Genomic DNA, 112,149 nt, shown 5'->3' with positions numbered 1-112,149 from the left:
CGACATCTTGGAGCCCGGCAGCGCCTGGAAGAGACCGTAGGCGCCGGAGGAGGCGTTGACGGCCCGGTAGTTCCAGCTGGACTCGTGGTCCACGATGTTGCTGAAGCACTGGAACTGGTCGCTGGCGACCATCTGCCGCGCCATCGCCTGGATCTCGGCGACGGTGTAGGAGCTCTGGACGTCGAAGCTGGAGGCGTCGCGGGAGGCGCTGCGGCTGGCCACTTCCTCGGCCTCCTTGCGCTCCTTGGCCTCCTGCTCGGCCTTCTCCGCGGCCTTCTGCTTGGCGACCGCGTCCTCGGCGGCCTGCTTGCGCGCCGATTCCTCAGCGGACTTCTTCGCAGCGTCGTCGGCAGCGATGGCCTGTGCGTCGGCCTGCTGCGTCAGTGACGCGGTCTGCACCTGGGCCTGCTGGCCCGCCGGTATGTCCGCGAGGAGGGTCGCGTCGCCTGCCGTTGCCTCGAAGTCGTTCGAGGGCTGCTGGGTGCTGCCCGAGGCAACGCCCACGACGGCGCCGACAGTGGTGACCGCAGTGGCGGATGCCACCGCGAATCCCCGGACCGAGATCCGGCTCACACGGTTTCCTTCCAGCATCGCCCGCTTGCGGGTGACCCTCGCGGACGCAATCGTGCCCCTGGCACTGGCCTCCCAACGACGGGTCACGGGAGGCACGGGCCCGGTGGGCAACTCCCTGGAGGGGAGCGCCGCGTGGTGCTCGGGCGGCATACGACAGCCTCTATGTAGTTCTGCGGTTCTGTGGCGCCGATGGTGCTGGCGGGACACAAGTGTCGTATGCGGGGCCTGACAGGACCCACACACTGCCGTAGCAAGACGCCGCAAGGCAATTCTCAGTTGCGTGTTAAACGTCACACATCGTTTGACCCAGGAGTTTTACGGAAAAGCGAACACGCCAAGACGCCGCCCGGCTAGGCTCTACGCCTTTGCCGGACGGCGCCAACTCCTGTGCAACCGCCACTCATTGGACGAGTAGGGACGGTCCAGGACGGACGGGTCAGATCTGCCCTTCCTCCAGCATTTCGGTCACAAGTGCGGCAATCTGCGAGCGCTCCGATCGGGTGAGGGTGACGTGCGCGAAGAGCGGATGCCCCTTCAGTTTCTCGACGACGGCGACGACTCCGTCGTACCGGCCGACCCGCAGGTTGTCGCGCTGGGCCACGTCATGGGTCAGTACGACACGGGAGTTCGCCCCGATTCGGGACAGAACGGTCAGCAGGACGTTCCGTTCCAGCGACTGCGCCTCGTCGACGATCACGAAGGCGTCGTGCAGGGACCGCCCGCGGATGTGCGTGAGCGGCAGCACCTCCAGCATCCCGCGCGCCGTCACCTCCTCGATGACCTCGCGGCTCGTCACCGCGGACAGCGTGTCGAAGACCGCCTGCGCCCACGGGCTCATCTTCTCGGCCTCGGTGCCGGGCAGATAGCCGAGCTCCTGCCCGCCCACCGCGTACAGCGGCCGGAAGACCATCACCTTCTGGTGCTGCCTGCGCTCCAGCACGGCCTCGAGCCCCGCGCACAGCGCCAGCGCCGACTTGCCGGTGCCGGCCCGGCCGCCCATCGACACGATCCCGACGTCCGGGTCGAGCAGCAGATCCAGCGCGATCCGCTGCTCGGCGCTACGCCCCTTGATGCCGAAGGCCTCCCGATCGCCGCGCACGACGCGGACATTGCCCTCGGGCGTGACGCGTCCCAGCGCCTTGCCGCGCTCGGAGTGGATCACCAGACCCGTGTGCACCGGCAGCTCGGCCGCCTCCGGGACGTACACGCTCTCCTCTTCGAAGAGGAGGTCCACCTGCTCTGCCGAAAGGGTGAGTTCGGACATTCCGGTCCAGCCGGCATCCGTGATGGCGAGCTCCGCGCGGTACTCCTCGGCGAGCAGGCCCACCGACGACGCCTTGATGCGCAGCGGCAGGTCCTTCGACACGACCGTGACGTCGTACCCCTCGGCCTGGAGGTTGCGGGCCACCGCGAGGATCCGGGAGTCGTTGTCCCCGAGGCGGTAGCCGGCCGGGAGCACGGTCGGGTCGGAGTGGTTCAGCTCGACGCGGACAGTGCCGCCCAGGTCCCCGATCGGTATCGGGGCGTCGAGGCGCCCGAACTTCACCCGGTAGTCGTCGAGCAGGCGCAGGGCCTGCCGGGCGAAGTAACCGAGCTCCGGATGGTGCCTCTTGGCCTCGAGTTCCGTGACCACCACGACGGGGAGCACGACCTCGTGCTCGTCGAAGCGGGACAGGGCGTTCGGGTCGGCCAGCAGGACGCTGGTGTCGAGAACGTAGGTGCGCCGGTCTGGCTTGGGGCGCTTTGTGCTGGTCACCACGGAAGGACGTACCCCCTCGGATGAGGTCGGGGAGCGACGAAAGGGATCGGGACCGGTCTCCGGCCGCGATGCGCGGGCCGAGCGCCGGCCCTCCAGCTGCCCGACGGAGGAGTTGCTCCTCGCGCGGTCGTCCTGGTGCAAAGGGCCTCCCGGGCGGACGGCCCCGTGCCGTCCGCTGAGATACGACGCCCACGAGCACGGGCGTCGACCTGGAAGGCTTATTCCCTCGAACACGCGCAGCCATGCCATGGCATATGACGGCGCGTTGGTGAACTCTGCGTTACCCGTTCCCCAGGGGTCGGACGGGCTATCGCGGGCTATCCGCCGTAACGCCGGTGCCGGGCCGCGTAGTCACGCAGGGCGCGGAGGAAGTCGACCTTGCGGAAGGCCGGCCAGAAGACCTCACAGAAGTAGTACTCGGAGTGGGCCGACTGCCACAGCATGAAGCCCGACAGGCGCTGCTCGCCGCTGGTGCGGATGACGAGGTCCGGGTCGGGCTGGCCGCGCGTGTAGAGGTGCTCGGAGATGACGTCGATGTCGACGAGCTCCGCGAGCTCCTCGAAGGTGGTGTCCTTCTGGGCGTGGTCCAGCAGGAGGGAGCGGACGGCGTCGGCGATCTCCTGGCGGCCGCCGTAGCCGACGGCGACGTTGACCAGTATCCCCGTGTTGCCCTGGGTGGCCTGCTCGGCCTCCTTCAGTACGGACTGGGTGCCGGCCGGGAGCAGATCGAGCGTGCCGACGTGGTGCACGCGCCAGCGGCCGTCGGCGGCGAGGTCGCGCACCGCGTCCTCGATGATGCCGACCAGCGGGATGAGCTCTTCCTCGGGCCGGTCGAGGTTGTCGGTGGACAGCATCCACAGGGTGACGACCTCGACGTCCGTCTCGGCACACCAGCCGAGGAACTCGGCGATCTTGTCGGCCCCGGCGCGGTGCCCCTGCGCGGTCGTGCCACCGGACGCCTTCGCCCAGCGGCGGTTGCCGTCGAGGATGACCCCGATGTGCTTCGGCACCTGGTCGTGGTCCAGACGGCCTTCCACCCGGCGTGCGTAGAGTCCGTACACCAGGTCGCGCAAGTTCACGTGTGGTCAGTCCCTCCGTGTGGCCGTGCTGCGGACGACAGTTCCCGAGGGCGACACCCTACCGCCGGAGTATGTGGACTCGGGCACAGGGCTGGTCCCCGCTGCGCGGCTTCAGCCGGCCGAAGAGAAACGGGCCGGTCCGTGGGGGGGAGACGGACCGGCCCGAGGGGGGGTTTCCACCATAACCCTTCGTGAGTGATGCTGCGTGCATCGGCGCGTCACTACTACTCTCCGCATTCATGCAGCGACGGTTTGCGGCCACTCGTCGGGCACTCAGGCCGGCTTGCGGGCCTCGATCAGGAAGCGGGCGCTGTGGGCTGTGAACGGCCCCTCCGCCTCGATCTGCTCGTGCAGTGCGCGCAGCCGCGGCCGGTACTGCTCGACGGTGAACCCGGGCACCATCCAGACGACCTTCCGCAGGAAGTGGACGACGGCCCCGATGTCGTGGAACTCCATCCGCAACCGCTCCGAGCGCAGGTCGACGACCTCCAGTCCGGCCGCCTCGGCCGCGGCCCGCGCGGCGTCGGGATGCCGACCGCTGCGTACCTCCTCCGGCTGCGGCCCGAGGAAGTACTCCACGACCTCGAACACGCTCGCGGGACCGACTTCCTGCGAGAAATACGTGCCGCCCGGCTGCAGCACCCGCGCGATCTCATCCCAGCGGGCACACACCGGGTGGCGGCTCACCACCAGGTCGAACGTGTCGTCCGCGAACGGCAGCGGCGCGTCCTCCGGCGATGCCACGACGACCCCGCCGCGCGGGCGCAGCAGTGCGGTGGCCTTGGCGAGGTTGGGCGGCCAGCCCTCGGTGGCGGCGGTCAGCGGCGGGAGCTTCGGGGCGGAGGCGAGGACCTCTCCTCCCCCGGTCTGGATGTCCAGCGCGGCCGAGGCCCGCGCCATGCGCTCGCCCATCGCGCGCGCGTACCCCCACGAGGGCCGCTCCTCCGTGGCCCGGCCCTCGAACCAGGAGAAGTCCCAGCCGTCGACCGAGGCGGCCTCGGCCTCCGCGACGAGCTCGTCGAATCTGTCCTTGGGCTGATCCCTGTCCATGGGGTGATCGTTCCAGCGGGCGGCGCACGCCCGCGACTGAATTACGCGGCCCGGTCACGCAGCGGCTGAAGGCCGTCAGCCCGCCGCGAGCCCTCCCAGCAGCAGGCCCACGAACGCCCCTCCGATCATGAACGGGCCGAGCGGGATCGCGGACTTGCGGCCCGCCCTGCGCAACGCCACCAGCGCCACGCCGTAGAGGGCACCGAAGAGCAGCCCGGCGAAGGCGCCCATGAACAGCACCGTCCAGCCGTACCAGCCGAGGGCCGCGCCGAGTCCGACCGCCAGTTTGACGTCGCCGAACCCCATGCCGGCGGGGTTGATCAGGAAGAGCACGAAGTACGCACCGCCGAGCACGAGGGCGCCCAGCAGCGCCGTGGTCCAGGACCCGGCGCTGCCCGGCAGCAGGGCGGCGAGCCCCAGAAGGACGGCGGCCGCGGCGGCGAGCGGCAGGGTGAGCACGTCGGGCAGCCGGTGCACGGCGTAGTCGGTGAGGGCGAGCAGTACGGCGAAGGGTGCGGCGAGCAGCCAGACCGCGAGTTCGGGGCGGGGGCCTGTGGCCGCGGCGAGCAGCGCGCACACCAGCGCGGTGACGGCGGCGACGACGGCGGTACGAGGCCCGTACGCCGTGCCGTCGGCGCACCGCGCCCGTCCCAGCCAGCCGCCGAGCGGCCCGGTGATGGGGTGCCCGGCGGGGCAGTCGCCGCGCCACGGCTCCTCGGGTTCGACGGCGAGCCGGTAGGCGGCGCGGGGCAGCAGGGCCCCGGTTGCGGCGCCCCACGCGGCGGCCACGGCGATCAGCAGCTGGTACACGCCGGGGACCCTATGCGCCTGCGACCCGGGCGGCATGGGCCCACGGGCCCATGACAGGACCCACTGTGGTGCGGATACGGTCGGGGCGGCGTCGGAAGACAGACAGCCGAAGGGCAACGGACGGACAGGGGGCGGGCGATGGGGCGCTGGCGCAACGGCCGGGCGACGCTGGTCGTACACGAGGACGGGTACGGGGGCGGTCACGGCGAAGGTGCCGAAGGCGGCGCCGTCACGGTCCCGTTGGAGTTGGCGACCTCGTTCCGGGCCCGCACCCGGGGCCTCCTCGGGCGCGACGGAATCGACGGCGCGATCCTGCTGTCCCCCGCGAGCAGCATCCACACCTTCCGCATGCGGTTCGCGATCGACGTGGCCTGCCTGGACCGCCACCTGAACGTGCTGACCGTCCAGACCGTGAAGCCGGGCCGCCTCACCCTTCCCCGCCTCAGGGCCCGGCACGTACTGGAGTCGGGTGCCGGGACGATGGCGGGGTGGGGGCTGCGGCCCGGGGCACGGGTGACGGTGGAGGAGATCGCCCAGGTGTCCTAGGAGGCCGATGAAGATCTTGCTCCGACCACCCGGCTCGCCCCGGATTGCCAGTAAATGTCAATCGTCATGAACCGATGCAAGCCGGGCGCGATTCCAAGATCTTCAGGACACTCCTAGGCCCTGTCGTCGAACGACAGGACCTGGCGCCGAAGCGCAGCTCAGACGTGGCGTGCTACCGCCGCCCGCACCCGCGCGAGCTCCGCGTACATCACCTCGCCGGGGCACTCCGTCGCCATCCAGTCGCGGTGACCGCTGATGGACTGGACCTCCTTCTGGGTGCCGGTGATGGGGTTCGTGTAGGTGAGCCGCGCCTGCGGGTCGAGGCCGTGGAAGCGGCACAGGACCCGCACCAGGCGGGTGAGGGAGGTGCGGGCCGCGTCCGTCGGGCCCTGTTCCATCAGGTTGCCGAGGAGGGCGATGCCGAGGTTGCCGGAGTTGAAGCCGCCGACGTGGAAGGCGGTGACGAGCTTGCCGTCGGCGTCGTGGGCGGGGATGCCGTCGTCCCCGGAGTAGCGGCCCTCGTAGATGCGGCCTTCCTCGTCGATGAGGAAGTGGTAGCCGATGTCGCCCCAGTCGTTGGTGATCGCGTGCAGCTCGTAGATGGCGCGGACGGTGGCGGCGGGGTCGGGGTCGTCGTTGGGGGTCGCGGTGTGGTGGACCGTGATGGTCTGGAAGGGGTAGTACGCGGTCGGCGTGTTCTCCGTGCCGTCCGGCTTGAACCGCTTGGACTCGTCGGCACCCCAGGCCGCCCGCGTCAGATACACGACGCCGCGTACGCGGGTCGGGTCCGTGGGGACGTCCACCTCGCGCTCCGGGCCGCGGCTCGTGTCGAGGGCGACCGACCGCAGTCCGGTGGCGCCGTCGGGGGCCTTCACCTCGTATCCGGACGCGCTGCCGGCGGGGACGAGCAGCGCACCGCCGTTCGCGTCCGAACAGCCGCTGCGGCTCAGGGACTTCCAGTCGCCGTCGGCGCCGTCGGCGGTGCGCAGCCGGATGGAGCCGCCGTCCGCCGAACTGGTTCCCTCCCAGCGGACGCCCACGTATCCGATGGGGAAGGCGGCCTCGACGGGGGTCTCGCCGGTGGCCGCCTTGGAGCGGGTCTCGGGGAACTTCTCGGCGGTGGTGCCGCCCTGCGCGGCGCCGCTCGCGCCGGTGGGCTCGCCTGAGTCGGTGGAGTCGGTGGTGGCGGCCATGACGGCGGGAGTGATCACGGCTCCGGCGGCGACCGCGCCGGTGGCGCCGATCAACCCGCGGCGGGTGAGGCGGGACTTGGCGCGGTGGGAGGGGGGAACAGCCATGTGGGGGGTTCCTTACGCGTTCCTTGAGTACGGGTGACTCGTGAGTACGTACGTAACTGCTCCGCCTCAATAACCACAACAGCACCATCAGTCACAGCGGAGACACAACCGAATCCTAGTCATCTTTCCGGACATGGAAGGGAGTTGTTGCCGACACGGGTGGGGCGCCCATGGCCGCGGACGCGCGCATCGTGGGCGGAGATCCGCACATCGTGGGCATAGGTCAGGGCGCAGTGGCTCAGGGAGCGAATATCAGGGACCTCGGATGGCGACTCATCCCGCTCGGCCCGATCCTGAAGGAGCCGAGAGGCTGAGAAACCGAGAGGCTGAGTGCCTGAGCTTCAGAAGGGGCGCGCGATGGACTCGACGGACTTCCACTGGGCCGACCAACTCGTCGACCAACTGGAGTTCTACTGGAACTTCCACTTCCTGCCGCGGCTGGCGGACCTCTCCGACGAGGAGTACTTCTGGGAGCCGGTCGACGGATGCTGGACGCTGCGCCGGAACGAGGAAGGCCGCTACGTCCTCGACGACGGCGAACCGCCGGAGCCGCCGCCGGTGACCACGATCGCCTGGCGGCTGGTCCACATCGGCGGGTACTGCCTGGCGAACCGGGCCAGCGCGTTCTTCGGCGCGGGCGGCGGCCCGGACGACGCCGACATGTTCGATCCCCGTCACGTACCGGCGGATCTACCGGGCAGCGCGGCCGAGGCCCTGAAGTTCCTCGAAGAGAGCTTCCGGCGCTGGCGCGACGGGGTCGCCTGTCTCGACGAGGAGGCCCTGCGCACTCCGCTCGGCCCCAAGGGCGGGCCGTACGCCGAGTCGCCCATGGCCGGACTGATCCTGCACATCAACCGCGAGATCATGCACCACGGCGGCGAGGTCTGCCTGCTGCGGGACCTCTACCGGGCGACGGGGGCGACGGGCCGGGGCGCACGGCTGGCTGCGCTGACGCGGTGAGATCCGTCTTTCAGCAGGCGGTTCGAGACGCCCTGGTCGAAACGCCAGGCGCGTCCACTCCTCGGACATGTCGCAGGTCAGAAGGGTGCCGCGACGCCGAGGCCGGGTCGGCGGCCTCGCTCAGCTCTCTTCGGCCTGCGCCCTGACCTCAGGCGGCAGGGAGTCGTCGCCTGCGATACGGGCGAGGGCCTCGCGGCTCTGCGGGACGGTGTCCCACCAGCGCAGCATCGAGACGGCCTGCCCGGCGGCCACGCCGTTCCGTGCGTACCGCTCGGCGAGCTCCATCGCCCACGGGGTGATGGGAGCCTCGTCGTCGACGTACATGCCGAGCCAGGTGAAGACCTCGCCCGCGATCCAGCCGGCGATCCACGTAGTCCACTGCTGGATGAAGCGTTCCGCTTCCTCGCTGCCGGGGTCCTGCGGGACGCCGGGGATGCCGAGCAGTGCGCACTCCCGCATCGCCTCGGTCAGGCGCTCCCGGGTGACGTGTCGCGCGTACGGCATGATGTGCCGCATGACCGAACGGACCTCGAGCCAGGCGGGCCGCTCCTCGTCGTTGTCCCCTTCCCATGCCGGGGCGGGGACGGGTTCTGGGACCGGCCCGGCCGGCGCGCATGCCTCGAGAATCGCCCGTGCCCGAGCGAAGTTCTCTTCGGTCTCGGGCAGTTCAGGGGGCCACTGGAAGCCGGCGCCCCACTCATAGGGAAGCGCCTGTACGGCGGGGGGCAGCAAGGGTTCCTCGCCCTGGGCCGGTTCCTGCCCGCGGGCGTCGTAGCCGGGCCGACGCAGCTCGATGAGCTTCTCCCGCGCCCACGCGCGATGGGCTTCGCTCACCCCGTCGTCCCGCACCACACGCAGGAGCGCCCTCTCGCCGTGCGGCGCCCCGAGGGCGTCCAGCAGGTTCACCGCGTAGTGAGCCGCGAGTCCGTTCTCGATGCAGCGCTCTGCCACCGCGGCAATGCGCTCGGCGTCCCCTGGCTCCTGCTGCAGCCACCACAGCACGTCATGGGCCCAGCCGTAGAGCGCCGAGCCGGCCCATTCCGAGGCGACCTGGTCCGACTGCTCCTCGAGCCACCAGTCCGGCACCGGCGGGTCCGCTTTCTCCGCCCACCCGCGAAGTACGTCGGTGACGCCCTCGCGGGTGAGGCGGTCGGCCGTCGGCATGGCCTGGGCGATCCGGTGGCCGGCTTCCTCGCGGAACCGGTCGAAGAGCTCCCAGGACTCGTCGCTCCAGACGCCCTGCACGACCCGCACGCCCTGCACGCCCTGCACGGCTGACGGCCCACCCTGCACGACCGGCGGTGCGGTCAGCGCGGCCGCCAGCGCGTCGAGCGCCGCGCGCTCGTTCGCCTCCGTGTGCGGCAGCTCCTCCAGCTTCCGCCGCCGCTCCCGCGTCAGGTCGTTCCACGGCGGATTCAGCTCGCGCATGGCCGAGGGCAACAGGTGGTGCGCGTCAGGAAACACCCAGGTACTCCATGGCGGTCTTGGGGTCCTTCATCTTGCCCGAGTCCCGCGCCGCCTGCTTCTCGGCGGGGGTCTTCTTGTTCCAGGCGTCGCTCATCGCCTTGAGCTGCTGCGACGAGATGTCCGTACCGGCGACGCGAAGGTCGAGGCCGTTGTCGGCGAAGGTCTGGGCCGCAGTACCGCTCGGTGTCTCTCCCCTCTTGTTGCTCTGGTAGCCGTCGAAGATCTTGTCCCAGCCCTCCTCCGTCTCGATCTCATAGCGTGCCTTGCGGCCGGGGTTGGCCTTCTGCCAGTCGGCCAGCTTCTTGGCCTGGGCCGGCACGGAGGCTTGGGTGGCTGCCTGGCCGGTGTTCTTCACCTCGGCGACGTGGATGTTGCCGTCCTTGCCCTTGTAGACGACATCGGCGTCGTCGATGGCGCTGACGTCGGCGATGGTTCCGTCGCCCAGGTCCACCTTGCTGCGGCCCTTCTTCGCGCCGATTCCGGCGTAGACCTTGGTGCCCTCGGCGGCTTCGTTGTCCGCTGCCCGCTTCGCCGCCTTGACCTCGGCCATGGCCTCCGCCAGCTGGTGACGGTCGTTGGCCTTGAGCACCGAACCACCCAGCGAGCCGCGGCTCTGGCTCTCGATGTTCTTGGTCTTCAGCATGTCCGAGAGGTCCTGGAGGGACTTGGCCAGTTCGTCCTTCCCGAACTCGCCCTTGCGCTTGTCCGGGTTGTCCTTCGCCTTGGCCACGAGCTGGTCGATCTTCTTCTCCTCGAGGTTGAACCTCTCGCTCTTGGGCGTCTTCTGCTTGTCCTTGGCGTCCGCGATGGTCTTCTTCGCGTCCGCCGCCGCCTGGTCCAGCTCCACGCCGTCGGCGACCTTGTCGGCCTCGTCCGCCTTCTCGCGAGAGTCCTGGGCCTCCTTCTTGGCCGCCTCGTCGCAGCCGTCCTCGGCGAGGATGACGTACGGCGAGCTGGACGCCCCCGCGGCGATGACCGTCGTACCGGTACCGGAAGAGCCGGTGAGGCCGGGCCCGCCGCCGCCGTACGGGACGGTGAGACCGGGCGCGGAGAGGGTGCAGCCGGATTCCCGGGCCTTCTTCTCGGCCTCGTCGGCGGCCTTGTCCGCTTCGTTCGCCGCCTTGCGCGCGGCGCCGGCGTCGCCGATCTTCGCGGCCTTACGGGCCTTCTCCGCCGCCTCGGCCGCCTTCTCGGTGAACTTCGCCAGCTTGGTGAGCTTGTTCAACTTGTTCAGCTTGTTGAGCCACTTCACCTCGCCGACACCGGGGATGAACATCGAGCCGATGTTCCAGGCGGTGTTGCCGATGCCGTCGCCCCAGTTGCCCTTCTTGAAGGAGTCGATGTCCACGAAGGAGTTCACGAGGAAATCGGCGGAGAACTCCCCGGGAGTGCCGGCCCATTCCAGCGGAACGGTGAGGTAGTTCCAGCCGCCCTCGTCCCACCGCTTGCCGAGCTCGTCGGCCTTCCCGGACCACCAGTCACCGGTGTACGTGGACAGGCCGTCCCACATCTGTTTCACCGAGTCGATGGGGTGCACGACCATGTGAACGGTGTCCTTGACGTCGCCCCACGCCGCCTTGAAGGGCGAGGTGAAGATGTCACCGATCTGGCGGAGGGTGCTCTTCTTGTCGCCGCCGCCGTCGTCCTGCGACTGCGCGGCGGTGCCGTCGGCGGGGATGGGTTCGTCGGCGGGCCCGCCGGAGTCGTCGTCATCGCTGGTCGCGCTGCCGTCCGTATCACCGGAGCCGGAGCCGGAGCCGCCCGACGCGGAACCCCCCGACCCGGACCCGCCCGACGCGGAACCCCCCGACCCGGACCCGCCCGACGCGGAACCCCCCGAGCCGGAACCCCCCGCCGCCCCGGAGTCGGATCCGCCGCTCTGCGTCCCAGCCGCGTTGTCCCCGTCGTCGCGCCCCGCCTGGACCTCCGTGCCCCCGTTCCCCTTCGGCGCAGGGCAGGCCGTGCCCGTCACCTGGCACACCGCCGACTGGAAGCCGCCGGATATCTGCCCGGCCACCCCCGTCACCAGCAGCGCCACGACGATCCCGGCCACCAGCGTCACAAGGCCGACGTACTCGAGGACCGACTGGCCCTCGTCGCTGTGCCGCCACTTCAGCATCCGCTCCAGGCTGAACCCGGGGTTCTCCGCCCGGTCCAGCTCCGGCAGCAGGAACCACTCCCGCGCGGACCGCTGCGACAGCAGCACGATCACGGCGATCGGCATGGCCGACTGCACGAGGCCCCGAAGGTCCCCGCGCCCCAGCGACCCCAAGGCCTGCAGAAGCAGCAGGCCTTGGACACCGATCAGCGACCACCGCACATAACGGCCCCCGGTCCACGCCTTCAGCGCCAGGACCAGACCCGCGACGCCCGGCGCGGCCGCGTACACCAGCAGCCCGAGCATTTCGCCGGTCAGCGACGGAATCGCCACCAGCGCGCCCAGAACTCCGATCGCGGTGAAGCCGAACAGTACGAAGACGAGGACGCGCGCCGCCACCACGGTGCGCGGCATGCGCACCCGACCTGCGCTGTATGCGGGGTAAGGCCCGAAGGGTGCCCCGGGGCCGTAGAAAGCCGACATAGCCGGTGATCGTACGAACGGACACCGACATTCGGCGTGGGCCCCAGGGCCCAACTCCGGGCCCACTAAAGGCTTGTTGCGTGCCGAGCTCCGGCACTTGCGCCTGCGCGTGATTATGCGTCGCCTTCGGCCCTCTTCGACGTCCGGAGCGTGGACGCCGTCAGGCCCCCTCCCCACGGCTCCGCCCGCGGCCAGCTGTCGCCGGATCCCGCCGTTCAGGCGGCGTGGCCCTCGAATCGGAACTCCGGGGTGGCGCGAGGATCGATTCGGGCACCCGACTCAAGGGCGGCAGCAAGCCGCTCGATCAGTTCCAGAGTGGGATCGACACCGCTCTCTTCGATCGACTCGATGTCCTCTTCGGACATGTCGGCTCGACGAGCCAGCTCAGCCATGCTCCAGCCAAGCGCCGAGCGCCGCTCGTAGACAGCCTGAGCAAAGTCCATCCGCCGGCCCGTGGCACGGTACGCCGGATCCTCCCGGTGCTCAGCCGGGACCTTCCAGCTGGTGTGGTATCCGCCGCTCATCAGGCTTCCTCATCCTGGCCCCGCGTCCGCGTAGGCGCGGGCGCCCTCCCTCGGCAGCACCGCCCACATCCGCGTACCGCCTGTCGGTTCCCGGGCATCGCCGAAGCCCCAGTCGCCGCCGCACGCCCGGACCACGCAGGCCAGCAACCGCAGGTCCGCCCTGCGCCGCGCCTCGCACGCCGCCGCGAGGCGCGGGTGCGTATGGCGAGGGTGCCCGTCGTAGACGATCACCCTCAACGCGCCCTCCCTGTAGCGCAGCGACACGTACACCTCGGCGGTGGGCGTGAACCGGCAGGCACACGCCGCCAGTTCGCCCACCACCTGCACCGCCGCGTCCGTCACGTCCTGCAGGCCGTGGGCCCGCAGGATCGTACGGGCCGCGGCCCTCGCGACCGCCGGGCTCGCCGGGGCGGCGGGGAGCGTGAGGCTGTACGCCAGCGTTTCGGGGGTGGGGGGTGGCGTCGGCTGTACGGGGGCCGGGCTCGGGCAGGACGAGATGGATACGGACACAGCGACTCCCTCTGGGGTGCGGTGATCGTTGAGCGGTTGGCGCCGAGTGCGCGCGCCCGGTGGCCTGTCTCCCTGGCGCGGGCCAACCCCTCCCAGGGCAGGAGGCTGCGGGCAGGCTCGCGCGATGCACTTCCGGTTACGGAGTTGCGTAAGCGTCGCGTCACTCACTGTAGGGCACGACGGAGTACGTGTACTACCTCTTCGTCGACTCGGCTTCGTCCGCGGTGGACCGACCGCGCGATACGGAGGCAGACTGACCCCGTCGCCGGGTCGGACAGGAGGACTGATGGCGCCGAGAAGTACCCCAACTGAGCGTCAACGGCGCCTCGGTACGGAGTTGCGCAAGATGCGCGTGGCCGCCGGGATGACCACGGAGTACGCGGCCGGGCTGCTGGGAGTGCCACGCACGAACGTGCCCAACATGGAGTCCGGCCGCTCCGGCATCAGCCCCGATCGCGTACGCACACTCGCGAGCAACTACGGCTGCGTGGACCAGGCACACGTCGACGCGCTGGCCGCCATGGCCGCCGAGCGGAACAAGGGCTGGTGGGAGACGTATCGGGGACGACTTCCCATCAGCTTCCTGGACATCGCCGAGATGGAGTGGCACGCCAGGCGCCTGCGGATCGCCGTGAGCGTGCACCTGCCCGGCCTGCTCCAGACCGAGGATCACGCTCGCGCCGTGTTCGAGGCCGTGATCCCGCCCCTGCCGGAGGTCGACGTCGACGTACGGGTTGCGCATCGGATGGACCGGCAGCAAGTACTGGACCGGCCCCGGCCGCCGGAACTCGACGTCATCGTGCACGAGGCCGCGCTCCGGATGGAGTTCGGCGGTTCGGCAGTGGCGCGGCGGCAGTTGGAGCACCTGCTGCGCATGTCCGAGCTGGAGGCTGTGACCGTACGGGTCATCCCCTTCAAGGCAGGCGGCTTTCCGGGGGCGGGCCAGTCGGTCGTGTACGTCGAAGCGGACGTACCCCAGCTGGACACCGTCGAGCTCGACAGCACGCACGGCCCTGAGTTCATCGACTCGGAGATGCAGCTGCGCAAGTACCGGGCCCAGCTCGACGCGGCGGAGTCCGTGGCGCTGTCCCCGGAAGCCTCACGCGAATTCATCCGCGCTCTCGCGGACGACCTCTAGGAGAACCCCGTGCCGGACATCAACTGGGAAGCGCCCTTCTGCGGGGAAGGCGCCAACTGCTTCCGCATAGGTACCGACTCCGACGGCAACGCCTATATCGCCGTCGCCGGACAAGAGGACCACTACCTCACCGACACCCGCGAAGCGCTCCGTACTCTCATCCGGGACATCAAGGCGGGCAAGGCCGACCACCTGCTGTAAGCCCGCCTGCCTCCCTCCGACCTGGCAGGACCTGTCGGCATAGGCCAGTTGAGGCGTCAGATCACGTCGCGTGGGGTGTTCCCCGCGCTGTCATGACTGCTTCACTGAGTAGCGAGAAGCATTCGGAGGGTACGCATGTCTGGTCTGGAAGATGCTGCCGCTGCTCACGCGCGCCGACTGAGGAGGGAGGCCGAGGCCGCCGCCGCGCGGCGCGCTGAGGCGCAGCGTGCCGCGGAGAAAGAGCTTGTGCACTTGCGTGAGCGTGCCCGGGAGTTCTTTGCTTTCGCCCGTGACCATGGCGCTCCTGTGTTCCGCCGTTACGACCCTTCAGAACCCATGGCCAATACCAAGCTGACTCGTACCGACGAGGTCTGCGTGGTTGTTGAGTCAGCCAGGGAACGGGTCGGGGGTCCGAAGGCTGTTACCAGCAATGGCTTGGTCTATCCCTGGGCGCAAATCCATCAGAAACGGAGATTCCTCCACCCCTGGTTCCAGGGCATTCGCGACGACGTCTTCGTCACCGCAGACATTCACACACGCGACTATGGCGCCACCGAACGCCTCGTTGACTGGGTGGCCGCTGCGGCGGCACTGCTCGATCCCGTCGCAGGGACCGGAGTGCAAAAGGACGGATCGATCAAGTACCTGTAGGGCACCGCGCGCGAGCAGGCCCGGCTGCTCAACCAAGGACACGGGCGCCAGCGGGCGGGCCTCAACTCTTGACGGCCTCTGCGATCTGCAGGGCGGCCTGGGCGGGCGTGAGGTGCGTGGTGTCGACGACCTCGGCCTCGCCGTGCAGCCACGTGCGGGCCGCCTCGGCGTAAGGCTCGAGGTATTTGAGGCGGAACGGGGAGGGGACGGGATGCTCCCCCTCGATGCGCCCGCGGAGGGTGTCCTGGTCGGCGTGGAGGACGAAGTGCCTTACCGGGATGGCATGGTGGGCGAGACCCGCGCTGATCTCGCGCCAGTACTGCTCGACCAGGACGGTCATGGGAATCACCAGAGTGCCGCCGGTGTAGTCGAGTACGCGGCGGGCGGTCTCGACGACGAGCTGCCGCCACGGCGGCCAGTGCTGGAAGTTGTCCGTCTCGGGCAGCCCCGGCCTGATGTCCATGAGTGTCTCGCCGACCTTCTCGGCGTCGAACACCCGTGAATCCGGGATCAGCTGCTGCACGAGTGCACTGGTCGTTGTCTTGCCTGCGCCGTGGGTGCCATTGATCCATACGATCACGGGAGCCGATGCTAGCGCCGTGCGGGCCGCGGGAACGGGCACGGCAGAAATCCGGTACGGCTTCGGCGTCCGCGGTGCACCTGGGCGACTGCACGAGGACCAGCTGGCACTCGACGTGCCGACGCTCGACCCCCTGGGGCCGCCTTGGGCGCCCCCTGGTTCTGGGCGCCCAAGGCCACGCAGCACGAGGCCGGTCCCGCGTCTCTGCGCGGGACCATGTAGGGTCTCGCGCTCCGTCTCATAACACGCGCCTCTGACCTGCCAGTTCTCCAGTTGTCTCACGGCGAGCGATAAAGATCAGTCTCAGGTTCGTTTCATATCCTCAAAAGGCGCGGGTCGTCGCACGTCGCCTTGGAACGACACCTACTGGCGGTGGGTTTCGGGTCCGATGAGATAGGTCAGCCGCGCCCGGTCGCGTTCGGTCGTCAAGTCGAGCGCGGTCACAGGGTGGCTGGTCCACACCGGTGAGCCGTCGATCCACGGCACGAGCCAGGTGACGGGACGGAGCGAGCCGTGGACTTCCGCAACACCCGCGGGCGGAAGGCGCCGCGCCTGCCGCTTCTTGGCGAGCCGCAGCAGCATCGGCGGAGCCTCATCCGGGTCACCGTCCGCCCGGTACAACACCAAGTAGGCCTCACCGCCGTACGGTTCGCGCAGTAGTAGCCAGCGCATCGGGCGTACGTGCTCGCTCACAGCCACGCGGGCGACAGCGCGGACGTCCCGTATTTGGAACACGATCAACGCCACGCCGACGGCCGCGAGTACGAGGGAGAACCACCCGAAGCCGGTGCTGCTGAAGAAATGCGACACGACGTCGCTCAGCCCCAAGGCTGCGACGAAGACGATCGAGGCGGCGCCGCCGGGCAGGTCGAAGGCGGCGAGCAGGTCGCGGCTGCGCCACCAGACCAGCTGCCTGCGACTGTCGCTCACTGGCGGTGCCGGTCGCAGCCCTACTCCACCGGACAAGCGCTCAGCGGCCCTGAGGAGGGCCTCATAGGTGAGGTCCGGGGCCGGCAGGGGCGCCTGCCGGGTACGTCGGACGGCCATCCGGCGGCGACGCTCCCTCCGCGACTCGGGATCCAGCCGACGCAGCAGGCCGACCCATGCCGTGATGCCCATCAGCAGACCGCCGAAGAAGACCATGACCCAGGCGAAGGCCCCGGCTTCCGTCTCTTCCTGGAATCCCTCGAAGTACCCCACCGCCACGCCCGGCGCCGCAAAGAAAAGGCCCACGACTCCGATGCGCAGCAGCCACTTCTCGAGCGCGGCGCCCGGGCCCACGGGTGGTACGTCCCTGCGAGCAGCCATACGTCTCTCGCTCTCGTGTGTCCTGCAGCTGACGGCCAACGGGTTCAGACAGCATCCTGTCGATGGGAGCTCGCGTTCCGTGCGGTCGGCTGGCCGTCCGTGCTCCGTCCCGCAAGGCGTAGCGCGGGCTGGATGAGGTGCATGGCCGCGTAGAGGGCCAACCAGCCGCCGGCAAGCATTCCCCAGAAGGCCAGGTTTCCGAGGTTCTTCGTCTCAGGATCGCCGTAGTAGCGGGTGCCCAACAGGTAACCGCAGACGCCGATTGCGGCGCCCAGGAGAGCAAGGAGCCACCACATAGGTCGGCGGCTTTTCTGCTGGCGCGGCTTGCGTACCACTCTCATCAGCCCCCTTTTGTTCGACCATCCAGCTATAGACACCCCAGGCAGCGTGAGGGTTGCGCGCGCCGGCGCTGTTCCAGCGCCACGTAACGGACGACCCTGGGAACGGAGTTGCTGATCAGCCCTGCACCATCACGAGATCAGCACTGTGTATGGCCGGTGGGGAGTGTCGGAACGGATGCTAGCGGCGGCGGGGGCGATCTTGATTCCGGTTCGATGACGGGCCCGTTTTGCCTGTTCAGCGGCCCGTACGTTCTTCGGCATGCTTGTTGAGTATTTGTCTGCTGATGCCAGAGCTCCGTTATGGACGGTTCGCTACGGAGCCGTCTCCTGGCGAGCTGAAGCAGTGTTTCGCCTGGCCACGGAGGCGCTGGGGTTGGGGCGGGTGAAGCGCCGTCCGGCGAAGAAGCTGGGGTGGTGGTGCAGTGCCCGAAGATGCGACGGGCGACGCCAGCCTGGAACGCCAGCGATGTGGAAGAGGGCCGTTCAGGGGCCCCGGCCTCCGGGGGAAACTGTCCGAGGTGAGCTGCATGGCCCCTACAATCACGTCCGGCGATCACCTGGGGAGGGGCCTGTGGGCGGGGACGGGAACGTGAACGTGAACGGGGAGGGAAACAGACACGGGCACGCGATCGAGCCCGAATACCGCAAGCGCAGGAAGAATCCCAAAAGCTGGCTCATCTGGATCGGCATCATGGGGGCGAACTTCGTCATCCAGATATCCAGAATTGAGCCCACGGGGCCCTGGATGGCCTTCGTGCTGTCTTGCGTGCTGTTGGTTGTGGCGGCCTACGCCCGGTTGGTGCTGTTCATCCGGCGCGGATGCACGCTCGTGGGGCCTGATGGGATCACTGCGCGGGGAGCCGTCTTCGAGCGCAAACAGTTCTGGCACGACATCTACGACATCCGGGTCGAGCCAGCCGCTCGAGGCGGCGGTCCCTGGGCGCCTCAGTGGATCACGTACCTGTACGGCATGGATGGCCGCCGGTTCCACCTCCCATACATCGACGATAGGCAGTTGGAGACCACCTTCCACAGTGAGGTCGAGGCCATCCGTACCGCCGGTGCCGATTGCCGCGGCATGCCCTGGGACCGCCGTCCCGAGGTGGAGGCGCGCATCCGCCGCCGCGCGGGCCATCGAAAGGCGTGGGAACGCGCGTGGATCGGCGCCCTCGTCGTCTTCTCGTGCATGTTTGTGCTCTTCCTAGCGCTGTTGTTCACCACGCAAGTGCGGCCGGAGCCCCAACTGTTGCTGTGGATACCGCTGGCCTCGTTCGTCGTGCTCGCGGCGCTGCTCAACTGGCGGTGGGAGTCGCAGGTTCCGCGGTCGCTCAGGGAGGATCCGTAGACGCGGCCGCCGGGATACATCGGGCGGTCCGATTGCCTTGGCACTGGCGGCCACTGGCGCGACCCGCGCTGGGGTCGTGGGGGCGTCTACGTGTACGACGCCATGCCGATCGACGCCCCTGGCGCGCCGGGCCGCAGCTCACTTCGCTTCGCTGGACGCTCCACAACCGCACAGTCGGGCGACCTGTGGATCTGGTGGGTAGAGCTCGGGTTGGGGTCGTCGGGAAAGTCGTTCAGCAGCCGGTGTCTGGGCGGCCGATGGCCGTTGCCCGGGCCGCTGGTTCGGAGAGGGAAGCAGTGCCGCTGACTTTGGCTGCAACCCCGCCCCCCGGTCCGCACGGCGTCAACTCGCGCGGCGCAGGGCTCATCCGACAACACAGGCCGGGCGTACGCCGGTTATCGTGTCGCGATCACGTGGGGGGCCACGGGATGTGGACGTGGGCCGGGTGGCGGCCCGGCGATGGGACGGAGCGGGGAAGAGAGAAGTCTCACGGCCGATGTCGTATCCGGCATGGATACGACATCGGCCGTGAGATTACGACGTGCAGCGTGAGACCCTACAAGTGTAGAATCTCGCGGCTCGTGGCATAGGGCGTCATGCTGGCCAGCAGGTTCTCGGGCGGTCTCACATCGCGGCCAGGTACTCCTGTCTCAGGAGGGGCGGCATTTCCTCGTGGCCTGCTTCAGGAGTCAGACAGCCGAGCCGTGATCTGGCGACGGGCCGTATCCCAGACCACCTCGAAGTGGTCGGAGGTCAACTCCTCGGGGTCGTAGCCCTCCCACTCCGAGACGGGCCGTTCTGCTGTGATCCCGAACCTGTTGTCGTACTCATCGAGGCGGCCTGCGTCGTAGGCGTGCTGCCACTCGGCAAGGGAGGCAGCTGCGATCGGGGTCAGCTCAGGCCCTTCGAGTTCAACCTGCCGGATCACCCAGCCTTCAGCGTCGACTTCGAAGTAGAACCAGACATCTTTCTCACCCCAGTAACAGCGCATCCACATCGTCACCAGACCATGATGACCGTGCCCCGGTCCGGCTGGCCGCGGAGGTGTCCACATTCCGTTGGATGGGCGTCCTGCAGGCTGGGATGATCCTGCGGTGACCAGCATCAGCAGAGTCGAGACCGAATCAGGGTGGGACGGCCCGTACTACCGCGTCCGCGCCGAAGCGTTCGATGCGCTATTCCTCCCCGGCCCTGACGAAGCACTCGACGAAATCTGCAATGTTGATGTCGAGGTGCATCTCCCTGATGGCTCGCGCTGGAGCGCGTCGGTCTTCACTCTTGCCGAGGTCGATCGGCTGATGAAGCGGTGGGAAGAGACCGGAGAAGCAGCTGGCGGCCAGTGCTTCTGGTGCTCTGACGGCTTGGTCGTGCGGGCTCCGGGCATCCCAGGGATGGTGACAGTGATCGCCAATCTGCTCAGATCCGGAGAGCTCGACGGCGCATTTCACCGCCTGGACTCCTCGGCCTGAACGCGCCGGACAGGGCCTGCCGATCAGTGTCCGGTATCACGGAGGTAGAGGGCAGCGAGCCGTGGGAGTCGACGTCTCATCTCATCGGGGTCATCGAAGTCGAAGTCTTCGCCCATGTCTTCGGAGTCTTCTTCGGAACTGTCCAGTGAGGCTCTGTACTCGTCCCATGCCTCGTAGAAGTCCTCCCCATCGCCGGTGACGCGCTCGAACGCCTCGCTCGCGGCGTAGTTGACCTCCTCGTAGAAGAGCTCCTCGTCACGGTGCGCCTCTGCGGCGGCGATCACTGCCGGGTGCTCAGCAAGACTGTCCGGTTGCGCCGCTGCCTTCTCGTACCAGTCGCGGCCCAGCGCGATCAGACCGGCGCGGAAGTCCATGAAGCTGTCGTCCGAGCAGCCGCCGCCGATGAGGTAGGCGGCCGCCCATACGTCCCATCGGTAGACGGCTTCATGTACCTCGTCGAAGCGTTCCTGGTAGCGGAGGATGTCGTCCTTGGCACGGGTGGCCAACTCGTCAACCAGGGCTTCGTCGAAGGGCTTGTCAGCTGTGCCGGCCGAGCGAGCGGCCTCGATGATGGTCCAGAACTCAGAGGTGTCCATGGCCGGGAACTCTGCCAGCCGGGTATGACAACGGCTCCTGCTGGGTCGGAGGCTGCCGCTGTGATCACGGTGACGACCGCGACGACCTTCACTCCGAATGGTGTCAGCGTTATGCCTCGGACAGCCAACTCGTTGCTGCTCTGACGACCCGCTTGCCAAGTGGCGTGAGTTTCATGGGCCGGCCCCGTTCGGCTCGTTCGAGTAGCGGGGCGCCCAGTTCGCGGGCCAGACGGTTGATCTGAGTGACGAGGGTGGGCCCGTTGACGCCCATGTCCCGGGCTGCCGCGCCGAGGGTGGGATAGGCGGAAGCTTTCACGAACCGCCGGAGGCGTTCTTCAGCGGCGAGGCCATTGAGTGCGGGTCGCAGCAAGCGGGGAGCCTGTCTGGCTCTCTCCCGAATGCGGAGGCTCTCGTCATGGCTTGCGCCGCCGCGAGGACGCAAGGGGATCTCGTGCGTCCTGACCCACTTGGCGACGTTCGACATGGTCATACCGGTCTCCTCGGCGATGTCGGCGAGGGTGCGACGGCGTGTGACGTACTGCTCGTGAAGCCATTCGCGGGTGATTTCCCGACGGTGTCGATACTCCTTCGGAGTACGGATCGGGATCTTGTACTCGGCGGCGATACCTCTGATCACGTCGGCCTGGACGCCGTAGAGCTCTCCGATGGCACGCAGGGACATCCGCTGATCGATGTAGAGCCGCGCGAAGGTGGCTGAGTCAAGGACTTCGCGGACGGGGTCGGAGACAGGGGCGGGCCACGAGCGTCGTTCGCTTGTATCGGGTGCCGGGTGCCGGTCGAGGAGGCAGCGCACGACGTCAATCGTCGTCTGCAGGTGGGCGGCGGCTTGGGTGGCCGTCATTTCGTCCTGGCGGATCAGACTGTGCAGCTCGTAGATATCGATCTCAGAGGGGCGATGTCCGGGCAGGCCGAGGTCTTGGAGGAGATTGTCCGGCGGGTACCAGGTCACGGGTTCGTCGGTGATGCGGTTGCGCTGCAGGAAATCCTCGGCCGCGTGGTCGAGATGCGCGAGAAGCTCGGGGGTCAACCGGAGGTAGCGCATGGCATGTTGGCTGCGAGCGGAGTTGTTCTCGGGGGTGCAGGTGGACGGTGCCATTCGGGCGGGCAGGCCGCTGATACGCAGGAACACATAGCTTCTGAAGAGTCGGGCGAGGGTGCCTGTGCTGCGGACGATGTCGCATTGCCGGGCGATATCGAACCATTGGCCGTCGGGGAGCAGGAGGGTGTAGTCGAGGCGTCGGCGCCGCTCGTAGTCGATCGGGGCGGGGCAGGTGTCGAGGTAGTCCGCGATATGGACCAGTGCGGCCTGGATGTCTGGCCACTGCTGGTGTTCCCGCAGGTGGCCGAGCATTCGGGAGGACATGAATCCGGTGGTGGCCTGGCCCAGGCGTTCGGCGATGACGTCGATGGACTGACGGTTGCCGACGAGCCCGATGAGACAGGACAGGGCAGGTCTCATGATCCGGTGGTCGTGGAGTTCGGGCGGTGCGAGGGGCAGGGCGAGTTCGGCCCAGAGTGCGGCGGGGAGTGAGCGGAGACGCTGGACGGGGATGTGGTCTGGCCGGGTGCCTGGATGGAAGGTCTGAACGCGGTAGCGGAGCTGGTAGACAGCCTGGAGCTGAGGACCGATGGCCGCGAGCTGGACCGCGCGGAGGACTTCGGTGGTGCCGGTGCCCCAGGGGGCGAGCAGGCTTCGGCCCGGTGATGGGCGTGACTCGCGTTCGGCTTGGATGATCCAGCGTGCGGAGGTTCCGGCTTGCTGGATGTCCGGTCGGCTGAGGATGTCCACGGCGAGAACGACACCGGCCGCAGTCATGGCAACGCTCTTCGGGGTGTGCATCCCCAGGGACTGAATGCCGACGTCGGCCGGGGTGAGAAGGGCGTTCAACTCATCGGTATTCATGGGGAGGCCCGCGGGAAGGCGTTCGGCCAGGTATTGGCGGGGAGCGTGGTGGAGGATCTCCCCGACGAGCGCTCGCAGGTCAGCGAGGGCTCCGAGTGCGGATTGCGGATGGTCGGCGTAGGGGCCGAACGCTGCGGTGCCGGAGTCGGTCATCGCGTAAACGAGCCGTTGTGCGTCCAGCACGGGATGATCGGCGTCGAGGAGCGGGGTGGCCGCTTGGGCAAGATCGGCGTCGCAGCGCCGCCGGCCGGGACCGGTGCCGTCCGCTGACGAGGTGTTCGGGCAATGCCCAGGATGCGGGATCTCGCGGGTGGCCAGAGCTCGCGTTCGCTGTCGGCTTCGGCACTGCGGGCAGTGGTCGGCCAGCAGCCGATTGTGCCTGACGCATGCGAACGACCAGCCCAGTCGCCAGGCCAGCTGCCAGCGGCCACCCGACTCGGCGAGACAGTCCGTGCAGAAACGTGCGCCGGTGCTCTTCCCCCAGCGCGTCGCACTTTGGGGCAGGCCGGAGCGGGGGTCGAGGTCCAGGATCCGCTGGTCGTAGTGGGCCAGGGTCATCGCGTGCAGGGCCGCGACGGGCGTGCCCGTCACCTGGGCGATGGACGCGGCCATTACAGGGCTGAGGCGCCTGGTCAGCATCTCGGTCGAGCTACTGCCGACCGCGAGTCCATCTTCGAGCGCGAGCAGTCCAAGATCGTTGAGAACGTCGCCGAGGGGCGTGTGCAGGCGGTGCGCAAATGCCTCAAGCCAGGAATCGAGAGCCTCACCCGGTACCGCCTTCAGCCTGATGGGAAACGTCCCCGGAGTAGTCCTCATGCGGACTGGCGTGATCGGGGGCGGCTGGTCAGCCGGCGGGCTTCCAGGGCGGCTTCGAGTTCGCGGCGGGCGTTCTCGGACGCCTCGTCGTTCTTCACGCGGTCGAGCAGGTCCTTGTCCAGGCGCTCGCTGCCGCTGCGGACAGCCCGCTGGCAGCCACGGTTGATCAGTGTCATGAGGGAGCCGATGTGGCCGGTGCTGCGGGAGAAGAGGTAGTCCGACAGATCGTGCGCGAGCATCCCGGGGTACTTGTCCGCCAGGACGATGCGCTGTTCCAGTGCCAGGAGCATCTGGTTCCACTCCCGTCGCCCGGCCTCGTTCGTGATCGTGAAGGGCCGCATGTCCAACCGGGTCGTACGGCGTCCGGTCTGGGCCAGCGCGGTGTCCCCCGCTGCCGATCCCTCGCTGAACAGGCCCTTGTCGGCCAGTCCGACGCCGACCATCAGCAGGGTCACGGGAAACTCGTTGGCGATCCACTTCAGATGGTTGCTGACCTCGATGCCGCTCGTTCTGCCCCACTTCAGGAAGTGCAGGTCATCGAGGGCAAGGACGCGGACCTCGCACGACAGCATGCAGTCCAGGGCCCGCCGGCCGAGTTGGACAGTGGTGCCCCGGGACCGTCCGGGATGCTCGAAGAACTCCAGCATGGCCCGGTTGAGGTCCTTCATGCCGGTGTTGCCGGTCAGTCCCACCCGGCAGACCGGCCACCGCTCGTGGCCCTGGTCGGTGAACTCGCCCTTCTCGGCAATCTCTCTGCGGTGGAACTCGCGCAGGAAGGCCAGGACCGACGTGGTCTTGCCCAGCCCGGGAAAGGCGTCGACGGCCACCGCCCCCTTGGCCTTGTCGCCGTCTTGCAAGTTGCTGTCGGTGATGTCCCACAGATCCTCGTGCAGCTCGACCAGCTGCGGGGTCTTGATCGGCCCGAGGTTGGCATGCCATTCCCGTCGCGACCGGTCGTACTCAGCCCGCGCCTGCACGCCGAGCACCTTGAGCTGCTTCCGGGTCAGCACCTCGGGCTGCTGTCGCCGGGGCGCGTCGGCGAACGCTTTGAAGTCCTCCTTCTTCGACAGAGCCAAGTTGCCCAGGTTCGACAGTCCGGCAACAGGGCTCACACATCCTCCAGGGCATCGGCGTAGAAGTCGTCCTCGTCGGTGAGCTCTTCCAGATCAGCGTCGTCGTCATCACCGGCTTCGGCCACGGCCTCCGGTTCCGGCTCCGCTGCGACCGGCTCCGACAGCCCCTCCTCCTGCCCCAGTGCCTTGCGTACGGAGGGCAGTGAGACGACCGGATCCTTCTCGCCCTCGGTCTCAGGCAGCTCGATGCCGGCCTGTTCCCGCGACAGTCGCAGCGCCATTCGCCGCTCGGCGATCGAGGTTCCCAGGCCGAGGTTCCAGCGCTCCAGCAGGTCGGCGACAGCGAGCCGGTCGTCCGGGTAGCGGTACTTCGCCGCCGCCAGTTTCCGGGCGAACGCCAGCGCATCCTCGCTCAGCGGCATATTGGCCGACGGCGCGTGCTCCCAGAGCAACGGGTGCCAGCGGTGATCGACTGGATCACGGAAGTAGATCCGGGTGATGTCATCGGGGTCGACCTGGAAGGGCCAACTACCCTCGGCCGGGCCCCGGTGCGGGCTCTTGGCATTGCGGTACGGATTGAGCGCGGGCCCGTTGTAGCGGCGGCGGCCGATCTCGACGCCGTAGTGCTGGATGGTGCGCCACTCGGTCCGCAGGAACTCAAAGGCCAGGTCACGGTCTCGGGGCACCTCGATGTACCCGGCCCGGGCCATACCGTGCTCGAACATCGCGGCAGGGGACAGCCTCAGTCCCGGCACCCCGGGATCGACCAGTCCCGCGTGCGGCCGACAGTGATACACCGTGGCGGTCCACTCCCGGACGATCTCCTCCAGCTCGTCGAGGAAGAAGAACGCGTCGTCCTCCGGGCTCTCGCCCCGCGAGTGGATGTCCGGTCCCTTGTAGCCCGGCAGGGCCTGCAGAAGCCCCTCCCGCAAGGTCCGGAAGTACCGCTCCACGGGCCCCTTGTCCCGACCCGTCCGAAGCCTCGCAGGCTGCACCGACACTCCCAACCGGCGGCAGACGCTGGTGAGATGCTCCGAGACGTAGACCTTGCCGTGGTCGACCACCAGTGTTTCCGGCACCAGCGGCGGCGAGGCAAACCCCGGCCCCTCGACCGCCTCGGCGTCCACCAGGACCGTCCGGGGAATGCCGTGCTCGGGCCAGACCGCGTGCTGCGGCCAGTCACGCCCCGCCGGACGGGGGCGGAACGACTGATAGAGCACCGCGCTGATGTCGACCGCCTTCGTGGAGACGGGCGTGATCCGAATCCCGGTGATGCAGCGGGTGTACCAGTCCATCCCGACCGAAAGCTCAGCCTGCAGCCACCGCAACGTGACCGGATCGAAGGCGAACACATCGAGCCGCGTGGAGTCCATCACCAGGTACTCCCCCGGTCGCGTCGGCCGCAACTTCCCGTACACCCCATCCGGGCGATCCGCGATGTCCCGATTTCTCTTCGTGCTCAGCCGGAACAGCGGATGCTGCCGCTCCAGATCCTCCAGCAGTCGAAACGCCGTCGCCCGGCTCGGCAGCTTCACCACATCCGCCCCGAATCGCGCGATCACCCGGGCCCGCGTCCGCTCGATCACCATCGTCCGCGACGGCTTCGACTCCCCGGTGTGCTCGACCATCACCTCCAAGGCGGTCTCCACCCACCGGTCGTCCGCCTTCACCTGCGACCTGCGGGCCAGACCCTTCTTCGGAGCCAGGCCGGCCTCGCCATGACTGCGGAAGTCGGCGACCCACTGCTTCACCGTACGAAGAGACACCCCCAGCTCGGCCGCCTTCGCCGCGTACCGGGCCTCCCGGGACAGTTTCGGGTCGTACTCCTGGCGGGGCTCGCCGTCCCTCGCCAGCTCAGAACTCCCTGACCGGAAACCTGTGATGACCTCACGCACGTGCTCAGACCGCTCCAGGAGCTTCGCCCGCTCCGCCGCCCCCAGCTGCCCCAGCACCACGGACGCGATCTCCACGTCGTCGTCGGCCGACGGCCCCGACCTATCAGGAATGATGGCCGCCCGGTCAGAGAACAGCAGCTCCGTGAGTGACAGTCGCAGCAGTCGCCCCCTGCCGTCCTTCAGGACCACTTCGTTGCCTGCCGTGGTCGCAGCCATCTGCACCACCTCGACAGTCTCCCCGTCGTAGCGGAACCGCGTACCCACCCCGACCCTTGCTCCGGCGCCGCTCATGCCGACCTCCGGCACACCCGCGACGGGTCGAGCGGGCGATCGAGATCCACGAGGAGGTCATGAGTCCAGAGCAAATGGTGAACAGCAGAGCGCACTTGGGGCTCGGCGTGTCCCGGAAACCGACTCGCGATCTGCCCCAACGGAACACCGTCGAGATCGGCGTCACGAAGCTCGTCCAGGAGATCGGTGCTGAACAGCCAGGACCGGCGATAGCCGGCCAGGAAACGGATGTTCTCCAGCTCCGCCGGCGGCGGCTCGCTCCAGACCTCGTACTGCCAGCCGCGCGACTCCACCGCCCTGCGGGTCCAGTCGAAGGTGAAGGCCACCTCAGGCTGGGACACTCGGCGCAGTGGCTTGACGTCCACCACTACGGGCCCCTGCCCGGTGATCAGTAAGTAGTCCGGGATGTGCTTACGAACCTTCCCCTCCAGCGCCGCCTTCAGCAGGAACGGCTGGGCCACGATGTGGCGTACGGAAGGATCGAAATCGGCGAAGAGGAGACGTGCCAACTCCAGCCGCGACTCGTAGATCACGTGGTCGTTCGTCGTCGCCGACCAGTAGATACCCGAGTAGTACTTCTGCCCCTTGAACCAGCGAAATGTTCGCCAAGGCACCGCCGACGCCAAGAGCTCGACGGACACCTCGCTCCAGGCCCGGTCCTCCACCGCCGCACGCCCCTCGGGACGGACACTCACAGACGCAGCGGATTCCCCCACCGCACACCCCCAGCCACACATCAACTTCCTGTGCAACCAAGGTGTCAGCGCAGCGAACGCAGGCGGGATGGATCACTGTTCTCGCCACCCGAATGGGTGACGCTCCGACCTGCGGGTCTCACGGCGGCGGCATAAGTGCCGCCGCCGTGCAGTTCTCGCTGAGATTATGCAGCGAGTTTTGAGACCCTACAGGACCGGCCTCTGGTGTGGGGGACGGTCAGCTTTCGGAGCGAGGGAAGGCCACCTCGACCCGGCGGTTCTTCTTGCGGCCCGCCTCCGTCGAGTTGTCCGCGATCGGGTACTGCTCGCCGTATCCGCGGACCTCGAACGTGATGTCCGTGCCGTCGAGCTCCTTGGCCAGCACGTCCTGTACCGCCTGGGCGCGCTGCTTCGACAGGACGAGGCCGTGCTCGGAAGAGCCCAGGTCGTCGGTGAAGCCGAAGACCCGGACCGTCGTGGCCTTCTGCTTCTTGACCTCTTCGGCGATGGCCGCGATCCGCGACGTCGCCTGGCTGCTGAGCTTCGCGCTGTCCTTGCCGAAGAGCACCTCGGACTGAAGGGCGAACTTCACGTCCGAGTTGGTGTCCTCGCGGCGCTCGTCACCGTCCAGGTCCTCGACGACCGACTTGATGTCGAGCACCTTGGGAGCGGCCAGAGTCGCGCCGTCGGGCAGCTTCAGGTCGGGGTCGGTGCCGTCGACCTGGACGGGTGCCGACGCCGACGCGGACGGATACGGGTTGTCGTCGGCGAGGGCGTTCGGCGCGGCGAAGACGCCGAACGCCAGAACCCCAGCGACGACCGCGGCCGCCGTCATCCTGGCGCCGGCCCACTGCGTGCGGGTGGTGGCGGCGCTCATCAGGAGATCTCAATCGTCGCGTTGGGGAAGCCCGGGAACTGCAGGTCGACCGAGGCGGTCGAGTCCGGCGGGGCCGGGAACTGGGCGAAGAAGGTCAGGCTCTTGCCCGCTGCGATGCTCGGATCGAAGCCCGCGGTGGTCAACGGACGGTTGTCGGTATCGCGAAGCACGTAGTAGCGCTTCTTTTCCTTCGAGTCCACCAGCGTCATAGCGGCGATCGAGCGCCCCGTGCCCGCAACCGCGTTCTCCTGCCCACTCCACTGAATGGGGATGGTGTACATCTCTTGGCTGGTGTTCTTGAACTCACCACTCACGGTGACAAATCCGCCGCTGTCGCGCTTCGCCTCATGCACGACCATCTCGATGCCGTTGTCGCCCTTGAGCGTCGCGATGGTCTTGCTGGTGTCGGGCTCCGTGTTTCCGCTGCCACTGTTGCCGCTCTTGCCCGTGTCCTGGCTGGCGCTCGACGACGACGCCTTCGTGTCCCCGCCGTCGTTCCCGCCGCACGCCGTCGCCGTGAAGGCGAGGGCCGCGGCGACAAGGGTGGACGCTGCGGCCCGACGGAGGCGCCTCGCGTGCCGAATACTCATGAGTGGTGTTCCTTTGCGCTCGTTCGCGGTCAGTGATCGGCCAGTCGGACGGTGAAAAGGTCCGCCATGTCCGGTAGGAGGTCCAGATTCTTCGGGTCGATGGGCCAGTCCTTGCCGTCGCAGACGATCTTCCCCGGCGAAGGCTTCTTGTCGTCGCCATTGCCGGGCGGGTCGTTGCCTTCATCGGGCGACGGCGTGGCCTGGTCGTCCTCGTTCGGCTCGAACTGGCACCGCGGCTCGACCACAGCCGTGGCCGTCGCCTTCGCGTGCTTCTTCTCCGTGCCGGGGAGGATGGTGTCGCCCATCGACTTCTTGGAGACGACATTGACGGTGAATCCCCAGCGCCCCTCGTTGAGTTGGGCGCAGGTCACCCTGTCCGGGTCCAGTTCCGCGTCATTCAGTTCAGCGAAACGGGCTGCGGCCTGGCAGCCGTTGTACGTGCCGATCTGGTTGCCGTCGAGGATGTCCCTGAGATAGTCGCCGTCGAGGATGTTCTCCAGGAAACCGTTCCGCAGCTGGTCCCTGGACTCCTGTGCCGCCGCCAGGGCGGCGGCATCGGCTGCTGACTGCGTGCTGTTGCGCGCCGCGTCCGCTTTGCCGAACGCGAAGAACAGGAGCGCGAGAAAGAGCAGGCCGACCACCGCTGTGATGTACAGCGGTGCGGCCTGCCCTTTGTCCGTGTGAGCCGCTCGGCTCACTTGTTGAGGACCTCGTTGACCTTGGTCGTGAACTTGTTCGCGATCGTTGCGCCCATGTTCGTGTTGAGCAGCGCCACCACGATGGCCACGACGAGGATGGTGATGCCCACGTACTCCAGCGCGCCCTGACCCTTGTCGCTGCGACGCTTGATGGCCTCGACAGCCGTGTTCTTCCAGTTGTTCAGGTAAACCTGGGAAGCAGTGGCGGCCTTCAGCGTGACGTCCTTCATGGTGTTCCCCTCCATGCTCGGCCGGCCGCTCACCGGCCGACGCATTCGCGTAAGTCTTCGTGTCGTCCGCGCTTCCGGCTTCCTCCTGGCCGGACTCGCTGGCGACACCAAGAACGTACGGCCGGGGGCACCCCTGGAGCATGGGCCCGCGGACCCAACCCCGGGCCCAAAACCCGCGTTGGGCTTCCGGGCCCACGTACCCGCGGGGACCCACGAAGCCGCTGAGGTGACGGGCCCGCATGCGCTCAGACATGCCGCGTCCCCCCACCCCGAGCCGTGCCCAGCCAGATCGCGATCGCCTCGCTGCGGCTGCCCGCGTGCAGCTTCGTGAAGATGCGGTTGATGTGGTTCTTGACGGTCTTCTCGCTGATGAAGCAGGTGGCGGCGATCTGCTGATTCGACATGCCCGACGCGATCAGGTCCATCACTTCCACCTCCCGCTGACTCAGTCCCGACGGCACGCCGCGGGCCTCCCGGCCCCCCGCCGCCGACGCGGGTGCCACTGCGCCCGACTGTGGAGACTGTCCCACATTCGCTTGCGAAAGCGAAGGATTTTGAGGGAAGTTTTGCGACCCCGTGAGCGGCCCAACGCTTTGCTGTTGCTGGCTCATTGGCCAGGGCTCGGGTATTTGCGCTGCCGTATCGTGTGCGGGTGCAGATGGTTGAGCGTAAGCCTGTGGGTAGGACTGTGCAGGTGGTTGGGCGTAGGGCTGCGCGGGTGGTTGGGCATACGGCTGCGGCTGAGGGGCGGGCTGGTAGCCGGGCCCGCCCGTGAAGGCCGTTCCGAGGCCTTCCGGCAGCGGCGGCGGGACCTCCCCCGGGGCCCCCGGACCCCCCGGAGAACCCGGAGCCCCAGGACCTCCCGGCCCGCCGCGTACCGCAGCCAGCAGCGCGCTTGACGCCGTGTACGTGAAGGGGGCGCGGCCCGCCTTGATGTCCCGTACGGCTGCGACGAGCTGATCGGCTGTGAACTCGCCGTGGACCAGATAGCCGCCGGCGCCCAGGCGCACCGCCTCGTGGACGATTTCGGCCTCGCGGCTGTACGTCATCATCAGCACCGGCGCCAGCCGCACCAGGTGCGGGAGGGCCGAGATGCCGTCGACGCCCGGCATGCGGACGTCGAGGAGGATGACGTCGGGACGGTGGCGTTGGGCCTCCTCGTAGGCCTCGCGGCCGTCGGCGGCCTCGGCGATCACCTGGATGTCGTCGCGGCCGGAGAGCAGGACGGTCAGTCCGGCCCGTACGACGGGGTTGTCGTCGGCCACGACGACGCGCAGCGGTTCGGCTCGGGGCGGGCCGGGAAAGGCGGGGAATCCTTCAGACGCCGCGGCCGACGGGGGTATGGGGACGTGCGTCGGAGTGTGCTCGGAACGGGGGACCGAGTTCCCTGAGGTGTGCTGGGACACGTGGTGCGACAGGTGGTGGTGCCCGGTGTGTGTTTCGTCCGGCATCGTGCGGCCTCCTCTCCGGAGGTGGGGGGACGGTTGGGGAGCGGATCAGCTGGTGCGGTGCGGTGGATCAGGGTGTTGCGGCTGGATCGGGTTGGGCCGGTACGGCGATGGGGGGCGGGGCCGGGATCACTGCGGCGAGCGGCAGTTCCACTCGGACCTCGGTGCCGGTGGTGGCCTGGCCTCTGCCGATGCGGATGCGGGCACCGACGGAGGCGGCGCGCTCGACCATGCCGACGAGGCCGAAGTGGCCCGCGCGTCTGAGTTCGTCGAGGGTCGTGCCGGGCGGCAGGCCCCGGCCGTCGTCGTAGACGCTGAGGCGGACCTGGCCGCCGACGATGCCCGCCGACACCTCGACGCGGGTGGGGTGGGCGTGGCGGTGGGCGTTCTCCATCGCCTCGGAGGCGATCGTGAGTAACTGCCGTCCCACGGCGTTCGGCATGGAGGGCAGGGGCATGCCTCCCAGGCGGTGGTAGGTGGCGGGCAGGCCGGTGCGGCGGCCGAAGTCGGCTGTTCGTGCGGACAGTTCGGTGGCGACGTCGATGCCTCCGTCGTACCCGGCCTCACGGCGCAGGTCCGACAGGAGTTCGCGGGACTCGGACGCGGCGCGGCGGGCCGAGCGTGCGACGAGTTCGGCCTGGTGCTTGACGGTGAGCGGGTCCATGCGGCCGGCGGATGCGGCGAGGCCGTCGGCGGCGAGCGCGAGCCCGTGCAGGGTCTTCGCGACCGAGTCGTGCATCTCGCGGGCGAGGCGTGCGCGTTCGCCCTCGACCGCCTCACTGACGGCGAGCCGGGCGCGGGTCTCCGTCAGGGCCTGCGACGCGGTGCCGAAGCGGAGCAGCAGGCTCCGCAGCGTGCTGCCGACCGCGCCCGCGATGAAGCAGAGTCCGGCCAGCAGCAGGGCGGAGGCGCCCGCGTCGACCTGCTCGTTCACGCCGTACGCGGCGCCGAGGAGCAGTACCTGGAGTGCGGCGAAGAAGCCGGCGCCGCGCCAGCTGTAGACGAGGCCGGCGAGGAGCGGGGTGCAGATCGAGACGAACGCGAGGGTCGAGTTCGGCGAGGCGCTGAACAGCAGCAGCGCGCCGAAGAGCATGTCGAGGGCGAGCAGCGAGGGGTGGCGCAGCAGGACGGGGCCGAACCGCTCCCAGTCCCGCAGCAGCACATAGCTGACCATCACGGTGACCAGCACGGCCGAGCCGACCAGCCAGCCGGACAGGCCCGAGTGGGTCGCGGAGAGCGCGAACGGGGCGGCGAGCGCCGTCATCGCCAGCCGGAAGGCGAAGAGCTGACGGCACAGCGCCTGGAGCGCGTTGACCTGGATCGGCAGCGCGGGCACATGGCCGGGTGCCGCCTCGGGGCCGCTCGGGGCCGAGCCCCCGGTCAGCGCCGGGGCCGGGGTGAACTGCTGGAACACTGCACTCGCCTCCTTCCCTGCTCAGCCGCCTCAGCCGCCGAGGATGTCGTTGAAGTCGACGCCCGACGCGTAGTAGAAGCCGACGCCGATCAGGATCATCGTGGCGGGGAGCATGACGCTCGTGACGATGAGCGTGGCCTTCGGCACGGCCTTGGACGCCTTGCGGCGGGCGTTCTGCGCGTCGGTGCGGCGCATGTCGTTGGCGATCTGGATGAGCGTGTCGACGATGGGGGCGCCCAGTTCCTCGCCCTGCTGGAGCGCCGACACGAACATCGAGACCTGCTCCGAGTCGTTGCGTTTGCGCAGCTGGTCGAAGGCCTCGCGGCGGCTGACGCCCATGTCCATCTGGCGCAGCGTGATGCGCAGTTCGTCGGCCCAGGGCCCCTGGTACTTCTCCGAGACCCGCTCCAGGGCCTGGCGGAAGCCGAGGCCCGCGGAGACGACGACGGCGAGGACGTCGAGGAAGTCGGGCAGGGTCCGCTCGATGTCGTCCTTCCTGCGGCCGATCGCGGAGCGGATCAGGACCTCGGTCCAGAAGAAGCCGTAGAGGGCGAAGAGGACGGCCAGGAACACCTGGCCGTTCATCAGCATCACCAGGGCGGTGATGGAGCCGAGGCCGGTGTAGACGGCGCGGCGGGCGGCGTACCGGTCGACGGTCATACCGCCGGGGTTGCCCGCCATGTCGAGCTTGCGGCGCACCTGGTCGACGCGCTTGGGGCCCATCATGCGCAGCACCCGGGGCGCGTACCGCATGCCGATCCGGTCGATGGCGGAGCCCGTGGCGGTGGTCCGCGACGATCCGACCTCGAGGGCCACGGCGAGGTCGTCGGGGAGTCTGGCGTCGGCGCGGTAGAGGCGTATGCCTTTGAACGCGCCGAAGACGGAGAGCCCGATGACGAGGGCGAGCAGCAGATCCATCGCGTGTCCTCCTTTCCTGGGTTTGCTGGGCTTGCTGGGCTTCCTGGGCTTTGCTGAGCTTGCTGAGCTTGCTGAGCTTTCCTGGGCGCTCGTCAGATGCGGATGCGGGTCATGCGGTTGATGAGGAAGAAGCCGAGCCCGTAGAGGCCGGCCGAGACGATCACGGCGACCTTGCCGACGAAGGAGCCCGTCATGTCGTCGAGGGCGCCCGCCCGCATGCTGTTGATGATCAGCAGGAAGCCGAGGCCCAGGACGGGGACCGCGACGGCGGTGACCTTCACCTGGGACAGCAGCGTGGTGACCTCGCGCCGGGTCTCCTTGCGCTCCTCCAGCGTCTCGGTGAGGTTGCGCAGGCTGGAGACGATGGTGCCGCCCGCCCGGTTGGACAGGATCAGCGTCGTGACCAGGACGGTGAGCTCGCGCGACGGGAGCCGTTCGGCCAGCTCGTTCATGGCGTCGTCGAGGGAGTGCCCGACGGCCAGCTGGTCCGCGACCCGCCGTAGCTCCTCGCCCGCCGGATCGTCCAGCTCCTCGGCGGCCATCGCGATCGCCGTACGCAGCGCGAGGCCCGCCTGGGTGGCGTTGGCGAGGATGCGGGTCAGCTCGGGGAGCTGGGCGATGAACGCCTCGGTGCGCTTGTTGCGCTGCCAGTTGAGGAAGGCGTTGGCGCCCCAGAGCCCGATGACCGCGGCGATGACGCCGAAGAACGGTGCGAAGAGGGAGTCGGCGACGATGTAGACGCCGAGCAGCGCGGCAACGACGTAGACGAAGTACTCGCCCGGCGTGATGTCGAGGCCGGTCGTCGCGATCTTGCGCTCGATACGCCGGCCGAGTCCGGTGCCGCGCAGCCGGCGGTCGACGGTGCGGAAGCGGCGTCGGCGGCCGGTGACGATGGGGATCTGGCCGGTGGCGCTGAGCCGGTCGACGAGTGCCTGCCGCTGGGCCTTGCCCGCCGAGTAGCTGTGCAACCCGATGACGGCGAGCACGCAGGTCAGCAGCGTGGCTCCGATCGTCAGAAGTGAGAGATCCATGGGGACGGGCTTTCTCCGGGGCGGGGGTTCGGGGACGGGGAGCGGGGAGGCGGGGTGGGGCGTCGGGCGGCGGACCGGCGTGCGGTCACAGCGGCGGCGAGCGCCTGAGGGGCTGGGTCTGCGCGTCCGCGACGCCGAAGACGGGCGAGATGGCTTCGTTCCTCATGTACAGCCGGTCGGCGATCCGGCGCGACAGCGGGAAGTACTCGAACTTGCCGTGGATGCGTCCGTCCCCGGCCATGGGCTGGGCGTTGAAGCGGCACGCCGTCGACATGCGGTACTCCTCGCGGCCGTGGGAGTCGACGAAGGCGATCTCGGTGATCCGGCGGGCGCCGTCGGCGAACCGGGTCAGCTGCACGATCACCTCGACGGCGCTGTTGATCTGGTCCTTGATCGCCACGAACGGGATCTCGACCTCCGACATCGACGCCAGGGTCTGCAGACGCATCAGGGCGTCCTCGGCGCTGTTGGCGTGGACGGTCGCGAGCGAGCCGTCGTGACCGGTCGACATGGCCTGGAGCATGTCGAGCGTCTCGCCGCCGCGGACCTCACCGACGATGATGCGGTCGGGGCGCATACGCAGCGAGTTGCGGACGAGGTCTCGGATGGTGATGCGGCCCTTGCCCTCGACGTTCGGGGGCCGGGACTCCAGGGTGATGACGTGGCTCTGCTGGAGCTGGAGCTCCGCGGAGTCCTCGATGGTGATGATGCGCTCGCCGTCGGGGATCAGGCCCGACAGGGCGTTGAGGAGCGTCGTCTTTCCCGTGCCGGTGGCGCCCGAGACGATGATGTTGAACTTGGCCCGCACCAGGCTCGTGAGCAGCATCATCATGTGCTCGTCGAGCGAGCCGAGGTTGATCATCTCCTGGAGCGTGAAGGCGCGGGGGAAGCGCCGGATGGTGAGGACCGGGCCCGAGAGCGACAGCGGCGGGATGATGACGTTGACGCGCTCTCCGGACGGCAGGCGGGCGTCGACCATCGGGTTCGCCTCGTCCACGCGGCGGTTGACGGTGGAGACGATGCGTTCGATGGTCTGCATCAACTGCTCCTGCGAGCTGAAGCGCATCGGGAGCTGCTCCAGGCGGCCGCCGCGCTCGACGAAGACCTGGTCCGGGCCGTTCACCATGATCTCGCTGATGGACGCGTCCTCGAGCAGCGGCTCCAGGATGCCGAGGCCCAGCGCCTCGTCGACGACGCGCCGGATCAGCGCGGACCGCTCGTGCGTGGAGAGGACGGGGCCCTCGCGCGAGATGATGTGGCCGAGCACCCGTTCGAGGCGGATGCGGCGGTCGGCCAGCGCGAGCGACGACATCTCCGCGAGGTCGATCTCTTCCAGGAGCTTGGCACGGTAGACGCCGACGAGGTGGTTCTCCTCGTTGTGGCCGCTCTGCGGCTCGGGGTTGCTGATGCGGGCCCGCAGGCTCATGTGCGTGACTCCTCGTGGGGGTGACGGGGATGCCGTTCGTGCCGCTGGTCGCGGTAGCCGCGCTAGTCGCGCGGCATGGTGACCGAACGCCTCGCCTCGCCGAATCCGACTCCCGGGATGACGGAGGGGACGCCGACCTCGGCGGTGACCTTCACCTCGTCGAAGGCGCCCACCGGGTCGAGCTGGACCTGGACGTCCAGCCAGTCGCTGACGGCGTCCCGGCCCGCCGTGCGGTAGTCGACGTCCGTGTTGTCGTGGGATGCGACGCGGGCTGCGGCCCGGGCAGCGGTGCCGGCCTGCTGGGCGGCGTAGACGGCGAGTCCCAGCTGGACGGCGAGCAGGCCCACGAGCAGCAGGACGGGCAGCAGACCGACGTACTCGATGGCCACCTGGCCGCGTTCGCGGCGGCGTACCGGGCTGAGGCGTTCACCGGTGCTCCCCCATTGCCTCAAGGGCATGGGAGGTACCCCCACGGTGCCTTCCGTTCGGTTCGCCATGGCTCAGCTCTCCTTCGCTGCGGCGGACGTGCCGGGAACGGTGAGGGGCATGTTGACGAAGCCGGGGAAGAGAAGCGGCACCTTCAGGTCGGCGTGGGCCTTGACGAGGTCGCCGTCGACGCGGCAGCCGATGTCGGCGCCGTCGCGCCACGCGGGCGGGAGGTCCTGCTCGCCCGCCTTCCGGCAGGCCTGGTCGCGGCCCTTCCAGGGGTCGGCCTGGGCTCCCGCGTGCACGGCCCTGTCGGCCGCGTTGCCCGCGAGCACGAAGGTGTAGCCGACCAGCACCGCCTGCCAGAGCACGATGACGGTGGCCAGGATGACCGGCGTCATGGCGGTGAACTCCAGCGCCAGCTGGCCTCGGTCGTCGAGCGCCCGGCGCAGGCGGTTGTCGCCTGTCGTGAGCGTGCGACGGCCGACCCGAATCGTGCGTAAGCGCCGGTGTATGCCTGGGACCCTCATGGCTCCTCTCGCCCCCCTCAGCTGTCTCTCGTCGTCTGCGGATCGGTGCCGCCGCCCCAGCCGCGGCGGCGAAGACCGAACGACCCCCGGTCGTTGCCCCGGAACCGGCCGCCCTTGCCCGCCGCGCCCGCGGGCGCCTTGACCAGGCCGAGCTCGCCCGCCAGGGCCCACAGCGCCTGCTTCACCGTGGACTTGGCGTCCAAGTCCTGCATACGGCCCGCGTCCACGACGGGCTGGAGCTCCTTGAAGTTCGCGGGCACGGCGACCGGGGCCACGTTCGTACCGGTGATCTTCTGGACGAGGGCCGGCTGGATCTCGGTGTTGCGTATGTAGCGGTTGATGAGGGTGACCGTCTCCTCGGCCTTGCGGATCTGCAACCGCCCCCACATCCGCACGATGCGCTTGGCCGCGCGCACCGCCACCACGTCGGGCGTGGTGACGAGCAGGGCCGTCTCCGCCATCTCGATGGCCGCCGCGTTGGCCCCGTTCATCTGGGTGCCGCAGTCGATGACCACGACCTCGTACCGCGAGCGCAGGGCGCTCACGATCTGGCGTACGGAGCGGTCGGCGACCTCCTCGCCCCGCTCGCCCTCGCCGGGCGCGAGCAGCAGCGCCATGCCGGTGGTGTGGTTGAACACGGCGTCCTGCAGCACGCGTGGCGAGATGTCCGTGACCGATGCAAGGTCGACGAGAGACCGGCGGAACTGCACGTCCAGATACGAGGCGATGTCGCCGGCCTGCAGGTCCATGTCGACGAGGGCGACGGTGCTGCCCGAGGCCCGCGCCGCCAGGGCGAGCTGGACGGCGACGACGGTCGTGCCGACACCGCCCTTGGCACCGGAGACGGTGACCACGGTGCCGCCGGGCCCTGTGGGGATGTCGGAGCCGCTGCCGAGATGGCGCCGGACACCCACCGACCACTGGGCCGCGGTCTGCACCCGGCCGGCGAGCTCCTCGTAGCTCAGCGGCAGCGCGACGACGCCGCGCGCGCCGGAGTCCATGGCCGCGGTGAAGATACCCGGGCTCGCGTCGGCGGTGATGAGGATGACCCCGACCGCCGGGAAGCGCAGGGCGATCTCCCGGATCAGCTCGAGCGCCGGCACCGGTCCGATCCGTTCGTGGACCAGGACGACCTCGGGCACCTCCTCCAGCGACTCCGACGCGAGCCGGGCGAGCGTGTCGAGCAGCGACGTGGAGTCGCCGACGGGCGCCGCCGGTTCGGCGTCGGGCAGCTGGCTGAGCAGTGTGGTGATCGACCGGGCCGCGTCGAAGTCACCCACCGCCGGGAGGATCCTCGTGCTCATCCGAACCTCACTCGTCCTCTGCTCATCCGAACCTCACTTGTCCTCGTCGAGGGAGTACGAGCGGTCTCCCGGGGGGATGGTGGTGTCGCTGCCGGGCGCGACGAGGGCGAGCCGCACGTGCTCGGCGAAGGACTCGGCGTAGGCGACGCGCTGGGCGTCCTTGGTGTCGAGGGCGAAGGTGATCGGGACGGCCTCCGTCGGCGCGTTCTGGTTGTCGCTCTTCGGCTCGAGCGCGGTGAGCCTTCCGACGTCCAGGACGCGCGCGTTCGGCACGATGATCCGCGACATGGGCTTCTCGCGGTCGGTCTGGCCACCGAAGGTCGCGTAGATGTTCACGGTGGAGCCGGGGGTGATCTTGCCCGCGACGCCGGTCTCGGCGTCGATCATGATGGCGATCTCCTGCTCACCGGCCTTGAGCGCGGGCTGCTTGACGATCATGTCGCTCTGCAGCAGCGAACCCTTGCGCAGCGTCGTGACGGCGATCTTCCCGCTGATCTGGGAGAGGTCGGTGACGGCCGTGTCGGGCAGCCAGCGCTTCGGCATCTTCACCTTCTGGAAGGCGCTGCTGTTCAGTTCGGTGTACGGCGCGATGTCCGACTTCACTTCGTACGCCGCGACTTCGGGGCCCACCTTCGAATCCACATCGCTGATCACGGACAGGACGCCGACGAAGGCGGCGAAGGCGCACAGGACCGAGATGAGCAGGAGTATGACGCCGCGACGCTGACGGGAATTCATGAGCGGATGAACCTCGTTCGGGATCTGGACCGTTGACGGTCGTGCATCTCACACGGCTCGTATGGGGGGACGGAGGCAGAGACGAAAGACGGGGGACGGGGACGGGACGGTGCGAGGGGCTCGTGCACGGTTATGACGTGCGGGGTGCCTGCGCCCCGTGGGTAGGGACACCAGAGGCGCCGGTTTGGTTCTCGGGCGGAGTGAGCGGCGCGGTGCAGAAGCAGCAGCGGTCGCCGATGAGTTCCATGTCGCACCAGCCGCAGCGCTCGCGCCGCACCGACGCGACGAGCTGGTAGAGCGTGTAGAGATCGGGCAGGTGCGTGGCGAACTCGATCAGCTTCGACGTGCCCCACCAGCGGGCCGAGTCGGCGGGCAGCTGCACCTCCTGCACACGCTGCACCTGCCAGGACGGGGCGAGCGTCCCGGTGACCCAGTCGGACTGGAACTGGCCCCGGGCGACGGCGAGGTGCGTGGGGTAGTTGGGTCCGGCCAGCCGGGCGGCGGGGCCGAGCCGGACCAGCTGGGGGTTCGGGGCCGCGACGACGCCGAACTGGGAGCCGGGCACCCAGGACTTGGCGTGCGTCTTGAGGTCGACGGGGACGTGGTCGAGCCTGGCGACCGAGTTCAGTACGGCACCGGCGTGGATGTAGTAGGGCAGGAGCCGGGACGCGGCGGCCACGACGCCCGCGCTGAAGTCGCAGACGGAGATCTGGCGCAGCTGACGCACGAGCACCGCGACGCCCAGCGGTGGCAGTTCCGACTTGATGACGGCGATGCGGTCGCTCTCGAGGATCGACCGCACGGTGTGCAGCCGCCGCTCGTACGCCACGTCCAGCGTCGTCGGATGGACCACCACCACGTGTCCGAACTGCTCGATCAGCATGTGCATATCGCCGAGAGCCGCCTCGAGCGGCTGCTCGTGCGGCGGGCGCAGTAACGCCGCCGTGGGCGTCTGCTGGTCCGTGGCCGGTAGCACCAGATCGGTACTGGTGACTGCTATCGCGGTCGGCACTTCGGGTTCCCCGTTCCCCGTAGTTCTCCTCGATCACCGGTGGACCCGGCGGTCGTCGGCGTTCACTGTTCCGTCCACCTGCATCAGCACTTTATCCATGACATACAGCCCAGAAAACGTGCTTCCTCACTGTGTGGGGATACGTTCGCCTCGATCTCGGCCAGAGTCAGAGCTTTGGGCCTCGTCTTGGGCCCGCGGGCCCATGTCCGCCCGCACCGCCCGCGCTTAGCCTCCGAGCGCCACAGCGGACTGGTGCGAGGGGTGCAGAAGTGGGCGTGGGGGACGGCAGACCGCCGGCATGCAGACCGGCGTTCAGAGGGAACGACCGGGGTGCCGGCGCACTCGAATACGTCGGCGCGGTCATCGTGATGGTGGCGATCGTCAGCGCGCTTCTCGCCACCGAGGTCGGTCAGCGGATCGCCGGGAGCTTCGCTCAGCACGTCTGCCGCGCACTGGGCGGCAGCGACTGCGGGTCGTCCGGACCGGGCGCCGGAAAGCCCCTCACCGACGCCGACTTCGAGCCTCCCCTCTGCCAGATCTCCACCCTCACCGACAAGGCCGGCGCCAAGGCCAAGGTGCTGTTCATCGAGTTCGGCAAGGAGTACGGGTTCCAGGAGCAGCGGTTCAAGGCCAACACCGACGTCAACAAGGACGGCAAGGTCGACGACAAGGACGAGCTGGTGTACATGACGTTCACCGACGCCGCGTCCGTCGCCGCGAAGAAGGACTGGAAGCCGGGCGCCAAGGTCGGCAAGTTCGGCTCGGACAAGGTCGAGCTCGGCGCGGGCATCAAGGTGACCAACGGGGACACCTGGGTGTTCGAGAGCGAGGACGAGGCCAAGAGGTTCCGGGACGACATCGAGAAGCTGCAGATGTACGAGATCCGGCGCCAGTCCCCCGGCGGCGCGGATGCCAGCCTCGGCGACAGCATCATGTACCTCTTCGGCAAGGGCCCGCTCAAGGACGAGGAGGAGACCCGCGAGCGGGTCGAGAAGGGCCTGGGCGGCGACCGGCAGATCTCCTACGGCAAGGTCGGGTTCGAGGCGTCGGCGGCGGGCGGCATGAAGCTGTCGGCGGGCGACGAGAAGAAGCTCAGCGCCACGCTCGGCGGCAACTTCAAGTTCGCGCCCGAGGTCACCTGGACCGACAACAAGTACAAGAACACCAAGTCGTACACGTACTCCGCGGCCATCGAGTACGGCACCAAGCTCGGGTACGAGGCCGGGCCCCTCAGCGGTGAGGCCTCCGCGTCGACCACGCAGACCGGCACCATCACCGTCACCCACGACAAGAAGACCGGAAAGCTGATCCGCATCGACATGACGCGCACCGTCGAGAAGGGCGCCACCAAGGACGGCGCCAAGGTCGGCGGCGACAACGGCAAGAGCGGGAACGACAAGCGGGGCGGCAGCGCCGGCGCCAAGGGAACCGACAACCAGACCGGCATCGAGGTCGTCACCAACTCCGTCAGCTTCGACCCGGGCACCGAGGGCGACGCCGACCGTGCGATCGCGCAGCAGTGGCTCGACGGCTACGGCGACAACGCGGCCCCCTTCGCATACATGTTCGACGACCACGCGCCGACGTCGCGGCCGGGCGCCGACGACCCGTTCGGGCAGCTGCTCTTCGACAAGGGCAAGTCCAGCAAGACGGTGTACACGGGCCAGACGGAGGCGGCGGAGTACGGCTTCGAGCTGAACCTCGGGCTGAGCCTCGGCTTCTCGGTGAGCACCGAGAAGAAGGAGGAGATGCTCAACGACGCGCAGTTCCTGGGCGCCCCTCGGAACGGACACCGGTCGTACGTTCCCTACAGCTACTGTGCGCAGTGATCAGGGACCGGGACCAGGGCAGGCCAGGGAGCGATCGCATATGAACAGCAGGAATGCCGCCCGTACGCAGGCACGGAACGGCCGCAGTGACGCAGACAGCCGCAGGAGGGGCGGAGCCTTCGCCGGCCTCGTCTGCGGGGTGTGCGCCGCCGCCCTGCTCCTCACCGGGTGTGGCGGGGGCGACCAGGAGGCGGGCTCGGTGCCCAGCGGCTGGGGAACGCTGAAGACGAAGGGCGTGGACGTCTCGTACCCCAAGGGCTCCGGCGGATACGTGGAGCAGAGCGCCGCCGAGCGCAGCAAGCACAACGCGGCCGCTGCGGTCCGTACCGAGAACGGCACCACCGTCTCCACGATCACGGTGCAGCTGGACTTCACGAACGCCGACTCGGCCGAGGAGGCGGCCATCGGCGCCGAGGCCGGTGTGCAGCTCGGGTCGACCCTCCAGGGCGAGAAGGACGTGAAGCTGGCCGGGGCGGACGACGCCCGGCGGGTGGACTTCGAGTTCAGCTCGACCGGCGAGAAGAACACGCCGCCGAAGGGCACACGGATCCACGGCGTGATCCTCACCGGGCTCGACTCGCAGAAGAAGACCTTCGCGGTCCGCATCGACGCGCAGAAGGGTGCGCTGGACGACGCCGCACTCAAGAAGATCATCGACTCGGTGCAGGTGCACTGACCATGGAGATCCCCGGTTCCGGGTACGTCGTCGTCGGGGCCCTCGTGGTCTTCTTCGGCTGGCTGACGCTGAAGTACGCCCGCCGTCTGGTGACCGTCGCGCGGATGATGCGGAGCGGCACGCGGACCACGGGGCGTTGCGTCCGCGTCGAGACCGAGCCGTACAACCGCTCGGATGCGACGCGGCACTTCTTCGCCTTCCGGACGGCCGACGGCCGCGACATCGAGTTCGAGGACCTCGCGGGCTGGTCGGTGAAGGAGGGCGCCGAGGTCACGGTCGCCTACGACCCGCGCGATCCCGAGCGGACGGCGACCATAGCGGGCCGCGGCAGCTGGTCGCCGGTCCTGCAGTGCCTTGCGCTGGTCGCCGGATGCGGCATGGCCACGCTCGGCTTCACGGCCGTCTTTCTCTACCAGGTGACAGGAGGCAGCTGACATGCCCTGCCCGTACTCCGGAGGCAAGTGATGCCGTACTACGGCGCGTCCACGTCCACGGTCACGTCGCGCAACGACCGCAAGGGAGACGTCTTCGCGTTCACGCGCGCGTGGGCGGCGGGCGTCGTCGTGCTCGCCGTCTCCGAGTACGTGCAGATGTCCCTGGTCTACGACACGTTCGTCGGACCGCGCGGCCCGCGCTCCTTCGGCGGCGCCGTGGTTCTCGTCCACCTGCCGAACCTGGTGTGCCTCGCACTCACCACCTGGGCCGCGGCCCGCGCCCATCCCGAGCCCCAGCGCGACCGTCTGCTGCGCCACGCGATCGCCGCCCTCGCCGTCCCGACGGCCGCCCAGCTCCTCACCCTCACCCTCCACTGGAACCGCCCCGGCTTCGGCGCACTCGACCTGGGGATGTCCAGCGCGGTGCTGCTGGCGGGGTGCGCGGTGGGCTGGACAGCGGACCGGTTGCAGGGGCAGGGGGACCGCTGACCGACACCGGCTCGGGGGCGCAGTGAGCGTCCGCCCGCGATGAAACATTCCGTGGGGTCCACCGCATCAATGAGGTGAAGGCGGTCCGGGACGACGCGGGGGGACAGAGTATGAGACAGACTCGAGCAGACGAGTACGCGGAGTTCGCCGCGGCACGGGCCGGGCATCTCTACCGGTCCGCATGTCTGCTCACGGCCGGTGACACGTATCTCGCCGAGGATCTGGTCCAGGAGACGCTGGGCCGGCTGTACGTCGGCTGGAGACGGGTCTCCCGGGCCGACAACCCGGCCGGGTACGCCCAGACCGTCCTCACCCGTGTGTTCCTCGCCCACCAGCGGCGCCGTAGCAGCAGTGAACGCGCCACGGACGTCCTGCCCGACCTGCCCGACCCACGTGCCGCCGACGCCGACACGCCGCTGCGGCTGACGCTCGTCGAGGCACTGGGCCGACTGCCCGCCAAGGACCGGGCCGTGGTCGTCCTGCGCTACTGGGAGGACCGCAGCATCGAGCAGACCGCCGACGTGATGAACGCCAGCTCGGCCGCGGTGCGTACCCGCTGCGTCCGTGCCCTCGCCAGGCTGCGCGTGCTGCTGGGCGACAGCCTCAGCGAGTACACGGCGCCCTGACCGGCCGCACCTTCCTCTCCATACCAACGACGCTCGCAGAGACGGTGGTTTGCCATGTCTGTTGAAGATCACAAAGAACACAGCGACCGCTTCGAAGACCGGCTCGGCGAAGCCATCCGCCACGCCGGTGGCGGCTTCGACACCGACCGGAGCGCCGTCGCCGCCGCCGGCGCGGCACGTGGGCGCAGGCTCCTGCTGCGGCGCAGGGCCGCCGTCGCGGGAGGCGTGGCCGCAGTCGCCCTCGTGGGCGTGGGCGGGACGCTGCTCGTGCCGTGGGGCGGCGACGGGGGCGGACAGCAGGCGTCCGTGGCCGCCGGCCGGACGACGCCTTCGCCGCCCGCCAAGAACGACGGCGAGGTCTCCGGCGCCGACCTGGTCCGCACCCTCAAGAAGCTGCTCCCTGCAGGGAAGTTCAGCGAGGAGCAGGGCCGGGGCACCGGTGAAAGCAAGGAGGGGGGGCTGCCGATGCCGTACGCCCAGGTCGTGTACGACGACGGCAAGGGCGGTGCGGCCGTCGGGGTCTCCCTGAACCGGATCCAGCCGGGGAGCGAGCAGGCCGGCGAGTGGACCGAATGCCCGGACAAGAGGCTGGTCCCGTACGACGCGTGCACCGCGAGCACTCTGCCCGACGGCTCGAAGCTCATGCTTTTCAAGGGGTACGAGTACCCGGACCGCCGCGTGGACACGAAGTACTGGTACGCGTCACTCGTCACCCCGCAGGGACACCACGTCACCGTGAGCGAGTGGAACGCCGAGGCCGAGAAGGACGCGCCGATCACCAGGGACGAACCGCCCTTGTCCACGGCCCAGTTGAAGGAAGTGGCCACCGCCACCGCCTGGCGCACGGTCATCGACGCCATCCCCGAGGACGCCAAGGGGGCCCCGGAGCCGGAGAGCAGCACCAGCACGTCTCCGGGTGCCGACGTCGCGTCGGTCGGGACGACACTCGTCTCGCTGCTCCCCGACAACCTGAAGGTGACCGCGAAGGGCGGCCAGGAGCCCGAATACGCATATGTCGTCGTCGATGACGGCAAGGGCGAGAGCATGATCCAGATCAACGTGCAGTCGAACATGGGTGATTTGCTGAGCGGCCACATGACAGGGGCCGAGAAACTGCAGGACGGCACGCTCGTGCTGACGCAGGAGGCACCTGACGAAAAGGGCCGCACGGGAGTCGTCGTGCGGACCGTCGACGTCCTGCGGCCGAACGGCGACCGCGTGGTGATCTCGGCCTCCAACGCCGCCGATCTGCACGGCGAGGCCACACGTGAGGCGCCCGCCCTGACCCTGGACCAGCTGAAGAAGATCGCCACCAGTGAGAAGTGGCACGAGGGCCGCTAGATCCGGGCCATGAGGGGCGGGCCGGCGGGGCATCCGGTGGAGCGGGTGCCCCGCATGGCCCTCACGGGAGCGATCGGCCGGCCTGGCTCAGCCAGGCATGACCAGGCCGTCAGTCGTCCTTGTCGCCGGCGCCGACCTTGGCCTCGTCGCGTGCCTCGGCTTCGTCGCTGTCCTCGGCCTCAGCGCCGACCTCGGTCTTGTCGGTCTCGTCGGCGCCCTCAGGCTCGTTCTCGGGCTCGTCCTCGGGCTCGTCCTCGAAGTAGGCGTCCAGGACCGCGTCGAGCTGGTCCGTCCACTCCTTGATGCGGCTCTTGTCCTTGACCTCGATGTCGGCCGGGTACCAGCGGCGGTCCGGCGTGTGGACGGTGACCGTGAACCAGCGCCCGAACCGGGACGTCTCGATCTCGACCGCGCCGATCTCGTCCCAGCGGAACTCGCATTCCTGGTCGTCCAGGCGGAGATGTACTCCGGCGCGGTCCGCGGTGATGGACCCGCGGCGGTCGGATGCCTCGAAGACCGGGTCGTCGTCGCCGGATGCGGCGTCCGCGGCGCTGTCGGCATCGCCCTCGGCGGATGCCTCGGCGGCGTCCGGTTCGGCGGAGTCGTCGGAATCGTCAGGCTCGCCGGACTCCTCGGCTTCCGGAGCCTTGGAGGTTGCGTCGCCGCCGTCGGCGTCGACCGCCTCCGCGGTCTCGGAGACCTCGGCTTCCTCCGCGGCGGCGGCGTTCTCCTCGGCGACCGCGTCCCCGGGCTCCGTCTCCGTCGCGGTGTCCACCGACGACTCCGCTTCGTCCTGATCGGCGGCGAGGTGGGGAGTCGTGATGCCGGGGACGTACGCCGGATCGGTCGCGGCGGCCTGCACGGGCTGAATGTTCGGACCTCTTCGCTGCTCCACGGCGGCAGTATGGACGACGATCCTGTACCCGTGGTGCCCGACCCCCCGATTGCCCGGAGGGGAGAGCCCGGGCTGTTCCGGTACGGGCCGAACTGCCGTACCGGAACAGCCGTTTACACGCCTCTGCGAAGAAGTGCGGCTATACGAAGAGGCTCAGCACCGCCGCCATCGCGAAACCGGCCACCGACAGAACGGATTCCAGAACCGTCCAGGACTTCAGGGTGTCCCGCTCGGAGATCCCGAAGTACTTCGCGACGATCCAGAAGCCGCCGTCGTTGACGTGCGAGGCGAAGATCGAACCCGCCGAGATGGCCATGATGACCAGGGCCACGAAGGGCTGCGAGTGGTGGCCCGCCTCGATGAGCGGCAGGACGATGCCCGCCGTGGTGACGATCGCGACCGTGGCCGAGCCCTGGGCGACGCGCAGGACCAGCGAGATCAGATAGGCGAGGACGATGATCGGCAGACCGATGTCGCTGAACGTGTCGGACAGCGCCTGGGCCACACCGCTGCCCTTGAGGACAGCACCGAAGATGCCGCCCGCCCCGACCACCAGCAGGATGTTGCCGACCGGCTTCAGCGACGAAGTCGACACCCGCTCGAGGGACTTGCGGGACCAGCCGCGGCGGATGCCCAGCAGGTAGTACGCCATGAGCAGGGCGATGGTCAGCGCCACGAACGGGTGGCCGAAGAACTCGACGACCGAGCGGCCGGTGGAGGGGTCGAAGGCGATCGAGGAGAAGGTGGCGGCCAGGATCAGGATCAGCGGGGTGCCGGTGATCAGGAAGACGGTGCCCAGCGGGACGGGCTCCTCGGACGCCTGGCCGCCCGCGGCCTCCTGCTCGGCGACGACGGCGGCCTTGGCCTCTTCGGCGGCCTCGACCATGTCCTGCGGGACGGGTACGAAGATGCGGTTGCCGATCCACGCGGAGTACGCCCAGGCGGCGAGCACGGCCGGGATGCCGCAGGCGATGCCCATCAGGATGACCCAGCCCAGATCCACCTTGAGCAGACCCGCGGCGGCCACCGGGCCGGGGTGCGGCGGCAGGAACGCGTGGGTCATCGACAGGCCGGCGAGCAGCGGCATGCAGTACAGCAGGATCGACTTGCCGGACCGCTTGGCGGCGGCGTACACGATCGGCGCGAGGACGAAGATGCCGACGTCGAAGAAGACCGGGATACCGAAGATCAGGCCGGTGAGGCCCATGGCGAGCGGTGCGCGCTTCTCCCCGAACAGGTTCAGCAGACGGGACGAGAGCGCCTCCGCACCACCGCTGACCTCGAGGATCGCGCCGAGCATCGTGCCCAGGCCGATGATGATCGCCACATGCCCGAGGATGCCGCCCATGCCGGTCTCGATGAGCGAGACGGCGTCGGACCTCTGGACGGTGCCGAAGAGTTCGGTGACGGACAGTCCGGCTGCGAGGCCGACGGCTATGGACACGGCGAGCAGCGCGACGAACGGCTGCAGTCTGACCTTGATGATCAGGAAGAGCAGCAGCACGATGCCGAGCGCCGCGACCGTGAGCAGGCCCGCGGTTCCGTCGACGATGGCGAGGAGACCGCCGGTGTGGGGCGGGGTCACGGCGGGAGCGGTCGCCGCGAGTGGGGACAGGGGCAGGGACATGGAGGGGGACCTCGTACTTCCATGACGCTTTCGGGCAGGGAGGATCGCGGCACGGCGCCCTGGGTGTGGGCGCCGTGCCGGGATGTACGGCGTGCGGGGAGTCGAGAGGTGTCAGCTCCCGGGCGAGATGGTCCCGGGAGCGACGGGGACGGCCGGGTGGGCCGGGGGGTGTTCGGCGGGCTGGTGGCCGTCGGCGGCGACGAGAGGCAGGCGACGGCAGAGGGGGACGGGGGTGAGCGGTGTCAGCCGAGGACGGCCAGCGCGTCGATCTCGATGAGGAGGCCCTTGGGCAGGCCGACGTAGACGGTCGTACGGGCGGCCGGGGGCTGCTTCAGGCCCTGCTCCTCGAAGTACGCGTTGTAGATCTCGTTCATCTCCGCGAAGTGGTCCACGTCCGTGAGGTAGACGCGCATCATCATCACGTCGTCCCAGGTCGCGCCGCCCTCTTCGAGGACCGACTTGACGTTGGCGAAGGTCTGCAGGGTCTGCTCGCGCAGGGTCGGCCCGGCGGGCCTCGGGGCCTCGCCCTCGACGGCCGGAAGGAAGCCGACCTGGCCGGCGACCTGAAGGATGTTCCCCTTCTTGACTCCGTGCGAGAACTTGGCGGGCGGGGTGGTGTGGGTCGCCGGGGTGAGGGCGGTCTTCTCGGTCATGGCGCTCATTTCTCTTACGGGCTTACGGGGCTTTGTGGGCCGGGTTCACGGCACCGGGCTTACGGGGCCGGGATGTCCCTCGCGGGGGCACTGCCCGAGTACTCGCGGCTGATGGCGTCGGCGGTGCGGCGCACCAGCGGGAGCAGCGTGAGGAGTTCCTCGGCGGTGACGACGACGTTCGGCGCGGAGACGGACATGGCGGCTACGACCCGTCCGTCCGCACCGCGGATGGGCGCGGCCACGCAGTTGATGGACTCCTCGTGGCCACCGAGGTCGGTGGCCCAGCCCTGTTCGCGTACGGTCGCCAGCTCCTTGAGGAAGGCGGCGGGGTTCGGGATCGAACGGGCCGTGTACATGGGGTAGTCGAGCTTCTCGGCGAGCGCGCGCCGCTCGGCCTCCGGCAGGTCGGCGAGGATCAGCTTGGCGACGGCGGCGACCGTGATGGCGACGGGCTTTCCGATACGCGAGTACATGCGCACCGGGTAGCGGCTCTCGACCTTGTCGATGTAGAGGACCTCGTTCTCCTCGTACACGGCGAGGTGCACGGTGTGCCCGCACTTCTCGTTGAGGTCGACGAGATAGGGGTGGGCGATCTCCCGTATGTCGAGGTTCTCGACGGCCTCCTGGGCGAGGGCGAAGAGACGGGCGCCGAGGCGGTAGCGCTGGTCGGCCTGGCGGTGGACGAGGCCGTGCTCGTGGAGCGTGCGCAGGAGCCGGAGCGCGGTGGACTTGTGGACGCCGAGGCGGTCGGCGACCTGCCCGAGGTCGGCGGGGCCCTCGGCGAGCAGCGGCAGGATGCTCAGCGCGCGGTCGACGGTCTGGCTCATGGGATGCGTACCTCCTCCTTGGCCTCCGTGTCGTGCACGTCCTCGGTGACGGCGTCCGTCCAGCCGGGGCCCAGTCGCAGTCTCCCCCACGCGTCGTCGTCGAGTGCGGCCAGGCGGTCGGCGTGGTTCCGGGCCGGCGGCGTGCCGAGGTCGCCGGGGACGGTGAGGGCCGCGGCGGCCATCAGGTGGCCGTGGCGCAGGCGGTCGCGTACGGGCAGGCCGCGCAGCGTGGCCGACAGGAACCCGGCGGCGAAGGCGTCGCCCGCGCCGACCGGCGCCACGACGTCCACGTGCAGGGCCGGCACGGAGGTGACGGTGCCGTCCTGCTCGAAGACGGTGGCGCTCTGAGCGCCCTGCTTGACGACCACGATCTCCGGCTCGGGCAGCGCCTCGCGGATGGCGCGTACGTCGTGCAGGCCCCACACCTCCCGCGCCTCGTCGTCGCCCACGAACACGATGTCGGCCCCGCGCGCCAGCTCCAGCAGGACGCGCGGCCCGTCGGCCTCGCGCCACAGCCCGGGCCGGTGGTTGACGTCGAAGGAGACGACCGGGCGGCCGGGACGGGACTTCGTCAGCTCCCGCATGAGGCCGAGGCACTCCCCGGACAGCGCGGCCGTGATTCCGGAGAGGTGCAGGATGCGGCCCGCACCGAGCGCGTCGAGGTCCACGCTGTCGACCGCCATGGCCGATGCCGCGGACCCCGCCCGGTAGTAGGCCACCTCGTGGGCGTCGGTGGCCCGGTCGCTCGCCGTACGGAAGTAGACGCCGGTGGGGCGGGCCGGGTCACGCCGTACGGACGTGACGTCGACTCCGTACGCGCCGATCGTCTCGACGAGGTGGTCGCCGAACCCGTCGGCGCCGACGCGGCCGACCCACCGCGTGGAATGACCGAGGGCCGCCAGTACGCACGCCACGTTGGACTCGGCGCCGCCGATGGCCCGGTCGAACGACGGTACGTCGGCGAGGCGGCCCGGCCGGGAGGGCAGGAAGGCGACCATGGACTCGCCGAGCGTGACGACGTCGGCGACGGCGTGGACGTCAACGCCGTCGGGGACATGGGAGAGTCCGTCGGTGGTCACGATGGTTGCGGCTCCTCGTCGTTCCGGATCGCGGCGGCTGCGTTGACCGGCGCTGCCAGGGATGTTAGACAGCAGGAAACGTAATACGCAATGCGCATTGCACATATCGCAACGCGCCTGATCAGGGAGGTTCCATGAGTGCCGAAGCGCTCGCCCGCCTGGCCGCCGAACGCGTCGACCACCGCTTCAAGGGCCTCCCGCCGGACGCCGACGGCCTGACCGTCGGCGAGCTGGCCGCCCAGCGCCGCAACCTCTTCACCGGCGGCTTCGCCACTCCGGTCCTCGCCCTCTCCGCCGAGCGCCTGGAGCACAACCTCGAGCTCATGGAGGCGTACGCGACCCGCCACGGCCTCGCCTTCGCGCCGCACGGCAAGACCTCCATGGCCCCGCAGCTCTTCCAGCGCCAGATCGAGCACGGCGCATGGGGCATCACGCTCGCGGTGCCGCACCAGGCGCGGGTGGCGCGGGCGTTCGGCATCCAGCGGGTGTTCCTGGCCAACGAGCTGGTGGACGCGGCGGCCCTGAAGTGGATCGCGGCCGAGCTCGCCGCCGACCCGTCCTTCCGCTTCGTCTGCTACGTCGACTCCGTCCGCGGCGTCGAACTGATGGACGCTGCGCTGCGCGGGACCTCGCGCCCGGTGGACGTCGTCGTCGAACTCGCCGCCGGCGAGGGCGCCCGTACCGGCGTCCGCACGGAGGCGGAGTGCGCGGCGGTCGCCGACGCGGTGGCCGCCACCGGGACACTGCGTCTGGTCGGCGTCGCGGGCTACGAGGGGGAGGTCCCGGGGGCCGACCCGGAGCGGGTCGACGCCTGGCTGCGCCGGCTCGTCGCCCTGGCCGTCGACTTCGACAAGGCGGGGCGCTTCCCGGACGCCGGGGAGATCGTGGTGAGCGCGGGCGGCAGCGCCTGGTTCGACGCGGTGGCCGACGTGTTCGCCGAGATCCCCGAGCTGTCCCTGCCCGTCCTGAAGTTGCTGCGCTCGGGCGCGTACGTCTCCCATGACGACGGCCACTACCGCAAGCTGACCCCCTTCAACCGCGTCCCGGAGGAGGGCGCCCTGGAGCCCGCCTTCCGCCTGTGGGCCCAGGTGGTGTCACGGCCGTCGGCGGAACAGGCGTTCGTCAACGCCGGCAAGCGGGACGCGGCGTACGACCTGGACCTGCCGTTCGCGCAGGTCGTACGCCGGGACGGCACCGAGCGCCCCGCCACGGGCATCTCGGTCACCGCCCTGTCCGACCAGCACGCCTGGCTGCGTACGGCTCCGGATGCGGACCTCGAGGTCGGCGACTGGCTCGGCATGGGCCTGTCGCACCCGTGCACGTCCTTCGACAAGTGGCAGCTGATCCCGGTGGCCCAGGCGGACGGGACTGTCGTCGACTACGTCCGCACGTTCTTCTAGGAGGCAGCCGTGGACCTCGTCATACGTGACGCGGACGTCGTGGACGGCACCGGGGCGCCCTCGTACCGCGCCGATGTGGTCGTCGACGACGGCAGGATCATGTCGATCGTCAAGGAGGCCGCGGCGGCCGGCTGCCGACGCCCCGCCGCCCGCCGGGAGGTGGACGCCGGAGGGCTCGTCCTCTCCCCCGGCTTCATCGACATGCACGCCCACAGCGACCTGGCCCTCCTGCGCGACCCCGACCACAGCGCGAAGGCCGCCCAGGGCGTGACTCTCGAGGTCATCGGCCAGGACGGCCTGTCGTACGCGCCCGTCGACGACCGCACCCTCGCCGAGGTCCGCACGTCGATCGCCGGCTGGAACGGCGGCGGCCCCGGGGACGAGAGCATCGACTTCACCTGGCGCTCGGTCGGCGAGTACCTGGACCGTCTGGACCACGGTTTCGACGGCGAGGGCATCGCCGTCAACGCCGCGTATCTGATCCCGCAGGGCACCGTCCGTATGCTCGCCGTCGGCTGGGACGACCGCGAGGCGACGCCCACCGAGCTGGACCGCATGCGGCAGCTGGTGGCCGAGGGCATGGCGCAGGGCGCCACCGGCATGTCGTCCGGCCTCACCTACACGCCCGGCATGTACGCGAAGGACTCCGAACTCGCCGAGCTGTGCCGGGTGGTGGCGGCGCACGGCGGCTACTACTGCCCGCACCACCGCTCGTACGGCGCGGGCGCCCTGGAGGCGTATGCGGAGATGGTGGAGCTGACCCGGACCGCCGGCTGCCCCCTCCATCTCGCCCACGCCACGATGAACTTCGGCGTGAACAAGGGCCGCGCCCCCGAACTCCTCGCCCTCCTCGACGACGCGCTCGACGCGGGCGCCGACATCAGCCTGGACACGTATCCGTACACCCCGGGCTGCACGACGCTGGTGGCGATGCTGCCGAGCTGGGCGAGCGAGGGCGGCCCGGAGGCGATCCTGGCCCGCCTGAAGAACGACGTGGTGGCCGAGCGCATACGCCACCACCTGGAGGTCCTCGGCTCGGACGGCTGCCACGGCGTGCCCATCGAGTGGGACACCATCGAGGTCTCGGGCGTCACCGCCCCGGAACTCGCGTCGTACGTCGGCAGGACCGTGCAGCAGTCGGCGGACGGGCGCGGCGAGGAGCCCTGGGTGACCGCCCGCCGCCTGCTCGTCGAGGACCGCCTCGGTCCGACGATCCTGCAGCACGTGGGCCATGAGGAGAACGTGCGGGCGATCATGCGCCACCGCGTCCACACCGGCGGCTCGGACGGGATCCTGCAGGGCGACAAGCCGCATCCGCGCGCGTACGGGACGTTCCCGCAGTATCTGGGCCGGTACGTACGGGAGTTGGGCGTCCTCTCCCTCGAAGAGTGCGTCGCGCATCTCACCGGGCGCCCGGCGGCCCGGCTCCGGCTCGCCGACCGGGGTCTCGTCCGCGAGGGCCACCGCGCCGACCTGGTCCTGTTCGACCCGGACACGGTCGCGGCGGGCTCGACGTTCGAGGGCCCGCGGGCCCTGCCGACGGGCATCCCGCATGTGCTGATCGACGGCCGTTTCGTGATCGAGGACGGACGGCGCACCGATGTCCTCGCCGGGCGCACGGTCCGCGGCGCCGGGGCACGCTGAGCGGACGCTGGACGCCTCGCCCGCCCCTGTCAGCGCACGCCCTCGGGCCGGAACTGGATGCTGATCCGCGGCCCTGCCGCATGCGCGCTCTTGGGCACGGCATGCTCCCAGGTGCGCTGGCAGGAGCCGCCCATCACGATCAGATCGCCGTGCCCGAGCGGCTGCCGTACGGTCGCCCGGCCGCTCCGGCCCGCGCCTCCCCCGGCCCCGTCCGCCGGCCGGCGCGGGCGCAGCAGCAGATCGCGCGGTGTGCCCACGGACAGGATGGCGACCATGGTGTCCTCGCGGGCGCCGCGGCCGATCCGGTCGCCGTGCCAGGCGACGCTGTCGCGGCCGTCGCGGTAGAGGCAGAGCCCCGCGGTGGCGAAGGGTTCGCCGAGTTCGGTGGCGTAGTGCGCGGAGAGCGCGGCCCGCGCCTCGTCCAGGACGGGATGCGGAAGCGGGTCGTCGGCGCCGTAGAAGGCGAGCAGCCGCGGCACGTCCACCATGTGCTCGTACATCTGGCGGCGCTCGGCACGCCACGGCACGGCGTCGGCCAGGTGCTCGAACAGCACGTCCGCCCCGTGCAGCCATCCCGGCAGCAGATCGATCCAGGCCCCGTCGCCCAGCACGGTCCTGCGGACGCCGGTCAGCGGGCCGAGCCGGACGTCGTCGGTCTGGTCGAACAGCGAGCCCTGGAGACCATGAAGGTGCGCGGACATGGTTCCAGGGTACCCACCGAACCGAACATGCGATCTATTTAGCGCGCGCCGCCCGTCCTGGCGGCCCGCCCCCGAGGTCGGCGTCGGTGTAGGCGTGCGAGCCGATCTGGTGGCCCTCGTCGCGGATCCTGCGCACCAGGTCGGGCTGGGCCGCGACCTGGGTGCCGGAGAGGAAGAAGGCCACCTTCTTCCTCTCCGGCACCCAGGTGCAGCGGCCCGCCGGTGCGGCGGTGCCGGCCATCTCGTGCCGCCCGTAGCCGCTGAAGAGCAGCGCGGTGGCGGCGACCGCGAGGGTGAGCAGGAGCAGCAGCCAATGGGCGCGCGGTTCGCGCCGCAGGGCGCGTCCGGTGGTGCTGGTCGGCGGTGCGCTCCGCGGCGGCTGCATGGACTGCGTGGCGCCGGCGGAGGAGGTGGAGCGGGCAGCACCGGCGGGAGGTGTGGTGCGGCTCGTTCCGGTCAGGCGTCGTGATCGACTCACTTGGGTCCCTTGGTCGCCCCCTGGCCGTGGCCCGGGGTGTTGCCGGAGTTCCCCCTGTTGCCCGGCGTGCTGGTGGTGGAGGCCGCCGTGGTCGTGGGCGCCTTCGTGGGTTCCTTCGTCTCGCCCCCGGTCCCGGACGCGCTCGCCGACGCGCTAGGGCTCGCGGACTCCGGTGCCCCGGCGGGCGGGGCGGAGGTGGGCTCGGCGCTGGTCGGGCTGGTCCGGCTCGTGGTCGGCTTCGCCCCCTCGCCCTTGTGGGTCTGCTCCTTGTCCTGGTCCCAGGGCGCCGAGCCCCCGGAGGGCCCCGCGCCGAAGAACCCGGCTATCACCAGACCGATGAACACGACGAAGACGGCCGCGACCGCGATGGCCACGCGGCTGATCACCCGGCTGCGGCGGCCCGACCCGTCGACGAAGACGGAGCGGTCGTCGTCGGCGCCTTCGTCGCCGTCGGAGCCGTATGCGGCGTCACCGCTCTCGCTGTGGACGCCCGGGCCGCCGGGCTCGCCGCCGTACGCGCCGTCCGCGTCGTTCCCGTACGCGCCCGTGCCGCCCCCATACATGCCATGGGCGTCGTCGTACGTGCCGGGGGCGCCCGCCGCGGGTTCCTGCCAGCCGTGTGCGGCCGCCGGGTCCGCGTATGCGTCGTAGGCCTGGGTCGTGTCCCCGTACGGGTGGTACACGTTCGGCAGATTCTGGGTGTCGTCTTCATTCATGTACGGACCATTGGAGCCGTATGCGCCATACGCTCCGTCCGCACTGTTCGCGCCGTGCGTGCCGGTGCCGTGGTGAGGATGCCAGGACATGGGCGGGGATTGTAGAGACTCAAGGGAAAGCTGGTGTAGCCGAGGGATATACCGAACCCGCACGACCCCGCTCCCATGTCTCACGTGGCGGATAACACGGAGCGAATCCGGCTACACGCCCGTAAGCTCACGGACATGCAGGTGATCCAGTCGACCAAGCTCGCCAACGTCTGTTACGAGATCCGGGGCCCGGTTCTCGAGGAGGCGATGCGGCTCGAGTCAGCAGGTCACCGCATCCTCAAGCTGAACACCGGCAATCCGGCCGCGTTCGGCTTCGAGTGCCCGCCCGAGATCCTCGAGGACATCCTCCGCAACGTCTCGTCCGCGCATGGCTACGGAGACGCGAAGGGCCTGCTCGCGGCGCGCCGCGCGGTGATGATGCACTACCAGACGCTGGGCGTGGAGACGGACGTCGAGCACGTCTTCATCGGCAACGGCGTCTCCGAGCTCATCGTCATGGCCATGCAGGGCCTGCTCGACGACGGCGACGAGGTACTGGTCCCGGCGCCGGACTATCCGCTGTGGACGGCCGCGGTCTCACTGTCCGGCGGTACGGCGGTGCACTACCGCTGCGACGAGCAGTCCGACTGGATGCCGGACCTCGCCGACATCGAGCGCAAGGTGACCGACCGCACCAAGGCGCTCGTGATCATCAACCCGAACAACCCGACGGGCGCCGTATACAGCGACGAGATGCTGCGCGGCCTGACGGACATCGCCCGCCGCCACAATCTCCTCATCTGCTCGGACGAGATCTACGACAAGATCCTCTACGACGGCGCGACGCACCGCCCGACCGCGGCCATCGCCCCGGACCTGCTCACCCTGACTTTCAACGGCATGTCGAAGGCGTACCGCGTCGCGGGCTACCGCGTCGGCTGGATGACGATCTCCGGCCCCCGGGCGCACGCCGACTCGTACATCGAGGGCCTGACGATCCTCGCCAACATGCGCCTGTGCGCGAACATGCCGGGCCAGCACGGCGTGGTGGCGGCCCTCAGCGGGCGCCAGACGATCAACGACCTCGTCCTGCCGGGTGGCCGCCTGAAGGAGCAGCGCGACACGGCGTACGAGCTGCTGACGCAGATCCCGGGCGTGACATGCGTGAAGCCGAGGGGGGCGCTGTACCTCTTCCCGCGCCTCGACCCCAAGGTCTACAAGATCAAGGACGACCGGCAGATGGTCCTCGACCTGCTCCGCGCCGAGAAGATCATGGTCGTGCAGGGCACGGGCTTCAACTGGCCGGAACAGGACCACTTCCGCGTGGTCACGCTGCCGTCGGTGACGGACCTGAAGGACGCGGTGGGCCGTATCGGGAAGTTCCTGGACGGATACAGCCAGTCCTGACCCTGCGCCCCACCACTCTCGTCCGGTCTCGTCCGATTCACGCTGTGTGAAGACTGTGCTCCATTCCGCGAACCGACTCAACTTTAGACTGATTCCAAGCTAGGATGGTTTCCTGTCAGAGCACAGGAGGCCATCCCATGTACGAACCGATCCGCACCAAGTCGGTCCACACGATGGCCGGCGCCCCCGAGGGCTTCCCGCACCGCTCCCGCGAGGAGGAGCTGGACATCCAGCTCGCCGGGCATCTCGCGGCGCTGCTCGCCGTCACCGACGACCTGCGCGCACTCTCCGCCGAGGCGGACCTGACGGACCTGGACGCCGCCGCCGAACAGCTTGCGCGGGAGGTGGCCCGGTTGCGCGACGGGGAGCCGCCGGTGCGGGCGGCTGTCGCGTCCGCCGCCGGGGACGGCTCCCCTGCGGCGGGCACTGGGCGGGATCCGCGTCTCGCCGCCCTGCACCAGCGTGCGCATGCCCTGGCGGGCCGCGCTCTGGTGGTGGCGGCGTCGCGGGCCGACACCGGTGCCGCGATTCTTGCGGCGCGGCGTATGGATGCGCATGCGGCGGCCCAGGAGGGCCGCCAACTGGCGGCCTGCTGACCCGTATTCCGGGTCCCCATGTCGGCCCCGGTCCGCGCACACCCACTGCGTGGCGCGGACCGGGTGCCCAACACGTGAACGGCACCCGCCGTCGTGGGCACCACGGCGACGGCGACGGCCGGTCAGTGCTTGCTGACCAGGACCTCCGCTGACGCGCTCGACCCCTCGTGCAGGTCGTCGCCCGCGTAGCCGACCGTGTAGGTCACCTGGCGGTTGGTGCGTGGCAGGTCGTTGATGGTGAACGTGCCGTCGGCGGCCACCGTCACCGACGTCAGCGCCCCGGTGCCGAGGCGGTCGGTGCGCTGCACCGTGAGCACGGGCCGCTCGGCCGGCGTCTTGCCCTGCAGGGTCAGCTTGCCGGTGATCTCCACGCCCGTGGCCATGTCCGCCGACGCCGGAGCGGTGAGCTCGATCGAGGTGGGCGCCTTGGCGACGGACACCGCGTAGGTCACGTCCTCGGCAGGGCGGTGGGTCAGGTCGCCGAGGAACGAGATGGTGTACGTCGCGTCGCCGACGAGGTCGGGCTCGTCGAGGACGGTGAAGGTGCCGTCCGCGTTGACGGTGGCGGTGCCCAGTTCGTGGATGCCGTCCGCGTCCGTGCGCGTCGCCGCGACCTTCAGCGGCTCGGCGGGCGCGGGTCCGTCGAACTCCAGCTTGCCGCGCACGGAGAGCGGCTCCCCCGCGACGGCCTGGGCGGGACTGTGGGTCAGCCCGCCGGTGAAGCGGGTGTCGTACTGGACGGCCGGGGGCTGGATGATGTGCAGCCAGTACTGGCTGCCGGCCGCGTTGGTGGTGACCGCGAAGAGCCGGGAGCCGTCCGCCGCCCACTCCATGCCGCGCGGCACGACCCGGTCGCCGTCCTGGCTGCCTTCGAAGGCGAACTCCAGCGGGGCCGTGGAGTCGGCCGGGTCGGCGGGCTGCACCAGCAGGTCGGGCGTCGAGCCGGTGGCCGAGGCGCCGCGCGCGATGTACTTGCCGTCGCCGCTGAAGGCGACGGAGCTGGCGGTGGCGCCGTCCGGCAGCGCCTGGTAGCCGGTGGCCGCGTCCGACAGGTCGGTGGTGTTGAGCAGCCGGGTGCCGGCGGCGGCATCGGCGAGGGCGATCTTCGTGCCGTCCGGGGAGACGGCGATGTCCTTGAGGTTCAGCGCGCCGTTGCCGGCGTCGTCGGCGAACCGGCGGGTGGCGCCCCGCACGGGGGTCTCACCGCTGCCGTCGAAGACGCTGACGAACGGGTCGGTCGCCACGGAGTTGAGCGACTGCCCCATCACGAAGGTGTCATTGAGGCCGCCCTCCAGCAGCAGCTTGCCGGTGTCGTTCCAGCCGGTGCGCTGCCAACCGCCGTTCACGATCGTGTCCAGGTAGGAGGTCACCGTGGCGCACTGGGCGGGGAAGTCGGTGTAGGGCGAGGTGTAGTAGGGCTTGCCGCCGGCGACGACGACCTCGCGCCCGCACTGGTCGGTGTTCACGGTGGTGGCGGTCTTGAGGGCGAGCGTGGCGGTGTCGTAGGCGAAGATCCGGTAGCGCTCGCCGACATAGAGCGTGCTCGCGTCGGCGCTCAGCGCCAGGCCGGAGACGTGGTAAGACAGGCTGATCGTGGAGATGCGCTCGCCCTGGAAGGTGTAGACGGCGATCTGCCCGGTGTTGTAGCTGGAGCCGACGTTGCCGTCGGCGAGGAAGACGCGCTCGTGGACATTGTCGACGGCCAGCGCCGAGTACGAGGTGAACGGCAGCTTGGCCACGGCGTCGGACGCGGCGGCGTGCGCGGCGGGCGCCGCGGCGACGGTGAGTCCGGCCGCACTGAGGGCGGCCGCGAGGACGGTGGCCGCGAGGCGTCTGGGACGGTGTGCGGTTTTCAACTGTGCCCCCCACAGGCCGACTTGAGCGCTCACCGGGATCAGTGATGCACCTGTAATGAACATGAAACAGGTGTGAAGATCCCGCGAGCAAGGGGGCGCGCGAGCAAGGGGGGCCTGAGTGAAGGGACTTGAGTGAACACAGGCAAGAGTCCCCGCACGCCATTGTGCGGGGACCTGCCCCTACGGGGTGCCTCCGCCGAGTGTTCGTGCACTCGGCGGAAGGGGACCCGCTCGCGGCCGGCCGGGCGACATCACAGGTCAGGGCAAGGTCTGGCCGACCGCGGAGTTCATACGGCGGGGCGTCAGCCCAGGCGCTGCACCAGCGCCTCGTACTCGTCCCACAGCTCCTTGGGCGTGTGGTCGCCGAAGGTGTTCAGGTGCCCGGGGACCAGGGCGGCCTCCTCGCGCCAGACCTCCTTGTCGACCGTGAGGAGGAAGTCCAGGTCCTCGTCGGCCAGGTCCAGGCCGTTCGTGTCCAGGGCCCCCTTCGCCGGCAGGATGCCGATCGGGGTCTCGACGCCCTCGGCCTTGCCGTCGAGGCGCTCGACGATCCACTTCAGGACGCGGCTGTTCTCGCCGAAGCCGGGCCAGACGAACTTGCCCGCGTCGTTCTTGCGGAACCAGTTGACGTAGTAGATCTTCGGGAGCTTGGACTGGTCCTTGTCCTTGGCGACGTCGATCCAGTGGCCCATGTAGTCGCCCATGTTGTAGCCGCAGAACGGCAGCATGGCGAACGGGTCGCGGCGCAGCTCGCCGACCTTGCCCTCGGCGGCGGCGGTCTTCTCGGACGCCACGTTCGCGCCGAGGAACACGCCGTGCTGCCAGTCGAAGGACTCGGTGACCAGCGGGACCGCGGAGGCGCGGCGGCCGCCGAAGAGGATCGCCGAGATCGGCACGCCCTTCGGGTCCTCCCACTCGGGCGCGATGATCGGGCACTGCGAGGCGGGGACGGTGAAGCGGGCGTTCGGGTGGGCGGCCGGGGCCTCGGACGCCGGGGTCCAGTCGTTGCCCTTCCAGTCGGTGAGGTGCGCCGGGGTCTCCTCGGTCATCCCCTCCCACCAGATGTCGTCGTCGTCCGTCAGTGCGACGTTCGTGAAGACCGAGTTGCCCCACAGCGTCTTCATCGCGTTGGCGTTGGTGTGCTCGCCGGTGCCGGGCGCGACGCCGAAGAAGCCCGCCTCGGGGTTGATCGCGTAGAGCCGGCCGTCCTGGCCGAACCGCATCCAGGCGATGTCGTCGCCGATGGTCTCCACGGTCCAGCCGGAGACCGTCGGCTCCAGCATGGCGAGGTTGGTCTTGCCGCACGCGGACGGGAAGGCCGCCGCGACGTACTTCGACTCGCCCTGCGGCGGCGTCAGCTTGAGGATCAGCATGTGCTCGGCGAGCCAGCCCTCGTCACGCGCCATGACGGAGGCGATACGCAGCGCGTAGCACTTCTTGCCGAGCAGCGCGTTGCCGCCGTAGCCGGAGCCGTACGACCAGATCTCGCGGGACTCCGGGAAGTGCGAGATGTACTTGGTGGAGTTGCAGGGCCACGGAACGTCCTCCTGGCCCGGCTCCAGCGGCGCGCCGAGGGTGTGGACGGCCTTCACGAAGAAGCCCTCGGAGCCGAGCTCGTCGAGGACCGGCCGGCCCATGCGCGTCATGGTGCGCATCGACACGGCGACGTACGCGGAGTCGGTGATCTCCACGCCGATCGCGGAGAGCGGTGAGCCGAGCGGGCCCATGCAGAACGGCACCACGTACATGGTCCGGCCGCGCATCGAGCCGCGGAAGATGCCGCCCTGGCCGTCACGGCCGGCGAATATCTCCCGCATCTCGGCGGGCGCTTTCCAGTGGTTCGTCGGGCCCGCGTCCTGCTCCTTCTCGGAGCATATGAAGGTGCGGTCCTCGACCCGGGCGACATCGGTCGGGTCGGAAGCCGCGTAGTACGAGTTCGGGCGCTTGATCGGGTCGAGCTTCTTGAAGGTGCCCTTGGCGACGAGCTCCTCACACAGTCGCTCGTACTCGGCCTCGGATCCGTCACACCAGACCACGCTGTCCGGCTGAGTCAGTTCTGCGATCTCGTTGACCCACGAGACCAGTTCCTGATTGCGGGTGGGGACGGTGTTGGGAGCCGCGATGTCGCGCGCCACGGTTGCTCCTAAAAGAGGGGATTTTGACTTGGTGCCCCGTGGGGGCTGCGACCCGGATGCTGTGCGCCTGAAGCCATTGCGCTCATCCGGTGCCGACCGCACTCATCTGATCATCCGCCGCATTCGCGCATCTGTCCAGACGGCCTCACAACTGAGCGACGTGAGCATCACCACTCTGTGCGCTTTTGTTCACCGGGAGGCATAGGTGACTTACGCCTCCGTAGGTACGATGCGGAAATGACTGCGCCTGCCGCCGACGCCACCGGGAGTTCAGCGACCCCTGAAGGGGGGCCGGCACAGATCCCGCACCAGACCTCCCCGTCGCCGCTCCAGGCAGCCCTGGCCCCGATGAAGCCGCACCTGCGCGGCTGGCTGCACGCCGGGATGTTCCCGGCCGTGCTCATCGCGGGCCTCGTGCTCACCGCCCTCGCGAACTCCACCCGCGGCCGGATCGCCTGCGGCATCTACATCCTCACGGCCTGCCTGCTGTTCGGTGTGAGTGCCCTGTACCACCGCGGCAACTGGGGCCCCCGCGCGGACGGCATCCTGCGCAGACTGGACCACGCGAACATCTTCCTGATCATCGCGGGCACCTACACGCCGCTGACCATGCTGCTGCTGCCCGGCGCCAAGGGGCAGTGGCTGCTCTGGGGCATCTGGGCGGCGGCAGCGGCCGGCATCGTCTTCCGCGTCTTCTGGGTCGGCGCCCCACGCTGGCTCTACACCCCCTGCTACCTCGCCATGGGCTGGGCCGCTGTCTTCTTCCTCCCCGACTTCATGCGCACGGGCGGCATCGCCGTCCTCGTCCTCGTGGTCGTCGGAGGGCTGCTCTACAGCGCGGGCGGCGTGATCTACGGCATCCGGCGCCCCAACCCCTCACCCCGGTGGTTCGGCTTCCACGAGGTCTTCCACTCCTTCACCCTCGCGGCGTTCGTCGTGCACTACGTCGGCATCTCTCTGGTGGCCTACCAGCACGGCTGAGCGCGCCCCGCACGCCCGTACGCCCGTACTTCCGTACGGAACGTCAACCGGTCCGCACCCGAGAGTGACATGGACCACTGACAGTGAGTGGCCGACAATGAGCGGTATGACGGCCGCACGCACCACGCCCTCAGCCGACCGCCCGCAGCTGGGCCTCCGTGAACGGAAGAAGATCAAGACCCGGGCGGCGATCCGCGAGGCGACCTACCGGCTGATCGACGAGCAGGGGTACGACGCGACGACGATCGAGCAGATAGCCGAGGCCGCCGAGGTGTCGCCGTCCACCGTCTTCCGGTACTTCCCGACCAAGGAGGACATCGTCCTCACGGACGAATACGACTGTGTCCTCGAACAGGAGATGCGGGCCCGCCCCGAGGACGAGCCGCTGCTCGACTCCCTGCGCCACGTGCTGCGGAAGGTCGTCGGCTTCGGGTTCGAGAAGGAGCCGGCCGTGTCCCGGCTCCGGACCCGGCTGATGGTGGACGTGCCCGCCGTCCGGTCCCGGTCGACCGAGAGCATGGCCGTCACCGGCTGCCTGCTGCGCCGGGCCATCGCCCGCCGCACCGGCCGCGACACCGGCGACCTCGAGGTACGCGTCCTCGCCACCGCGATCGTCGGCGCACTGCTCGAAACCAGCCTCTACTGGGCCGAGCGCGACCACCAGGACGACCTGTCCGACCTCCTCGACCGGGCGCTGAGCACGTTCGAGGCCACTCTGGCCCGCTGAAGCCCTCACGGCCCGCTGGCGCGCCGGAAAAAGAGCAGGCAGCGGGCCTGTTCCCCATGACATTCTGAGGCCGTGAACGGACCCGAGATCCAGGTGGCCTTCGCCCCCGAGCTGGGCATGTTCGTGCCTGCCGGGCGGCGTGGCCGTCCCACGCGGCTCGTCACCGACGGCGCCTCGACGCTCGGGCACGCCATCGAGGCGGCCGGGGTGCCGCTGACCGAGGTGGGCGGGCTCGTCGTGGACGGTCGCGAGGTCACCGCCGCGCACATCCCCGCGGCCGGGGAGTCCGTCGAGGTGCGGGCCGTCGAGCGCCCGCAGCAGGTGCCGGGCGCGCCGCTGCGTTTTCTGCTCGACGTCCATCTGGGCACGCTGGCGCGGCGGCTGCGGCTGCTCGGCGTCGACGCGGCGTACGACTCCGCGGACCCCGGGGACGCCGCGCTCGCCACCCGGTCCGCGACCCAGCGGCGCGTGCTGCTCAGCCGCGACCGCGGGCTGCTGCGCCGCCGCGAGCTGTGGGCCGGCGCGTACGTCTACAGCGACCGGCCCGACGACCAGCTCCGCGACGTGCTGGGCCGCTTCACACCCGAGCTGCGCCCGTGGACCCGGTGCACAGCCTGCAACGGCCCCCTGCGCGACGCCCGCAAGGAGGACGTCGCCGACCTGCTCCAGGGCGGCACGCAGCGGTCGTACGACGTGTTCGCCCAGTGCGTGGACTGCGACCGCGTGTACTGGCGGGGCGCCCACCATGACCGCTTGGAGCGGATCGTGGGAACGGCCCTGGCCGAGTTCGGCTGACCCGGTTCGTCGGCACGGCGGACCCTACGGGCCGACCGCGCCCACAGCCACCCGCAACCGCTCCACCTCGACCGTCGGCGCGTCACACGTGAAGTTCCGGCACACATACGCGGCCGCGCGCCCGTCAACGAGGGGCCGATCGGCAAGCAGCGGCAGCTCGTCGCTGCCGGGCTCGCCCACCGCGACCACCGCCCCCGGCGCCGTCCCGAGCAGCGCCGCACGGTGCAGCTCCCGCGTCGAGGGATCGCCCGCGGACCCGACGACGGCGACCTCACGAGGCCCGTCGAGCAGCGCCTCCGCGACCGCCAGCCCGTGCCCGATGAACCGCGGCACCCGCGGGCCCAGCGCCTTCACCACACCCAACGCCCGCTCGGCAACCCCGCGATGCGGCTCGGACCCCGTCTGGGCCGCATACGACAGCAGCGCCCCCGCCGCGGCCGTCCAGCCCGACGGCGCCGCGTTGTCCGTGGGGTCCTGCGGGCGCCGGATGAGCCGCTCGGCGTCGGCGGCCGTGTCGTACAGCTCGCCGTTCTCACCGGTGAACTGCGCCAGGACGTGATCCAGCAGGAACCCGGCGAACTCCAGCCACACGCCCTCGCCCGTCACCGACGCCAGGGCGAGGAAGCCCTCCGCGACATCCGCGTAGTCCTCCAGCACACCCGCGTTGGACCCCGCCCGGCCGTCCTTCGACGTGCGGACGAGCCGTGCGTGGTCGTCCATGTGGACGCGTACGAGCAGGTCGGCCGCCCCGATCGCGGTGCCGACGAGGTCGGGCCGGTCGAAATACGCGCCGGTCTCCGCGAGCGCGGCGATCGCGAGGCCGTTCCAGGCGGCCACCACCTTGTCGTCGCGTCCGGGCGCGGGCCGCTGCTCTCGCGCGGCAAGCAGCCGAGCGCGCACGGACGCGAGCCGGGCGGCGTCCACTAGCCCTTCGGCCTGCGGGAGTTGCAGCACGGAGGCGCCCTCCTCGAACGTCCCCGCCTCGGTCACCCCGAAGTACCCGGCCGCAAGCGCGGCGTCCTCGTCACCGAGTACGTCGCGCAGCTGCGCGGGCGTCCACACGTAGTACGCGCCCTCGACATGCCGCCCCGTACCGTCGTCGCTGTCGGCATCGAGCGCGGACGCGAATCCGCCCTCGTTCGTGCGCAGTTCGCGGACCATGAAGTCCGCGGTCTCCAGCGCCACACGCCGCGCGAGGTCCGACCCAGTGGCCCGCCACAGATGCGCGTACGCACGGCACAGCAAGGCATTGTCATAGAGCATCTTTTCGAAATGCGGCACCACCCACTCACGGTCGACCGAATAGCGGGCGAAGCCGCCGCCCAGCTGGTCGTAGATCCCGCCGCGCGCCATCCGCTCACAGGTGTCGGCGGCCATCTGCAGCGCGCCCTCGGCGCCCGTGCGGGCGTGGTGCCGCAGCAGGAACTCGATCACCATCGACGGAGGAAACTTGGGCGCGCCGCCGAACCCGCCGTGCGCCGGGTCGTACTCGCGCGTCAGCCCGAGCAGCGCCTGCGCGAGCTCCTCCTCGCCGGGCACCCCGCTGCCGCCGTACGACAGCTCCCGCCCGGCGAGATCCCGCACGATCTTCCCCGCGACCTCGGCGACCTCGTCGCGCCGGTCGACCCAGGCCTGCTGCACGCCCTGCAGCACCTGCCGGAACGAGGGCATGCCGTGCCGGGGGGCGGGCGGGAAGTAAGTACCGAAATAGAAGGGCTCGGCATCGGGCGTGAGGAACACCGTCATGGGCCAGCCGCCCTGCCCGGTCGCCGCCTGCACGGCCTCCATGTACACGGCGTCGACGTCGGGCCTCTCCTCACGGTCGACCTTCACGGACACAAAGTGTTCGTTCATGAAGGCTGCCGTTGTTTCGTCCTCAAAGCTTTCGCGAGCGAGTACATGGCACCAATGGCAAGAGCTGTACCCCACGCTCAACAAGACAGGCACGTCGCGCCGACGAGCTTCCTCGAAGGCAGCTGTCCCCCAGGGCCACCAATCAACGGGGTTGTCCGCGTGCTGGAGAAGGTAGGGAGACGTCTCATGGGCCAGTCGGTTCGGCATACCTCCATCCTGCCCGACGGGCCTTCCACCCGGACGTTCCACCGCCTCACGGGGCGGATCAGATGGCTCTTCTTACTCCTGCCGCGCTGCGCACCCAGCTTGCCCTGGCAGACCGTGCCGTCGGAGCGCTCCGCTCCACACCGTAGAAAGCCACTGCCAAGCTGCTGGGGAGCGGATGTCCTGTTCGTGAGTCTCGGAGCGCCGCTGCCGCGGTGCATGTAGAGGCTGCCGGGCGAGAATGTGACGCATACCGCCTGCCACTGGTCCGGCGTGACAATGGATTCCCACCGCCCGACAACAGGCTGTCCGGTCGCCGGGTCGAGGAGGAGAGTCCCCCTGTTGGCGCGGTAGCCGCATAGCCTCGGTGCAGTGATGATCTGTGTGACAGTTTGGGCGTTGGGCCTGCCACCCCGCGTGCCGGTCACATTGCGGTCATCCCAGTCCCGCGCAATGGCCCGGACCGCCTTGCCTCCGAGGCGGGCCGCGATCACGCGCCGGTGCCTGCGGCACGAGTCGCACCTCAGTTGTCTCTGACATCGTGAGCCCCGGTGAACGAGCTGGTGGAACGCGTGGACGATCACGACCGACTCCTGGAGGTCGTGGGCCGGGACGAGGCCATCCGCCGTGGGGGGCTGCACCGCGTGGCCACAGTCGTGTGCCGGAATACGGAGAGACAGGTGCTGGTGTACCCGCGCCCGGAAAGTGCTTCACGTCTGCGGGCCAGTACAACTGGCTAACAAACCATCTCATTTGGTGAGTCTGCGGGAGTGGAGGAGGGTGCAGGTAATCGCTCACCGTTGTCCCTCCTCGGTCACCGCCCGATCCTCCCTGGTCGTCGCACGTTGTTTGCACGCTGCCGTTTGGTCCCACCAGGCCGGGACGAGGGCTGTCAGCATCAGGAGCGCGGTCAGGACGAATGCCCAGGGGTAGCCGGTCAAGCCGGCCACCGTGCCGAAGCCGACCGCGCCGATGCCCATACCCGCGTCGTAGGCGACATTCCACAGGGCGCTCACCGTCCCGTACCCGGAGGCCGGGACCCGGGAGTACATCAACGTGATGGTTGCGCTCTGGGTGATGCCGAAGCCGACCCCGAACACGGCCGCACCCACGACGACCGCGACGGGGACGCCGGTGAGGGCAACGACGAGGATGCCGACGGCTGAGGCGACCAGCCCCGACACGACCAGCCCGGCGGCTCCGCGCCGGTCGGCGCGCCGACCGGCGAACCAGCGGGATGCGGTCGCGGCGGCCGGTTGCACGAAGAGTGCAGCGGCGACCGCGCCGGAATGGCCCGGCGCCACGGCCAGTGGCAGAAAGGTGACGACGATCCCCGCGCCCACTGCCGTCACCGCGAACACGGACGTGGGGCGGCCGAGCGTGCCGGAACGGGCCCCAGCGAAGATCCCCAGGGGCGGCCCCGACGCCGCTTCCCGGCCGGGCAGGCCCGGGACTGCGGCGATGGAGACCAGGGCGATCAGTGCCGCCATCGAGCAGACGGGCCCGTACCCCGTGTGCACTGCCAGCCAGGCCCCGAGCGGCAGGCCCACCAGCGACGGCACACCGGCCATGATGCCGATCAGGGCCAGCCCCTCCCCGCGGCGTTCGGGCGGGATCAGCGACGCCGTCAGCGCCCCACCCGCCACCAGGGTGAACGCGAAGCCGAGCCCCCGGACAAGGCACACCGCCACGATGCACGCCATACTCTGCGACACGGTCAGGGCCAGTGCCGGAGCACCCAGCAACAACAACCCCGCCCCCAGCATCACGCGATAGCCACAGCGTGCGGCCAGCCATGGGGCCATCAGCTCGCCGGCCACCGTGGCCAGCATCAGCGCACCGGTGACCAGGCCCGCCTTGTCGCTGCCCCCGCCCGGCACGCTCTGCGCGTACGCCGGGACGACCGACAGCAGCAGATAGAAGCTCGCCGAGGAGCCGACGACCGTCACAAAGCGCAACAGCAGCGGGCGGGTCACCAGACGCGGCCGCGCCTCGGCAACTCGGTCTTCGGGACCGACGGATGAGGCCATGCGGTGAAACCTAGGGGACGGAGCCATCCGAAGACTCCCCGTTTCCATGCCTGTTCAGCGGGCCAGTTCGTCGCTGGAATCAGTCACTGGTGACCGATTGGCACCGTGACTGCTACCGCCGCGATGGCTGAGGGGCTCCTCAACGAGGAACAGAACGAGACCTGCCGCGGCGAGGAATACACCGGTGACGACGGTGCTGTGCGGGCCGTGGGCGTCCAGGAGTCGTCCGCCGAGGAAGGAGCCGACGGCGAGGCCCCCTTGGAAGGCGGCGGAACCGGCCGCGGAGGCCACGTCCGCATTACCTGGGGCGATGCGCAGGACGCGGCTGGTCAGGGCGGTGATCATGCCGGACAGGGACAGCGAGAGCAGGGCCACCGCCGTCACCACGGCGGACGGATGGGTCCCGGCGACCACCAGATCTCCATCGGTGTCCGGGCTCCGCTGCGGTTCGTCTTCAAGTTCCTGTGCCGTACGGCGATTCACCGCGATATTTCGTGCTGTGCGCAGAGTTATAAACGTCTGCTGGTAGACCACGTGGTCCGACGGTGCCCCGAAGGTGCATGAATATCCTGCGAGCCGGTGCGTGAGGGTGGGGATCCGCTGATGACAGCTTTTGACAGAAGTGAACGTCTGATCTGGGCCGACAGGGCGCAGGCGTATGCGGGCAGCTTCGCCCGGCTCTGCGCCCACCCGGTGCCGGAGCTGCTGGACGCGGCCGAGGTCGCCGGTGGCGACCGTGTCCTGGACGTGGGGACCGGCACGGGTGCCGTCGCCGCGGCGGCCTGTGCCCGGGGTGCCAAGGTGACGGCAGTGGACGCCGAGCCGAGCATGGTCCGGCTCGCCGCGCGGTCCGTGCCGGACGCCGACGTGCGGCTGGCGACACTTCCCGGCCTGCCCTTCGCCGACGGCGAGTTCGATGCGACGGTGGCCAATTTCGTCCTCAACCACGTCGGACGGCCTCGTGCCGCCGTGGCCGAGCTCCGGCGCGTCACCCGGGCGGGTGGGCGCCTCGCACTGACGATCTGGGCGGCACCGCCTGCCGCGGGCCAGGCCCTGATCGGCCGCGCGATGCAGGCCGCGGGGGTGACCCGGCCCGCTCACCTTCCCGCGCTCGACCCCCAGGAGGACTTCGCCCGCACCACGGACGGGCTGGGCGAGCTGCTCCGGGCGGCGGGTCTGCGGGATGTGCGCTGCGAGCTGATCACCTGGGATCACCTGGTCGGCGCTGAGGATTGGTGGGCGGGCCCCGCGTCCGGTGTGGCCGGCATCGGGCACCTCCTGATCTCGCAGCCCCCGGACGTCATCGCCGCGGCCAAGCGGCAATACGACCTGATCAGCGACGAGTTCGCCGGCCCTGACGGCCGGCTGAGGCTGCCCCATGCGGCACTGCTGGCCCACGGAACGGTGGAGTAGCCGGACTCACCTTCGTCAAGTCCTCTGCTCCGGCTGCACCTTCACCTGATCCCCTCCCAATTACGGCCCGTTCGAAGGAGACTTGTCCGCGAATGCCGTAGCCACCGGAGGGGGACGTGACATGCGGGACAGCCATCGGGCTGAAGCCGAGCGGCTGTTGGCACGGGCCGTGGAGGAGGAGGTTCGGCGCTCGGGCGGCCGGGTCGACGGGAGTCTGCTGCTGTCGCGGGCCCGTGGGGCACTGGACGCCATGGCGCAGAACGCGGCCGAGGAGTACGGCGCGTACACGGCGGCGCTCGACGAGGCCGAGGCGGGGCAGTTGTCGTTCGGGCAGAGATTCGCCCGGGAGGGAGGGGGAACCGCCTTTCTGGTGGCGGGCTCCGCGGCCGTCGCGGCATGTCTGGCGGACCTGCTCGTCGGCACGAGCACGGGCACCGCGATGGGCGTCGGCGCGGTCGCCGGTGTGGCGGGCGCGGCCATGACGGTGGTGAAGGTGACGGCGTCGCACGTACCGGCCGCGAGCCGCAACGCGGGCGCCCGCAACCAGCCCGGCGGCCCCGAGCAGCTGCGCCTGCAGTGGCTGACGGCGCTGGAGGTGCGGGGCATCCGGCCGTTCCTGGATCAGCAGCGGGTGATCTTCGCCAGCACGCCGGGCGCTACGAAGAAGGCGACGCCGCAGCTGCGGCGTACCGACAAGAGCGCGGAGGCGCGGCGCCGACGTGTGCTCGAGCGGTCGTTCGGGCAACTGCCGCAGCCGGAGGGTCCGTTCGCGGGCCGGCGTCAGGAGATGGCGCGGATCGCGCAGTGGGTGCAGGCGGCGCGGGCGAGCACGGAGACACGGCCGACGGTGGTGGTGCTGCACGGTGCGCCCGGGTCGGGCCGGTCGTCGCTGGCGGTGCGCGCGGCGCTCGGGCTGAAGGACCAGTTCCGGGGCGCGTGCCTGGTGGATCTGCGCGGCGACAACCCCGAGGCGCCGCCGCTGTCGACGCGCGATGCGCTGCTGTATCTGCTGAACCGGCTGGGTGCGCCGCGCGAGCAGCTGCTGTTCCGGGAGCGGTCCTCGCAGGACCAGCAGGTGCGGCGGCTGAGCGAGCTGTACCACCAGCATCTGACGGGGCTGCCGGTCGTCGTGGTGCTCGACGACGCCACCGACCCCGAGCAGGTGCGCACCCTGGTGCCGGAACGTTCCGAGAGCCTGGTCCTGGTCACGGCCCGCAAGCCGCTCGAGCTGCCCGCCGGCCTGGCCGCGTGGGTGCACCAGCTGTCCGTCGAGCCCCTGGAGGCCGCGGGCTCGGACGAACTGCTGCGGGCGTCGGCGCAGGACGCGTCGGGCCCGTACGACGCCGAGTCCTCGGACCGCGTGCGCGAGCTGTGCGGTGGTCTGCCGCTCGCGCTGCGCATCGCGGGTTCCTCGCTGGGGGCGCGTTCGGCGCGTCAGCTGGCGGTGGACCTGGGGGCGTACGGGCCGGTGGAGCCGGTCGGCCGTGCGCTGTGGCTGCGCTACACGGATCTGCCGGACACGACGCGGCGGCTGCTGCGGCGGCTGGCGCTGGCCGGGCGGGCGTCGCTGGGCGCGGCCGCGGCGGCGGCGCTGCTCGGCACGGACGAGACGGAGGCCACCCGGCAGCTCACCGCGCTGCACCGCGCGGGCCTCATCGACCACGTCCGCGGCAACCGCTACCGCCTCCACGACCTCGTACGGGCCTTCGCGCAGGCCCGGCTCCTGGACGAGGAGGACCCCACGGAGCGCACGGCCGCGCAGGAACGGCTGATCGTCAACTACGCGGAGCTGGCCGACTCGGTGATCCGCCTGGTCGACGGCAAGACCTCGACCAGGGCGGACACGTCCTTCCAGTCGAGCACGGTCGGTCCGCACGGCTTCACATCGCTCGATGCGGCGCTGCGCTGGCTGGACGACGAGTCGAGCTTCATCACGGCCGCGCTGCGGCACGCGGAGGGCGTGAACCAGGCGGCGGTGCTGAACCTGCTGGGTGCGCTGTGCGACTACTGCCTGCTGCGCGGCGACCTGTACCGCCTGGGCGAGATCAGCGAGCTGACACAGGCCATAGACCACGGTCTGCTGGTACGGAGCGTCCAGTGGCGTACGGGCATCGCGGCCCGTCAGCTCGGCGAGCTCGACACGGCGCGCTCGACCCTGGCGTCGGTCGTGGATCTCTACTTCGAGGCGAACCACGACGCGGGCGCGGCCCGCGCGCTGTGCTCGCTGGGCATCACGCTGCACCACCAGGGCAATCTGACGGAGGCGGCGGCGAAGCTGGGCGAGGCGCTCGATCTGCAGGCCTCGGACGTGCTGGCCGCCGACCGGGCGTGGACGCTGCACGCCCTGGCCGCGGTGGAGCGCGACCGCGGCCGGCTCGCCGAGGCGCTGGAGCAGCTGTCGACGGCCCTGGCCCTGCACCGGGAGAGCGAGTCGGTGCACGGTGAGGCGTGGGCGCACTTCCAGCTGGGGCAGCTGTGCCTGCGCATGGGTGACATCCCACGCGCGGAGAGCGAGCTGCGGATCGCGCTGGACCTGTTCGGGCGGACCCGTGACGGCCGCGGTGAGGCGTGGGCGATGACGCAGCTCGCGCGGGCCCGGCTGGTCGACGGGGAGCCGTCGACGGCGGTGGACGGCCTGCGACAGGCGGCGTCGCGTCACCACGGCAACGAGGACGCGCGCGGCGAGGCCTGGACGATCTACTACCTCGGCCAGGCCCTGGAGGAGTCCGGCGACCTCGACCAGGCGGTCCGCGAGCTGGAGCGCTCACGCACGATGTTCTCGCGCATGCGCGACGTGTACGGGCTGGCGTGCGCCCGCCACCACTCGGCGCGGGTCACCCGCGACCAGCGTGCGGCGCAGACCGGGTCGCTGCGCAACTCCGGTTTCGCCCGTCAGCTCCTGATCGACGCGCGCGCCGACTTCCAGCGCATCGGCGTCGCCCACGGCGAGGCCTGGACCTGCCTGGAGCTGGCCGTCGTCGACGCCGGCAACGCCCGTACGCAGGCGGCCCTGGCCCTCTGCGACGAGGCGGCGGCCCTGTTCACCGGCTACGGCGACCGCCGCGGCGAGGACTGGGCCCACTTCCTGCGCTGCACCCTCCTGCCGTACGCCTCGCCCGGCGGCTCGGAGGTCGGCACCGCGGTCGCCGAGGAGGAGCTCGCGCAACTGGCCCGCACCCCGCACCCGGCCCGCGACGCCAAGCTGGACGACTACGTGGAGGCCTACCAGCTGCTCCTGGAGCGCGGAGTGGACCTGGAAGCCGGCTGGCAGGCCTGGCGCCTGGGCATGGTGCCGAGGCGCCACTCCCGGGAGGTCATGGGAGTGCCGGTGGGGGTGGGGTGACCCTGATCCGGCCGGGCGCTTCCGGTTGCCGGAAGCGCCCGGCCGGATCAGACGGCTGAGCCTGCTGCGCGGGCTCAGCCGTTTCAGCCCTTGGCGGCCGAGGCCGAGCCCTTCGTGCCGCCGTGCACGGCGTCGGAGGCGCCGTCCTCCGGGGCCTCCTTGAAATCGACGTTCTTCATGTGGCGGCTCATCGACCTCATCAGGCCCCAGACGGCGAGTGCCATCACGGCGAAGACGATGAAGCCGAGGACGCCGGGGGTCACCTTGTTCTCGTCGACCTCGGCGAGGGTGACGAGGTGCGTCATTGCCAGGCTTGCGCTTGCGCTCATGTCAGGCATTGTCGCGGATGCCCGCAAAGAGGTCGTCCTCGGGGAGGGACGTATCGACGAGGGACGTCGCGAGCTCGTACTCCTCGGTCGGCCAGACCTCCTTCTGGAGCTCCATCGGAACCCGGAACCAGCCGCCGTCGGGGTCGATCTGCGTGGCGTGCGCGATCAGCGCCTTGTCGCGGATCTCGAAGAAGTCGGCGCACGGGATGTGCGTGGTCAGCGTGCGGTCCACGCGCTCGAACTCGTCCCAGCGCCGCAGCCACTCCCCGTACGGGGACTCGAGGCCGCGCTCCAGCATCGCGTTGTGCAGCGCCTCGGTGCGGGGGCGGTTGAAGCCCTGGTTGTAGTAGAGCTTCAGCGGCTGGTACGCCGGGCCGAACTCGCCCTCGGGGTACTTCTCGGGGTCGGCGGCGCCCTCGAAGGCCACCATCGTGATCTTGTGGGTCATGATGTGGTCGGGGTGCGGGTACCCGCCGTTCTCGTCGTAGGTGGTGATCACCTGCGGACGGAAGGAACGGATCTGCTTCACCAGCTCGCCGGCCGCCTTGTCGACGTCCTCCAGGGCGAAGCAGCCGTCGGGCAGCGGCGGCAGCGGATCGCCCTCGGGAAGACCCGAATCGACGAACCCGAGCCACTCCTGCTTGACGCCGAGGATCTCGCGCGCCTCGTCCATCTCCTTCTTGCGTACCTCGTGGATGTGCTCCTCGACGTACTTGTCGCCCTGGAGCTTCGGGTTGAGGATGGAGCCGCGCTCCCCGCCGGTGCAGGTCACGACCAGCACGTCCACCCCCTCGGACACGTACTTGGCCATCGTGGCCGCGCCCTTGCTCGACTCGTCGTCGGGGTGGGCGTGAACGGCCATCAGTCGCAACTGCTCAGTCAAGACTCGTTCCCTCGGTGATATGGCGATCGGTGTGACCCCGCCCACGGTCGCCGGACATCATGCGTGGGGCGGCGGTCGGCCGGCGAGTGGCAGGCTTCTATAGTGACCGACTCGGGGGGCGATTCATTCCAGGGCCCGTCCCGGCCACCCCGAAACGGCCGGATCCCGGCCCCGGCCCCTTCCGAGAGGACGATCATGAGCGCAGTGCGGGACGCCGGCACCAGCGGCTCGGCCGCGCAGCGATCGCGACCGGAGGGCCGCTACGGCCGTTCCGTGTCCGCGGACGAGCGCGCCGACCGGAAGCTCAGGATCATCGGTGCGGTGCTGGGCGCGGCCCTGCTCGTGTTCATCGGCTGGGCCGGCTACGACTACATCGCCGGGACGAAGATCAGCGGCGAGGTGATCAAGTTCGACGCGGTCTCGGACCGTGCGGTCGAGGTGCACCTCGAGGTGCGCAAGGACGTGGACGCCAAGGGCTACTGCACCCTGCGCTCGCAGTCCGCGGACGGCGCCGAGGTCGGCCGCGCGGACTTCCGCTTCGACCAGCGCTCGGGCCGGATCGACAAGGTCGTCACGCTGCGTACGACGTCCCGTGGAACCACCGCCGAGCTGGTGGGCTGCCACAGCGACTGACACGGGGCCCTGGCCGGCCCCCGCGGGCGGGGCGGACGCGCCCGGTGAGGCGTGCGGAGTGTTTTCTCACCCCACCACCTGACCTGCGGCGACGTAAATCTCAGGCCTTATGTCCTCCCCGTTTCGCCGCTGAATTGTTAGGCTCGTGGTTTCGCCCACCTGTGAAGGAACATCCTTCTGGGTAGGGCGATGCTTTGTATTCCCAGTACCTACGAGGAGCACCTGTGACCCAGACCAGCGAGAACGTCACCTGGCTGACCCAGGAGGCGTACAACCAGCTCAAGGCCGAGCTGGAGTACCTGTCTGGTCCTGCGCGTACCGAGATCGCTGGAAAGATCGCGGCCGCGCGCGAGGAGGGCGACCTGCGGGAGAACGGCGGGTACCACGCGGCCAAGGAGGAGCAGGGCAAGCAGGAGCTCCGCGTGCGCCAGCTGACCCAGCTCCTGGAGAATGCGAAGGTCGGCGAGGCGCCCGCCACGGAGGGCGTGGTCGCGCCCGGCATGGTCGTGACGATCGCCTTCGACGGCGACGAGGACGACACGCTGACGTTCCTGCTGGCCTCCCGTGAGTACGCCAGCGAGGACATCGAGACGTACTCGCCCCAGTCCCCGCTGGGCACCGGCGTGAACGGCAAGAAGATCGGCGAGGACGCGCAGTACGAGCTGCCGAACGGCAAGTTCGCCTCGGTGAAGATCCTCGAGGCCAAGCCGTACCAGGGCTGACACCAGGCACACCAGGCATACGACGATGCCCCCGGGCTGTATCCCGGGGGCATCGTCATGTGCCGGTCGCGCCCCGACACAGGGCGGCTGCCGCGACTGCCGTCAGGCCGTCGCGTTGCGGTACTTGCGGACCGCCAGGGTCCGGAAGAGCGCGATGATCAGCATGGACCAGATCAGCGAGGCCCAGACGGGGTGCTGCATGGGCCACGCCGGCGAGTCGACGACGCCCGGGTTCCCGAAGAGCTGCCGGCATGCCTGCACGGTGGCGCTGAACGGGTTCCAGTCGGCGATGTGCCGCAGCCAGGGCGTCATCTGGCCGGAGTCCACGAAGGCGTTCGAGACGAACGTCACCGGGAAGAGCCAGATCAGCCCGCCGGAGGTCGCCGCCTCGGGCGTGCGCACGGACAGGCCGATCAGGGCGCCGATCCAGGTGAACGCATAGCCGAGCAGGAGCAGCAGCCCGAAGGCGCCGAGGACCTCGCCCACGCTGGTGTGGGTGCGCCAGCCGACGAGCAGCGCGACGACGGCGAGGACCAGCAGGGTCAACGCGGTCTGCACGAGGTCGGCGAGGGTGCGCCCGGTGAGGACCGCGCCACGTGCCATCGGCAGGGAGCGGAAGCGGTCGATGAGGCCCTTGTGCATGTCGTCGGCGATGCCCGCACCGGCGCCGGCCGTGGCGAAGGTCACTGTCTGGGCGAAGATTCCGGCCATCAGGAACTCGCGATAGACGGCCGAGTCGGTGGTGCCGCCGACGTTCATGGAGCCGCCGAAGACGTAGCTGAAGAGCACCACGAACATGATCGGCTGGATAAGCCCGAAGATGATCATCTCCGGGATGCGGGTCATCCGGATCAGGTTGCGCTTGGCGACGACGAGGGAGTCACGGACGGACTGCCCGACGCCGCCGACCCCCTTGGGGGCTCCGATCGGCGCGGTTTCGGTCACGGCGGTCACTTGACGGCCTCCTTCTTCGCCTTGGGGGCCTTCTGGGCCCTGCCCTGGGTGGCGGTGTCCGCACCGGCTTCGGCGCTGTCCCCGGTGGCGTCCTCCGCGGTGTGGCCGGTCAGCGAGATGAAGACGTCGTCGAGGGTGGGGCGGCGCAGCCCGATGTCGTCGATGGCGATGCCGCGTGTGTCGAGCTCGCGGATGATCTCGGCGAGCAGCTTGGCGCCGCCGGCGACCGGGACGGTCAGCTTGCGGGTGTGACTCTCGGCCGTCACCTCGCCCTTGCCGAACCCGCGCAGGACCTCCGTGGCGGGTGCGATCTCCTCCGGCTCGTGCACGACGACCTCGACGCGCTCGCCGCCGGTCTGCGCCTTGAGCTGGTCGGCGGTGCCGCGAGCGATGACGCGGCCTTGGTCGACGACGCAGATGTCGTGCGCCAGGTGGTCGGCCTCTTCGAGGTACTGCGTGGTGAGCAGCAGCGTGGTGCCGCCCGAGACGAGCTCCTTGATGACCTCCCACAGCGCCTGGCGGTTACGCGGGTCGAGGCCGGTCGTCGGCTCGTCCATGAACATCACCGGCGGCGATACGACCAGTGCGGCCGCGAGGTCGAGGCGGCGGCGCATGCCTCCGGAGTACGTCTTGGCGGGGCGGTCGGCCGCGTCCGTCAGGTTGAAGCGCTCCAGCAGTTCGACGGCGCGCGCCTTGGCGGCCCTGCCCTTCATCTGGTACAGCTGGCCGACCATCTGGAGGTTCTCACGGCCGGTCAGATACTCGTCGACCGCGGCGAACTGGCCGGACAGGCCGATGGAGCGCCGCACCTCGTTGGGATGCTTGAGGACGTCGATGCCCGCGACGACCGCCTTTCCGCTGTCGGGTCGCAACAGCGTGGTCAGACAGCGCACCGCGGTGGTCTTGCCCGCGCCGTTCGGCCCGAGCAGGCCCAGCACGGTTCCCTCCGGGACATCGAGGTCGACGCCGTCCAGAGCCCTTACGTCACCGAAGGTCTTCACCAGGCCTTCGGCGTAGATGGCGCCTGGCATATGGATTCCCCCAGGGGTGTGGGTGATTTTTGCGGAAAGCTTAGGTTTGCCCGTTGAGGCTTGATGGACAGGCAAGGAAAGTCGCCGCACAGGCGATCCGATTGGACCGGCAGGCGCGACACCTCGCCCAGGTGTGCGAGTGAGCGGAGGCACACCGTAACGCGATACATCGCGTCTGCTCAACAAGTTTTTCGAAACCCGGGAAACCCTCCGAAACCGGGGCCACCGCCGTCAACGGATTTTTCGGGCGCCGATCACTTCCGCCTCCCTGTCCCTCAGCCGATGACCTTGTACCCCGCCTGCCGCAGCGCCGTGCCCACCTCGGCGCAGTGCTCGGGCCCCTTCGTCTCCAGGTGCAGCTCGACCTCCGCCTCGGTGAGCCCGAGCCGGGGATCGGTCCGTACGTGGCTGACATCCAGGACGTTGGCGTCGACCGCCGACAGCACCCCGAGCAGCGTGGCCAGGGCACCGGGCCGGTCCGTGAGGCGCAGCCGCACCGCGAGGTAGCGACCCCCCGCCGCCATGCCGTGCCGCAGGATCCGCTGCATCAGCAGAGGATCGACGTTGCCGCCCGACAGCAGCGCCACGACCGGCCCCTCGAAGGTCTCCGGACGGCTCAGCAGGGCCGCCACCGGGCTCGCGCCGGCCGGCTCGACGACCATCTTGGCCCGTTCCAGGCACAGCAGCAGCGCGCTGGACAGCTCGTCCTCGGAGACCGTGCGCACCTCGTCGACGTACTCCTCGATGATCTGGAACGGCACGTCGCCCGGCCGCCCCACCTTGATGCCGTCGGCCATCGTCGCCGGGTTCTGCACCGTCACCGGGCGGCCGGCGGCGAGCGAGAGCGGGTACGCGGCGGCGCCCGCCGCCTGCACTCCGATCACCTTCACCTCAGGTCGCAGCGTCTTCACGACGACCGCGATGCCCGCCGCCAGACCCCCGCCCCCTATACCGACGACGATCGTCCGCACCTCGGGGCACTGCTCCAGGATCTCCAGGCCGACCGTGCCCTGCCCCGCGATGACGTCCGGGTGGTCGAACGGATGGATGAACACGGCGCCCGTCTCGGCCGCGTACTCCTTCGCCGCGGCCAGCGAGTCGTCCACCACCTGCCCGTGCAGCCGCACATCGGCGCCGTAGTCCCGCGTCGCCGCGACCTTCGGCAGCGGGGCGCCGACCGGCATGAAGACGGTCGAGTGCACGCCCAGCAGGGACGACGCGAGTGCGACGCCCTGCGCGTGGTTGCCGGCGCTCGCCGCGACGACCCCGGCCGCGCGCTCCTCCGGGAGCAGCCCCGCTATCCGGACGTACGCGCCACGCAGCTTGAACGAGCCCGTCCGCTGCAGGTTCTCGCACTTGAGGTGGACCGGCGCGCCCACCAGGGCGGACAGATGTCTACTGCCCTCCATCGGGGTTACCCGGGCGACGCCCGCGAGCATCTTCTGGGCTCCGCGGACGTCGTCCAGGGTCACCGTAGGAAAGGAGTCAGCCGTGCTGTAGCTCATGTCGGTCAGTCTCGCAGCTAACGTCGGGCGCCTCCCAGCATGGACGGGTTTGGCCAGCGCCGGTACGGTCCGTGCCCTAGCCGCGTACTCTGTCCCCCAACCCACCACCCACGCACGAATTGAGCCCCGGCCATGCCCACAACACAGGACTTGTCGATGGACATGACGACCGCCTCGGACGCCGGTCTCCTGGACACACTGCAGCACGAGGTCGCCGTGTTCGCACGCCGCGCCGAACAGACCCGGCTCGGCGGGGTCGGGCAGGTGCGCAACTCCATGGACCGCGCCGCCTATCTGCTGCTCAACCGCCTCGACAAAGAAGGCCCGATGGGCGTCAAGGCACTCGCCGCCAGCATGGGCATCGACTCCTCGACGGTCACCCGGCAGGTGGCTCCGCTCGTCGACACCGGGCTCGTCAAACGCACGTCTCACCCCGAGGACGGGCGCGCGGTCGTGCTCCAGCTGTCGCCGCGCGGGCACGCCAGGCTCGACGAGGTCCGGTCCTCGCGGCGTGATCTCATGGCGCAGTTGACGCAGGACTGGGCGCCTGGGGAACGGGAGACGTTCTGCGCGCTCCTCACTCGCTTCAACACGGCGCTTTCGGCTCGTATGGCGGGGCAGCCGGCCGGGGAGGCACCGGCCTCCTGATCCGCCTGCCGAGGGCCGCCCGGGGCGTACCCGGGCGGCCCTTTCCTATGCGCTCAGGCCGTACGCGGGGGTGCCGGAGGCGAACCACCCCACCGCCGCAGGCGATGCCGGACCCTTGACCCGCGGCCCCCGTCTGGCCTCATATGAGACCGGGGTCCCGTCCGCTCGGGTCACCCCAGGCGGGAGGCGCGCTTGCGACAGCCACACGCGCACCGGGACGCCCGCCGGGCCCGTGAGTTCGAGGCTTTCGTCGCGGGTGCGGCCGGGCGGCTGCTGCATGCCGCCACGCTGCTCACCGCCGAGCCGCGCGACGACAACCCGCGTGCGCGGAGCCTGCTGACCGCGTCCCTGGCGCACACGTACGCCACCTGGGACCGGCTGCGCGGCGAGGATCCGTACGACCGCACCCGCCGGCAGCTCGCGGTCCGCTTCGCGCGCGGGGCCTGGCACCGGTACCGGTACCGAGGCCATGGCGGCCCGCTGGAACGGCTCGCCCCTCAGGAGCGGCTGATCCTCGTACTGCGGATGTACGAAGGCGTGGCCGAGGAGCAGACGGCGGCGCTGCTCGGGCTGCCCGTGGAGCGGGTACGGGCGATCTGCGCGCGGGCGATGTCGCTGCTGCTGCATCCCCCGCGCGGGCCGGCGCCCAGGGCCCCCAGGACCGGCACAGCCGAGGCGGCACCCTCATGAACCAGGCCGGCCGCAAGGATGCGGCGGTACGGCGGCTCCTGGAAGCCGCGCCGCCGCCGGTCCCGCAGGAGCTGTACGCGGAAGCGGTACGCCGCGGCACCCGGCTGCTGCGGCGCAGGGCTGTGATGCGCCGCGTCATGTGGCTGTTACTGCTGGCGGCGGTCGTGGCCTTCACCGTGTGGGCCTCGACGGCCCGGCCCTGGGTGGAGCCGCCGTCGGTGACGACTCCACCGCTCACGGACTGGTAGGCCGGGGCCTCAGGGGCCTGCCGCAGGTCCGGCGCTACCCGAGGGCCTGCTGCAGGTCCGCCAGCAGATCGTCGACGGACTCGATGCCCACCGACAGTCGTACGAGATCAGCCGGCACCTCGAGGGCCGAGCCGGCGGTCGACGCGTGCGTCATCCGGCCGGGGTGCTCGATCAGCGACTCGACACCGCCGAGGGACTCGCCCAGCGTGAACAGCTTCGCGCGGTTGCAGACCTCGACAGCCGCCTCCTCGCCGCCCTCGACCTGGAACGAGACCATGCCGCCGAAGGCCCGCATCTGCTTGGCGGCGACCTCGTGGCCGGGGTGCTCGGCAAGGCCCGGGTACAGAACACGCGTCACGCGCGCGTGCCGCGTCAGCATCTCCGCGATCCGGCCGGCGTTCTCGCTGTGCCGGTCCATGCGTACGCCGAGGGTCTTGATGCCGCGCAGGACCAGCCAGGAGTCGAAGGGCCCGGCCACCGCGCCCATCGCGTTCTGGTGGTACGCCAACTCGTCGCCCAGGGCGGCGTCGTTCACGACGAGGGCGCCGCCGACGACGTCCGAGTGGCCGCCCATGTACTTGGTGAGGGAGTGCACGACGACGTCCGCGCCCAGGGCGAGCGGCTGCTGCAGATAGGGCGTGGCGAAGGTGTTGTCGACGACCAGCTTGGCGCCGGCGGTACGGGCGATGTCCGCGACGGCGGCGATGTCCGTGATGCCGAGCAGCGGGTTGGAGGGCGTCTCCACCCAGATCGCCTTGGTACGCGGCGTGATCGCGGCGCGCACCGATGCCGGGTCGGAGGTGTCCGCCACCGACCACTCGACGCCCCACCGCGAGACGACCTTGTCGAAGAGGCGGAACGTGCCGCCGTACGCGTCGTTCGGGATGACCACGTGGTCGCCGGGGGTCAGCAGCGTGCGCAGCAGGCAGTCCTCGGCGGCCAGCCCGGATGCGAACGCGAGCCCGCGGCTGCCGCCCTCGACGGCGGCGAGGTTCTCCTCGAGGGCGGTCCTGGTCGGGTTAGCGCTGCGGCTGTACTCGTAGCCGCCGCGCAGCCCGCCGACGCCGTCCTGCTTGTAGGTGGACACCTGGTAGATCGGCGGGACGACCGCGCCGGTGAGGGGATCCGCGGTGTTGCCCGCGTGGATCGCCACGGTCTCGAAACTGTGCCTGCTGTGCCTGTCGCTCATGGGCACCGAGGGTAGTGCGGGACGGGGGGTTTCCGACGTGTCTGCCGGTCCGGCACGGGACATGGCCGGTCCGGCACCGCGAAGACCGGTCCGGCACGGAGGGGGCGCGGACCCGTTGGCCAATTGTCGTACCAGTCTGGTTCGCTTGGAGGCATGGAGATTCTCTGGGCCCTCTTCGCGCTGCTCATGATCGGGGCGATCGTCGGGCCGGTCATGTACCGCAGGCGCGGCGTGATCCGCCAGGTCGCCCCCGGCTCGCCGGACGCCGCCGACCCGGCGAACTACGGCTTCGTACGGCAGGAGCTGCTGGACGTCCGGATGCCCGGCGCCGACCAGGACCTGCTGGACGTACTGGACCTGGTGCAGCGCACACAGGACTGGCGGGCCGCGTCGCAGCTGCTCGCGGGCACGGAGACGGACGGCGAGGAGCGCTGGCAGCGGGTGCAGGCCTTCGCGGGCGCGGCCTCGCTGGAGCTGCAGCAGCGGCCGGGCGGCGTCTCCGAGCAGCCCGGTGGGCAGTGGCTGCGGGTGTGGCGGGCCGAGGCGCCGAAGGACGCGGGCGGCGCCGCGGTGCACGCCGAGTTCCTGGTGCAGCAGGCATGGCGCACGGCCTCCTCCGGTACGGAGGAGTTCCGGATCATCCTGGAGGAGGCACGGAAGGCGTGCGCGGAGGCGGCCCTGCTCGCCCCCGGCGACCCGATTCCGTACATCATCGAGCTGTCGATCGCCCGCGGACTGGCGTATCCGCAGCAGGAGTTCGAGCAGCTCTGGCTGAAGATCCTGGACCGCGCGCCCACCCACATGGGAGCGCATCTCGCGGCGCTCCACTACTGGTGCGAGAAGTGGCACGGCTCGCGCGACCTCGCGTACTCCTTCGCGGAGTCCGCCGCGTCCCGCGCCCCCAGCGGCTCGCTGCTCGCCGCCCTGCCGCTCTTCGCGGTGTTCGAGCACCTGCCCGATGTGCAGCTCGTCCGCGGCTTCTACCAGAGCGAGGTCGTGACCAAGGCCGTCCACGGCGCGCTCTTCGCGGTGCACGCGGCGCGCCCGGACGACCCGATGCTCGCCCATGTCCGCCATCTCCTGCTCTTCTTCCTGGTCCGCTCCGAGCGCTGGGCGGAGGCCATGCACCAGCTGGTGCACATCGACGGCCACGTGGGCGCCGTGCCCTGGACGCTCTCCGCCGACCCGGCCGCGGACTACGCGGTGTACCGCGCCCTGGCGGTGGCGGGGTACGAGGCGAACGGCGGGAGCCCGGCGACGCTGCTGCACTGACCAGCGGGACGGGTTGCCCCTGGGGCGGGCCGTCGCCCAGCCCACGGAATGCGGACGTCACCGCGGACGTTAACGGTCATGACGTCCGCACCCCAGGATCCGACAGGGAGACGAGACCCCATGCTCTTCGGCCGCACGCCCCAGCTGCCCACCCCCGAGCAGGCGCTCAAGGGCCGGGCCACACCCGCGTACGAGGTCCCCGCCCGCCACACGGTCCTGGGCAACCAGCTGCTCGGCCCCTACCCCGAGGGCCTGGAGGTCGCCGACTTCGGCCTCGGCTGTTTCTGGGGCGCCGAGCGCAAGTTCTGGCAGACCGACGGCGTCTGGACGACCCTCGTCGGCTATCAGGGCGGCTACACCGAGAACCCGACATACGACGAGGTCTGCTCGGGCCTCACGGGCCACACGGAGGCCGTCCGCGTCGTCTTCGACCCCGAGACGGTCTCGTACGAGCAGCTGCTCAAGGTCTTCTGGGAGTCCCACAACCCCACGCAGGGCTTCCGCCAGGGCAACGACGTCGGCACCCAGTACCGCTCCGCGATCTACACCCACACCCCGGCCCAGGCCGCCGCCGCGCAAGCGTCCCGCGACTCGTACCAGAAGGTCCTGACGGGCTCGGGCCACGGCACGATCACCACGGAGATCCTGCCGTCGGAGGGCCGACCGTTCTACGTGGCGGAGGCGTATCACCAGCAGTACCTTTCGGACGCCAAAAACCCGAACGGGTACTGCGGGCTGGGTGGGACGGGGGTCAAGCTAAGTACCCCATTCGAGACCAACTGGGGCGCGTCCTGCCCGACGGGTATCGCTCCGGCGCCGGAGGCCACCGAGAAGTAGCCGCCCAAGTTCACGTCCGCCGTGTACCCGGGCGATGGATAGGCTCCCGACATGGACGTCCATGTAGAGATCGCCCGGGAAGCGAGTCAGGAACTCGTCGACGCCTTCGGTCGGCTGCTGCCGCAGCTGTCTTCGACGGCGAAGCCCCTCGACCACGAAGCGGTCGACCGGATGGTGACGTGGGGTGCGAACACGGTGCTGGTCGCTTGGGCGTCTGATGCGATCGTCGGCACCTTGACTCTGGTGCTGTTGCCCTTGCCGTCTGGGCTGCGGGCCCGTATCGAAGACGTGGTCGTTGACAGTGACGCGCGCGGCCGGGGAATCGCGGGCCTCCTCATGCAGGAGGCCTTGCGCATTGCCAGGGAGGCAGGCGCGCGAACGGTCGACCTCACATCCCGGCCGGATCGTGCGGCAGCAAACCGCCTCTATGAACGACTCGGCTTCCAGGCCCGACACTCGACGGTCTACCGCTTCGCGATCGACCGTTAGGACGTCCGACGAAGAGATCCCACGGATGTCGCCGTACACGGCCGCTACGTCCAATGGATCACATGACAGCACAGGCTCGGCGGGACGGGGGTTCAAGCTAATTTCCCCCGTTCGAGACGAACTGGGGGGCGTCGTGCCCGACCGGTATCACTCCCGTGCCGGAGTCGACTGAGTAGCAGCCCACGGTGCCATTCGGTTGTCGGGAGCGGGAAGGCTCCGACCCGACAGTCAATGGCAGTCGGATCGGTGGGCATACGGCAGATCGGGGCACTGGCGGCACATGAATATGTAGACGCCCCCTGCGTCCCCGATTTCCAGTTCTGGACCAATGGTGTCAAGGACCTCCTTGACCGCTGGAGCATTCCACTTCGGCTGCGTCGTCCCGGGTTCGTGCTCGTCCAGCGGGAGCCAGCGCCCGTAGGCCGGCTCACCCGTGATGCTGAACAAGTGCTCCATTCGGTGCCCCTGGCCGCAGTGCGGCCAGTCCGGGCTCTGAGTCCAGGCCGGATATCCACCGAGCTTGTTCTGCAGAGCACTCGCCACCTCCGTATACCAGAACCCGAAGCGTTCCTGGAGCGCTTCGAGGCGAGGACGCACGACTGTCAGCAGCTCGTCGGGAAGGTCATAGCTTGGGTACTCGACCGCGGGAGTCGGACAGACCGTGCAAGGGCGGGGCACGAAGTCGTCTTCGTGCTCGCCCTTGTGAGGGGCGGGAACGTCGTGCAACAACCCCCCTGCCGCTGTCTCGGCCTCGTTGCGCCAGTACAGCTTCGGCAGTACGACCCCGGCTGGATCCTCGTCATGGACAAGAGCACACCAGAGCAACTGCACCACGTCCTTGCCCTGGGGGAACTCCAGCCAGGGAACGTCACGGGCGAAGAGCTGGATCACCGGCACCATGGGCACAGCACCGGGCCTCGCCCCCTCCGCGCAGCGCGGCCATGGTTCGTCCGTAGGCCAGAGCAACGGACCGCCCATGGAGCTGTCCCGGACGCCGGGCTGCCCACTCCTCGGATACAACAAGATCGCCTCCCTGGCGAGGCCCGCGAACTCCGGTATGAGCTCAGCCAGATCGAAGGGCGGTGAGGCAATTCTGCGAGGCACGGAGCGAATCCTCCAGGGACGAGCATGCTGGTACCGACGACGGGCAACCTATGCCCGAGCGCCGACAGACGAGGGTCACAGGCCACAACAGGCTCGCTGGGACGGGGGTCAAGCTAAGTACTCCGTTCGAGACGAACTGGGGGCGTCGTGCCCGACAGGGATCGCGCCTGCTCCGACGGAGGTGTAGGCGCGGGACGGTCAAGAACGCTGCTCCCAGCCCTAGTGGGAGCTGAGGCGAGCGAGGTCGCCACCAAGGTGACCAGGGCTCTGGCGAGCGAGGATCAGGTGGCCCCTGTGCTGCCTGCCATCGGCCTCTCGGGTCCGTCGACAGTCAGCCCCGCGGCAGCGGTCCTTCGGACATCTCTGCCAGGCCCCTGGAAGCTCCGTCGATATTCCCTCCGAGGGGGAGCATTGCGGGTCGCGCGGAGGCAGCTGTGAGAACTTCTGAGCCCCTCCCCGACCGGGAGGGGCTCAATGGTGTCCGGAGTAGTTCTGGCGGCGCTGTCCTATGCCGTTCCGGCCCCGCTACAGGTGCGGTGACCTGCAGCGATGGTCTAGACAGGTTGCCTTTGGCAAGTTGATATGCGAGACGGTGATTGCTGGATAAAGTCGTCTCGTTACAGCTGGTTGTGGGGGCAGCCAGAGCTTGGTCGGCAGTGCCGACGTTCCTGGGGAGGGCCTGCAGCGCATGAGTCGTCGCTCTAGTGGTTTTGTCGGTGTTTGGGCTGAGATGCAGCGTCAGCAGCAGCGTCAAATGGAAGCTGAGGCCAGGCGGGGCAGGGAACAGGAGCGGCAAGCGCGGGCCTATCAACGACGCGCTGCGCAGGACTACCGGGAGTACCGGCACGCAGAGGCAAGGCGGCGCACAGAGGAACTGGAAGCACACGTTGCCTCTCTGCAGGGACTGCTCGCTTCCGGATGTCGGGCTCCGGCTTTCAGGGTGGTCTCATTGATGCGTGCTGAGGAGATCCAGCCGTTTTCGCCGGGGCCCTTGGCACAACCCGTGCCCATGCCAGACCCGAATCAGTACCAGGCACAAGGTGGTTGGACTGCGAATCGGCGTGCACAGGCGCAGGCCGATGCACGTGCTCGATTTGAACACGACTGGCATGTGGCACAGACCGCAGAGACTCAGCGTCAGCAGCAACTGGCTGCGTACCAGCGGGAGTACGACCAGTGGGCCCAGTCTCAACTGTCGAAGGTACGTCGACACAATGCTGGCGTTCTCGAGGTAACTGAAGGGGTGAGACGAGGGGAATCTGACGCAGTCGTCGAGTACTTCTCAGCCGCTCTCTACTCCTCGACGGCGTGGCTGGAGGGCTTCCCTCGTCAGGTCACGGCGGCCTACGACTCCGCAGCACGGCAGTTGGTCCTCGATTGGGAGTTGCCCGGATACAGCGTCATCCCTGAAGCAAAATCGGTGCGGTACGTGCCGGCACAGGACCAGGACAAGGAAACCGCACGTCCCGCTGGCCAGCGACGGGCGTTGCACCGAGAGGTACTCGCGCAATGCATGCTGCTGGTTCTGCACGAACTCTTCGCGGCGGATGAGTTTGGTGCGCTTGAGTCGGTGGCGTTGAACGGGTTCGTGGATGACCACGATCCCGCCACTGGGAGACAGACTCACATCTTCTTGGCGACTGTCATGGCGTCCCGGTCCGTGTTCACGGACCTGCACTTGGAGCAGGTGGACGCCGTCAGTTGTCTCTCTGATGGGCTGAGGGGGCAACTTGCGTCTCGGCCTGACCAACTCGTTGCTGTACGGCCGAGTCGGCGACCGCAGGACATCGGGAACCGCGTTGTCACGCATGGCGGCGATGAAGACCCCGATCTGTTCGAGATGGATCCGATAGCGTTCGAGGCCCTCGTTGCCGACCTTTTCAGGGCCATGGGGATGCAGGCCGTCACGACCCAGCGCTCGAACGACGGCGGTGTGGACGTAGACGCCCTGGATCCGACTCCGATCCGCGGCGGCAAGATCGTCGTACAGGTGAAGCGCTACCGCAACACGGTGCCGCCGACTGCCGTGCGAGACCTGTACGGGACCGTTCAGGACGCGGGTGCCAACAAGGGTGTCTTGGTGACGACATCAGCGTTCGGCCCTGGATCTCACACGTTCGCCAACGGCAAGCCCTTGGAGCTCATCGCGGGCCGTGAGCTCGTTGACCTGCTGCATCGGCATGGACTTCGTGGACGTCTCGGCGAGGGGGGACGAGCAGCATCGGCACAGCCGGCACCGTCCGGTCCCACATCCCTGCCTGACGATTACAACGTGCTGGGCATGGTGTGGTCCGGCAACGTTGCGTTGGACGTGTGCGCACTTGTTTGCTGCGGTAACAGAGTCCTCAGCGACGACCACTTCGTCTTCTTCAACAACCCTCAGACTCCGGACGGCTCAGTGCAGGCCCTTCCCGCAACGCCGCAGGACAAGGCTGCCCTTCGCGTCTCATTCGACGCGCTACCGGAAGCTGCTGATCGATTGGTTCTGGTGGCCGCAGTTGATCCAGAGGTGAATCCGATGTCAGACCTGTCCGGATTCACTAACGCCTGCATCAGATTGCTCGACCCGGCAATGGTTGAGCTGGGACGGCTTGAGGTCTCCGATGGCCGCCCGAGTGAGACTGCTTTGGTACTTGGTTCCTTCCGACGCAGGCCCAACGGGAACTGGGATTTCGTCCTGGGCGGTAAGGGCTACATGGGCGGCCTGGAACAGCTGGTTCAGGATTACGGCATCAACGTGGAGTAGATGCTCTGTGGCCTAGTGAGCGGTGGGGCTTGCCCACCACCGCACAGCCCAATTATCTCGGGGCTGACAGGCAACGGCCTAGCGAGTCCCTACAGGTGGCCGTCCGGTCCGACGACGGACTCGCACTCATCGCAGAGGGTCAGCTCGATCGGCCGGGTTTCACGCAGCGTTCCGGCGCTGCCACAGCGTTCGCAGACGTACTCGCTGGCGGCCATGAACTCGGCCACCAGCGCGTCGAGCCTGTCTGCCTCGTCATGCGTCCAGTTGCCACCCCGCTTCCACGGCCGGGGAAAAGCCTGGAAGGCCAGGGTCGCCCACTTCTGCTTCACTGCCAGAAGCTCGTACTCGGGGAACTCCGCGACGACCGCCTCATGGCACCCCAACACAATGGACCGCCAGCCAGGTCCCACACCGCAGCTGGACGAGGGGTCGCGGAAGTGGCGTCGAAGCGGCTCCAGTTCAGCGGCAGGCGCCGGTACAGGACGGCCGGTCATCTCTCCGCTCCCTTCGTATCGAACGCGTACACCCGTATGGGATCGAGGTGAACCTCGTGCGGGCCCATGCAGTCGGCAGCGAGGGTGGCGACGAGGACACCACATCCGCAGGCCATGTTGCGGCCCCCGGTGCCTAGCGGGCCACAGCAGCCCCGATGCGGGCCACCCTGGTCCAGCAGCCGCAGATCCGGTACATCGTCAGGATGCACGACGACGGTGTTCCCTCGGCCCGGCCGTAGTCCAGTCGGTCAGCTCGGGTGGCATGAGCAGTCGGGCGCGGACCATGCGGCCGTGGTTCGCCGGTTGGCGGGGTGAACGGTGCGCCCCACGGCTCGGGATCAATCGCATAGTGCCCTTGCGGCACAGTGGAGGAAGCCAGACGTGTCTCCTTGTCCCGACCCCTGTCACGGTCAGAGACCTCCGGAACGGCGGGTAGCTCAACCAGGTCCGGGGTGAGTTCGACTCCGCAATTCGCGCAGAAGAAGACAGTCATATATGCCGTTGTAGCTGCCAGGTGCTTGCCGACGCATCCACGTTTGCGATGAGGATGCGGCTCTCCTGTTCTGGAAAGGCTCGGTGCTTGACCCGAGCAATCGTCAAGAGTTGTGGATCAGCAGCGTCAGGGAGTGCTCCGGCGGTAGGTCCACATCTCGGCCATCTGACCGTCGAGGAGTCGGATCAGCCAGATGAGATGGCTGTCGATCGTGCCTGGGCGACTTTCATGGCCGACGCCGCCGACCACGGACAGCAAATCGTCGGTGCCGAGGATCGTGTCGATGTGGAAACGGAGTCCTGGCCGGCTGGCGTGGGTCTGCGTGACGGCGCGTTGAACGTCGGTGGGCCCGGTCACCTCTGGGTGTGCATGGTCGGTCCAGTCCGGGCTCAGCACGTCCGGAGCGATCGAGGTATCGCCCGTGTTCCACATCTGAAAGTACCGCTGCACGACGTGATGGGAAGGGGCCGCTTGCGCGTCCATCGTGTTCTCCTTGCTCCTGACGGGGACAGCATGCGGGATGAACCGTAAAGATCACGCGGCTCGCGTGTCTGTCCGTTCGGCCAAGACGCCGTTCTCGAAACGGGCGCCGGAGCGGACCAGGGCAACGAGGTGGGCTCCCGTGATCGCGCGCCAGCGGGCCTGGGCGGACTCGACGAGCTTGAACACCATGGCCAGGGCGGCGGCCGGGCTGCCGGCGCCGCGGGTGACCTTGGTACGGAGCTTGACGGTGGAGAACGTCGACTCGATCGGGTTCGTGGTCCGCAGGTGGACCCGTGCTCGGCAGGGAAGTCGTAGATCGCCAGCAGTTCGTCCCGGTCGCCGGTGATCTTGGCGAACGGCCTTGGGCCACTTCGTGCCGTAGGTGCGGGCGAATTCCTCTATGGCTTTCTCGGCGTGGGCGCGGTCCGCGGCGTTGTAGATCTCCTGCATCGCCTTCGTCGCACCCGGCTGTGCGGACTTCGGCAGTGCTCCCCGCACGCTCCCCGGTCTCTGGAAGGAGCTCGACGGCTCGCACAGAGAGGGGTGGCCGTGCGGACGGCTCGGGTCACGATCATGTCGCCATCGGGCCGATGCCACAGCGGCTCTGGCAGATGCACGGTGACGGGGCCCTCCGCCTGTGGATAGGGGTCCAGCCACGGGTATTGAGTGGGGGTCACCCGTCACCGTGCACAGCTATTAGGTCGTGAGCATTGCTCGCTTGACCTGCCGTGGCCCTCTCACGGCCATCGAACACGACGCCAACGCGAGGGGGCCGCGATGCTGCGGAAGCTGACGGGTGATCCGGAGTGCAAGAACGGCACGTTGCCCGCCCTTGTGGGCCACTGAGGACGACACGAACTATGTTCGGGGGTACCAGCCACAATGCTGGCACCCCCGATTCCTGTTTTCCAGATCATTCTCTCCACTGGATTTTCAGCAAGCCCGGATTGAACGGGGCCCTCCCTCGGCGCTCCACAGGAAGCACGATGACCGCATGCATGGCTTCTCGGATCAGCGCCCGCTTCTGCGCATTGTCCAGCTGACCAGACTCCCACCGTGCACGCACGTCAGCAGTCACTTCAGCGGCCCGCTGCTGCCTCAGGGCGTGGCGCGTACGATCCGCGCGAAGCTCCTTGATGCGCTTCTCCATCCGCGCATTCTCAGGGAAGAACAACTCTCCGGAAAGCTGGTCATTCTGCCACGCCTGGAGCATTTCTCGCTGCTTCAGCATAAGCCTGCTCAGCTCTTCCTCTCCGCCCCACGCCTCGGCTTCTTCCCGCTTCATCGCGGCACGCTCCTCCAGCTTGGCCAGGAGTGTTTCCGTGATGTACTCGTCGACCTTGGCTCCATTACGGCCAAGGCCACCACATCCGCCCATTTCCCGGCTCGGGCACTGGTAGAGATAGCCGCCGCCGAGTCGCGCCTGCGCGCTTACACGAAGCGGCGCGTTGCAGATCGTCCCGTCCTCTCGCGGCTTCCCGCACCGGAGAATTCCGGTGAGCAAGTAATGCGGTGTGCGGTAGTCGGTCACCGAGCCGTCGGCCCTGATGTTCGGCCCGACGCGAGAGGAGAAGAGGGCGTCGATCGCCATCCATTCCTTCGGCGCGATGATCGGGTCCCAAAGGCCGATCACAGGCACACCGGTCTCGTCGCGCACAAGCTCTCCGTTGAGCTTGCGCCAGCCGCAAAGACGAGGGTTCCAGAGCGCCAGCTTCAGCGCACGGCTCGACCACCTGTTGCCATGCACGGTGCGCACGTCCGCGTCGAACCACTCCTTCAGGATGGAGTGCAGGGACTTGCCTGCAATCACGTCTCGTGCGGCCTGGGCCAAGAGCGGCGCTTCATCCGGGTGAAGCGTGAGCTTGTCGTCCTGCCAGCCGAAGGGGCGCTTGCCGCCGACGGGAATACCGCGCTGGGCACGGGACCGGTGCGAGTTCCGCGCACGGCGCTGCATCTTCCGCACCTCCATCTTGGAGATGACCACGCCGAAGAGCCCCATGGATTCGACGTCTTCGCTGTAGAGGTTCTTCGACCCCCTGGCGTCCGCGTAGACGCGCCCTTCGTCGTACGTCAGGGCGTCCACGAAGCGTTCGTAGTCCCCCGCCCGGCGGGTGAGCCGGTCATCAGCGACGGCGAGCACGCCGACCACGGGCTGACCGTCAGGCATGTGTCCTGCTTTGAGCGTCCGCAGCATGGCTTCGAAGTCGGGCCGTATCACGGTTGCCTTGGCGGCTGACAGGTCGTTGTCGGTGTATTGATGGACGATCGTCCACCCGAGTCGGGCGGCGGTCTCAGCATTGATCTTGTGCTGGTCCTCGACACCATGAGCGTCCCGAGCGGTGTCGGCAGAGATCCGGGCGTACGAGACGACCGGGATCACGCGTGCCTCTTCGAGCACTTCCTCCCCTTTCACGCAACATTTAATTGCACGCCAGGGGATGTGCTACATCAGCAGTAACTGGACAAGAACCAGCGCGGGGTGCTACGGGCTGGGCGGCAGCGGCGTTCCTGCCCCATCGGCGTGGCCAAGGTGGATGGCTGAAGTACTTCCGCCGGACATCCACGCGACGCTGTGTGCGCTGCTGACCGGCTCTGATCCGGTGAGCAGCGCTCTGCGTGCTCAGATCCCCCCTGCAGAGACCACTGCCCCGAACCTCCGCCGTGTTCGAGCGAGAGCAGTCACCGGCAGCTTGGTCCAGGGGTGCGGGCGGTGTGCCCGCGGGATAGCCTTTTGAGAGCAAGGTCTGGTTCTCCGGGCGGTTCACCGAGCCGCCGGTCGCCCTGTTCGCGATGATCAATTCTTTCTGTGGAGACCTGACGAGCGCGGTGCACCCCCTCGCACTTCGCAGGGGTGGGCAACGGCCGAATTCCTCCTCCAGAGGCATGTCGCGCGCTTTGGGTACCGGAGTGGCGCCGGCTTCAGGGTCCGCAGCTCGCACTCCCTGACTTGGAGGTCGGGATGAGAGTCGTCGTTGATCTTTCCCGGTGTGAAGGGTATGCCCAGTGCGCGTTCCTGGCTCCGGACGCATTCCGGATGCACGGCGAGGAAGCGCTGATGTACGACCCGAATCCCGACGACGCCCGGCGCGAGCAGGTGCTGCGCGCCGCGGCGGCCTGTCCGGTCCAGGCGATTCTGGTCGACCAGTTGGAGGGACGGGACGTACCGGCGGAGGCGTCGAGGTCATGACCAGCGCCGACAACCTGCGAGCTTTCAAACGCGACGGCCGCATCGTGATCGTCGGGGCGTCACTGGCGGGGTTGCGGGCCGCGGAGTCTCTGCGCGACGAGGGTTTCACCGGGTCGTTGACCATGATCGGTGACGAGTTGGGCGAGCCCTATGACCGTCCTCCCTTGTCCAAGCAGGTACTGACGGGGTGGGTGCCCGCCGACGGCACCAAGCTGCCGCGGCGTCGTGACATCGACGCGGAGTGGCTGCTGGGCGTGCCCGCCGGCGGACTGGACCTGGCGACCAACCACGTGCGTCTCACCGACGGACGCGAGGTGCCCTTCGACCGGGTGCTGATCGCCACCGGGGTACGGGCCAGGCCGTGGTTCGTGGAGAGCGAGGCTGCCCTGGACGGGGTGTTCGTGGTGCGTACGCGCGAGCACGCCGAGGGCCTGCAGCGGGCCCTCGCCGCCGGGCCGTCCCGGGTACTGGTCATCGGTGCCGGATTCACCGGCTCCGAGATCGCCTCCATCTGCCGCGAGCGGGACATCCCGGTGACCGTCGCCGAACTCGCGCCGGCCCCGCTGGTCGGGGCGCTCGGTGCCATGATCGGTGAGATCGCGTCGGACATGCAGCGTGCTCACGGCGTCGACCTGCGGTGCGGTGTCAAGGTCACCCAGCTGGAGGGCGACGCGCAGGGGCGGTTCCGACGTGCCCACTTCGACGACGGCAGCACGATCGACGCCGACGTGGCAGTGGTGGCGCTCGGGGGCATCCGCAACACCGAGTGGCTGCGGGGCTCGGGGCTGGCGGCGGGTGTCTGGGGAATCGCCTGCGACACGGGCTGCCGCGCGCTCGACCTCAACGGCCTGGTCACCGATGACGTCTTCGTCGCCGGCGACGTGGCACGCTGCCCGAACCCGGTCTACGAGTACCGGCTCATCTCGCTGGAGCACTGGGCCAACGCCGTGGAGCAGGCCGAGGTCGCGGCGCACAACATGGTCAGCGCGCAGGCGGACCGCTGGCCCCACCTGTCCATCCCGGTGTTCTGGTCGATCCAGTTCGGCGTCAACATCAAGTCCGTCGGCGTGCCGACCTTCGCCGACGAGGTGGTCGTCACGCAGGGGTCGGTGCCGGACCACCGTTTCGTCGCTGCGTACGGCTATCGGGGCCGCGTCACGGCTGCGGTGAGCTTCAACAACGCGAAGTGGCTGGACCACTACCGGCAGTTGATCGAGACGGCCGCACCTTTCCCGCCGCCGTGCCCCACGCCCGACCAGCCCGTCGACGTGAAACCGGTGCCCGTCGACTTCCCCGGCCCCGTTCTGCTCGCTCAGGGCGCCACCGTGGTCGTCACCGGTCATGACCCGGGTGAGCGGCGCGTCACGGCTGCGCACCAGCACCGGTAGGAGGGAAGCGAGATGACCACGACCGAGACGCCCGACACGCTGCGCCGGATCCTCGACTACTCCTCCCGGGCCGACCCGTACCCGCTGTACGCCGAGCTGCGCAAGACGCCGGTGGCCCGGCAGGAGGACGGCAGCTACGTCATCAGCACCTACCGCGAGTTGACGGACATACTGCACAATCCACACCTGAGTTCCGACGTCCGCAATCTGTCGCGTCCGATGGAGACCGCCGAGGGACAGACCGCGCCGGCGTTCATCAACGTGGACCCACCCGAGCATGATCGTCTGCGGCGTATGGCGATGCGTCATTTCGGTCCTCCGCACACACCGGGGCTGGTGACCGGCATGGAACCCGGCCTGGCCGACATCGTCAGCAGCCTGATCGACGACTTCACGGGCAAAGAGCAGATCGACATCGTCGACGACTTCGCCTACCCGTTCCCCGTCACGGTGATCTGTCACCTGCTCGGCGTTCCGCGCGAGGACGAACCGCGGTTCCACCTGTGGGTGAACGACATCATCAACGCGATCGACTACAACCCCAAGACGGACCCGAAGGAAAAACTGGAGAAGGGCGTGCAGGCCCGCAAAGACCTGCGTCAGTACCTCGGTGGGCTGGTGGAGCAACGCCACGGCAAGCCGAGCGACGACCTGTTGTCACGGCTGGCCAACGACGACGGGCCCGACGGGCGGATGACCGACGAGGAAATCGTCAGCACCGCGAACCTGCTGCTGATCGCCGGCCACGAGACCACCGTCAACCTCATCGCCAACGGCATGCTGACGCTGCTGCGCCACCCGCAGGTCCTGCAGCGCCTGCGCGACGAACCGGACCTGGTCGTGCCGCTGGTCGAGGAACTGCTGCGCTACGAGCCTCCCGTGCACATCATTCCCTGGCGGGCGGCGTACAGCGACATCACCGTCGGCGACACCGTCATCCCCAAGGGCTCGCAGATCATGCTTATGCTGGCCTCGGGCAGCCGCGATCCGAACCGCTTCCACGATCCCGACCGGTTCGACCCCGACCGGCGTGACAACCAGCATCTCGGGTTCGGCAGTGGCATCCACCTGTGCTTCGGCGGCCCGCTGGCCCGGCGGGAGGCCCAGATCGCACTGAGCGAGCTGGTGCGCCGCCTCGACCGGCCCAGGCTGGTCGCCGACCCGCCGCCCTATCGGCCCAGCCCCGTTCTTCGGGGTCCGATCCATCTGCACATCGAGCAGGGTGCCGGTTGACCCGACAGCAGAGGGCGCCGGCAAGGTCGCGCCGCACCGCCCGGCCGGCGCCCTTGGCCTGTAACCGTCTCAGAGCCGGAGGCCGCCATGGGTAAAGATCTCGGCGATGTACTGGGTCTGGCCGCCGGCGTCGCCGTGAGCCCGCTCCCGGTCGTCGCGTGGGGGATGGCATCAGCAACCTCACCGCCTGGCTTGATCTTTCAACCTCTCAAGGTCGTGGGGCTCGCCTGTCCCCGCGTTGCGCCAGTTCCTCCTCGTCGACGAGGACGAGCATGGGCTTGCCGGGTTCGCACATCATCGTGACGAGGAACCGACACCGTACGTCTGTGCGGTTGTTGCCGTCCTGGTAGTGGATCACGTCGCCTCCCGGCTCCCAGAAGGCCTCCCCGGCCCGGATGACCCGCTCGGGCTCCCCCTCCAGCTCGAACAGCATTTCCCCCTCCAGCACATAGCCGAAGGCTGGTCCGAAATGGCGGTGCGGAGGGGTGCCGGGGTCTCCGGGAGGGAACTCGACGAGCACGGTCATGACGTGTGCCCTCTCCGGAACGGAGGGTGGTTTCGCCTCCTGGATCACGGTGAGCGCGGTCTTCCAGGCCTCGGAGCGCTTCCCCTGATGTCCTGGGGGGTTCGCCACCGGTTCGTTGTCCGGCATCACGCCACCTCCGGTCTCGGCGCCGATTCGCGGCTTCAGCCTCTTGGCCGGAGCCGCCGTGTCATCTCCGTCGCAATGATCACGCTACGCGACCCTTGTCTAGGGTGCGGTGATTTGAGGCGATACGTATAGATCTGCGGGCACCCGGAGACGCCGGCAGCGGTCGGTGTGGCACAACAACTCGTCGAGAGGGGCGTCATGAAGTTCACGGTCCTGGGTGGAAGCGGCCTGATCGGCAGCCAGGTGGTCGAACGGCTGAGAGCAGCCGGTCACGACGTGGTCCCCGCTTCGCTCTCCACCGGAGTCGACGTCATCAGCGGCAAGGGCCTGGAGAAGGCCCTCGAGGGCGCCGATGTGGTGATCACTCTGACGAACTCCCCGGTATTCGACGAATCCTCCATCGAGTTCTTCGAAACGTCGATGAACAACATCGTCGCCGCAGCGGAGGCGGCCGGCGTCCGCCACCATGTGATTCTCTCGATCGTCGGCGTGGACCAAGTGCCCGAGCTCGACTACTACCGGGCCAAGACCGTCCAGGAGAACATCCTCAAGGGCGGGTCGACGCCTTACACGATCGTGCGCGCCACACAGTTCTTCGAGTTCGTCGAACCGATCATGTCCTGGTCGGCCGAAGGCGACACCGTCCATCTGCCTTCCACGCCCGTGCAGCCGATGGCCTCCGCCGACGTCGCCGCGGCGGTCGCGAAGGCCGCCACCGGCATCCCGTTGCAGGACATCCGCAACGTCGCAGGACCCGAGGTGTTCCCTCTCGACGAACTGGGCCGGATCACGCTGGCCGAACGCCCCGACGGCCGCAGCGTGGTCACCGACGACCGGGCGGGCATGTTCGCCGTGGTCACCGGAGACGTGCTGATCGCACCGAAGGGCGCCGACCTGGCCTCCACGCACTACAGGGACTGGCTCCAGCAGCAGCCACAGCCGGGGCGACAGCCCTGAGAGAACGACTCAGGACACCGGGCCCCATGGCCGGGCAGATGCCGGGCGGCGCCCGTCCCCCAGGTCTTCCGGAGGGACGGGCGCCGCGCCCGTCTGTGGCAGTTCGCCGAGTTCTGCTGCGACTCGGCAGGGGTCAGTACGGCGCGGGCCCGTACCCCGCCATGGAGTAAGGCCCGTAACCGGCCATGGACGGCGGGGCCATCGTCGGGGCCAGCTGCACCCCGGGCGTCAGGCCCAGTGCGACCAGGGCGTCGGGGAGGCCGCGGCCGGTGCGGGCGCCCTCGAGGGTGCCGGGGGCGGCCAGGGGGCGGCAGCTCGACGCGATGATGTCGAAGAGGTGCTGCACCCGGACGGGTCCGCGCGGCGGCAGGTCGCCGCGGAAGTCCTCGTGGTGGGCGAGCACGAGGGCGGCGAGTCCGGCGACATGGGCGGAGGCGGTGCTGGTGCCGTCCAGCGCCGCATATCCGCCGTGCGGCGAGCACGACAGGACCGCCACGCCGGGGGCCGCCACGTCGACCTCGGGGCCGAAGCAGCTGAACCGCGCCGCGAACAGGCCCTCGGGGGTGAGGGGCGGGGCCGCGTGGGTGGCCTGTGAGGTGTCGGGCGGATACGAGCCGAGGGCGCCCAGCGCGCCGACGGTGAAGACGGTGGGCAGCGAGCCGGGGAAGGCGACGGGGCCGGCCGTGTCGCCCGCGGGGGCGATGCACGCGATCCCCGCGGCATGGGCGTCGGCGAGCTTCCGCGAGACCAGTGCCGACGGGTACGGGGTGGCCACGCCGATGTGGGCGATGTCGATCTCGTTCTCGATGCAGTGGTCGAGGGCCGCGATCAGGTCGCTGAAGCAGCCGCCGGGCAGCACCCGGCAGGCCTCGATCTGGGCGTCGACGGCGATGCCGATGACGCCTGTGCCGGTGTCCGCCGCGGCGATGATGCCCGTCGCATGCGTGCCGGTGCCCACCATGTCGTGGGCCCAGCCGCGTTCCGTACCGCCGACGATGTCGACGCCGGAGCGCACTCGGTCCTTCAGATCTGCGTGGTCCGTGGCGATGCCCGAACCGATGATCGCGATCTTGATGCCGAAGGCGCGGAAGGTGGGCGGCAGCCGGTCCAGCCGCATGGCCTGCTGGCCCCAGCCGTACTGCTGCCGTTCGTCGAGACCCGGATACACCTTCGTCAGCGGCGTGAGGGTGACCAGGTTCTCCTCGGTCATCGACAGGTCGGGGCGGTTGATCCAGCGGTCCACGTATCCGCCCGCGGGGCGGACGTACAGGGCCTGGATGGACTGCGCTGTCTCCGTGGCCAGCACGATGGTGGCCGTGCCGTCGTCGCCCGTGATGCCCTGGACCGGCCACGACGATCCGATCAGGAACACCCCTGCCCCGGCCAGCGGTTCGCCGTCCGGACCGGAGACACGCAGCGAGATCTCCTGCGCATGCTCCAGCGGCACGACCATCCCCGGATCGCTGAGCGGGAGAACGCCCGCGGTCGCCGTGGGGGCCGGGCCGGTGCCGCCCAGTTGCAGGTCCGGCTCGACGTGGACGTGTACCGACCGCATCGCGGGCACCTGGTCCTCGGCCGCTTCGACCACGGCGATCTCGGGGCAGTTGGGGCGCAGCCCGGCCCCCTCGAGCTTCGCCGACGGCTGGAGCCTGCGGACGACTCTGACCTCGGGCATCCGCTCCAGCCGGTCGCAGACCGCGTCCATGCTGAGCTCGGCCACCGCCGGCGGGAGCATGTACTGGGGCAGCGGCGTCACCAGGTACCGCTCACGGCGCGGCCGTACCGACACCTGCGACCGGGCGCCCTTCCTGCCGGGCTCCTCCTCCTTGCCGGCGCGCCCGGATCCGGCCGCCCCCGCACCCCCGGACTCCTTGTCGCTTCCGTTTTCGGGCCTGTTCTTGACCATCACGTCCACCTTCACCACGCCTCTGTCGTTCCCTGTGCCCCTGGTCCGGGTGCTCTCCGGGTCCGGGTGCCCCTGCCGGGTGCTCCTGATCCGGGTGCCCCTGCCGGGTGCTCCTGATCCGGCGAGCGGACGGCCCGCGCTCCCGCGGTGACGGCACGTGTCCCCACGCGGCCCGTGCCCCACGGTGATGCGGTGTGCCCGGACGTCTCCTGGCACACCGCACCTGCCGCCCTGGCGTCAGCCGATGCCGAAGGGCTGCTGCGTCATCTGGCCGAAGCCGAACCCGGGCTGCTGGTACTGCTGGTACGGCTGCTGGCCGCCCCCGCCGCCCCACTGCTGACCCATGCCCTGCTGGCCGTACCCGCCGCCCCACTGCTGGCCCATGCCCTGCTGGGACTGCTGCGACTGCTGGAGCAGCGTCACGATCGCCGTCGGCAGCGCCTGCTGCACGGACTGCTCAACGGCGTGCCGGATGCCGCTGTGCAGCGAGCGGTGCAACGCGAGTGCCAGGTACGGGTGCGCCTGCTGGGCGAGGCCCTGCTGCTGGAGCTGCTGCTGGATCTGCTGGATCTGCTGGAACGTCTGCTGTACTCGCTGCGCGACCTGCTGCGCAGCCTGCTGACAGGCCTGCTGGACTGCCTGCTGAACCGCCTGCGCGATCGGCTGCTGGCCCAGTTGCTGGCCGAACTGCTGCTGTTGCAGGGGCTGAGTACCGGTCATTACGGACATGAATCCTCCGCGAGATGAATGTGATGAAAATCCGGCACAGAAAAAGCCTCGGGCATAAGACCACGGGCAGAAGGCCACGACCATAAGGCCAGGGGCAAGCACCCAGGCCCGCAGGCATTTGTCGGATTCTCGGTGGCATTTGAACGGTAGATCGAGCCCAGTGGCGCCGCAATCGGACCGACACATGCCGTACATCCGGAAAAAGCCACCCGTCCGGATCACCGCCTCATCCACCGAACGCATCACCATCGGCTGCGGAAACGCAAGATCAGGGATCTTCGAGGCGGCTTTTTGATCTACCTCTGGAGTTCCGCTTCTCGAAACAACTTCGACTAGCCCGAAATGGCTTGAGCCGATTCCATGCGCCAGAAAGGGCTGTCCTCGGCTTCCGCCGGCTCGAAACCAGTTCCATGGGCTCGAAAGTTCATGCCCCTGCCTCCGCCTGCTCGGAAGGGCCGTCCCGGCTTCCACTTGGCGGCACTGCTCCGGGCGTCGGAACTGGGCCGACTGGCCTGCGCCACGTTCACATGGACCGGCCCTCCCGCCACCCGTCCGGCGGCGTATCCCGCCAGGCCGAGCCAGTTACGCGATCACGGGAATCTGCGGTCCGGGCAAGGAAGCGGCCGTGCCTGGATTCCGGCGAGGTTGCGGGATTCCGGGGTTGCCGCATTGCCGCGGCGTCACGGCGGCGCGGCAACACGGCGGCGTGACGGTGGGACGGTGGGAATCGCCGCCGTTTACGAGACCGCCTCAGTCGCGGGAATACCGCGGATCATGAAAATGCCCGCCGACTCCGTTTCCCCGCCCATTTCGGCGATTCACGGCTAATGCCGCCATCCGGAAGACGCGATCCGTCAGCCGGAGCGCCCGCTGCCGTACGGCCGCGTCAGTATCTCCATGCTGTGGCCGTTCGGGTCGGAGAAGTACGTGCCGCGGCCGCCGTCGTTCGTGTTGATCTCGTTGACGCGACGGTGGTACGGGTCGGCCCAGTACGTGAGTCCCGCGGCGCGGATGCGGGCGAAGATGGCGTCGAAGTCGGCCTCGGAGACGAGGAACGCGTAGTGCTGAGAGGTGATCTCGCCCTCGGCGTCCATGTAGTCCAGCGTGACGCCGTTGTGCGTGGCGACCGGGATGAACGGGCCGAACGGCGCGCTCGTCTCCAGGCCGAGGAGATCGGCGAGGAACTGCGCCGACGCCTTCTTGTCGTGCGCGGCGACGATGGTGTGGTTCAGCTCGACGGACATCGTGGGGCCTCCCCAGGGGGTGTCATGCCTTGGCTTTCGGCCTCGACCTCGGCCGTCGCCTTCGGCACCTCCCACGCTAGGCAGCCGCCACCGGCCGTGGCATCCGTCGATCGGCCGAGTTCCGGTCCGCCGCTCGGCCTGGGTCCCCGGCCCCGGAAACGGCCTGCAGACGGCCTGGAAACGGCTCTGGGGGGCGCCCGCCAGGCGCCCCCCGAGCTCAGATGGTGCCCAGAAGCTCAGATCGTGGCCGTGTCGATCACGAAGCGATACCGCACGTCGCTGGCGAGCACCCGCTCGTACGCCTCGTTGATCTGGTCGGCGCGGATCACCTCGATCTCGGCGCCCATCCTGTGCTCCGCGCAGAAGTCGAGCATCTCCTGGGTCTCCCGGATGCCGCCGATGCCCGAGCCGGCGAGCGTCTTACGGCCGCCGATCAGCGAGAACAGGTTGAGCGAGATCGGCTCCTCGGGGGCGCCCACGTTCACCAGCGCGCCGTCCGTCCTGAGCAGCGACAGGAAGGCGCCGAAGTCCAGCGGCGCGGAGACCGTGGAGAGGATCAGGTCGAAGGTGCCGCGCAGCTTCTCGAAGGTCTCCGGGTCGCTGGTGGCGTAGTAGTGGTCGGCGCCCAGCTTCAGCCCGTCGTCCTTCTTGCGCAGCGACTGCGACAGGACGGTCACCTCGGCACCCAGGGCGTGCGCGATCTTGACGCCCATGTGTCCGAGGCCGCCCATGCCGAGGACGGCGACCTTCTTGCCGGGGCCGGCGTTCCAGTGCCTGAGCGGCGAGTACGTGGTGATGCCGGCGCAGAGGAGCGGCGCGGCCTCGTCGAGTGCCAGGGCGTCCGGTATGCGCACGACGAAGTTCTCGTCGACGACGATGTGCGTGGAGTAGCCGCCGTAGGTGGGGTCGCCGTTCTTGTCGATGGCGTTGTACGTGCCGACGTTGCCCTTGAGGCAGTACTGCTCGAGGCCGGCCTGGCAGTTCTCGCACTCACGGCACGAGTCGACCATGCAGCCGACGCCGACGCGGTCGCCGACGGCGTACTTCGTGACGCCCGGGCCGACCTCGGTCACGACACCGGCGATCTCGTGGCCGGGCACCATCGGGAAGGTCGCCTTGCCCCAGCCCTCGCGGGCCTGGTGGATGTCCGAGTGGCAGATGCCGGCGAACTTGATGTCGATCAGCACGTCGAACTCGCCGACCGGGCGGCGCTCGATGGTGGTGCGCTCCAGCGGCGCCTTGGGTGCGGGCGCGGCGTATGCGGGAACAGCGGAAACGGCGGAAGCGGTGGTCATTGCCGGGTCTCCTCGGGGGGTTGCCGTGCCCGGCTGCCTTTTCCGCCGGGCACGGCCGCAATCCTGCCGGAAGACCGCGAAGCCACCCAGACCACGGCTCTGCCTACGACCACTGGTCCTACTACTGGCGGGGTCAGGTTCGTGTGCGTACGACCGGAATACGACCGTGAATACTGGGCCGTATGGACATACACCCTGGTGAGGAGAGCGCGGCCGGCTCCAGCCTGGAGCAGCCGCGCCCGGAGCAGCCGCTCGACCGGCGTGCCGAGCTGAGCGAGTTCCTGCGCACCCGCCGGGCCCGGCTGAAGCCGGAGGACGTCGGCCTGCCGGACTTCGGGCGGCACCGGCGGGTGCCGGGGCTGCGCCGCGAGGAGCTGGCCCAGCTCGCCGGGGTCTCCGTGGCGTACTACACACGGCTCGAGCAGGGCAACGGCCGCAACGTGTCGGCGGAGGTGCTGGACGCCATCGCGCGCGCCCTGCGCCTGAGCGACGCCGAGCACGCCCATCTGACGCATCTTGCCAAGCCGAAGGGGCACAAGAAGAAGCCGTCCGCCCGGACGCAGCAGGTACGGGTCGCGCTGCGGCAGCTCATCGACACGCTGGACGGCGTGCCCGCCTATGTGACGGGGCGGCGTTCCGAGATCCTCGCCTGGAACCGGATGGCCGCGGCGCTGTTCGGCGACTGGTCGGAGCTGCCGCCGCAGGAGCGTAACTGGGCGCGGATGGTGTTCCTGTCCCCCGCTTACCGCGAACTGTTCGTGGACTGGGACACCAAGGCGGCCGACATGGTCAGCTATCTGCGCATGGACGCGGGCTGCCATCCCGACGACCCGCGGCTGTCTGCGCTGGTCGGCGAGCTGTCGGTGAAGAGCGAGGAGTTCCGGCGGCTGTGGGCCGCGCACGACGTGAAGGAGAAGAGCCACGGCGTGAAGCGGATGCGGCATCCGCTCGTCGGGGAACTGACCCTTTCCTTCGAGACGTTCAAGCTTCCCGACGATCATGAGCAGGCAATCATCGTGTACTACGCGGAGCCGGGGTCTCCGTCCGCGGAGGCCTTGCGGTTGCTGGCCAGCTGGGGCGTCGACGCGAGTGAGGCGGGGCGCCTGCCGCGGTGAGGTTGTTCGAGAGACGAAACACGGACGGCCCGCCGGACCATGAGGTTCCGGCGGGCCGCCCCGCGTATCAGCGGTCAGCTGAACGGCTACGTCGTCGGACGTAGCGTCCTGCGTCCGCTCACTTGCCGTAGTACGCGTTGTAGATCGACACGGTCGACTTGTTGCCCTTCTTGTCCGTGATCTTGGCGTGGAAGGAGATGCCCTTGCCCTTCGCCGGGTTCTTCACGGTGACCTTGCCGTTCTTCACGGTCAGCTTCTTCCAGGTCTGGCCGTAGTCGTACGACACGTACACCGACAGCGACTTCAGGTTGCTGCCCTTGGCGGCGCCCTGGATCGTCACCGGGACGGACTGGGTCCTGCCGGCGGGAGCCGTGCTGTCCAGGGCGAGCGCCGGGCCGAAGCGTGCCGTGGACAGCGGCAGCTGCGTGCTGTCGCTGGTCTTCTTGGAGCGGAAGGTCCAGCTGGTGTCGACGCGGGTGGAGGCCGTGCCGACCTTGACGCTGCGCCTGATGGACGTGGTCAGCTTGTACTCGGCCTCCGCGGACGGGACCTTGAACTCGCCGGAGCCGTCCAGCGGGTCCTCGTTCTCGACGATCTTGGTGCCGTTGCGGTACAGCGTCGACTTCACGGACAGGTACACCGAGGCACCAGCGTGGTTCTTGCCGTCGGCGTACATCGGCAGGTAGCCCGCGATGCTGTTGCCGTCCCGGAAGACGCCGTAGTCGGTACCCAGCCGCGGCCCGAAGACGCCGGTGTTGAACGTCTTCGAGTAGGTCGTGCCCGCCTTGAAGGTCTGCGGGGTGCCGAGTGTGTAGAACGCCTCCGTGACCGGGAAGCCGTCCTCGTCCGTGCCGCCGTACTGCTCGACGTCGAAGCTCCACTGCACCTTGTTCGCCGTGGACAGGTACAGCGTCCGCGTGCCGGGCATCGCCTGCGGGAGGGAGACCGCCGAGCCGCCGAAGTTGCCGGGCAGGTAGCCCCAGGCGGTGACCGCACCCGTCTTGCCCTTGGCGGACGCGCCGAGGCCGACCTTCACGGTGGCCAGTTCGCTCGCCTTGTAGTGCTTGGTGTAGCCGGTGGCGAGCTGCTTCACAGTGGCGCCGGTCGTGGTGTCGTACTGGGCGTCGTCACCCTTGGTCCAGTGCCCGTCCCACTGCTGGGACAGCGAGCCGTCGGTGATCTGCGGACCGAGGCCGCGGGTGTGGAAGTTGTCGTACGTGTCGAGCCACCAGCCGTAGCCGAAGCTGGAGTCGGCGGTGTCGACCGTGTACGACGGCGACGCGAAGACCGACGTGGCGGCCGCGTCCGGCACGGTGATGTCCACCGGCTTGGCGGTCCGGGCGTCGAGGGTGATCGTCGTGTCCTTGGTGATGCTCAGCTTCGGCTGGGCGAGCCAGTCGATGCCCTTGGTGGCGTCCTCCGGGTCGGCGACCGTGGAGGAGTTCAGGATGTAGCCGCCCTTGGGGACGCGGACCGTGACCGTGCCGGACGCGTCGTACGGCGAGAACCAGCTGTTCTCGGCGAGACCCGAGATGCCGGACAGGTCGGTGAAGTAGTTCGCGGTCGGCTTTCCGTCGCGGCCGATGTTCTTGAGCGTCACGTTGTACGACTCGACCTCGCGCTGGACCGCAGCGGCCGTGCGCACGGACTGGCCGCCGCCGATCGCCACGACGTAGGCGGAGTAGGCGCCGTCGACCGTGCCGCCCAGCTTGCTGTTGACCGTCAGGTCGACCGAGGCCTTGCCGCCCGCCGGGACCGTGACCTGCTTCGCGCCGAGCGTGAAAAAGCCGGCCGGGGCCGCGGCACCCTTGGGGTTGGTGGCCGTCGCCGTCAGGTCGAGGGTGACGTCCTTGGTGCCCAGGTTGCGGTAGGTGATCTGCTTGGTCACCGGCGTGTCGTCGGTGTGCGGCCACTGCTGCACACCGAAGCTCACCGACACCGGGTCGGCGATGACGCTCTGCGTGATGGCCTTGTCGACCTGGATACGGCCCGAACCCTGCTCGAACGGCGTGTAGTCGCCGCCCTTCGTGGACGCGGTCAGCGCGCCCTTCAGCTCGGCGTACGTCCAGTCGGGGTGCTCCTGCTTGAGGATCGCGGCGGCACCGGCGACGTGCGGGGTCGCCATCGACGTACCGGAGATCGTCAGATAGCCGGCGGGGTTCTCGCCGACCTCCTGGTCGATGACGCTGCCCGGCGCCGCGGCCGCGGTGATGTCCACACCCGGCGCGGTGACATCCGGCTTGATAGCGCCGTCGCCCACGCGCGGTCCGGTGGAGGAGAAGTCGGCCAGCTTGTCGTTGTCGTCGACGGCGCCGACGGTGAGCGCGGCGTCCGCGCTGCCCGGCGAACCGATCGAGTTGGGGCCGGAGTTGCCCGCCGCGACGGCGAACAGGATGCCCTTCTCGGCCGACAGCTTGTTGATCTCGGCCTCGAGCGGATCGATCTCCGGGGTGTCCTGGCCGCCCAGGCTGAGGTTGACGACGTCGGCGCCCTGTTCGGCGGCCCACTCCATGCCCGCGATGATGCCGGAGTCGTCGCCGGAGCCGTCGTCGCCGAGCACCTTGCCGTTGAGCAGCTTGGCTCCCGGGGCGACGCCCTTGTACTTGCCGCCGGACTTGGCACCCGTACCGGCCGCGATGGACGCGACGTGCGTGCCGTGCCCGAAACGGTCCACAGCGTCGGCCGAGGTGGAGAAGTTCTTCTCGGCGACCACCTGGTCCTTGAGGTCCGGGTGGGTCGCGTCGATGCCGGTGTCCAGGACGGCGATCTTCACGCCCTTGCCGTCGTAGCCGGCCGCCCACGCCTTGGGCGCGCCGATCTGCGGGACGCTCTTGTCCAGGCTCGCCTTGCGGATGCCGTCCAGCCAGACGGTGCCGACACCGGCGGTGGTGGTGACGGTGCCGTTGCTCTGCTCGCGGGTGAGCGCGTCCCACAGCTTCGCGGCGTCGTCCTTGGGCGTCGTGACCGCGTCGGCGTTCAGCGTCTTGAGGGTCCGCCGGACCTGGGTGTCGCCGGCGTCGCGCACCTCCGCCTTGGCGGTGGCGGCCGATGCTCCCTTGTAGCCGACGATCAGCTTGAGGCCGTTCTTCTGGGCCTTGCGGTTGGCGGCCTTGTTCAGCTCCGTGACGTCGAACAGTCGCTGGTCGATCTTGCCGGAGGCGATCAGGCGCTGTGCGTCGAAGGGAACCACATAGGTGTGCCCGTCCGCCGTCCGGGTCTGTACGGGTATGTGCTCGCGCCCCTTGGCGCGTTCGAGCCCGGCGATATGGCCCTTCGCGTCGAGCAGGACGCGGTCGCCGGTGATCAGCGTGATGCGGTGCCCCGGCCCGAGGTCGGCGCCCCCGGCCCGGGACGTGCTGCTGTTCGCACCGTTTGCGGACGCCGGGTTGGTCATACCCGCCGCCAGCGCCACGGCGGCTGCCGCGGCGACGGTGGTTGCGCACGCTCTTTTCACTTGTCTGCGCAAGTCTCCCCCTGAGACGAAAAGTGCCGGGTGAACCTGGTTCACCCGGCCGGGGGTTGTGCCGCACGTATGCCCGTACGCCCCCCGGATTTACGGAGTATGCCGGGGGGCGAACAGCTGATCAATACTGAGGCCTGTGTGAAGAGCCGAAAACGGGTCGGTTGGCTCCGATCAAGCCATTTTGGAAAGACTTCAGTCGATTGGGATAAGGATTTCGCCGCGGACTCAAGCCCTTTCGGTGACCGTGATCTTTCCCTTGCGGATCGTCGCCAGGCGCGGTGCCTTCTTCGCGATCGCGGAGTCGTGGGTGACCATGATGAAGGTCAGCCCGTGCTCCTTCCACATGGTCTCCAGCACGTCCATGATCTCGTCGCGCATGGACTCGTCGAGGTTTCCGGTCGGTTCGTCGGCGAGCAGCACCTTCGGCTGCTTGACCAGGGCGCGCGCGATGGCCACGCGCTGCTGCTGGCCGCCGGACATCTCGGACGGCAGATGTCCGAGACGCTCGCCGAGGCCGACGGACTTCAGCGCCTCGGCGGCCCGCTCGCGCCGCTCCGAGGCCTTGATCCCGAGCGGTACGAGCGCCGTCTCGACATTTTCCTGAGCGTTCAGCGTGGGAATGAGGTTGAAGCTCTGGAAAACGAAACCGATGGACTCGGACCGCACCTTCGTGAGCTTGGCCTCGGACAGCTTGGCCAGGTCGGTGCCGTCGAGCTCGACGCTGCCCGAGGTGGGCCGGTCGAGTCCGCCGAGCATCTGGAGGAGCGTGGACTTGCCGCCTCCGGTCGGGCCCTGGATGACGAGCCGGTCGCCGTCGCCGATGGTCAGGTCGATGCCGGCGAGCGCATGGACCGTTTCCTTGCCCCGGCGGTACTGCTTGGTGACGCCTCTGAGTTCATACATGGTGGGTGCAACTCCTGCGAGAAGTAAGGGGGTACGCGCACGGGACGCGGGATGCGGGACGCGGTGTCCGACGGCCGGGCCGCCCCCGGGGGGATCGGGACGACCCGGCCGCCGGGGCTGATGCGTCTACTCGACGCGGCGCAGCGCGTCCGCGGGCCGCAGCCGGGAGGCGCGCCAGCCGCCGAAGGCACCCGCGATGAGCCCGCCCGCGACGGCGAGGCCGACGGCTACACCGACGGTGCTGAGGCTGATCGGCGCGGTCAGCGCGACCTCGAGCGCCTTGGACGCGGTCTGCCGTCCGGGGCCGCCCATTCCGCCGCCCATGCCGCCGGGACCGCCCGTGCCGCCAGCGCCGCCGGTGGAGCCGAGCTGCGCCTGGAGGGTCGGGCTGACGGCGGTGACGGCGTACGCGCCCGCGAGGCCCAGAGCGATACCGAGGACACCTCCGAGGAGCCCGTTGACGACGGCCTCACCGACGACCTGGCGGGTGACACGCCCGGACTTCCAGCCCAGCGCCTTCAGGGTGCCGAACTCGCGTACGCGGCGGGAGACGGCCGACATGGTGAGCAGGCCGGCGACGAGGAACGCGGCCACGAGCACCGCGATGGACAGCCACTTGCCCACGTTCGAGGCGAGGTTGGAGGCCGTGGAGAGCGAACCCGAGACGGTGTCGGCGAGGTCGGCCGAGGTGGTCACGGTCGTACCGGAGATGTTCTTCTGAATGGTGCTCTTGACGGCGTCGATCTGCTGCGAGTCGGTCGCCTTGACGTAGACCGTGGTGACCTTGTTCTTCGAGTCGGACAGCGTCTGCGCCTGCTTGAGCGGGATGTAGAGGTTGGCCGCCGCGTCACCGCTGTCCGCCGTCGCGATACCGACGACCTTGAACTTGGTACCGGAGATCTTGACGGTGTCGCCGAGGGCGAGCTTCTTCTCCTTGGCGTACGAACTGTCGGCCACCGCGACCTTGGCGCTGGTCTCGGAGCTCTTGAACGTACGACCCTTGGTGATCTTGGAGGAGGTGAGCGGGCCGAGGTCGAGGTTGGTGACGTCGGTGCCGTAGAGCGTGAAGCTGTTGACGTCGAACTGGGCGCCGCCGCCCTGGACCTCGCCCTGCGGCTGACCGCTGGAGCCGCCCTCGCCGCCGCCGGGGCCGCCCTGCTGGCCACTGCTGCCGCTGCTCTCGTTCTGCTTGAACGTGCCGCGCTGGAACTGGCCGCTGACCTTCACCACGCTGAGGCTCAGTCCGCCGACCGCGTCGGAGACCCCGTTCTGCTTGCCGACCTTGGTGACGGTCGTCGAGGACAGCGTCTGGAAGCCCTGGACCATGACGCGGTCGCTGCTCTGCTCCTTGCTGGAGTCGCTGTCCTGGGCGTCGAAGTTGAAGCGCGGGCGCCCGCTGCTGCTGTCGCTGTCCGACGGCGGCGTGGCGGCCTTCGTGACGGTCATGTCGGTCCCGAGACCGTACAAGGACTCGAGGACCTTGCTCTGCGCCTGCTTCATGCCGGAGGACACGGAGCTGACCACGATGACAAGTGCGATGCCCAGTGCAAGCCCGGAGGCGACGACGAGGGCCGCCTTTCTGCGGCGGCGCAGTTCGCGCCTCAGGTAGGTGAAGAACATGGCGCGACGGTAGGGCCGCACCCTGATGACGCGATAAGCCCGGGATAAGAGAAGGATGAGAACGGATGTGAGACGGCTGAGGACAGCTGTGGCTGACGCCGATGGCCCGCACCCCGGCGGGGGTGCGGGCCATCGGCGTATGTGGAGCTCAGGTGCCGGGAAGGGCTCGGATCAGGGATCAGACCGCGGAGCCGGCCTTCCACTGGGCCCAGTCCATGTTCCAGCCGTTGAGGCCGTTGTCCGGGGCAATGGTCTTGTCACCGGTGTTCTGGACGACGACGACGTCACCGATGATCGAGTTGTTGTAGAACCAGGCGGCCGGGGTGTTCGGGTCGTTGGCGCCCTTGGTGTCCGACAGGCCCACACAGCCGTGGCTGGTGTTCACGCTGCCGAAGATGGACTTCGCGCCCCAGTAGTTGCCGTGGATGAACGTGCCGGAGCTCGACAGGCGCATGGCGTGCGGCACGTCCTTGATGTCGTACTCGCCCTTGCCGTCGTCGTCGGTGAAGCCGACGGTCGCGCCGTTCATCCGGGTCTCCTTGAACTTCTCGGAGATCACCATCTGGCCTTCGTACGTCGTGTTCTCGGGCGAACCGGCCGAGATCGGGATGGTCTTGATCGTCTTGCCGTCCCGGGTGACCTTCATGGTCTTGGTCTGGGCGTCGACGATGGAGACCTGGTTGCGGCCGATCTTGAAGGTGACCGTCTTCTGCTGGATGCCGTAGACGCCGCTTGCGCCCTCGACGCCGTCGAGGTTCAGCTTGAGGGTCACGGTCGAGCCGGCCTGCCAGTACTGCTCGGGGCGGAAGTCCAGGCGGTTGGTGCTGAACCAGTGGCCGACGACCTCCTGGCCGCTGCTGGAGCTGACCGTGATGCCCTTCTGCACGGCCGCCTTGTTGGTGATCGCCTTGTCGAAGTTGATCGACACCGGCATGCCGACGCCGACGGTGGAGCCGGCGTCCGGCGTGAAGTAGCCGATGAAGCTGTTGGCCGGGGCGACGGTGGAGAACGACGCGTTCTCGTGCGCGGCTCGGCCGTTGGCGTCCTTGGCGGCCGCCACGATCTTGTACGTGGTGGCCCGCGCCAGCTGGGCGCTGGGCTTCCAGCTCTTCTTGTCCGCGGATATCTGGCCTGCGACGGCCGTGCCGTTGGAGCTGGTCATGGTGACGTTCGTGAGCGTGCCCTTGCTCACCGTGACCGCGGTGCCGTTGTTGATGGAGGCGTTCTCGGAGCCGTCCTTGGGCGTGATCTTGATCTGCGCCTCGGAGGTCTTCTTCGCGGCCGCCTCGTCGACCTTGGCCTGCGAGCCGCTGCCGGAAGAGCTGTCGTCGGCGGCGCTGCTGCTGCCTCCGCTGCAGGCCGAGAGCATCAGCACACTGCCGAGCACGGCGGCCACAGTCGTGAACCCCCTGCGCCGCCTACCGTCCGTCATCACACGCTTCTCCATCGTTGCCGAATCCCCGAACCAGAAAAATTTATCCGCAGACCTTCCCAACGTACTGTCCGATTCGTGCCGTTCCACGACCGTTAGGACTGTGGGATACGCCACTCTGCCAAGCCTCTTTGGGTCTGCAGATGCTTCGGTGACTGAGGGTGCGGTCGTGACGAGCCATGAGTGGATGTGCTGCGGTTGTTGATGCGATTGTCGTGCTGATTGTTACTGCTGATGTTGATTGTTGTAGCAGCGCCATAGGAGACGAAGAAACCCCGGACGGCGGTTGCCGTCCGGGGTGTGGGCTGCGACACCTTTCCGCGCCGCCGCTACCGCTTTGTGCTGCTACAGCTCTCCGCCGCTGCTACAGCAGTCGATCAGCCGATGCGGTCGACGTCCTCGCCGTCCAGGTCGTCGGCGGCGTCGTCGTCCTCGTCGTCCCCGTCGTCCTCGTCGCCGAGTTCCCACTCGGGCGAGTCCGGGTCGTAGTCGACGTGTTCGCTGCTCCAGGAGGCCTGGGCGAGATCCACTCCGGGCACGTCGCCGACCAGGTCGAACGGGTCCACGAGATACGCGATGGCCTCGGCCTCGTCCTCCTGGACGGCGAACTCGGCGTGGGTACGCTCGTCCGCCGGCATGTCCTCGTCCTCGGCGATGCGTTGGAGTGCGGCGCCGGTGAGCGCACCGGAATCCTCGATCTCAAGGACCAGTTCCACACGGAGCCGAACAAAGCGGGATGTCTCAGGGGTGCTCATAGGCCGGATCGTACGGCCCGGACGCTGTTTCGTTCCCTCGTGACTTTCCCGTGACCCACCGCTTTCACTAACATCGCCGCACACGGCCAAATCACCAGCGCCACAAGGGGGATCGATACCGTGTCCGCCGCACGCCGATCGCTGCTCACCGCCACCGCCGCAGGCACCCTCCTGGGCGCCCTGTGGTTCGTCCCGTCCGCCAACGCGACCACCGACAAGGCGCTCTCCGAGGTGCAGCGCGGGGCGACGACGGCGACGATCAGAAGCGAGGGAACGCAGGGGTCGGCCGCCTCATCCGGCACCTCGGTCGCCACCACGTCCACCGAAGAGTCCGGCACCGGCGCACGGTTGGCGGACACGGGCGGCATCGACACGACCCCGTACGTGATCGGCGGCACGCTGTTCCTGGGCCTCGGGGCCGGGTTCGTGGCGTATTCGGTACGGCGGGGGCGGCTGGAGGCCTGCTGAGCGGCGCTCTGGCGCCACATCTGGCAGCCACCTGAAGAGGCTTTTCAAGAGGCATACGGAGAGGGGGGGGGGGGGGGGGGGGGGGGGCCCCCGGCCGAGTGGGTGTCAGATCGGGAATTGAATAGGAAATTATAAAGTGAAATA

The 112,149-nt window shown here is 69.2% G+C and carries 105 protein-coding genes (1 of these 105 only partly in view); 38 read left to right on the top strand and 67 right to left on the bottom strand.

Annotated elements, in window-relative coordinates; all coding sequences use genetic code 11:
• From ACWD4J_RS28770 to ACWD4J_RS28750, 5 genes are all read right to left on the bottom strand, one after another.
• Positions 1-573: the 5' portion of an aggregation-promoting factor C-terminal-like domain-containing protein gene (locus tag ACWD4J_RS28770; protein ID WP_451398357.1), read on the bottom strand. It extends 126 nt beyond the left edge of the window; only the first 573 of its 699 coding nucleotides appear in the window; its start codon is at positions 571-573; its stop codon lies off the left edge, out of view.
• Between the two features lie 436 nt (positions 574-1,009).
• Entirely contained in the window at positions 1,010-2,332 is a 1,323-nt protein-coding gene (locus ACWD4J_RS28765; protein WP_451398356.1) for a PhoH family protein, read from the bottom strand.
• A 317-nt stretch (positions 2,333-2,649) separates the two neighbouring features.
• Positions 2,650-3,411, bottom strand: a complete 762-nt coding sequence (locus ACWD4J_RS28760) for an isoprenyl transferase (RefSeq protein ID WP_451398355.1) — start codon at positions 3,409-3,411, stop codon at positions 2,650-2,652.
• A 273-nt stretch (positions 3,412-3,684) separates the two neighbouring features.
• Positions 3,685-4,461, bottom strand: coding sequence for a class I SAM-dependent methyltransferase (locus ACWD4J_RS28755; protein WP_451398354.1), 777 nt, complete (start codon positions 4,459-4,461; stop codon positions 3,685-3,687).
• A gap of 75 nt (positions 4,462-4,536) precedes the next feature.
• Positions 4,537-5,271, bottom strand: coding sequence for a prepilin peptidase (locus tag ACWD4J_RS28750; RefSeq protein WP_451398353.1), 735 nt, complete (start codon positions 5,269-5,271; stop codon positions 4,537-4,539).
• A 138-nt stretch (positions 5,272-5,409) separates the two neighbouring features.
• On the opposite strand from ACWD4J_RS28750, the gene ACWD4J_RS28745 reads away from it, so the two are divergent.
• Positions 5,410-5,817, top strand: a complete 408-nt coding sequence (locus tag ACWD4J_RS28745; RefSeq protein WP_451398352.1) for a DUF192 domain-containing protein — start codon at positions 5,410-5,412, stop codon at positions 5,815-5,817.
• Positions 5,818-5,975: 158 nt separating this feature from the next.
• Here ACWD4J_RS28745 and ACWD4J_RS28740 read toward each other — a convergent pair whose 3' ends face one another.
• The gene (locus ACWD4J_RS28740; RefSeq protein ID WP_451398351.1) at positions 5,976-7,115 is read right to left on the bottom strand and encodes a peptidoglycan recognition protein family protein; all 1,140 of its coding nucleotides are present in this window, start codon (positions 7,113-7,115) and stop codon (positions 5,976-5,978) included.
• Positions 7,116-7,472: 357 nt separating this feature from the next.
• On the opposite strand from ACWD4J_RS28740, the gene ACWD4J_RS28735 reads away from it, so the two are divergent.
• Positions 7,473-8,075, top strand: a complete 603-nt coding sequence (locus ACWD4J_RS28735; RefSeq protein WP_451398350.1) for a DinB family protein — start codon at positions 7,473-7,475, stop codon at positions 8,073-8,075.
• Between the two features lie 120 nt (positions 8,076-8,195).
• Here ACWD4J_RS28735 and ACWD4J_RS28730 read toward each other — a convergent pair whose 3' ends face one another.
• The 4 genes from ACWD4J_RS28730 to ACWD4J_RS28715 form a co-directional block, all read right to left on the bottom strand.
• Positions 8,196-9,539 carry a hypothetical protein gene (locus ACWD4J_RS28730; protein ID WP_451398349.1) on the bottom strand — a complete coding sequence of 448 codons (1,344 nt, stop codon included), beginning with the start codon at positions 9,537-9,539 and terminating at the stop codon, positions 8,196-8,198.
• Positions 9,529-12,054 carry a hypothetical protein gene (locus ACWD4J_RS28725; RefSeq protein ID WP_451398348.1) on the bottom strand — a complete coding sequence of 842 codons (2,526 nt, stop codon included), beginning with the start codon at positions 12,052-12,054 and terminating at the stop codon, positions 9,529-9,531. The genes ACWD4J_RS28730 and ACWD4J_RS28725 overlap by 11 nt, the downstream gene beginning before the upstream one ends.
• A 284-nt stretch (positions 12,055-12,338) precedes the next feature.
• A complete protein-coding gene (locus ACWD4J_RS28720; RefSeq protein ID WP_451398347.1) occupies positions 12,339-12,647 on the bottom strand; it encodes a helix-turn-helix domain-containing protein in 309 nt (102 codons plus the stop codon).
• A gap of 9 nt (positions 12,648-12,656) precedes the next feature.
• The gene (locus ACWD4J_RS28715) at positions 12,657-13,157 is read right to left on the bottom strand and encodes an ATP-binding protein (protein ID WP_451398346.1); all 501 of its coding nucleotides are present in this window, start codon (positions 13,155-13,157) and stop codon (positions 12,657-12,659) included.
• A gap of 286 nt (positions 13,158-13,443) precedes the next feature.
• Between ACWD4J_RS28715 and ACWD4J_RS28710 the strand changes: the two genes are divergently transcribed.
• From ACWD4J_RS28710 to ACWD4J_RS28700, 3 genes are all read left to right on the top strand, one after another.
• Positions 13,444-14,295 (top strand): helix-turn-helix domain-containing protein, encoded by an 852-nt coding sequence (locus ACWD4J_RS28710; RefSeq protein ID WP_451398345.1) that lies wholly within the window; start codon positions 13,444-13,446, stop codon positions 14,293-14,295.
• A 9-nt stretch (positions 14,296-14,304) separates the two neighbouring features.
• Positions 14,305-14,496 carry a hypothetical protein gene (locus ACWD4J_RS28705; RefSeq protein ID WP_451398344.1) on the top strand — a complete coding sequence of 64 codons (192 nt, stop codon included), beginning with the start codon at positions 14,305-14,307 and terminating at the stop codon, positions 14,494-14,496.
• A 135-nt stretch (positions 14,497-14,631) separates the two neighbouring features.
• Positions 14,632-15,147 (top strand): hypothetical protein, encoded by a 516-nt coding sequence (locus ACWD4J_RS28700; protein ID WP_451398343.1) that lies wholly within the window; start codon positions 14,632-14,634, stop codon positions 15,145-15,147.
• Between the two features lie 61 nt (positions 15,148-15,208).
• Here the strand turns inward: ACWD4J_RS28700 and ACWD4J_RS28695 are convergent, their stop codons facing one another.
• From ACWD4J_RS28695 to ACWD4J_RS28685, 3 genes are all read right to left on the bottom strand, one after another.
• Positions 15,209-15,727, bottom strand: a complete 519-nt coding sequence (locus ACWD4J_RS28695) for an AAA family ATPase (RefSeq protein ID WP_451398342.1) — start codon at positions 15,725-15,727, stop codon at positions 15,209-15,211.
• Positions 15,728-16,090: 363 nt separating this feature from the next.
• The gene (locus tag ACWD4J_RS28690; protein WP_451398341.1) at positions 16,091-17,035 is read right to left on the bottom strand and encodes a hypothetical protein; all 945 of its coding nucleotides are present in this window, start codon (positions 17,033-17,035) and stop codon (positions 16,091-16,093) included.
• 44 nt (positions 17,036-17,079) lie between these two features.
• Entirely contained in the window at positions 17,080-17,376 is a 297-nt protein-coding gene (locus tag ACWD4J_RS28685) for a hypothetical protein (RefSeq protein ID WP_451398340.1), read from the bottom strand.
• Between the two features lie 589 nt (positions 17,377-17,965).
• Between ACWD4J_RS28685 and ACWD4J_RS28680 the strand changes: the two genes are divergently transcribed.
• The gene (locus ACWD4J_RS28680) at positions 17,966-18,721 is read left to right on the top strand and encodes a hypothetical protein (RefSeq protein ID WP_451398339.1); all 756 of its coding nucleotides are present in this window, start codon (positions 17,966-17,968) and stop codon (positions 18,719-18,721) included.
• A gap of 682 nt (positions 18,722-19,403) precedes the next feature.
• Here ACWD4J_RS28680 and ACWD4J_RS28675 read toward each other — a convergent pair.
• Entirely contained in the window at positions 19,404-19,712 is a 309-nt protein-coding gene (locus tag ACWD4J_RS28675; protein ID WP_451398360.1) for a hypothetical protein, read from the bottom strand.
• 103 nt (positions 19,713-19,815) lie between these two features.
• Between ACWD4J_RS28675 and ACWD4J_RS28670 the strand changes: the two genes are divergently transcribed.
• Positions 19,816-20,190, top strand: coding sequence for a hypothetical protein (locus tag ACWD4J_RS28670; RefSeq protein ID WP_451398338.1), 375 nt, complete (start codon positions 19,816-19,818; stop codon positions 20,188-20,190).
• 23 nt (positions 20,191-20,213) lie between these two features.
• Here the strand turns inward: ACWD4J_RS28670 and ACWD4J_RS28665 are convergent, their stop codons facing one another.
• The 19 genes from ACWD4J_RS28665 to ACWD4J_RS28575 all read right to left on the bottom strand — a co-directional run bounded on the left by ACWD4J_RS28665 (position 20,214) and on the right by ACWD4J_RS28575 (position 40,122).
• Positions 20,214-20,786 (bottom strand): DUF4240 domain-containing protein, encoded by a 573-nt coding sequence (locus ACWD4J_RS28665; protein ID WP_451398337.1) that lies wholly within the window; start codon positions 20,784-20,786, stop codon positions 20,214-20,216.
• Positions 20,787-20,895: 109 nt separating this feature from the next.
• Positions 20,896-23,526, bottom strand: coding sequence for a TniQ family protein (locus ACWD4J_RS28660; RefSeq protein WP_451398336.1), 2,631 nt, complete (start codon positions 23,524-23,526; stop codon positions 20,896-20,898).
• Positions 23,523-24,638: an AAA family ATPase gene (locus ACWD4J_RS28655; protein WP_451398335.1), complete on the bottom strand. Its 1,116-nt coding sequence runs from the start codon at positions 24,636-24,638 to the stop codon at positions 23,523-23,525. The genes ACWD4J_RS28660 and ACWD4J_RS28655 overlap by 4 nt, the downstream gene beginning before the upstream one ends.
• Complete coding sequence (locus ACWD4J_RS28650) at positions 24,635-26,785, bottom strand: helix-turn-helix domain-containing protein (protein ID WP_451398334.1); 2,151 nt, start codon at positions 26,783-26,785, stop codon at positions 24,635-24,637. The genes ACWD4J_RS28655 and ACWD4J_RS28650 overlap by 4 nt, the downstream gene beginning before the upstream one ends.
• On the bottom strand, positions 26,782-27,426 hold the full coding sequence (locus ACWD4J_RS28645; RefSeq protein WP_451398333.1) for a TnsA-like heteromeric transposase endonuclease subunit: 645 nt from the start codon (positions 27,424-27,426) through the stop codon (positions 26,782-26,784). The genes ACWD4J_RS28650 and ACWD4J_RS28645 overlap by 4 nt, the downstream gene beginning before the upstream one ends.
• Positions 27,427-27,718: 292 nt before the next feature.
• Positions 27,719-28,357: an OmpA family protein gene (locus ACWD4J_RS28640; RefSeq protein ID WP_451398332.1), complete on the bottom strand. Its 639-nt coding sequence runs from the start codon at positions 28,355-28,357 to the stop codon at positions 27,719-27,721.
• Positions 28,357-28,947, bottom strand: a complete 591-nt coding sequence (locus ACWD4J_RS28635; RefSeq protein WP_451398331.1) for a hypothetical protein — start codon at positions 28,945-28,947, stop codon at positions 28,357-28,359. Before ACWD4J_RS28635 ends, ACWD4J_RS28640 begins: the two co-directional genes overlap by 1 nt.
• Positions 28,948-28,976: 29 nt before the next feature.
• Positions 28,977-29,645: a pilus assembly protein TadG-related protein gene (locus ACWD4J_RS28630; RefSeq protein ID WP_451398330.1), complete on the bottom strand. Its 669-nt coding sequence runs from the start codon at positions 29,643-29,645 to the stop codon at positions 28,977-28,979.
• A complete protein-coding gene (locus tag ACWD4J_RS28625; RefSeq protein ID WP_451398329.1) occupies positions 29,642-29,875 on the bottom strand; it encodes a hypothetical protein in 234 nt (77 codons plus the stop codon). Before ACWD4J_RS28625 ends, ACWD4J_RS28630 begins: the two co-directional genes overlap by 4 nt.
• 245 nt (positions 29,876-30,120) lie before the next feature.
• Positions 30,121-31,326, bottom strand: coding sequence for a response regulator transcription factor (locus ACWD4J_RS28620; protein ID WP_451398328.1), 1,206 nt, complete (start codon positions 31,324-31,326; stop codon positions 30,121-30,123).
• A gap of 67 nt (positions 31,327-31,393) precedes the next feature.
• On the bottom strand, positions 31,394-32,737 hold the full coding sequence (locus tag ACWD4J_RS28615) for a sensor histidine kinase (protein WP_451398327.1): 1,344 nt from the start codon (positions 32,735-32,737) through the stop codon (positions 31,394-31,396).
• A gap of 30 nt (positions 32,738-32,767) precedes the next feature.
• Positions 32,768-33,655, bottom strand: a complete 888-nt coding sequence (locus ACWD4J_RS28610; protein WP_451398326.1) for a DUF5936 domain-containing protein — start codon at positions 33,653-33,655, stop codon at positions 32,768-32,770.
• Between the two features lie 92 nt (positions 33,656-33,747).
• Positions 33,748-34,686 carry a type II secretion system F family protein gene (locus ACWD4J_RS28605; RefSeq protein WP_451398325.1) on the bottom strand — a complete coding sequence of 313 codons (939 nt, stop codon included), beginning with the start codon at positions 34,684-34,686 and terminating at the stop codon, positions 33,748-33,750.
• A gap of 85 nt (positions 34,687-34,771) precedes the next feature.
• The gene (locus ACWD4J_RS28600) at positions 34,772-36,112 is read right to left on the bottom strand and encodes a CpaF family protein (RefSeq protein WP_451398324.1); all 1,341 of its coding nucleotides are present in this window, start codon (positions 36,110-36,112) and stop codon (positions 34,772-34,774) included.
• A gap of 62 nt (positions 36,113-36,174) precedes the next feature.
• Positions 36,175-36,609 carry a TadE/TadG family type IV pilus assembly protein gene (locus ACWD4J_RS28595; protein WP_451398323.1) on the bottom strand — a complete coding sequence of 145 codons (435 nt, stop codon included), beginning with the start codon at positions 36,607-36,609 and terminating at the stop codon, positions 36,175-36,177.
• 3 nt (positions 36,610-36,612) lie between these two features.
• Positions 36,613-37,068, bottom strand: coding sequence for a pilus assembly protein (locus ACWD4J_RS28590; RefSeq protein ID WP_451398322.1), 456 nt, complete (start codon positions 37,066-37,068; stop codon positions 36,613-36,615).
• A 17-nt stretch (positions 37,069-37,085) separates the two neighbouring features.
• Complete coding sequence (locus ACWD4J_RS28585; protein WP_451398321.1) at positions 37,086-38,372, bottom strand: AAA family ATPase; 1,287 nt, start codon at positions 38,370-38,372, stop codon at positions 37,086-37,088.
• Between the two features lie 33 nt (positions 38,373-38,405).
• Positions 38,406-39,110 carry a Flp pilus assembly protein CpaB gene (cpaB, locus tag ACWD4J_RS28580; protein WP_451398320.1) on the bottom strand — a complete coding sequence of 235 codons (705 nt, stop codon included), beginning with the start codon at positions 39,108-39,110 and terminating at the stop codon, positions 38,406-38,408.
• Positions 39,111-39,240: 130 nt separating this feature from the next.
• Complete coding sequence (locus tag ACWD4J_RS28575) at positions 39,241-40,122, bottom strand: hypothetical protein (protein ID WP_451398319.1); 882 nt, start codon at positions 40,120-40,122, stop codon at positions 39,241-39,243.
• Between the two features lie 275 nt (positions 40,123-40,397).
• Here ACWD4J_RS28575 and ACWD4J_RS28570 point away from each other — a divergent pair, with 275 nt between their 5' ends.
• From ACWD4J_RS28570 to ACWD4J_RS28545, 6 genes are all read left to right on the top strand, one after another.
• Positions 40,398-41,951: a hypothetical protein gene (locus ACWD4J_RS28570; protein ID WP_451398318.1), complete on the top strand. Its 1,554-nt coding sequence runs from the start codon at positions 40,398-40,400 to the stop codon at positions 41,949-41,951.
• Positions 41,952-41,991: 40 nt separating this feature from the next.
• Positions 41,992-42,627, top strand: coding sequence for a hypothetical protein (locus ACWD4J_RS28565; protein ID WP_451398317.1), 636 nt, complete (start codon positions 41,992-41,994; stop codon positions 42,625-42,627).
• 2 nt (positions 42,628-42,629) lie between these two features.
• The gene (locus ACWD4J_RS28560) at positions 42,630-43,061 is read left to right on the top strand and encodes a DUF3592 domain-containing protein (protein WP_451398316.1); all 432 of its coding nucleotides are present in this window, start codon (positions 42,630-42,632) and stop codon (positions 43,059-43,061) included.
• A gap of 30 nt (positions 43,062-43,091) precedes the next feature.
• Positions 43,092-43,550: a hypothetical protein gene (locus ACWD4J_RS28555; protein ID WP_451398315.1), complete on the top strand. Its 459-nt coding sequence runs from the start codon at positions 43,092-43,094 to the stop codon at positions 43,548-43,550.
• A 110-nt stretch (positions 43,551-43,660) separates the two neighbouring features.
• Positions 43,661-44,176: a SigE family RNA polymerase sigma factor gene (locus ACWD4J_RS28550; RefSeq protein WP_451398314.1), complete on the top strand. Its 516-nt coding sequence runs from the start codon at positions 43,661-43,663 to the stop codon at positions 44,174-44,176.
• Positions 44,177-44,230: 54 nt separating this feature from the next.
• A complete protein-coding gene (locus tag ACWD4J_RS28545) occupies positions 44,231-45,517 on the top strand; it encodes a hypothetical protein (protein ID WP_451398313.1) in 1,287 nt (428 codons plus the stop codon).
• Positions 45,518-45,626: 109 nt separating this feature from the next.
• Here the strand turns inward: ACWD4J_RS28545 and ACWD4J_RS28540 are convergent, their stop codons facing one another.
• The 5 genes from ACWD4J_RS28540 to ACWD4J_RS28520 all read right to left on the bottom strand — a co-directional run bounded on the left by ACWD4J_RS28540 (position 45,627) and on the right by ACWD4J_RS28520 (position 50,598).
• Positions 45,627-46,412 carry a hypothetical protein gene (locus ACWD4J_RS28540; protein ID WP_451398312.1) on the bottom strand — a complete coding sequence of 262 codons (786 nt, stop codon included), beginning with the start codon at positions 46,410-46,412 and terminating at the stop codon, positions 45,627-45,629.
• 139 nt (positions 46,413-46,551) lie between these two features.
• Complete coding sequence (locus tag ACWD4J_RS28535) at positions 46,552-48,039, bottom strand: GntP family permease (RefSeq protein WP_451398311.1); 1,488 nt, start codon at positions 48,037-48,039, stop codon at positions 46,552-46,554.
• A 242-nt stretch (positions 48,040-48,281) separates the two neighbouring features.
• A complete protein-coding gene (locus ACWD4J_RS28530) occupies positions 48,282-48,692 on the bottom strand; it encodes a RidA family protein (RefSeq protein WP_451398310.1) in 411 nt (136 codons plus the stop codon).
• Between the two features lie 59 nt (positions 48,693-48,751).
• Positions 48,752-49,519: an IclR family transcriptional regulator gene (locus tag ACWD4J_RS28525; protein ID WP_451398309.1), complete on the bottom strand. Its 768-nt coding sequence runs from the start codon at positions 49,517-49,519 to the stop codon at positions 48,752-48,754.
• On the bottom strand, positions 49,516-50,598 hold the full coding sequence (locus ACWD4J_RS28520; RefSeq protein WP_451398308.1) for a sugar kinase: 1,083 nt from the start codon (positions 50,596-50,598) through the stop codon (positions 49,516-49,518). Before ACWD4J_RS28520 ends, ACWD4J_RS28525 begins: the two co-directional genes overlap by 4 nt.
• A gap of 134 nt (positions 50,599-50,732) precedes the next feature.
• Between ACWD4J_RS28520 and ACWD4J_RS28515 the strand changes: the two genes are divergently transcribed.
• Together ACWD4J_RS28515 and ACWD4J_RS28510 are read left to right on the top strand one after the other, a co-directional pair.
• The gene (locus ACWD4J_RS28515) at positions 50,733-51,998 is read left to right on the top strand and encodes an amino acid deaminase (protein WP_451398307.1); all 1,266 of its coding nucleotides are present in this window, start codon (positions 50,733-50,735) and stop codon (positions 51,996-51,998) included.
• 9 nt (positions 51,999-52,007) lie between these two features.
• Positions 52,008-53,642: an N-acyl-D-amino-acid deacylase family protein gene (locus tag ACWD4J_RS28510; protein ID WP_451398306.1), complete on the top strand. Its 1,635-nt coding sequence runs from the start codon at positions 52,008-52,010 to the stop codon at positions 53,640-53,642.
• Between the two features lie 29 nt (positions 53,643-53,671).
• On the opposite strand, the gene ACWD4J_RS28505 is transcribed toward ACWD4J_RS28510, so the two are convergent.
• The 3 genes from ACWD4J_RS28505 to ACWD4J_RS28495 are packed head-to-tail and all read right to left on the bottom strand — an operon-like array spanning position 53,672 to position 55,537.
• Complete coding sequence (locus tag ACWD4J_RS28505) at positions 53,672-54,343, bottom strand: alpha-ketoglutarate-dependent dioxygenase AlkB (protein ID WP_451398305.1); 672 nt, start codon at positions 54,341-54,343, stop codon at positions 53,672-53,674.
• Between the two features lie 34 nt (positions 54,344-54,377).
• Entirely contained in the window at positions 54,378-54,821 is a 444-nt protein-coding gene (locus tag ACWD4J_RS28500) for a polysaccharide deacetylase family protein (RefSeq protein ID WP_451398304.1), read from the bottom strand.
• Complete coding sequence (locus tag ACWD4J_RS28495; protein WP_451398303.1) at positions 54,818-55,537, bottom strand: hypothetical protein; 720 nt, start codon at positions 55,535-55,537, stop codon at positions 54,818-54,820. Before ACWD4J_RS28495 ends, ACWD4J_RS28500 begins: the two co-directional genes overlap by 4 nt.
• Before the next feature lie 225 nt (positions 55,538-55,762).
• On the opposite strand from ACWD4J_RS28495, the gene ACWD4J_RS28490 reads away from it, so the two are divergent.
• Positions 55,763-56,974, top strand: coding sequence for a pyridoxal phosphate-dependent aminotransferase (locus ACWD4J_RS28490; RefSeq protein ID WP_451398302.1), 1,212 nt, complete (start codon positions 55,763-55,765; stop codon positions 56,972-56,974).
• Between the two features lie 137 nt (positions 56,975-57,111).
• Positions 57,112-57,570, top strand: a complete 459-nt coding sequence (locus tag ACWD4J_RS28485; protein WP_451398301.1) for an SCO4983 family protein — start codon at positions 57,112-57,114, stop codon at positions 57,568-57,570.
• A 122-nt stretch (positions 57,571-57,692) separates the two neighbouring features.
• On the opposite strand, the gene ACWD4J_RS28480 is transcribed toward ACWD4J_RS28485, so the two are convergent.
• Together ACWD4J_RS28480 and ACWD4J_RS28475 are read right to left on the bottom strand one after the other, a co-directional pair.
• Positions 57,693-59,459 (bottom strand): Ig-like domain repeat protein, encoded by a 1,767-nt coding sequence (locus tag ACWD4J_RS28480; protein ID WP_451398300.1) that lies wholly within the window; start codon positions 59,457-59,459, stop codon positions 57,693-57,695.
• Between the two features lie 269 nt (positions 59,460-59,728).
• Positions 59,729-61,561 (bottom strand): phosphoenolpyruvate carboxykinase (GTP), encoded by a 1,833-nt coding sequence (locus ACWD4J_RS28475; RefSeq protein ID WP_451398299.1) that lies wholly within the window; start codon positions 61,559-61,561, stop codon positions 59,729-59,731.
• A 237-nt stretch (positions 61,562-61,798) separates the two neighbouring features.
• Between ACWD4J_RS28475 and trhA the strand changes: the two genes are divergently transcribed.
• The 3 genes from trhA to ACWD4J_RS28460 all read left to right on the top strand — a co-directional run bounded on the left by trhA (position 61,799) and on the right by ACWD4J_RS28460 (position 64,064).
• Entirely contained in the window at positions 61,799-62,542 is a 744-nt protein-coding gene (trhA, locus tag ACWD4J_RS28470; RefSeq protein WP_451398298.1) for a PAQR family membrane homeostasis protein TrhA, read from the top strand.
• Between the two features lie 106 nt (positions 62,543-62,648).
• Positions 62,649-63,269: a TetR/AcrR family transcriptional regulator gene (locus ACWD4J_RS28465; protein ID WP_451398297.1), complete on the top strand. Its 621-nt coding sequence runs from the start codon at positions 62,649-62,651 to the stop codon at positions 63,267-63,269.
• 72 nt (positions 63,270-63,341) lie between these two features.
• The gene (locus ACWD4J_RS28460; RefSeq protein ID WP_451398296.1) at positions 63,342-64,064 is read left to right on the top strand and encodes a Mut7-C RNAse domain-containing protein; all 723 of its coding nucleotides are present in this window, start codon (positions 63,342-63,344) and stop codon (positions 64,062-64,064) included.
• 24 nt (positions 64,065-64,088) lie between these two features.
• Here ACWD4J_RS28460 and ACWD4J_RS28455 read toward each other — a convergent pair whose 3' ends face one another.
• From ACWD4J_RS28455 to ACWD4J_RS28440, 4 genes are all read right to left on the bottom strand, one after another.
• On the bottom strand, positions 64,089-66,113 hold the full coding sequence (locus tag ACWD4J_RS28455; RefSeq protein WP_451398359.1) for a thioredoxin domain-containing protein: 2,025 nt from the start codon (positions 66,111-66,113) through the stop codon (positions 64,089-64,091).
• A complete protein-coding gene (locus ACWD4J_RS28450) occupies positions 65,996-66,616 on the bottom strand; it encodes a recombinase family protein (RefSeq protein ID WP_451398295.1) in 621 nt (206 codons plus the stop codon). The genes ACWD4J_RS28455 and ACWD4J_RS28450 overlap by 118 nt, the downstream gene beginning before the upstream one ends.
• Positions 66,617-66,916: 300 nt before the next feature.
• Positions 66,917-68,152 (bottom strand): MFS transporter, encoded by a 1,236-nt coding sequence (locus tag ACWD4J_RS28445; protein ID WP_451398294.1) that lies wholly within the window; start codon positions 68,150-68,152, stop codon positions 66,917-66,919.
• 54 nt (positions 68,153-68,206) lie between these two features.
• Entirely contained in the window at positions 68,207-68,686 is a 480-nt protein-coding gene (locus tag ACWD4J_RS28440; RefSeq protein WP_451398293.1) for a hypothetical protein, read from the bottom strand.
• Positions 68,687-68,755: 69 nt separating this feature from the next.
• On the opposite strand from ACWD4J_RS28440, the gene ACWD4J_RS28435 reads away from it, so the two are divergent.
• Entirely contained in the window at positions 68,756-69,565 is an 810-nt protein-coding gene (locus ACWD4J_RS28435; protein WP_451398292.1) for a class I SAM-dependent methyltransferase, read from the top strand.
• A gap of 121 nt (positions 69,566-69,686) precedes the next feature.
• Positions 69,687-72,908: a tetratricopeptide repeat protein gene (locus ACWD4J_RS28430; RefSeq protein WP_451398291.1), complete on the top strand. Its 3,222-nt coding sequence runs from the start codon at positions 69,687-69,689 to the stop codon at positions 72,906-72,908.
• A gap of 83 nt (positions 72,909-72,991) precedes the next feature.
• Here the strand turns inward: ACWD4J_RS28430 and ACWD4J_RS28425 are convergent, their stop codons facing one another.
• Together ACWD4J_RS28425 and mca are read right to left on the bottom strand one after the other, a co-directional pair.
• The gene (locus ACWD4J_RS28425) at positions 72,992-73,246 is read right to left on the bottom strand and encodes a hypothetical protein (protein ID WP_451398290.1); all 255 of its coding nucleotides are present in this window, start codon (positions 73,244-73,246) and stop codon (positions 72,992-72,994) included.
• Positions 73,239-74,120: a mycothiol conjugate amidase Mca gene (gene mca / locus ACWD4J_RS28420; RefSeq protein ID WP_451398289.1), complete on the bottom strand. Its 882-nt coding sequence runs from the start codon at positions 74,118-74,120 to the stop codon at positions 73,239-73,241. The genes ACWD4J_RS28425 and mca overlap by 8 nt, the downstream gene beginning before the upstream one ends.
• 195 nt (positions 74,121-74,315) lie before the next feature.
• On the opposite strand from mca, the gene ACWD4J_RS28415 reads away from it, so the two are divergent.
• Complete coding sequence (locus ACWD4J_RS28415) at positions 74,316-74,753, top strand: DUF4307 domain-containing protein (RefSeq protein ID WP_451398288.1); 438 nt, start codon at positions 74,316-74,318, stop codon at positions 74,751-74,753.
• Positions 74,754-74,977: 224 nt separating this feature from the next.
• On the top strand, positions 74,978-75,475 hold the full coding sequence (gene greA, locus ACWD4J_RS28410) for a transcription elongation factor GreA (protein ID WP_451398287.1): 498 nt from the start codon (positions 74,978-74,980) through the stop codon (positions 75,473-75,475).
• Between the two features lie 102 nt (positions 75,476-75,577).
• Here the strand turns inward: greA and ACWD4J_RS28405 are convergent, their stop codons facing one another.
• The 3 genes from ACWD4J_RS28405 to ilvA form a co-directional block, all read right to left on the bottom strand.
• Positions 75,578-76,429 (bottom strand): ABC transporter permease, encoded by an 852-nt coding sequence (locus ACWD4J_RS28405; protein WP_451398286.1) that lies wholly within the window; start codon positions 76,427-76,429, stop codon positions 75,578-75,580.
• Entirely contained in the window at positions 76,426-77,460 is a 1,035-nt protein-coding gene (locus ACWD4J_RS28400) for an ATP-binding cassette domain-containing protein (RefSeq protein ID WP_451398285.1), read from the bottom strand. The genes ACWD4J_RS28405 and ACWD4J_RS28400 overlap by 4 nt, the downstream gene beginning before the upstream one ends.
• Before the next feature lie 275 nt (positions 77,461-77,735).
• On the bottom strand, positions 77,736-78,965 hold the full coding sequence (gene ilvA / locus ACWD4J_RS28395) for a threonine ammonia-lyase (RefSeq protein ID WP_451398284.1): 1,230 nt from the start codon (positions 78,963-78,965) through the stop codon (positions 77,736-77,738).
• 132 nt (positions 78,966-79,097) lie between these two features.
• Here ilvA and ACWD4J_RS28390 point away from each other — a divergent pair, with 132 nt between their 5' ends.
• From ACWD4J_RS28390 to ACWD4J_RS28380, 3 genes are all read left to right on the top strand, one after another.
• Positions 79,098-79,613: a MarR family winged helix-turn-helix transcriptional regulator gene (locus tag ACWD4J_RS28390; protein ID WP_451398283.1), complete on the top strand. Its 516-nt coding sequence runs from the start codon at positions 79,098-79,100 to the stop codon at positions 79,611-79,613.
• A 192-nt stretch (positions 79,614-79,805) separates the two neighbouring features.
• Positions 79,806-80,303, top strand: coding sequence for a sigma factor-like helix-turn-helix DNA-binding protein (locus tag ACWD4J_RS28385; RefSeq protein WP_451398282.1), 498 nt, complete (start codon positions 79,806-79,808; stop codon positions 80,301-80,303).
• Positions 80,300-80,551 (top strand): hypothetical protein, encoded by a 252-nt coding sequence (locus ACWD4J_RS28380; RefSeq protein ID WP_451398281.1) that lies wholly within the window; start codon positions 80,300-80,302, stop codon positions 80,549-80,551. The genes ACWD4J_RS28385 and ACWD4J_RS28380 overlap by 4 nt, the downstream gene beginning before the upstream one ends.
• A gap of 34 nt (positions 80,552-80,585) precedes the next feature.
• Here the strand turns inward: ACWD4J_RS28380 and ACWD4J_RS28375 are convergent, their stop codons facing one another.
• Entirely contained in the window at positions 80,586-81,740 is a 1,155-nt protein-coding gene (locus tag ACWD4J_RS28375; RefSeq protein WP_451398280.1) for a cystathionine gamma-synthase, read from the bottom strand.
• Between the two features lie 153 nt (positions 81,741-81,893).
• Here ACWD4J_RS28375 and ACWD4J_RS28370 point away from each other — a divergent pair, with 153 nt between their 5' ends.
• The 3 genes from ACWD4J_RS28370 (at position 81,894) to ACWD4J_RS28360 (ending at position 84,338) form a co-directional block, all read left to right on the top strand.
• Positions 81,894-83,012 (top strand): hypothetical protein, encoded by a 1,119-nt coding sequence (locus ACWD4J_RS28370; RefSeq protein WP_451398279.1) that lies wholly within the window; start codon positions 81,894-81,896, stop codon positions 83,010-83,012.
• 120 nt (positions 83,013-83,132) lie between these two features.
• The gene (msrA, locus tag ACWD4J_RS28365; protein ID WP_451398278.1) at positions 83,133-83,849 is read left to right on the top strand and encodes a peptide-methionine (S)-S-oxide reductase MsrA; all 717 of its coding nucleotides are present in this window, start codon (positions 83,133-83,135) and stop codon (positions 83,847-83,849) included.
• Between the two features lie 51 nt (positions 83,850-83,900).
• Entirely contained in the window at positions 83,901-84,338 is a 438-nt protein-coding gene (locus ACWD4J_RS28360; protein ID WP_451398277.1) for a GNAT family N-acetyltransferase, read from the top strand.
• A gap of 228 nt (positions 84,339-84,566) precedes the next feature.
• Here the strand turns inward: ACWD4J_RS28360 and ACWD4J_RS28355 are convergent, their stop codons facing one another.
• The gene (locus ACWD4J_RS28355; RefSeq protein WP_451398276.1) at positions 84,567-85,238 is read right to left on the bottom strand and encodes a hypothetical protein; all 672 of its coding nucleotides are present in this window, start codon (positions 85,236-85,238) and stop codon (positions 84,567-84,569) included.
• A gap of 892 nt (positions 85,239-86,130) precedes the next feature.
• Between ACWD4J_RS28355 and ACWD4J_RS28350 the strand changes: the two genes are divergently transcribed.
• A complete protein-coding gene (locus ACWD4J_RS28350) occupies positions 86,131-88,188 on the top strand; it encodes a restriction endonuclease (protein ID WP_451398275.1) in 2,058 nt (685 codons plus the stop codon).
• Positions 88,189-88,277: 89 nt separating this feature from the next.
• Here the strand turns inward: ACWD4J_RS28350 and ACWD4J_RS28345 are convergent, their stop codons facing one another.
• The 4 genes from ACWD4J_RS28345 to ACWD4J_RS28330 all read right to left on the bottom strand — a co-directional run bounded on the left by ACWD4J_RS28345 (position 88,278) and on the right by ACWD4J_RS28330 (position 92,056).
• Entirely contained in the window at positions 88,278-88,682 is a 405-nt protein-coding gene (locus ACWD4J_RS28345; protein ID WP_451398274.1) for a hypothetical protein, read from the bottom strand.
• A gap of 619 nt (positions 88,683-89,301) precedes the next feature.
• Positions 89,302-89,658 carry a nuclear transport factor 2 family protein gene (locus ACWD4J_RS28340; protein ID WP_451398273.1) on the bottom strand — a complete coding sequence of 119 codons (357 nt, stop codon included), beginning with the start codon at positions 89,656-89,658 and terminating at the stop codon, positions 89,302-89,304.
• A gap of 51 nt (positions 89,659-89,709) precedes the next feature.
• The gene (locus ACWD4J_RS28335; protein ID WP_451398272.1) at positions 89,710-90,156 is read right to left on the bottom strand and encodes a transposase; all 447 of its coding nucleotides are present in this window, start codon (positions 90,154-90,156) and stop codon (positions 89,710-89,712) included.
• Between the two features lie 415 nt (positions 90,157-90,571).
• Complete coding sequence (locus tag ACWD4J_RS28330; protein WP_451398271.1) at positions 90,572-92,056, bottom strand: recombinase family protein; 1,485 nt, start codon at positions 92,054-92,056, stop codon at positions 90,572-90,574.
• A 561-nt stretch (positions 92,057-92,617) separates the two neighbouring features.
• On the opposite strand from ACWD4J_RS28330, the gene ACWD4J_RS28325 reads away from it, so the two are divergent.
• From ACWD4J_RS28325 to ACWD4J_RS28315, 3 genes are read left to right on the top strand one after another with little or no spacing between them, the layout of a single operon-like run.
• A complete protein-coding gene (locus ACWD4J_RS28325; protein WP_451398270.1) occupies positions 92,618-92,845 on the top strand; it encodes a ferredoxin in 228 nt (75 codons plus the stop codon).
• On the top strand, positions 92,842-94,233 hold the full coding sequence (locus ACWD4J_RS28320; protein WP_451398269.1) for an NAD(P)/FAD-dependent oxidoreductase: 1,392 nt from the start codon (positions 92,842-92,844) through the stop codon (positions 94,231-94,233). The genes ACWD4J_RS28325 and ACWD4J_RS28320 overlap by 4 nt, the downstream gene beginning before the upstream one ends.
• Before the next feature lie 12 nt (positions 94,234-94,245).
• Positions 94,246-95,466 (top strand): cytochrome P450, encoded by a 1,221-nt coding sequence (locus ACWD4J_RS28315; RefSeq protein WP_451398268.1) that lies wholly within the window; start codon positions 94,246-94,248, stop codon positions 95,464-95,466.
• Between the two features lie 208 nt (positions 95,467-95,674).
• Here the strand turns inward: ACWD4J_RS28315 and ACWD4J_RS28310 are convergent, their stop codons facing one another.
• A complete protein-coding gene (locus ACWD4J_RS28310; protein WP_451398267.1) occupies positions 95,675-96,118 on the bottom strand; it encodes a cupin domain-containing protein in 444 nt (147 codons plus the stop codon).
• Between the two features lie 198 nt (positions 96,119-96,316).
• Between ACWD4J_RS28310 and ACWD4J_RS28305 the strand changes: the two genes are divergently transcribed.
• Complete coding sequence (locus tag ACWD4J_RS28305; protein WP_451398266.1) at positions 96,317-97,075, top strand: SDR family oxidoreductase; 759 nt, start codon at positions 96,317-96,319, stop codon at positions 97,073-97,075.
• A gap of 133 nt (positions 97,076-97,208) precedes the next feature.
• On the opposite strand, the gene ACWD4J_RS28300 is transcribed toward ACWD4J_RS28305, so the two are convergent.
• Positions 97,209-98,981 (bottom strand): S8 family serine peptidase, encoded by a 1,773-nt coding sequence (locus ACWD4J_RS28300; protein WP_451398265.1) that lies wholly within the window; start codon positions 98,979-98,981, stop codon positions 97,209-97,211.
• Positions 98,982-99,128: 147 nt separating this feature from the next.
• Here ACWD4J_RS28300 and ACWD4J_RS28295 point away from each other — a divergent pair, with 147 nt between their 5' ends.
• Positions 99,129-99,728, top strand: coding sequence for a hypothetical protein (locus ACWD4J_RS28295; RefSeq protein WP_451398264.1), 600 nt, complete (start codon positions 99,129-99,131; stop codon positions 99,726-99,728).
• 836 nt (positions 99,729-100,564) lie between these two features.
• Here ACWD4J_RS28295 and ACWD4J_RS28290 read toward each other — a convergent pair.
• Together ACWD4J_RS28290 and ACWD4J_RS28285 are read right to left on the bottom strand one after the other, a co-directional pair.
• Positions 100,565-100,954, bottom strand: a complete 390-nt coding sequence (locus ACWD4J_RS28290) for a VOC family protein (RefSeq protein ID WP_451398263.1) — start codon at positions 100,952-100,954, stop codon at positions 100,565-100,567.
• 236 nt (positions 100,955-101,190) lie between these two features.
• Positions 101,191-102,249, bottom strand: a complete 1,059-nt coding sequence (locus ACWD4J_RS28285; RefSeq protein WP_451398262.1) for an NAD(P)-dependent alcohol dehydrogenase — start codon at positions 102,247-102,249, stop codon at positions 101,191-101,193.
• A gap of 182 nt (positions 102,250-102,431) precedes the next feature.
• Between ACWD4J_RS28285 and ACWD4J_RS28280 the strand changes: the two genes are divergently transcribed.
• On the top strand, positions 102,432-103,364 hold the full coding sequence (locus tag ACWD4J_RS28280) for a helix-turn-helix domain-containing protein (protein ID WP_451398261.1): 933 nt from the start codon (positions 102,432-102,434) through the stop codon (positions 103,362-103,364).
• A gap of 118 nt (positions 103,365-103,482) precedes the next feature.
• Here the strand turns inward: ACWD4J_RS28280 and ACWD4J_RS28275 are convergent, their stop codons facing one another.
• The 5 genes from ACWD4J_RS28275 to ACWD4J_RS28255 all read right to left on the bottom strand — a co-directional run bounded on the left by ACWD4J_RS28275 (position 103,483) and on the right by ACWD4J_RS28255 (position 111,537).
• A complete protein-coding gene (locus ACWD4J_RS28275) occupies positions 103,483-106,818 on the bottom strand; it encodes a S8 family peptidase (RefSeq protein ID WP_451398260.1) in 3,336 nt (1,111 codons plus the stop codon).
• Between the two features lie 234 nt (positions 106,819-107,052).
• Positions 107,053-107,730: an ABC transporter ATP-binding protein gene (locus ACWD4J_RS28270; RefSeq protein WP_451398259.1), complete on the bottom strand. Its 678-nt coding sequence runs from the start codon at positions 107,728-107,730 to the stop codon at positions 107,053-107,055.
• 126 nt (positions 107,731-107,856) lie between these two features.
• Positions 107,857-109,350 carry an ABC transporter permease gene (locus tag ACWD4J_RS28265; RefSeq protein ID WP_451398258.1) on the bottom strand — a complete coding sequence of 498 codons (1,494 nt, stop codon included), beginning with the start codon at positions 109,348-109,350 and terminating at the stop codon, positions 107,857-107,859.
• 178 nt (positions 109,351-109,528) lie between these two features.
• Complete coding sequence (locus ACWD4J_RS28260) at positions 109,529-110,782, bottom strand: L,D-transpeptidase (protein ID WP_451398257.1); 1,254 nt, start codon at positions 110,780-110,782, stop codon at positions 109,529-109,531.
• A 377-nt stretch (positions 110,783-111,159) separates the two neighbouring features.
• The gene (locus ACWD4J_RS28255; protein WP_451398256.1) at positions 111,160-111,537 is read right to left on the bottom strand and encodes a hypothetical protein; all 378 of its coding nucleotides are present in this window, start codon (positions 111,535-111,537) and stop codon (positions 111,160-111,162) included.
• Positions 111,538-111,657: 120 nt separating this feature from the next.
• On the opposite strand from ACWD4J_RS28255, the gene ACWD4J_RS28250 reads away from it, so the two are divergent.
• Positions 111,658-112,005, top strand: coding sequence for an LPXTG cell wall anchor domain-containing protein (locus ACWD4J_RS28250; RefSeq protein WP_451398255.1), 348 nt, complete (start codon positions 111,658-111,660; stop codon positions 112,003-112,005).
• Positions 112,006-112,149 lie beyond the last annotated feature (144 nt).

It is taken from the genome of Streptomyces sp. NPDC002577, from assembly GCF_053594815.1.
The sequence above is the reverse complement of the archived record's forward strand: the minus strand, read 5'-3'. Positions and strand labels throughout refer to the sequence as shown.

What these genes read in the sequence shown, in the direction of transcription:
- ACWD4J_RS28565 (WP_451398317.1), top strand. Translation starts at nt 41,992, where the DNA reads ATGAACAGCAGGAATGCCGCCCGTACGCAGGCACGGAACGGCCGCAGT.
- ACWD4J_RS28255 (WP_451398256.1), bottom strand. Translation starts at nt 111,537, where the DNA reads ATGAGCACCCCTGAGACATCCCGCTTTGTTCGGCTCCGTGTGGAACTG.
- ACWD4J_RS28290 (WP_451398263.1), bottom strand. Translation starts at nt 100,954, where the DNA reads ATGTCCGTCGAGCTGAACCACACCATCGTCGCCGCGCACGACAAGAAG.
- ACWD4J_RS28345 (WP_451398274.1), bottom strand. Translation starts at nt 88,682, where the DNA reads ATGACCGGCCGTCCTGTACCGGCGCCTGCCGCTGAACTGGAGCCGCTT.
- ACWD4J_RS28270 (WP_451398259.1), bottom strand. Translation starts at nt 107,730, where the DNA reads ATGTATGAACTCAGAGGCGTCACCAAGCAGTACCGCCGGGGCAAGGAA.
- ACWD4J_RS28740 (WP_451398351.1), bottom strand. Translation starts at nt 7,115, where the DNA reads ATGGCTGTTCCCCCCTCCCACCGCGCCAAGTCCCGCCTCACCCGCCGC.
- ACWD4J_RS28530 (WP_451398310.1), bottom strand. Translation starts at nt 48,692, where the DNA reads ATGACCGAGAAGACCGCCCTCACCCCGGCGACCCACACCACCCCGCCC.
- ACWD4J_RS28620 (WP_451398328.1), bottom strand. Translation starts at nt 31,326, where the DNA reads ATGCCGGACGAAACACACACCGGGCACCACCACCTGTCGCACCACGTG.
- ACWD4J_RS28685 (WP_451398340.1), bottom strand. Translation starts at nt 17,376, where the DNA reads ATGAGAGTGGTACGCAAGCCGCGCCAGCAGAAAAGCCGCCGACCTATG.
- ACWD4J_RS28445 (WP_451398294.1), bottom strand. Translation starts at nt 68,152, where the DNA reads ATGGCCTCATCCGTCGGTCCCGAAGACCGAGTTGCCGAGGCGCGGCCG.
- ACWD4J_RS28300 (WP_451398265.1), bottom strand. Translation starts at nt 98,981, where the DNA reads ATGGTCAAGAACAGGCCCGAAAACGGAAGCGACAAGGAGTCCGGGGGT.
- ACWD4J_RS28585 (WP_451398321.1), bottom strand. Translation starts at nt 38,372, where the DNA reads ATGAGCACGAGGATCCTCCCGGCGGTGGGTGACTTCGACGCGGCCCGG.
- ACWD4J_RS28280 (WP_451398261.1), top strand. Translation starts at nt 102,432, where the DNA reads ATGGACATACACCCTGGTGAGGAGAGCGCGGCCGGCTCCAGCCTGGAG.
- ACWD4J_RS28315 (WP_451398268.1), top strand. Translation starts at nt 94,246, where the DNA reads ATGACCACGACCGAGACGCCCGACACGCTGCGCCGGATCCTCGACTAC.
- ACWD4J_RS28350 (WP_451398275.1), top strand. Translation starts at nt 86,131, where the DNA reads ATGAGTCGTCGCTCTAGTGGTTTTGTCGGTGTTTGGGCTGAGATGCAG.
- ACWD4J_RS28610 (WP_451398326.1), bottom strand. Translation starts at nt 33,655, where the DNA reads ATGGATCTGCTGCTCGCCCTCGTCATCGGGCTCTCCGTCTTCGGCGCG.
- ACWD4J_RS28650 (WP_451398334.1), bottom strand. Translation starts at nt 26,785, where the DNA reads ATGAGCGGCGCCGGAGCAAGGGTCGGGGTGGGTACGCGGTTCCGCTAC.
- ACWD4J_RS28635 (WP_451398331.1), bottom strand. Translation starts at nt 28,947, where the DNA reads ATGAGTATTCGGCACGCGAGGCGCCTCCGTCGGGCCGCAGCGTCCACC.
- ACWD4J_RS28560 (WP_451398316.1), top strand. Translation starts at nt 42,630, where the DNA reads ATGGAGATCCCCGGTTCCGGGTACGTCGTCGTCGGGGCCCTCGTGGTC.
- ACWD4J_RS28690 (WP_451398341.1), bottom strand. Translation starts at nt 17,035, where the DNA reads ATGGCTGCTCGCAGGGACGTACCACCCGTGGGCCCGGGCGCCGCGCTC.
- ACWD4J_RS28310 (WP_451398267.1), bottom strand. Translation starts at nt 96,118, where the DNA reads ATGCCGGACAACGAACCGGTGGCGAACCCCCCAGGACATCAGGGGAAG.
- ACWD4J_RS28515 (WP_451398307.1), top strand. Translation starts at nt 50,733, where the DNA reads ATGAGTGCCGAAGCGCTCGCCCGCCTGGCCGCCGAACGCGTCGACCAC.
- ACWD4J_RS28735 (WP_451398350.1), top strand. Translation starts at nt 7,473, where the DNA reads ATGGACTCGACGGACTTCCACTGGGCCGACCAACTCGTCGACCAACTG.
- ACWD4J_RS28660 (WP_451398336.1), bottom strand. Translation starts at nt 23,526, where the DNA reads ATGAGGACTACTCCGGGGACGTTTCCCATCAGGCTGAAGGCGGTACCG.
- ACWD4J_RS28535 (WP_451398311.1), bottom strand. Translation starts at nt 48,039, where the DNA reads ATGTCCCTGCCCCTGTCCCCACTCGCGGCGACCGCTCCCGCCGTGACC.
- ACWD4J_RS28400 (WP_451398285.1), bottom strand. Translation starts at nt 77,460, where the DNA reads ATGCCAGGCGCCATCTACGCCGAAGGCCTGGTGAAGACCTTCGGTGAC.
- ACWD4J_RS28425 (WP_451398290.1), bottom strand. Translation starts at nt 73,246, where the DNA reads ATGCCTGACATGAGCGCAAGCGCAAGCCTGGCAATGACGCACCTCGTC.
- ACWD4J_RS28320 (WP_451398269.1), top strand. Translation starts at nt 92,842, where the DNA reads ATGACCAGCGCCGACAACCTGCGAGCTTTCAAACGCGACGGCCGCATC.
- ACWD4J_RS28745 (WP_451398352.1), top strand. Translation starts at nt 5,410, where the DNA reads ATGGGGCGCTGGCGCAACGGCCGGGCGACGCTGGTCGTACACGAGGAC.
- ACWD4J_RS28390 (WP_451398283.1), top strand. Translation starts at nt 79,098, where the DNA reads ATGCCCACAACACAGGACTTGTCGATGGACATGACGACCGCCTCGGAC.
- ACWD4J_RS28640 (WP_451398332.1), bottom strand. Translation starts at nt 28,357, where the DNA reads ATGAGCGCCGCCACCACCCGCACGCAGTGGGCCGGCGCCAGGATGACG.
- ACWD4J_RS28305 (WP_451398266.1), top strand. Translation starts at nt 96,317, where the DNA reads ATGAAGTTCACGGTCCTGGGTGGAAGCGGCCTGATCGGCAGCCAGGTG.
- ACWD4J_RS28720 (WP_451398347.1), bottom strand. Translation starts at nt 12,647, where the DNA reads ATGAGCGGCGGATACCACACCAGCTGGAAGGTCCCGGCTGAGCACCGG.
- ACWD4J_RS28710 (WP_451398345.1), top strand. Translation starts at nt 13,444, where the DNA reads ATGGCGCCGAGAAGTACCCCAACTGAGCGTCAACGGCGCCTCGGTACG.
- ACWD4J_RS28505 (WP_451398305.1), bottom strand. Translation starts at nt 54,343, where the DNA reads ATGTCCGCGCACCTTCATGGTCTCCAGGGCTCGCTGTTCGACCAGACC.
- ACWD4J_RS28340 (WP_451398273.1), bottom strand. Translation starts at nt 89,658, where the DNA reads ATGGACGCGCAAGCGGCCCCTTCCCATCACGTCGTGCAGCGGTACTTT.
- ACWD4J_RS28265 (WP_451398258.1), bottom strand. Translation starts at nt 109,350, where the DNA reads ATGTTCTTCACCTACCTGAGGCGCGAACTGCGCCGCCGCAGAAAGGCG.
- trhA (WP_451398298.1), top strand. Translation starts at nt 61,799, where the DNA reads ATGACTGCGCCTGCCGCCGACGCCACCGGGAGTTCAGCGACCCCTGAA.
- ACWD4J_RS28435 (WP_451398292.1), top strand. Translation starts at nt 68,756, where the DNA reads ATGACAGCTTTTGACAGAAGTGAACGTCTGATCTGGGCCGACAGGGCG.
- ACWD4J_RS28700 (WP_451398343.1), top strand. Translation starts at nt 14,632, where the DNA reads ATGTCTGGTCTGGAAGATGCTGCCGCTGCTCACGCGCGCCGACTGAGG.
- ilvA (WP_451398284.1), bottom strand. Translation starts at nt 78,965, where the DNA reads ATGAGCTACAGCACGGCTGACTCCTTTCCTACGGTGACCCTGGACGAC.
- ACWD4J_RS28590 (WP_451398322.1), bottom strand. Translation starts at nt 37,068, where the DNA reads ATGAGGGTCCCAGGCATACACCGGCGCTTACGCACGATTCGGGTCGGC.
- ACWD4J_RS28375 (WP_451398280.1), bottom strand. Translation starts at nt 81,740, where the DNA reads ATGAGCGACAGGCACAGCAGGCACAGTTTCGAGACCGTGGCGATCCAC.
- ACWD4J_RS28550 (WP_451398314.1), top strand. Translation starts at nt 43,661, where the DNA reads ATGAGACAGACTCGAGCAGACGAGTACGCGGAGTTCGCCGCGGCACGG.
- ACWD4J_RS28755 (WP_451398354.1), bottom strand. Translation starts at nt 4,461, where the DNA reads ATGGACAGGGATCAGCCCAAGGACAGATTCGACGAGCTCGTCGCGGAG.
- ACWD4J_RS28490 (WP_451398302.1), top strand. Translation starts at nt 55,763, where the DNA reads ATGCAGGTGATCCAGTCGACCAAGCTCGCCAACGTCTGTTACGAGATC.
- ACWD4J_RS28725 (WP_451398348.1), bottom strand. Translation starts at nt 12,054, where the DNA reads ATGCCGCGCACCGTGGTGGCGGCGCGCGTCCTCGTCTTCGTACTGTTC.
- ACWD4J_RS28545 (WP_451398313.1), top strand. Translation starts at nt 44,231, where the DNA reads ATGTCTGTTGAAGATCACAAAGAACACAGCGACCGCTTCGAAGACCGG.
- ACWD4J_RS28465 (WP_451398297.1), top strand. Translation starts at nt 62,649, where the DNA reads ATGACGGCCGCACGCACCACGCCCTCAGCCGACCGCCCGCAGCTGGGC.
- ACWD4J_RS28675 (WP_451398360.1), bottom strand. Translation starts at nt 19,712, where the DNA reads ATGCGCTGTTACTGGGGTGAGAAAGATGTCTGGTTCTACTTCGAAGTC.
- ACWD4J_RS28625 (WP_451398329.1), bottom strand. Translation starts at nt 29,875, where the DNA reads ATGAAGGACGTCACGCTGAAGGCCGCCACTGCTTCCCAGGTTTACCTG.
- ACWD4J_RS28665 (WP_451398337.1), bottom strand. Translation starts at nt 20,786, where the DNA reads ATGGACACCTCTGAGTTCTGGACCATCATCGAGGCCGCTCGCTCGGCC.
- ACWD4J_RS28595 (WP_451398323.1), bottom strand. Translation starts at nt 36,609, where the DNA reads ATGGCGAACCGAACGGAAGGCACCGTGGGGGTACCTCCCATGCCCTTG.
- ACWD4J_RS28360 (WP_451398277.1), top strand. Translation starts at nt 83,901, where the DNA reads ATGGACGTCCATGTAGAGATCGCCCGGGAAGCGAGTCAGGAACTCGTC.
- ACWD4J_RS28370 (WP_451398279.1), top strand. Translation starts at nt 81,894, where the DNA reads ATGGAGATTCTCTGGGCCCTCTTCGCGCTGCTCATGATCGGGGCGATC.
- ACWD4J_RS28355 (WP_451398276.1), bottom strand. Translation starts at nt 85,238, where the DNA reads ATGGTGCCGGTGATCCAGCTCTTCGCCCGTGACGTTCCCTGGCTGGAG.
- ACWD4J_RS28285 (WP_451398262.1), bottom strand. Translation starts at nt 102,249, where the DNA reads ATGACCACCGCTTCCGCCGTTTCCGCTGTTCCCGCATACGCCGCGCCC.
- ACWD4J_RS28485 (WP_451398301.1), top strand. Translation starts at nt 57,112, where the DNA reads ATGTACGAACCGATCCGCACCAAGTCGGTCCACACGATGGCCGGCGCC.
- msrA (WP_451398278.1), top strand. Translation starts at nt 83,133, where the DNA reads ATGCTCTTCGGCCGCACGCCCCAGCTGCCCACCCCCGAGCAGGCGCTC.
- ACWD4J_RS28380 (WP_451398281.1), top strand. Translation starts at nt 80,300, where the DNA reads ATGAACCAGGCCGGCCGCAAGGATGCGGCGGTACGGCGGCTCCTGGAA.
- ACWD4J_RS28325 (WP_451398270.1), top strand. Translation starts at nt 92,618, where the DNA reads ATGAGAGTCGTCGTTGATCTTTCCCGGTGTGAAGGGTATGCCCAGTGC.
- ACWD4J_RS28605 (WP_451398325.1), bottom strand. Translation starts at nt 34,686, where the DNA reads ATGGATCTCTCACTTCTGACGATCGGAGCCACGCTGCTGACCTGCGTG.
- cpaB (WP_451398320.1), bottom strand. Translation starts at nt 39,110, where the DNA reads ATGAATTCCCGTCAGCGTCGCGGCGTCATACTCCTGCTCATCTCGGTC.
- ACWD4J_RS28495 (WP_451398303.1), bottom strand. Translation starts at nt 55,537, where the DNA reads ATGAATGAAGACGACACCCAGAATCTGCCGAACGTGTACCACCCGTAC.
- ACWD4J_RS28260 (WP_451398257.1), bottom strand. Translation starts at nt 110,782, where the DNA reads ATGACGGACGGTAGGCGGCGCAGGGGGTTCACGACTGTGGCCGCCGTG.
- ACWD4J_RS28555 (WP_451398315.1), top strand. Translation starts at nt 43,092, where the DNA reads ATGCCGTACTACGGCGCGTCCACGTCCACGGTCACGTCGCGCAACGAC.
- ACWD4J_RS28600 (WP_451398324.1), bottom strand. Translation starts at nt 36,112, where the DNA reads ATGAGCCTGCGGGCCCGCATCAGCAACCCCGAGCCGCAGAGCGGCCAC.
- ACWD4J_RS28430 (WP_451398291.1), top strand. Translation starts at nt 69,687, where the DNA reads ATGCGGGACAGCCATCGGGCTGAAGCCGAGCGGCTGTTGGCACGGGCC.
- ACWD4J_RS28525 (WP_451398309.1), bottom strand. Translation starts at nt 49,519, where the DNA reads ATGAGCCAGACCGTCGACCGCGCGCTGAGCATCCTGCCGCTGCTCGCC.
- ACWD4J_RS28415 (WP_451398288.1), top strand. Translation starts at nt 74,316, where the DNA reads ATGAGCGCAGTGCGGGACGCCGGCACCAGCGGCTCGGCCGCGCAGCGA.